The sequence below is a fragment of the Streptomyces rectiviolaceus genome (assembly GCF_039533825.1).
Taxonomy (GTDB): domain Bacteria; phylum Actinomycetota; class Actinomycetes; order Streptomycetales; family Streptomycetaceae; genus Streptomyces; species Streptomyces rectiviolaceus.
This window is the reverse complement of the sequence record NZ_BAAAUG010000148.1, coordinates 1-114,691: the sequence shown is the minus strand read 5'-3', so window position 1 is coordinate 114,691 and position 114,691 is coordinate 1. Positions and strand designations below refer to the sequence as shown.

The following is a 114,691-nucleotide window of genomic DNA, read 5'->3' as shown; positions in this document are numbered from 1 at the left end:
GTCCATCTGCTCGCGCGGGTCCTGCGGGAAGTCGCGCCCTGCCTCGGTCTTGACGATCTTCTTGAACTTCGTGACCAGCTTCTTCAGGTCGCCGGCCTCGAGGTCGGTGTCGACCGTGACCTTCTTGGCGGCCTTGGCGGCCTCCAGGGCGTCCTCGAAGAGCTCGCCGTCGACATCCATGACCGTCTTGCCGAACATCTGGATGAGACGGCGGTAGGAGTCCCACGCGAAGCGGTCGTCGCCGGACTGCTTGGCCAGGCCCGTCACCGACTTGTCGGAGAGCCCGATGTTCAGGACGGTGTCCATCATGCCGGGCATCGAGAACTTGGCGCCCGAGCGGACCGAGACGAGCAGCGGGTCGTTGGCCTGACCCAGCTTCTTGCCCATGGTCTTCTCGAGGGCGTCGAGGTGCGCACTCACCTCGTCGCGCAGCTCGACCGGCTCCTCGCCGCTGGCGAGGTAGGTCTTGCAGGCCTCTGTGGTGATCGTGAAGCCCGGAGGGACGGGCAGCCCGAGGTTGGTCATCTCGGCGAGGTTCGCGCCCTTCCCGCCGAGAAGGTCCTTGAGGTCCCTGTTGCCCTCGGTGAAGTCATAAACGAACTTCACGGCCGCATCGCTCGCATCGCTGTCGCTCGCATCGCTCTGCGCTACGTGGGGATCTTTGTTTTCCGACACGGGTCTCGACTCCTCGAGGACTCGGTGGCTGCCCTGACGGCGAGGAACATACCCAGATCGAAGGCACCTGGGTACGTCCACTTGTGCGTCATACGGCTGTAACCACCCGTCCGCCAGTAGATCGAAAGTGACTCAGCGGTAGCTCGATCCGAGAGGATGCATTCAAGTCTTGAAGGCGCAACTCCCGTAGACCCCGTGATTCGCTCGAATGAGCGGGCCATACTCAGATGTGAGTTCACCTCATGAATGATCGAGCATTGGCACTGAGTGCCACCCCTTGGAGAAGTGCAGCCGCCCTCGAAGCGCTCATCTGAGCGCAACCCCTATCAGGGGTGGCGAGAATCACGCCGTTTGAAGCGGCCGAATGTCAGCATCCGGACTCGGGTTGAGACGGTCGCACGCCCGTCATGCGCTCGTCACACGCCGAGGGCGGCAAGCCGCTCCTCCACCCGCTTCGGGGCGTACAGGTGCTCCACCACGAGTGTTCCCGCACCGATGAGGGCCGCGCGCTCACCGAGGCGCGAGGTGACGACCTCCAGATGAGCGGTGGAGCGGGGCAGGGCCCGCTGGTACAGCAGCTCGCGCACCCCGGTGAGGAACGGTGTTCCGGCCAGATCTCCGGCGATCATGAGAACTCCGGGGTTCAGGAGCGTGACGACGGTGGCGAGAACCTCCCCGACGTGCCGCCCCGCCTCTCGCGCGAAGCCCACCGCCTCGGGGTTCCCCGCCTCCAGGAGCTCCCGCACATCCGCCCCCGAGGCAGCGGGCACGCCCGCCTCCGTCAGGCGGCGGGCCACCGCCCGGCCGCTGGCCACGGCGGCCAGGCAGCCGTAGGAACCGCACTTGCACAGGGCGTCGGCGCCTTCCGGCACCCGGATGTGGCCGATGTCCCCGGCGCCCCCGTCGATGCCCCGGTAGACCGCGCCGTCGACCACGACGCCCGCGCCGATGCCGGTGGAGACCTTGACCAGGGCGAAGGCCGAGCACTGCGGGTACGAGGCGCGCTGTTCGCCGTACGCCATGAGGTTCGCGTCGTTGTCGACGAGGACCGGGATGTCGGCGGGGCCGCCCGCCTGCTCGGCGAAGGCGCGGCGCAGCCGGCCTCTTATGTCGTAGCCGTCCCAGCCCGGCATGATCGGCGGCTGGACGACGCGGCCCGTCTCGCTGTCCACGGGGCCCGGCACGGCGAGCCCGATGCCGCAGACCGACGCGGGGGCGCGGTCGGTCTTGCGCAGCAGCTCGGCGAAGCGGACGCCCAGCTCACCGAGGACCGCATCGGGGCCGTCATCGATCGCCAGGGGCCCCGCGTGCTCGGCGACGATCTCGCCGGTGAGGCCGAGCAGTGCGGTGCGGGCGTGCCGGGTCTCCAGGTCGGCGGCGAGGACGACCGCGTGGGAGTCGTCGAACTCCAGACGGATGGCGGGGCGTCCGCCGAGCGGCGAGCCCCCCGCCTTGTCCTCCTTGCCGGAGGGACCTCCTGCCCTAGGGGAGGGACCTCCCGCGCCCTCCCGCAGCCAGCCCGCGCGGAAGAGCCGGTCGAGCCGCTGGCCGACCGTGGCGCGGGAGAGCCCGGTGACCTGCTGCAGGGCGCCACGCGTGGTGGCCCGCCCGCTGCGCACCAGGTCGAGCAGGTCCCCGGCGCCGGCATGCTGCCCGCCCACGCGTCCCCCCGTCGCCCGTCCTTCGCGATTCGGTCGATCCGGCATCCGCTCTCCCCTTGCGCTCATCAACTCCACGTTACATATTGGGTTTTGCGTGTTAAGTAGACGTAACTCTAAGGTGGACCACACCAAACTGACAGGGTGTCGAACCCCTCGGGGAGAACCGCGTGGACCGCACGAACGTGGGCCGCACCAACGTGGGCCGCACAGCCCAGCTGCCCGCCCGCCGCGTGACACCGTCGCTGCGCGAGCGCGCCGCCGAGGTCCTCTGGGCCAACTGGACGGGCACGTCGACGGTCCCTTCCCGGCAGCTCTATCCGCACCAGTGGTCCTGGGACTCCGCGTTCATCGCGATCGGTCTGCGTCATCTCTCCCCCCTACGGGCGCAGTTGGAGCTGGAGACGCTGCTCGCCGCCCAGTGGGGCGACGGTCGCGTACCGCACATCGTGTTCAACCCTTCCGTTCCCCTGGACGCCTACTTTCCCAGCCCCGACTTCTGGCGCTCCACCACGGCAGGCCGCGCGGCCGGGGCACCCGGTGCCGTGCAGACCTCCGGCATCGTGCAGCCGCCGGTCCACGCGCTCGCCGCCTGGCTGGTCCACCGCTCCGACCCGGGCCTCTCCCGCGCCCGTTCGTTCCTGGCCCGCGCCCACCCGCGGCTCGCCGCCTGGCACCACTATCTGCTGCACCGCAGGAACGCGGGCGGCGCGGGCCTTGCCTGCGTGGTCCACCCCTGGGAGCAAGGCATGGACAACAGCCCTTGCTGGGACGCCCCGTTGAGCCGCGTGACCCCGGCGGACCCGGCCGCGTACCGCCGCGCGGACCTGGACCACGGCGCTCCGGAGGACCGGCCGACCGATCTCGACTACGGCAGGTACGTCCGGCTTGCGGCGGACTACCGCGATCGTCGGTACGCCGACGGGGCGGGCGAGTTCGCCGTCGAGGACCCCTCCTTCAACGCGCTCCTGGCCGCATCCGAGTACGCACTGGCCCGTATCGAGGCCGAGTTGGGCCTGCACGATGCCTCCGACCAGCGCGAAGCCCGAGCGCAGGCGCTGACGCGGACCCTCGTGGAGCGCCTGTGGGATCCGGCGGAGGGCCTCTTCTTCTGCCGTGACCTGCGCTCCGGGGGCCTGGTGCCGGAGCGCGGCGTCGGCGGCCTGGTCCCGCTGATCCTGCCCGCGCTGCCGCGCCCCGTCGCCGCCGCGCTCGTACGGACCGCGTGCGGACCGCACTTCGGCCTCGGCGGCCGCGCGCTGCTCGTACCGAGCTACGACCTCACCGCGAGCGCCTTCGACCCGCGGCGGTACTGGCGCGGGCCCGCGTGGTTCAACACCAACTGGCTGCTGGAGCGGGGACTTCGGCTGCACGGCGAGCGTGCGCGGGCGGACGGCCTGCGGCGCGCGCTGCTCGATGTGGCCGGGGAGTCGGGGTTCGCGGAGTACGTGGACCCGTTCACAGGGCGGGGCTGCGGTGCGCGCGGCTTCGGCTGGAGCGCCGCGCTCGCCCTGGATCTGCTGCTCGCCGATCCCGCCGGGCGTGACGAGGAACCGCACGGGAGGCCCGCTGCCGTGCCTGCCGTGGCAGTGCCAGGGACGGGTTGAGGGATGAGGGATGAGGGATGAGGGAGGGGTTCAGGGATGACTGATCGGCGTCAACCACTGGTGCGGGGCGGTACGTTCGCGGCGCTCGGCCCGGGTGGCGACATCAGCGGGGTACGGGGCGGCACGGCCCCGGACGGCCTGTTCGTACGCGACGCACGGCACCTGAGCCGCTGGCAGCTGACGGTCGACGGGGCCGTCCCCGAGATCCTCGCGCCGGCGTCGGACGCCGACGCGGACGCGGGCGTCGCACGGTGCGTCCTCGTCCCGCGCGGCGGCAGGCAGGAGCCCGCGTCCTGCACCCTCTTCCGCGAACAGGCGGTGACGGACGGCGCGTTCGTGGAGTCGCTGCGCGTCACGGGCAACCGCCCGGTGCCGACGACCGTGGTTCTCGCGCTGACCGTGGACGCCGACTTCACCGACCAGTTCGAGCTGCGCTCCGACCACCGTACGTACGCCAAGACGGGCGCCGTCAGGTCGCGCAAGGTCATCGGCGGCGGTGAGGGCGAGGAGATCCAGGGCATCGAGTTCGCCTACCGGCGCCGTGAGTGGTGCTCCCGTACGACCGTGACCGCGGCCCCCGCCCCGGACGCGGTCGAGGAGACAGGGACCGGTGCCCGGCGGCTCGTCTGGACCCTCGATCTCGACGCGCACGGCACGGCGGAGGTGGCACTGCGTGTCGCGGCGCATCCGCACGGGGCGCCGCGGCCCCAGGTACCGGCGAGCCCCGCCGATGCAGCCGCGCAACTCTCGTCCCTGGAGAGCGAGTTCGCGTCGGGCGTCAAGACCCCCGGCAGCTGGCCCGAGCTGGCGGCGGCGTGCGAGCGGGGCCTCTCGGACCTCGCCGTACTCCAGGTGCCCGCGTCGGGCCCTGACGGCGAGACGCTGAGCGTCCCAGCGGCGGGCGTCCCCTGGTTCCTGACGCTCCTGGGCCGCGACGCCCTCATGACCTCACTCTTCGCTCTCCCCTACCTGCCGCGCCTGGCCGCGGCGACGCTCCCCGCGCTCGCAGCCACCCAGGCGACGGAGGCCACCGAGGGTGCGGTCGCCCAGCCCGGCAAGATCGTGCACGAGGTGCGGCACGGGGAACTGGCGCACTTCGGGCAGGTGCCGTACGGGCGCTACTACGGCTCGGTCGACGCGACCCCGCTCTTCCTCGTCCTGCTCGGCGCGTACACGGAGCAGACCGGCGACACGGCCCTGGCCCGCCGCCTGGAGCCGCACGCGCGGGCCGCCGTCGGCTGGATCCTCGACCACGGCGGCCTCACCTCGCGCGGCTACCTCGTCTACCGCGCGGACGAGGGCGGCCTCGCCAACCAGAACTGGAAGGACTCCCCCGGCGCGATCTGCTCCGCCGACGGCAGCCGCGCCACGGGCCCGGTGATGGCGGCGGGCGCGCAGGGCTACGCGTACGACGCCCTTGGCCGCACGGCGTGGCTGGCGCGCACGGTCTGGGGCGACGAGGTCTACGCGGACCTCCTGACGCAGGCGGCGGCCGACCTGCGGGACCGCTTCCAGCGGGACTTCTGGATGCCGGAGCAGGGCTTCCCCGCCCTCGCTCTGGACGGCGAAGGCCACCAGGTCGACGCGCTCGCGTCGGACGCCGGTCACCTGCTGTGGTCCGGGCTCCTGGACAAGGAGTACGGGGAGGCGGTGGGCCGCCGCCTCCTGGAACCGGACTTCTTCTCGGGCTGGGGAGTCCGCACCCTGGCCGCGGGGCAACCGGCGTACCACCCGCTCTCCTACCACCGCGGTTCGGTGTGGCCGCACGACAACGCCCTGATCACCCTGGGCCTCGCACGCTACGGACTGCACGACGAGGCGCGGGCGGTGGCGCGGGGCCTGGTGGCGGCGGCGTCACGCGGCGGCGACCGGCTGCCGGAGGTGCTCGCGGGGTACGGGCGTGAGTCCTACCCGGGCCCGGTCCCTTACCCGCACGCGTGCGTACGGGAGTCACGATCGGCGGCGGCGCCACTCGCGCTCCTGAGCGCGGTGGGCGGGTAGCGGGGGTTCGGCACTTCGGGGCATCGCGCGCCGAGGCATCGGCACTCCGGAACCTCGCGCGCCGTCGATCACCGGCTCCGCCGAGCTCGTCCTCAAACGCCGGACGGGCTGAAGTCCAGCCCGTCCGGCAACGCCATCAGCTCCGTCCGGTAACGCCCCGCCAGCGCAACCGCCTTGGCTCCACCCAGCGCGACGACCCCCACCAGCCGCTCCCCCAGGAAGTAGCCGTACACCACATCCCCGCCCCCCGAATCCGGCCCACCCTCCAGAAGCCGGGCCTGCTCCCCCACCCCCGGCAGCCCGAACGACTGCACCCGCACATCGAACTGATCGCTCCAGAAAGACGGCAACGGCGCGAACGGCGCCAAGCCGTGCGGCGGTATCCCGCCCCTCAGCCCCGCCACCAGCACCCGCGCCGCGTGCTTTGCGCAGTCCGTCGGCATCGACCAGTGCTCGACCCGCCGCGCGACCGCCCCGTACCGTGCGTTCGGGAAGCGGGCCACGTCCCCCACGGCGACCGCGTGCGGGAGGCCACCGATGCGCAGATGGGCGTCGCACAAGACGCCATCCGTCAGATCGAGGCCATGCCCGGCCCCCTCGCCCGCCCCCAGCCACTCCACGTTCGGCAACGACCCGACCGCCTCGACCACCACGTCCGCGCCGCACTCGCTCCCGTCGTCCAACACCGCGCGCTCATCCGCCAGTTCGGAGACGAGCCGCCCCATACGGAACCGCACCCCGTGCCCCTCGTGCCGCCGCCGCAGCACCCGCCCGAGCTCCTCGCCCACCGCGAGCGTCATCGGCTCGGTCTCCGGCGCGACGACCGTCACCTCGCACCCCGCCCCGCGGGCCGTGGCCGCCACCTCGCAGCCGATGAAACCCGCGCCGATCACCAACACCCGTACGCCGTCGCTCAGTTCAGAACGCAGCGCCGCCGAGTCCTCCAAGGTACGTACGACATGCCGCGGTGGCCCCCCGGCCAGCGGAAGCCTGCGTGGCCGCACCCCTGTAGCGGCCACCAGACCCTCGTAAGCATGAACCGAACCGTCGGCCAGCGTGAGCGTGCGCGCCGTGAGGTCCGCGGACTCGACCGCAAGGCCGAGCCGCCATGCCACGTCGGCGACACTGGGGCGGTGGCGCAGCGCCGTACCGGCGGCCGGGGCCACGCCCGCGAGCACCTCCTTGGACAACGGCGGGCGGTTGTACGGGAGATGGGGCTCGTCCCCGTACACCGTGATCGCCCCTTCCCACCCCGCGGCCCGCAACTGTTCCGCCGCCCGCAGCCCGCCGAGCGACGCGCCGACGACGGCGATTCCCGCCGGGGCCACGGCGGGTCAGCCCTCGACCCGGATGGCCTGGAGCGGGCAGACGTCGGCGGCGTCCTCCGCGTCGGCGCGCAGCGCTTCGCCGGGCGATTCGACGTACGCGAGACGACCGTTCTCGTCGAGCGTGAAGACGTCCGGCGCGGCAAAGACGCACTGCCCGTGGTCCTGGCAGACGTCCAGGTCGACAGTGACCTTGAGCATGTGAACTCCCTGCTTCGGAGGCGTGGTTGGCGTGATCAACGGCGCGGCGCCCGCACCCCGCGGAACTCCCAGTCGCCCCCGAGAGCCGTCGATACGACCTCCTCGGACTCCGTGGGCTGGGCGCCGACGTCGGAGCGGACGGCCGTCGGGCCGGTGACGATGTGGTTCGTGAGACGGCCGAGGCCCTCGGCCTCGACCTCGACGACGTCTCCCGGACGGACGGGCCGGGAGCCCGCGGGGGTGCCGGACAGGAGCACGTCGCCCGGCTCCAGCGTGATCGTGCGGGCGATGTCGGCGACGAGATAGTGCATGTCCCACTCCATCTCGTCCGTCGAACCGTCCTGCACCAGCTCCCCGTTGACGTACGTCCGCAGGTACTTGGAGCGGAAGTCCCACCCGGTGACGAGGCCCGGGCCCAGCGGGCAGAGCGTGTCGGAGCCCTTGACCCGGAGCATCGAACCGGCGTCGGTGTCGCGGAAGTCGTGCAGGCCGTAGTCGTTGGCGACGGTGTGACCCGCGATGTACGCGCCCGCGTCGGCCGGGGCGATGTTGCGGCAGGTGCGGCCGATGACGATGCCGATCTCGCCCTCGTAGTTGAGGTACTTGCAGCCTTCGGGGCGGACGACCGCGCCGCCGTGCGCGTTCAGTGCCGAGACCGGCTTGTGGAAGTAGGTGGGTGCGGGCGGCAGTCCGACGCCGAACTCGGCAACTCTGCTGCGGTGGTTGAGGTGGACGGCGATCACCTTGGAGGGCCGCACGGGAGGGAGATGGCTCGCCTCCGCCGCCTTCACGCGGCGTCCGTCCGCGGCGACCAGCTCATCTCCCTCCCGTACGACCTGGACTGCGGCGCCTTCGAGGAGGATGCGGCGGTATTCGGTCGTGGTCATACGGCGGCCTCGGTCTCTGCTTCGGGGGCGGCGGCAGGGGCGGGGGCGCCGGTCCAGCCGTCGGCGGGGCGGTCGAACCACAGATGCATCTGGCCGGTGCCGACCGAGTTCTCGTACGAGCTGTAGGCGCGCCCGGGAGCGGAGCACCGCTCTTCTCCGAGAGCACCGATCATCATCAGGTAGTGACCGAAGCGCGCCTCGGGCCTGTGGGTGAGGAACTCCGGCATCGTGCGCAGGACTTCGGCATGGTCGCCGCGCTCCAGCCGCTCGATGCACTGCTCGTCGGCGGCCCGCGCCTCTGGCGTACGGATGTGGGACGGCTCGCTCGACTCGTGGGCGCGCAGCTGCCGCAGCGGCCAGAAGGTGTGCGAGAGCGCGCCTGACGCGATGAGGACGACCTTGCGGTCGGGCAGTGCGGCGATCCCGTCGGCGAGTGCGCGGCCGAGACGCAGGTGGTCCTCGGTGTCGCCGGTCTGGCAGACCCCGATCGAGAGCCACTTCTTGTCCGGGAGGCCTTCGCCCAGGTACTTCCAGAGGTTGATCGTGGCGTAGTGGACCGGCAGGTACGGATCGTCGATCGGGGTGATCCATGTCCCGTGCCGGTCGCCGAACTCGGCGATGGAGGCAGCGAGTTCGGGATCACCCGGGAAGTCGTACGGCATCCTGCACATGCCGCGCGGCAGCTCCTCCGAGGTGAAGAGCCCGGCGCGGCGCGCGTGCGCGGAGACGACGAACTCGACCGTGGTGGCCCAGTGCGAGTCGAGCACGACGACGGTGTCGTGGTCGAGGGTCTCGAAGATCTCCTCGCGCAGCCGCCGCAGTCCGGGGACGAGGCTGATCTCGCGGCCTTCGTTGAGCTCTTTGCGGGTCTCTTCGGGCAGCACGATGGTGGGCACGTGGGCGAGGAGACCCGCTGCGACGATCTCACCCATGAGGGGCCCACCCCTTCGGCGCGGTCACGGTGTTCTTCAGGTCGCAGTAGAAGTCGAAGGACCAGTCGCCGCCCTCACGCCCGATCCCCGACGCGCGGGAACCGCCGAAGGGCGCCGAAAGGTCGCGTACGAAGAAGCAGTTGACCCAGACCGTGCCGGCGACGAGCCGTGCGCCGACCCGGGCGGCGCGCTCGCGGTCGCCGGTGGCGAGGGTGGCGGCGAGGCCGAAGCGGGTGTCGTTGGCGAGGCGGACGGCCTCGTCCTCGTCGCCGTCGGGGAAGGTCTGGAGGGTGAGAACGGGCCCGAAGACCTCTTCCTGCACGATCTCGGAGTCCTGGGCGACGTCGGTGAGGAGAGTGGGGAGGTAGTAGTTCCCGCCGCGTTCGGTGAGTTCGGTGTTGCGGCCGCCGCCGGTGACGGCCTTCGCGCCCGCGTCCAGGGCGCGCCGCACGAATCCGTCGACGCGCTCGACGTGCCGGGGGTGGATGTTGGGCCCGACGTCGGTGGCCTCGTCGCGCGGATCTCCCTGGGTCAGCTTCGCCACCCGGTCAAGAACGTGCCCGAGGAAGACATCCCGTACGGACTCCTCGACCAGGATGCGGGTGGCGGCCAGGCAGACCTGCCCCGCGTTGTCGAACTGCTCGACGGCGAGGTCGGCCGCGAGCTGCGGGTCGGCGTCGGCGAAGACGAGCAGCGGGGACTTGCCGCCCAGCTCGAAGCTGCACGGCACGAGGTGCGCGCCCGCGGTCGCGGCGATCCGCCGGGCGGTGGGCACGGACCCGGTGAAGCTGATCCGCCGCACGTCGGGGTCGGCGACCAGGGCCTCGCCCACCTCCGCGCCGTACCCCTGCACCACGTTGAGCACCCCGGCCGGAAGCCCCGCCTCGTGGGCGATGTCCGCGAAGAGCGAGGCGGTCAGCGGGGTCCACTCGGCAGGCTTGAGGACGACGGTGTTCCCCGCGGCGAGCGCGGGCGCGATCTTCCAACTGGCCAGCATCAGAGGGGCGTTCCACGGCGTGATGAGGACGGCCGGGCCGGCCGGGTCCCAGCTCACGTGGTTCGTGTGGCCCCTGGTCTCGAAGTCGTCGTGGGCGAGGGCGAGGAGGCGGTCGGCGAAGTGGCGGAGGTTGTGGACGACGCGGGGCATGACGCCGCGGCGGTGGGAGCGCAGGAGTGCGCCGTTGTCGGCGGTCTCGACGACGGCGAGGTCCTCGATGCGGGCCTCGACTCCGTCGGCGACGGCGTGCAGGAGCCGGGCGCGCTCGCCGGGCGGGGTGGCGGCCCAGCCTGGAAAGGCATCGCGGGCCGCGCCCACGGCCGCCCGCGCCTCGTCGGCGCCACCGCGGGCGATCTCGGCGAGCGGGGTGCCGTCGATGGGCGAGTGGTCGGTGAAGGTGGCAGTGGCGGCGGAGGTGGCGGTGGACGCGGAGGCGGTGGCGGAGGTAGCGGCGGAGGCGATGCGCTCTCCGCCGATCCAGTGCCGGGTGTCGACGGGGACACCGGCGACGGTCGCCGTGTGCGGAGGGTTCGACGGTGGCGCGGGTGCGGGTGCGGGTGCAGGGTCGGGGTCGGAGTCGGGGGGAGCCATGACTTCCTCCAGTTCCTGCAATTCCTGCGATTCGTTTGAACCCAAACAACATTACGAGCGGCAGGGCGAAGGGGTCAACCCCTCGCTCGGGCAACCCTGTTCACCCATCGTTTGAACTCGCCAGTGCCCTAATCGTGTTGACCGCCCCGGTAGGCAGTGCTGGAGTCGGCACGTGGACAGCACCCCCGCCAACCGGCGGCTCTGGAACCAGATCAGCAGCGCCTACCAGCACGAGCACGACCCGCAGATCGGCGCCACACCCCGGCTGTGGGGCATGTACTCCATCCCCGACGCGCACCTGCACGCCCTGGGCGACGTCACCGGCAAGCGCGTCCTCGAACTCGGCTGCGGCGCCGGCCAGTGGTCCAGGGCGCTCGCCGCCGAGGGCGCCACCGTGGTCGGGTTCGACCTGTCCGAAGCCCAACTCGCCGCAGCGGCCCGCGCGATGGGAGCGGCCCGCTACCCGCTGGTGCAAGGCGCCGCCGAACAACTCCCCTTCGCCGCCGACAGCTTCGACCTGGTGTTCTGCGACTTCGGTGGGCTCAGCTGGGCGCCCCCGCACCTGGCCGTCCCACAGGCCGCACGCGTCTTGGGCCGAGGCGGGCGCCTGGTGTTCAACGTCGCCAGCCCATGGTTCGAAGCTTGCTACGACGAAGCCGCCGGCCGCGTGACCACGACGCTGCAGCAGGACTACTTCGGGCTGAACACCATCGCCGAAGACGGCGGCGCGACCAGCTATCAGCTCACCTACGGCGACTGGGTCAAGGTCCTGCGCGGCGCGGGTCTCATCATCGACGACCTCATCGAGCCGCGGCCCGAACTCGGAACACCCAACGGCTACAACAAAACCGACCCACCCGACTGGGCACACCGCTGGCCGGCGGAACTGCTCTGGGTAACCCACAAACCGTAGGTTCCGCCGCGCCGAGAGGTGAAGGCATCCGGCATCCCCTCGCCGGGCAGGCCTTCCAGACGCTTGGTTCCTCGCGGTCAGGCTTGGCGGGCGTAGGACGCAAGGCGATCGGCGAGCGCGGTGACGAGGTCGCGCAGTTCATCGGGGCGCTCGATGACGAACGGCCGGTCGAGTGAGGCGAGTACTGGAGGCAACCATTCGAGCCGCTCCGCCCGCAGCTCGACGCGCAGCCAGCGCTCGGTCGCCCGGTCCTGGCCTGCCTCGGGCTCGTGCTCGTGCTCGTGCTCGTGCTCCTCCAGGCTCGCGACGCTGGCGGGAAGGCGGGCGCGGATCTGCTCAACTGTCCCGTAGATCCGCAAGGTCACCTCATGCCGGTACTCGGCCGTGGCGAACGCCGACAACACGCGCTGTGCCGGACCGGGACCCACGGGCGCTTCGAATGAGCCGGGCAGGGTCCTCGCGTCTGCGATGCGATCGAGCCGGAAGGTACGGGCCTCGCCGATCTGGGTGTCCGTGCCCGTGACGTACCACCGGCCCGCATGGGCGACGATCCCGTACGCGTGCAGCGTGCGTTCGCTGCGCCGTCCGTCGCGGTCGGTGTAGCGGATCGAGACCGGTCGGCGGTGGCGCACCGCATCGGCGATGGTGAGCAGGACCCCGGCGTCCGGGGTGTCGAACTCGCCGAGCTGATCCGTGAAGGCGAGCGCCTCCAGAAGTGTGTCGAGCCGACGGGCGATGTGCTTGGGCAGCACCCGCCGAATCTTCGCCGATGCCGTCTCGCTTGCCGTGTGCTCCGTCGTCGTCAGCCCTGCTCGGCGGCCGGCGACCAGGCCGAGCAGCACGGCCAGCGCCTCGTCGTCGCTGAGCATGAGCGGAGGCAAGCGGTACGTGGGAGCGAGCCGGTACCCGCCGTAGCGGCCGCGCACCGATTCCACGGGCACATCCAGGTCGATCAGCTGGTCCACATACCGCCGCACGGTGCGCCCTTCGACGCCGAGCCGGTCGGCCAGTTCGGCCACCGTCCGGGTGCCGCCCGACTGCAGCAGCTCCAGGAGTGTCAGCACGCGGGCAGTGGGTCGGGACATGTGCACAACTTAACGCGAATACAGGACCGATTCTGTCCACTATTCCTCCTAGCCTGCGCAGTGCACGCCTCACGCCTCCAGCACAGCCAAGGAGATCCCCATGGACTTCGTCTCGATCCGCATCATCACCAGCGACGTAGCGCGCCTCGTCGAGTTCTATGAGCGAGCCACAGGGGTGCGGGCGACGTGGGCCACCGAAGACTTCGCCGAACTCAACACCGCGGGCGCCACCCTCGCGATCGCCGGCACCCGCACCGTCCCGCTGTTCGCCCCGGGCTCTGCCCGCCCGGCGGACAACCACAGCGTGATCACCGAGTTCCTCGTCGACGACGTGGACCGCGTTCACCAGAACCTGACCGGCTTCGTCACCGACTTCGTCACCGAGCCCACCACGATGCCCTGGGGCAACCGGTCGCTGCTGTTCCGTGACCCCGACGGCAACCTCGTCAACTTCTTCACCCCCGTCACCCCAGCGGCCATCGAAAAGTTCGCACGCTGACGCCACGCCGATCGCGCACGTGGCTGCGGAAGCCGGAATCTCCCGCCGCTGCCTGGCCAAGTGGTACGCCCGCCGGCGCGCGCTCGGCGAGAACGGACTACACGGCCGGGTCGGCGACCTGGTCCACGTCGACGTCAAGAAACTCGGACGCATCCCGACCGGCGGCGGCCGGCGGATGCACGGCGTCGGCACCGAGTCCGCCCGCGCCTCCCCACGCACCGGTCCCGGCACCGGCACCGGCAAGGTCGAAGCAACTACCGAATCGTCTTCGACCAGCCGCCCGAACCACTCGCGGACATCCCGCAGCAGCTCACCTTCGAGGACTTCGGGTAACCAAGGTCCCGAGACACCACATCTAAGCCTTGATCGGTGCGGCCGACCTGGCGGCCTGCTCGATCTTCGCGCAGTAGGCCGCACGCGCTTCCTCGTCGATCTGCTGCTCGTATTCGGGGCGCACCCCGGTCCGGCCGTCGAGGCCCTCGCGCAGGATGTCGGCGTGCCCGGCATGCCGGTTGGACTCGCCGAGGACGTGGACCATGACGGCGAACAGGTTCGTGTTGGGACCAGGCTCCGGCCACCACGGCACGTGGCCGGGGGCGTCGAGGGGAAGCTCGTTGATCGTCGCGTCCGAGTGTTCCCACGTGCGCCGGTAGAACCCGACGATCTGATCGCGGGTCTCGTCCTCGGTCGCCCACTGATCGTTGCCGTTGTAGTCCTGCCACCGGCACAGCGGTTCGGGAGAAGGGCGGTCGAAGACCTCGCCGAAGTACCTGGCCTCAACGGTGGCCACGTGTTTGACCAGGCCGAGGAGGTTGGTCCCGGTCGCCGTCAAAGGCCGGCGGGCGTCATATTCGGACAAGCCGTCGAGTTTCCAGAGCAGCGCCTTGCGGTCCCGCCGCAGTCTCCCGTGCAGGTTGTCTTTCGCGAATTCATCGATCATGCGGCATGAGCCTGCCATGGGCTGCTCATGGCCTCAAGATCCCGTAGGTGGTCCGCAACGACCGGCAGAGCCGGGGCCTGGCCATGGCGAAGCGGCGCGGGGAGTCTGAGGGCGGACTCGGCGGAGCCAGTCGCGGCGGTGCGCGGGGCTTCGGCTCGGGCGGGTCTACCCCTTGGCCCGCCTGCCGCTTCGGCTCGGGCGGGTCTACCCCTTGGCCCGCCTGCCGCTTCGGCGAGGCGTCGGATCCGCCCCGTCGAGCAGCTCCAGCCTCCGCTCGTCCCCCTTCTCCTCCGTCTGCACCACGATCTTCCGGAGGAGGTCCGCCAGCGTCCGGCACTCCTCGTCCGTCAACCCGTCGGCGACAAACGCCTCCTCCGCGTTGAAGGCGGGGAACACCTCTTCCATCAGCCGCTCCCCCTCCCCGGTGAGCCGCAGCAGGGCGAGGCGCCCGTCGTCCGGGTGGCTCCTCCGCTCCAGCAGGCCCCGGCCCGCCAGCGTCCGGGCGACCCCGGTCAGCGTGCCCTTGGAGATGCCGGCCTCCTCGGCGACGTACCGCGTCTCCATCTCGCCCCAGATCCAGACCACGTACAGCACCACGAACGACGTCCACGTCAGCTCGGCCCCGCGCAGCACGGAGTTCTCGAAGTGCTGCCGGACGGCCGACGCCGCGCGGTAGATGTTCGAGACGGCGGCCATCTGCTCGTACTTGAGGGGGGTGCCGCCGAGCTTGGCCCGGACCGCCTTCTCGGTCTCGCGGATGGAGCGGTAGCCCGTCACGTCCGTGTCTCCTCGTTCCTGTGGTGCCGGTGGTGCCGGTGGTGCCGGTGATGCCGGTGATGCCGGTGATGCCGGTGGCGCCTGCGCGCCCACCGTCAAGTCTCCCAAGAGCTCTTGCCGGGGCACATGCGTGTCCGTACCTTCAGCGCCACTCGCATTTCGTACGGGCTCAAACGATAACGCGGTCCGTTGCCCTACAGGCCCCTCTCCAGCAGCGTGCCGCCGTTCCAAGTCACCCCCACCTGGCGGTAGTACGCGCCGATCGGCTCCTCGATCGTCAGCGCTGCCAGCTCTTCCGTGGGTGCCTCGAAAAGGTCCAGCTCCGCCTCGCCCGACCAGGCCTGACCGCCCTCGAAGGAAGCGGCACCGGATGCGATGAGCTCGTCGAGCGCCAGCCCCTTCCCCTCTATGGCGGGGAGTTGGCGGTGGTGGGCCATGGGGTGGGCGTTGACGAAGCCGTTCGTCTCGGAGGGTTCGCGCAGGGTGACCACGGCCTGGGCGAGGCGACGGTCGGCGGCGGCGAGAGTGGCACCGAAGGCGGCGCCCGCCTCGATGCGGGGGGCGGGGCCGAAGGGGTGCGGGCGGGTCAGGTGGATCGAGCCGAGCTTCTTGGGGTAGCCCTGGTGGTTGCCGCGGGCTATGGCGAAGTCCTTGTCGACCCAGATGTAGACGCAGCGCGAGTAGGTGTGGCCGCGGTGGTCGCAGCGCACCACGGCGAAGCACTCCTTGTACTGGGACCGCACCGGGTCGAGCAGCTCCGCCTTGGAGTCCCCGCAGGACTGCCAGTCGGCCCAGATGAGGGCGACCGCGCCGGGGTCGTCTGCCGCCAAGTCGAGGGGTGCGGGGAGGAGTTCGCGGACTCGGGCGGGGTCGGTGCGGTACTCGACGGTGAGGAGGTCGCCCGAGTAGTGCCAGGGTGGGGCCGGGATGAGGGAGGAGCGGCCCGTCGCCGTCTTGGGCGGGAAGAATCCTTGAACTCCGGCCATGAGTAGGCTCCTTCGGAGGCGCCGGTGCATTCGTTTGGATCCGTACGTTAAGCCTCTCGCGCCGGGGGCGCTACGGGACCGCGGCCGCCGGCCGTGGGGCGGGGTGCCGCGCCGATATCTCCACCCTCGCTATCGTCCGGTGACCGCGGACCTGCTCCGGCTTGGGGGCGGGGCCGCGCCGGTATGTCCGTCCTCGCTATCGTCCGGTGGCCGCCTGGGCACTTCGGCACCGGAGCGCCGCGAACCGTGCTCCGGGCAGACATACCGGCACGTCCCCTCGTGTCTCGATGCCGACTGCGAGTGCGTGGGGGCGGGCCGACCCCTCCCCCGCCCACGAGTACGCGGGGGGCGCCCCTCCGCGCCCGCCCCCTGCACATTCCCCCCCCCCAACCAAGCCACGCCCCCACCCACCCCCTGACACCCCGGGGCAAACGGGCGGGTGGGCGGGAAGGCCTGTTCGGTCAGGAGGCGCTGCGGGGTGATCGGGCGGGTGGGTGGGGAGGCCTGTTCGGGAAGGAGGCGCTGCGGGGTGATCGGGTGGGTGGGTGGGGAGGCCTGGTCGGGCTGGGGAGGCCACGGGGGCTCCTGCGGGGGCAAGGCCAGGCAGGGCGAGGGGAGTTGCTTCGGGGAAACACCCGTAGGGCTTGCGCGGCTCCTCGTAGGTTTCTATCGTTTGGTCTCAAACGATAGGCCCGATCCGCCCCGCAGAAAGGCTGGACCACGGGTGAGCGAAGCGAGCGCAACACCGCAGCCACAGGCCCCCCACGTCGCAGAAACGGTTGACGCACTGCGCTCCCAAGGGACCGACGTGGTCCGCGTCATCTATCCCGACCTCATCGGGGCCGACCGAGGCCGGGACATCCTCGTAGGGCACCTGCCGAGCGCCTGCGCTCACGGGCTCTCCTTCTGCCGCGCCGTCTACCACACCAGCCCCCAGGGCGACGTCGTTCCAGTCGCGGGCGGGCTCGACGCAGGGCTTCCCGACGTCTCCGTACGGCCCGACCTCTCCACCCTCCAGGCGCTGCCCTGGGAGCCCGGCGTCGCCTGGTGCCTCGGGGACACCTTCGATCCCGCCACCGGCGAGCCCGTCGCCGAATCGCCACGCGCCCTGCTGCGGCGGGTACTTGGGGGAGTTGAAGAGCATGCCGGGGGTGCCGTCACCCCGGTCGTCGGGCCCGAGCTCGAATACTTCCTGTGCGAGGCCGACCCCGCCGCCCCCTCCGGGTGGTCCGTGTACGGCGGCGCCACCGGCAACGTATACAGCGCGGGCCGGCGCGGTGACCCGGACGGTCATCTCCTGCGCACCCTGCGCTCACTGGACCAGCTCGGCATCGGCGTCATCGCGGGCAACCACGAGTTCGACGGCGGGCAGTTCGAGATCAACCTCGGCCACTCCGACGCCCTGGACGCCGCCGACCGCGCCTTCCGCTTCAAGGCCGCCGTCAAGGAGACGGCCCGTCGCGAGGGGCGGCTCGCGACCTTCATGGCCAAGCCGTTCAACGGACTCGGCGGCTCCGGCTTCCATCTGCATGTCTCGCTGGTCGACGGCGCAGGGCGCAACGTGTTCGAGGACGCGGGCGCCCCCGACGGTCTCTCCGCGACCGCCAGGCACGCCATCGCCGGTCTCCTGCGGCACGCGCCCGCCCTCAGCGCCCTGCTCAACCCGACCATCAACTCGTACAAGCGGTTCGGCCCCGACACCCTCGCCCCCTGGCTGATCGACTGGGGTCTCGACAACCGCAGCGCCATGCTCCGGATTCCGCCCGAGAGGGGGGCCGGGACGCGGGTCGAGCTGCGGCTCGGCGACGCTTCCGCCAATCCCTATCTCGTCATGGCGGGGGCCGTCGCCGCGCTTCTCCTCGGCATCCGCGACAAGTCGGAGCCGCCTGCCCCGCTGGAGGGCTACGGCTACCAGGAGGACTCCGCGCCCCGCCTGCCCGGCACACTCGGCGCCGCGCTCGACGCCCTGGCGGCCGACGAGGCGCTGACCGGGCTCCTGGGCACGGAGTTCACCGACGCCTTCCTCACGTACAAGCGCAATGAGATCGAGCGCTTCCAACAGCACGTCACCGAGTGGGAGTTCACGGAGTACGCCTTCCTCATCTGACCGCGCCCGCCCGTCCGCCATGAGGTCCGGTGAGACCGTGAGATCCCTAGAAGGAGTGCGTTCCATGAGTACCGTCACGGGGCCCGCCGCCCTCGCCCTGTCCGACGTCGACCTCGCCGACAACGACAAGTTCACCGACGGCTCGCTGCCCTGGCGGATGTTCGACGTGCTGCGCCGGGAGGACCCCGTCCACTGGCAGCCCGAGCCCGCGCCCAACTCCGGTTTCTGGGCGGTCACCCGGCACGCGGACATCGTGCGCGTGGACCGCGACCCGGAGACGTTCACCTCGATGCGGTTCACCAACCTCGAAGAGGTCGATGAGGATCACATCGCTCTGCGCCGGTCCCTTCTGGAGACCGACGGCATGCGGCACCGCGCGATGCGGCTGATCCTGCAGAAGCAGTTCACGCCGCGCGCGGTGGCGACGTACGAGACATTTCTGCGCGGACTCACCGCCCGCACCCTCGACGCGGCGCTCCCCAAGGGGACCTTCGACTTCGTGAAGGAGATCTCGGCGGACTTCCCCATCAACGTGCTCGCGCGGATGCTCGACGTCCCCGAGGAGGACACCCAGCAGCTCATCGACTGGGGCAACCGCATCATCGGCAACACGGATCCCGACTACGCCGACGTGCTCCTGGAGAGTGCGGAGAGCGAGCAGTATCGCGATCTGCCGTTCCGTTCACCTGCCGCGCTCGAAGTCTTCGAGTACGGAAGGAAGTTGGCCGCGAAACGGCGCGGCGGTGACGGCACCGACCTCGTGAGTACGCTGGTCAACAACTCGCCCAAGGACGGTGTCCCGCTCTCCGGCACCGACTTCGACAACTACTTCCTGCTGCTCGTGGTCGCGGGCAACGAGACCACCCGGCACGCCATTTCGCACTCCATGCTTGCGCTGATCAATCACCCTGATGAGCGCGCGAAGCTGGTCGCCGATCCCTCGCTCATACCGGGCGGCGTCGAGGAGTGCCTGCGCTGGGCCTCGCCCGTCTACCACTTCCGGCGGACGGCGACCCGTGACGTGGATCTTGGCGGCAAGCTGATCAGGGAGGGCGACAAGGTGGTGCTGTGGTTCGCATCGGGGAATCGCGACGCGGATGTCTTCCCGGATCCGTACCGCTTCGACGTGACCCGCGAGAACATCGACCACGTCACCTTCGGCAAGGGCAGCCCGCACTTCTGCCTGGGCAACTCCCTGGCCCGCCTGGAGATGCGGATCATGTTCGAGGAGCTGCTGCCCCGGCTCGCGGACATTCGGGTGAGTGGTGAAGTCCGGCGGGTGCGGTCGAACTTCGTGAACGGGATCAAGGAGCTGCCGGTCACCGTGACACTGGCCTGAGCTCAGCCGCCGGAAGTGTCCAGTTCCGCGTCCTCGCTGATGCCCGCGCAGTCGTAGGGGTCCTTCAGCCAGCCGTCCGGCAGGACGACTCGATTGTTGCCCGACGTGCGGCCTCGCGGACCGTCCGCTCCCGTCGGCCACGCCTGGTCGAGGTCCAACTCGCCCAGACCGTCCTCGAGTTCGGCCAGGGATGACGTGATCGCGAGGCGCTTGCGCATCTCCGAGCCGACCGCGAAGCCTTTCAGGTACCAGGCGACGTGCTTGCGGAAGTCGATGACACCGCGCGCCTCGTCGCCGATCCACTCGCCGAGGAGGGTCGCGTGCCGCAGCATGACGGCGGCGACCTCGCGCAGGTCCGGGGCCTTGGGCGCGCCCGTGCCCTCGAAGGCGGCCACCAGGTCGCCGAAGAGCCAGGGGCGGCCGAGGCAGCCGCGGCCGACGACGACTCCGTCGCAGCCGGTCTCCTTCATCATGCGGACCGCGTCGGCCGCCGACCAGATGTCGCCGTTGCCGAGCACCGGGATCTCCGGGACGTGCTCCTTGAGGCGGGCGATGGCGTCCCAGTCGGCGGTGCCGCCGTAGTGCTGGGCGGCGGTGCGGCCGTGCAGGGCGATCGCCGTGACGCCTTCCTCGACTGCGATGCGGCCCGCGTCGAGGAAGGTGATGTGCTCGTCGTTGATACCCTTGCGCATCTTCATCGTGACGGGCAGGTCCCCGGCGCCGCTGACGGCCTCACGGAGGATCGCCCGGAGCAGGGGCCTCTTGTACGGGAGCGCGGAGCCGCCGCCCTTGCGGGTGACCTTGGGGACGGGGCAGCCGAAGTTCAGGTCGATGTGGTCGGCGAGGTCCTCCTCGGCGATCATGCGGACCGCCTTGCCGACCGTCGCGGGGTCGACGCCGTACAGCTGGATCGAGCGAGGCTTTTCCGTCTCGTCGAAGTGGATCAGCTGCATCGTCTTCTCGTTGCGCTCGACCAGCGCCCGCGTCGTGATCATCTCGCTGACGAAGAGGCCCTTGCCCCCGCTGAACTCCCGGCACAGCGTCCGGAACGGCGCGTTCGTGATGCCCGCCATGGGGGCGAGCACGACGGGCGGCCGCACGGCGTGCGGGCCGATCTGAAGCTGGGGCTCCATGGCGCGGGGTTCCTCCGGGGCGAACTGGTCGGTGCTGAGCTGCCGGGCGCTTTCGGGAAACGGGCGCGGGAAAGCGAGGGCAGACCTCTTATTGTCCCTCATCCGCGCGACTGCCCACGCGCCCGGCCTTCACCAGGCGGTGCAGCTCCTCCGTGGCCGCCTGCGAGCGCGCGTCCGCCGGGACGTACGTACCCAGGCGCGGGCCCTCGGCCGGGCCGAGCCACAGCCCGTGGTACGTGAAGTGCAGCGGGCCCACGAGGGAATTGTTGAACCGTTTCGACTGGTCCACCGCCTGCAGCACCTCGTGCCGCTCCCACAGCTCGCAGAACACCGGCGAGGCCTTGCGCATCCTCCTGAGCAGCGTCTTCCACGCCGGGTCCGCGAGATGCCCGGCCATCCGCGCCCGGAATCTCGCGACCATCCGGCGCATCGTCTCCTCGCGGTCCTCCATGGCGGCCTGCCAGGCGGGGTGCGTGAAGGTCAGCCACATGCAGTTGCGGTCCTCGGGCGGCAGCACGTCGAGGTCGGTGAGGAGATTTCCGTACGTCGCGTTGTAGGCGAGGACGTCGTAGCGGGAGTTCTGCACGCACGCCGGGTACGGCTCGAGCTGGGTGACGATCCGCAGCAGGCCCTGCGGTACCGACGCGATCTCGGCGGCCGGTGAGGGGTCGGCGGTGCCCGCGAGCTGGAAGAGGTGGGCCCGCTCACCGGCGTCCAGCATCAGGGCACGGCACAGCGCGTCCAGGACTTGGGCCGAGACATGGATGGCGCGGCCCTGCTCGAGCCACGTGTACCAGGTGACGCCGACCGTGGAGAGGTGCGCGACCTCCTCGCGGCGCAGGCCCGGCGTGCGGCGGCGCGGGCCGCGCGGCAGGCCCGCCTGCTCGGGGGTGATGCGCTCGCGGCGGCTGCGCAGGAAGTCGGCGAGCTCACTGCGGCGGATACGGTCGGGCTGTGCCGGGGCCGCGGTGTCCATGAGACTGTCCATGGGACCAGCTTGCCCGCCCGGTGATCCTGTTTCCAGGTAGTACAGGTACCAGGATAAACAGACTCTGGTACCAGGCTGGAGGTTCGACGACCGTCGTACTCGTGAACCTCACGAACTCCACAGCCCACGTCCTCAAGCCCACCACCCCGTCCACCACCGGCACCGGGCACCCGGCCTCCCCCGCCCTCACCCCGCTCGGCCTCGTCACCATCCTGCTCGGCGCCGCGCTCCCGATGATCGACTTCTTCATCGTCAACGTCGCCCTGCCCAGCATCGAACACGACCTGCACGCGTCCCCCGCCACCCTGGAGATGGTCGTCGCGGGCTACGCCGTCGCGTACGCCGTGCTGCTCGTGCTCGGCGGGCGGCTCGGCGACACCTTCGGCCGCCGCAGGCTCTTCCTCTGGGGCGTCGCCGCCTTCGGGGTGACCTCGCTGGCCTGCGGGCTCGCGCCCGGAGCCTGGTGGCTGGTCGGGGCGCGCGTCGCGCAGGGCGCGGCCTCCGCGCTGATGCTGCCGCAGGTCCTCGCCACCATCCACGCGACGACGCGGGGTGAGCGGCGGACGAAGGCGGTCGCCCTCTACGGCTCGGTGGGCGGCATCTCCATCGTCCTCGGCCAGGTGCTCGGCGGTGTCCTGGTCTCCGCCGACCTGGCGGGCACCGGCTGGCGCGCGGTGTTCCTGGTGAACGCGCCCGTCGCGGTCGCCGCCCTGCTCTGCGCGGTGCGCTCCGTGCCGGACAGCCGCGCCGAGCAGCCCACCCGCAGCGACATCGGCGGCACGCTCCTGCTCGCCGCGTCCCTGATCGCGCTGCTGCTGCCCCTGACCGAGGGAAGGGCAGCGGGCTGGCCCTTGTGGTCGGTGCTTTCCCTGATCGCATCGCCGTTCATCGCCTGGGCCTTCGCCCGCGTCGAGCTGCGCGCGGAACGCACCGGCGGCAGCCCGCTGCTGCCTCCGTCGCTGTTGCGCGAACCCGGCGTACGCAGGGGTCTCACCATCGGCCTGCCCATCTTCACCGGCTTCGCAGGATGGATGTTCGTCAGCGCGGTGACGCTCCAGCAGTGGCTGGGCTTCAGCCCGTTGAAGTCCGGTCTGACCCTGATCCCCATGGGTGTCGCGCAGTTCGCGGCGTCGATGCTCGCCCCGCGCCTGGTGACGCGGCTCGGCAGCCGCGCGCTGACGCTGTGCGCGCTGGTGCACGCCTCCGGCCTCGCGATCCTCGCGCTGACGGTGCTGTGGACGCCGTGGTCGGCCCTGAGCCCGCTCGTCCTCGCCCCCGGCCTCGCCCTGTGCGGTCTCGGCCAGGGGGTGCAGCTCGCCCTCTACTACCGCATCGTGCTCGCCGCGGTGCCGGCCGAGCGGGCGGGCGCGGGCAGCGGTCTCGCGGCGACGGTCCAGCAGTCCTGCCTGGCCATCGGCGTCGCCACCCTCGGCTCGCTCTTCCTGGCCCTGGTGCCGGGCCTGGGAATGCGGAACGCGTTCGCGATCGTGCTGGCGGCGCAACTGACCGGGCTCATCGGCCTCGCGCTGCTGAGCCTGCGGCTGCCGCGCAGGCTCGGCTGAGGGCAGGGGGTGCGACGGGGCGGCCCAGGCAAGTACGGCCCACGAACGCGACATACAGCCGACCGAGATACCGTCGAAACCATGCCCGAACCAGAGCTCACGCACCGCCGGCGCATGCTCGTCCTCGCGATCTGCTGCATGAGCCTGCTCATCGTCAGCCTCGACAACACCGTCCTGAACGTCGCGCTGCCCAGCATGGCGCGGGAGTTCGACACGAGCATCTCGGGCATGCAGTGGACGATCGACGCCTACACCCTCGTACTCGCCGTGCTCCTCATGCTCGCGGGGTCGACGGCGGACCGCGTGGGACGGCAGAAGATCTTCAAGGTGGGCCTGGTGATCTTCACCATCGCCTCGGTGGCCTGTTCCCTCGCGCCCAACCTGGAATCCCTCGTGGGCTTCCGCATGCTCCAGGCGGTCGGCGGCTCCATGCTCAACCCGGTCGCGATGTCGATCATCACCAACACCTTCACCGAGCCCCGCGAGCGGGCCCGCGCCATCGGCGTCTGGGGCGGGGTGGTCGGCATCTCCATGGCGGCGGGCCCTCTGGTGGGAGGCGTCCTTGTGGACTCCGTCGGCTGGCGCTCCATCTTCTGGATCAACCTGCCGGTCGGACTCGCGGCCCTGCTCCTCACCATCCGGTACGTCCCCGAGTCGCGCGCCCCCAAGCCACGCCGCCCCGACCCCGTGGGCCAGCTCCTGGTCATCGTGGTGCTCGGCGCCCTGACGTACGCGATCATCGAGGCCCCCACGGCGGGCTGGACATCGCCGCTGATCATCACGTTCGCGGCAGCTTCGCTCCTTGCCCTCGTCGGGCTCATCGCCTACGAACCGCGCCGCGCCGAGCCCCTCATCGACCTGCGTTTCTTCGGCTCGGCGCCGTTCAGCGGGGCGACCGTCATCGCGGTCTGCGCCTTCGCCGCGCTGGGCGGCTTCCTCTTCCTCTCCACGCTCTACCTCCAGAACGTACGCGGCCTGAACGCCCTGCACGCGGGCGTGTGGATGCTGCCGATGGCCGCGATGACGCTGATCTGCGCCCCGCTGTCGGGCCGCCTGGTCGGCAGCCGGGGCCCGCGGCTTCCGCTCCTGGTCGCGGGAGTCGCGATGACGGCGTCCGGGGTCCTCTTCGCCGCCTTCGACGCGGAGACCACGAACGCCACGCTCTTCCTCGGTTACGTCCTCTTCGGCCTCGGCTTCGGCTTCGTCAACGCCCCCATCACCAACACCGCGGTCTCCGGAATGCCCCGCTCCCAGGCGGGCGTGGCCTCCGCGGTCGCCTCCACCAGCCGCCAGATCGGCCAGACGCTCGGCGTCGCGGTCATCGGCGCGGTCCTCGCCTCCGGCGTGGGAAGTGCGTCGTACGCCGCCACCTTCACCGAGGCGAGCCGCCCCGCCTGGTGGATCATCGCGGGCTGCGGCCTCGCGGTCCTGATCCTCGGCGCCCTGACCAGCGGCCGCTGGGCGAGGGAGACGGCACGCCGGACGGCGGAGCGGCTCGAGGCTATGCCGCAGGGACCGCTTGCGGGTACAGCGCGCTCGGATCGGCGCTCAGCGCGGCCTTGAGCTGGATGCTGACCTCGTCGGCGAGTACCTCGAACGCGCGGGCCTCGACGCCGTCGAGTGCGGCGCGTACGACATCGGCGGGGTCGCTCTTCTCCACGTCGTACCCGGCCATCATGTCGGTGTCGACGCTCCCCACGACCAGTCCCGTCACCGAGGTGCCCTGGCCGATGAGTTCGAGCCGGACGCCGTTGGTGAGGCTCCAGGCCGCCGCCTTGGCGGTGGCGTACGCGTTGGCGCCGTCGTACGAGGTCCAGGAGAGGGCCGAGAGCAGGTTGAGGACGGCCCCGCCGCCGTTGCGGGCGAGGGCCGGGGCGAACGCGCGGATCATGTTCAGCGGGCCGAAGAAGTTCGTCTCCATCTCGAGCCGGATCTGATCGAGGTCTCCGGCCACGAGGTTCTGCCGGGTCGCGGTCCCGGCGTTGTTGATCAGCAGCGTGACGTCCTGCGCGGCGTGGGCCGCGGCGGCGACGGACGCCGGATCGGTGACGTCGAGCCGCAGCACTTCCACTCCGGGGATGTCGACGAGCTCCGGGGTGCGCGCGGTCGCGTAGACCTTGGCGGCGCCCCTCTCCAGGAGCTGCTGGGCGAAGTGGCGGCCCATGCCGCGGTTGGCGCCGGTGACGAGAGCTGTGGAACCGGAGATGTTCATGGGGTGCCTCCTGGTGCGTACGGACGAGAGCTGGTCGCTCGTGGATTACGCTAAAACCTGACGTTGACGTCAGAGGCAAGTCCCGGCGGTGACCGGGAGCCAGAAGGAGGACGCGTGCGCATCGGGGAACTCGCCGCCAAGGCGGGCGTGAGCGTGCGGGCGCTGCGCTACTACGAGGAACAGCGCCTGCTCGCCTCGGAGCGCAGCGCCAGCGGGCAACGGCTCTACGCGGACGGCGCGGTCGACCGCGTAGGGCTCATCCAGCAGCTGTACGCGGCGGGTCTGCCCAGCAGGACGATCGTGGAACTCCTCCCCTGCGTCGAGACCGGTGAGGTGACCACGGAGCTGCTGCACCGCCTGGCGGCCGAGCGGAGCCGCATCGACGCCCAGATCCGGAGCCTGACGAGCACCCGGGGCAGGCTCGACGACATCCTGACGACGACCGCCACGTCCTGGTGCACGGGCGAGCCCTGCCCGCCGGCCGGCACTACTCTCGCCCCGTGACTGAGACTTGGGACCACACGGCACCAGGCGTACTGCGCCTCCCGTCGGGCCGGCTCATCCGCGGCCGTGGCCTGCGGCGACCGCTCCCGGACGGCCCGGAGCCCGACTTCGCGCTGTACCTGCTGGGCAAGGAGCCCCCCGCGACCACCTGGGAGTCCCGGTGGCTGCGCTGGCCCGACTTCCTGCTGCCCGCCGACCCCGAGGCGACGGCGGCCGCCCTGCGCGAGGCGTGGGAGCGGGCCGCGACGGAGCGGGTCGAGGTCGCGTGCGGCGGCGGACAGGGGCGTACGGGGACGGCACTAGCCTGCATCGCGGTGCTGGACGGGGTGCCGGGCGGTGAGGCGGTGGCGTATGTGCGGGAGCACTATGCGCCGCGGGCGGTGGAGACGCCGTGGCAGCGCGGATTCGTGAGGCGGTTCAGCTGACCCGGGGATCCCGGAGCGGCGACGACCCTTACCGGCGCAGGCCGCGCAGGACCAGGTCGACGACCGCCGTGAAGGCGGGTTCGATGCCGGGCTTGGACCACTCCCCCGCGTAGGCCGGGTCGTGGAAGCGGTTGGTGGCGTCGAAGACCGCCCGCGATGTGGAGGCGGGGTCCGGGGCGGTGAACTCGCCCCGGGTCACGCCCTCTTGAATGATCGCGGTCAGCTGGCCTGTGAGGTCGGCGATGTGCCGGTCCACGACTCCGCTGTTCTCGCCCGTCAACACCGTGTACGTGGCGAAGAGTTCAGGGTCGTCGCCCGCCTTGTGCTGCTTGGCGGCAAACAGGCCCGCCAGCCAGTGGCGCAGCTTCGCCTCGGGTTCCTCGGTACCGGAGACGATTCCGGACAGGGCCTGCGAGGTGCGGTCCAGCCACCGCTTCGTGACCGCCTCGCGCAGCTCCGCCTTCGTACGGAAGTGGCGGTAGACCGTGCCATGGCTGACTCCCAGCGCGCGGGCCACGTCCACGACGGTGGCCTTCGCCGCGCCGTGGCGGCGCAGCATCTCCTCCGTCGCCTCGAGGATGCGCTCAGTGGTCAGGGTGCCGGTTGCCATGACAGTGACCGTACCTGGGGGCGATCAGTGCTCGCTGTCGAGGTGCGCCATCTGTGCCTCCGGGTAGCGTGCGCCGGCCGCGGCACCCGCGGGAACCGCCTGCTCGATCGCGGCGAGGTCGGCCTCGTCGAGGGTCACGTCAAGGGCGCCGAGCGCCTCGGTGAGACGGTCGCGGCGGCGGGCTCCGACGAGCGGGACGATCGCCGCGTCGTGCCGCGGGCCCTGCGCGAGCACCCAGGCGATGGCCGTCTGCGCGACGCTGACGCCCTTCTGCTCGGCGACCTTGCGCAGGGCGTCGACGAGGTCGAGGTTCCGGTCGAGGTTCTCGCCCTGGAAGCGGGGGCTCATCGCCCGGAAGTCGTTCGCGGCCAGCTTGCGGTCGCGGGCGAAGTGGCCGGAGATGAGGCCGCGGGAGAGCACTCCGTACGCCGTGATCCCGATGCCGAGCTCGCTGACCGTCGGCAGGATCTGCTCCTCGATGCCGCGGGAGACGAGCGAGTACTCGATCTGTACGTCGGAGATGGGGGCGGTGGCGGCGGCGCGACGGATGGTGTCGGCGCCGACCTCCGAGAGCCCGATGTGGCGGACGTGCCCCTTCTCGACCAGTTCGGCGATGGCGCCGACGGTCTCCTCGACGGGGACGTCGGGGTCGATGCGGGCGATCCGGTAGACGTCGATGTGGTCGACGCCGAGCCGCTGGAGCGAGTACGCGGCGAAGTTCCTGACCGCGGAGGGCCGCCCGTCGTACCCGGACCAGCCGCCGTCCGGGTCGCGGAGGGCACCGAACTTGACGCTGGTGAGCGCCTGCTCGCGGCGCGCGGCGGGAGCCGAGCGGAGGGCTTCGCCGATCAGCATCTCGTTGTGGCCCATGGCGTAGAAGTCGCCGGTGTCGATGAGGGTGACGCCCGCTTCGAGGGCGGCGTGGATGGTGGCGATGGACTCCGTGCGGTCGGCGTCGCCGTAGAGCGCGGACATGCCCATGGCGCCGAGGCCGAGGGCGGAGGACTGGGGGCCGGTGGTTCCGAGAGTGAGAGTGCGCATGCATTCACCATGCCATGACAGATGACAGATTTCAATATCTGTCATCTGTCATCTGTCAGTCGTTGCTGCCGCCCGCTCCTTCGTGGCTCCTAAGGGATCGTCGGGTCCACCGTCGCCTGATGCTCCTCGGCGAGATGTTCCTCCGCCTTGAGCCACGGCAGGAACTGCACCCGCTTCCCCCAGCCGCACGTGTCGCAGCTCAACTGGCGCTGGACACCTGATTTCCGCACGTGCACGACATGCTCGCGCCCGTGCTGGTCCCATCTGCTGACCTTGCTCGTGGTCATCGAAGGCATGGCGAACAGTGTGCAGCAGAAGGCCCCGGTTCCCTATGCGGAACCGGGGCCTTCTTTCAAGCTTCACTCAGCGAACGTCACAGCGAGGCCAGGCGTCAGCAGCCCACCAGGCGGGAAGCGAGGTAGCCCTCGATCTGGTCGAGGGAGACGCGCTCCTGCTTCATCGAGTCGCGCTCGCGCACCGTGACCGCGTTGTCGTCCAGGGTGTCGAAGTCGACCGTCACGCAGTACGGCGTGCCGATCTCGTCCTGTCGGCGGTAGCGGCGGCCGATGGCGCCCGCGTCGTCGAAGTCGATGTTCCAGTTCTGCCGCAGGGCCGTGGCGAGGCCCTTGGCCTTCGGCGACAGCTCCGGGTTGCGGGAGAGCGGCAGGACCGCGACCTTCACCGGGGCGATGCGGTGGTCGAAGCGCATGACCGTCCGCTTCTCCAGCTTGCCCTTGGCGTTCGGGGCCTCGTCCTCGATGTACGAGTCGAGGAGGAAGGCCAGCATGGTGCGGCCGACGCCCGCCGCGGGCTCGATGACGTACGGAGTCCAGCGCTCGCCGGCCTCCTGGTCGAAGTAGGACAGGTCCTGGCCCGAGGCCTTGGAGTGCGCGGAGAGGTCGTAGTCCGTGCGGTTGGCGACGCCCTCAAGCTCGCCCCACTCGCTGCCGCCGAAGCGGAAGCGGTACTCGATGTCAGCGGTGCGCTTGGAGTAGTGGGAGAGCTTCTCCTTCGGGTGCTCGAACCACCGCATGTTCTCCTCGCGCAGGCCCAGGCCGGTGTACCAGTTCCAGCGCTGCTCCATCCAGTACTCCTGCCACTTCTCGTCCTCGCCCGGCTTGACGAAGAACTCCATCTCCATCTGCTCGAACTCGCGGGTCCGGAAGATGAAGTTGCCGGGCGTGATCTCGTTGCGGAAGGACTTGCCCATCTGCGCGATGCCGAAGGGCGGCTTCTTGCGCGAAGTCTGCTGGACCTGGGCGAAGTTGGTGAAGATGCCCTGCGCGGTCTCCGGGCGCAGGTACGCGACGGAGCCGCTGTCCTGCGTGGGGCCGAGGTGCGTGGCGAGCATGCCGGAGAACTGCTTGGGCTCGGTGAACTGGCCCTTGGTGCCGCAGTTGGGGCAGTTGACGTCGGCCAGGCTCTCGGGCGGACGGCCGTGCTTGGCCTCGTACGCCTCTTCCAGGTGGTCGGCGCGGTGGCGCTTGTGACAGGAGAGGCACTCGGTCAACGGGTCGGAGAACGTCGCGACGTGACCCGAGGCCTGCCAGACCTCCGTGGCCAGGATCACCGACGAGTCGATGCCGACGACGTCCTCGCGCGAGGTGACCATGTAACGCCACCATTGGCGCTTGAGGTTCTCCTTGAGCTCGACGCCGAGCGGCCCGTAATCCCAGGCGGCACGCTGGCCGCCGTAGATCTCACTGCACGGGTAAACAAAGCCACGGCGCTTGCTCAGGCTGACGATGCTGTCGATCTTGTCGGCGGCCACGGTGCTCTCTTCATTACGACGGTGGGCGAAGCGAATGCTTCAGGTTACCGGCGGCCTTACCCCCCTAATCAAATCGGTTCCCGGTCGACCGCGCATCCACCGCACATCCACCGCGGATCCACCGCAGATCGGACGGCTAGTTGACAATCGTTTCCAGATTTGTTGAAAATGAGTGTCATGAACGTACGTCGCCTCATACCCACCGCCGCCGTCGCCTCCGTCACGGTCCTCGGCCTCACGGCCCTGTCCGCCTGCTCGTCCTCCGACGCCGCGGACAAGGACGGCGACGGCAAGCTGAACGTGACGGCGTCGTTCTACCCCATGCAGTACCTGGCCAAGGAGATCGGCGGCGACCACGTCTCCGTGGACACCCTGACCAAGCCGGGCGTCGAGCCGCACGACCTGGAGCTCAGCCCGAAGCAGACCGCCTCGCTCGGCGAATCGGACTTCATCCTCTACCTCAAGGGCATCCAGCCCGCCGTCGACGACGCCATCGGCCAGTCCGGCGTGAAGAACACCGTGGACGCCGCGGAGCTCACCGAGCTGGAGAAGCACGGCACCGGGGTCGGCCACGACCACGGCGGCGAGGAGCACTCCGAAGAAGAGCACTCCGAGGAAGAGCACGGCCACGACGAGGGCGAAGCCGGCACCGACCCGCACATCTGGCTCGACCCGGTGAAGTACGCCGAGGTCGCCGAGGGCGTCGGCAAGGCGATGGAGAAGGCCGACCCTGATCACGCGGCGGCGTACAAGAAGAACACGAAGGCCCTGGTCAAGAAGCTGGACGCCCTGAACACGAAGTTCGAGGACGGCCTGAAGAACACGAAGTCCAAGACCTTCATCACCACGCACTCCGCCTTCGGTTACCTCGCCGAGCGCTACGGCCTGGACCAGGAGGGCATCGCCGGCGTCGACCCCGAGTCGGACCCGAGCCCCGCCCGCATCAAGGAGCTCCAGGACATCGCGAAGAAGGACGACGTCTCCACGGTGTTCTTCGAGACCCTCGCCAGCGACAAGACCGCCAAGACGCTCGCCACCGACGCGAACCTCAAGACGGACGTCCTTGACCCCCTGGAGGGAATCACGGACAAGTCCAAGGGCGATGACTACGTAGGGGTCATGGAGTCCAACCTCGCCGCGCTGCAGAAGGCCCTCGGCGCGAAGTGAACGTAAGGCCAGAAGCATCGGAGGCGCATGCCATGGGAACCAGCACGGAAGCCACGGCAGACACGGAGTCAGCGGAGGCCGCGACCGGAGCGGACACCACCCCGCCCGTCATATCCGTGAGGGCGGCCACGGCCACCCTCGGCGCGCGCCCGGTGCTGCGCGGCATCGACCTCACCGTCAAGCGCGGTGAGGTCGTCGCCCTGCTCGGCGCGAACGGCTCGGGCAAGTCCACCGCCGTCCGCTCCGTGATCGGCCAAGTCCCCCTCACCGGCGGCGACATAAGCCTCTTCGGAACCCCCCTGAAGCGCTTCAGGCAGTGGGCCCGCATCGGCTACGTCCCGCAGCGCACGACGGCCGCGAGCGGCGTCCCCGCGACCATCCGCGAGGTCGTGTCGGCAGGCCGCCTCTCGCGTACGAAGCTGACGAAGCTGGGCTGGACGACGAAGGCGGACCGCGCGGCGGTCGACCGGGCGATCGGGCTCGTCGGCCTCGCCGACCGCGCCAAGGACTCCGTGAGCGCCCTCTCCGGCGGCCAGCACCAGCGCGTGCTCATCGCCCGCGCGCTCGCCTCCGAGCCCGAACTTCTGATCATGGACGAGCCCATGGCGGGCGTCGACCTGGCCAGCCAGGAGATCCTCGCGCAGACCCTGCGCGAGCAGGTCGCGGCCGGTACGACGGTCCTGCTCGTGCTGCACGAGCTCGGCGCGCTCGAGCCGCTGATCGACCGCGCGGTCGTCCTGCACGACGGCTGCGTGACCCACGACGGCCCGCCGCCCAAGGCCACCGGACAGCACGCGCTGCCCGGCCACGACCACGTACATCCGCACTCGGCCGACGAGTCGATCCGCACGGGACTGCTGACCTGATGATGGAAATCTTCCAGACCGAATTCATGCAGCGGGCGCTGATCGCCGCCGTCCTCGTCGGCATCACGGCCCCCGCCATCGGCATCTACCTCGTCCAGCGCCGCCAGGCCCTGATGGGCGACGGCATCGGCCACATCGCCATGACGGGCGTCGGCCTGGGCTTCCTGCTCAACTCCAGCCCCGTGTGGATGGCGACGCTGATCGCCGTCGTCGGCGCGGTGACCATGGAGCTGATCAGGGCGTACGGCAAGACGCGCGGCGACATCGCCCTCGCGATGCTCTTCTACGGCGGCATGGCGGGCGGTGTCCTGCTGATCAACCTCTCGGACACCGGCTCCAACGCGAACCTCTCCTCGTACCTCTTCGGCTCGCTCTCGACGGTCTCGGACTCCGACGTCACGGCGATCTGTCTGCTCGCGGCCTTTGTGGTCCTGGTCACGGTCGGCCTGCGCAAGCAGCTGTTCGCGGTGAGCCAGGACGAGGAGTTCGCGCGGGTCACGGGGCTTCCGGTGCGGGCGCTGAACCTGCTGATCGCGGTGACGGCGGCCGTGACGGTGACCGTCGCGATGCGCGTCGTGGGCCTGCTCCTGGTGAGCGCGCTGATGGTGGTGCCGGTCGCGGCGGCCCAGCAGATCACCCGCTCGTTCAAGGTGACGTTCATCCTGTCGGTGGTCATCGGCACCGCCGTGACGCTGTCCGGCACGGCCACGTCGTACTACCAGGACGTGCCGCCCGGAGCGACCATCGTCCTGATGGCGATCGGCGTCTTCGTCGTCCTGACGGCGCTCGCGACCCCTCTGGCCAGGCGCCGGGCACGGGCCGTGGCCGCCGCTGAGACGACCTGCACGGCGGACGTCTCCAAGGACCTCCCCGAGGCCCGGCGTCCGGCGGACGAGGTCACCGCCTGAGAGCGAGCTGGCACAATGGCCCCACGGGATATGACAGATGTGCGGGCGATCGTGCGAGTTTTCAGTTGAGGAGGCACCTGTGACAACGGCTGCGGGACCCCCGGTACGAGGCCGATCCACACGGCAGCGCGCCGCTGTGGCGGCGGCCCTGGGCGAGGTGGACGAGTTCCGCAGTGCGCAGGACCTGCACGACATGCTCAAGCACAAGGGCGATTCGGTGGGCCTGACCACGGTCTACAGGACGCTCCAGTCCCTCGCCGACGCCGGCGAGGTCGACGTTCTGCGCACGGACGAGGGCGAGTCGGTCTACCGCCGCTGCTCCACCGGCGACCACCACCATCACCTGGTCTGCCGGGTGTGCGGCAAGGCGGTCGAGGTCGAGGGCCCGGCGGTCGAGAAGTGGGCCGAGGCCATCGCATCGGAGCACGGGTACGTGAACGTGGCGCACACCGTGGAGATCTTCGGGACCTGCGCGGAGTGCGCGAGCAAGTAGCCATGCGTAAGTGAGGGCCCCCACCGTCGCGCTGACGGTGGGGGCCCCTCACGTACGTACGCATGACCAACTGTCTAGCTGTCTAGCCGTCTAACTGTCGGCGATCTGCTGCTCGTTCGGGATCGCCCCGCCGAAGCGGCGGTCGCGTGACGCGTATTCGAGGCAGGCGCGCCACAGGTCGCGGCGGTCGAAGTCCGGCCACAGCACGTCCTGGAAGACCATCTCGGCGTAAGCGCTCTGCCAGAGAAGGTAGTTGGAGGTGCGCTGCTCGCCGCTCGGGCGCAGGAAGAGGTCTACGTCCGGCATGTCCGAGTAGTACAGGTACTTCGCGAAGGTCTTCTCGCTGACCTTGGAGGGATCGAGCCGCCCCGCCTTCACGTCCTCGGCGAGCGCCTGTGCGGCGTCCGCGATCTCCGCGCGGCCGCCGTAGTTCATGCAGAAATACAGGGTGAGCTTGTCGTTGCCCTTGGTCTGCTCCTGGGAGATCTCCAGCTCCCTGGCGACCGACTTCCACAGCTTGGGCATCCGGCCCACCCAGCGCACCCGGATACCGAGTTCGTCCAACTGGTCGCGGGTCTTGCGGATGAAGTCGCGGTTGAAGTTCATCAGGAACTTCACCTCGTCCGGAGAACGCTTCCAGTTCTCGGTGGAGAAGGCGTAGAGCGAGATCGCCCCGACGCCCATCTCGATGCCGCCCTGCAGCACGTCGAGGACGCGCTCGGCACCGACCTTGTGCCCCTCGGTGCGCGGCAGACCGCGGTCCTTCGCCCAACGTCCGTTGCCGTCCATGACGATCGCCACGTGCTTGGGCACCAACTCACCGGGGATCTTCGGCGGTGTGGCGCCCGAGGGGTGCGGCTCGGGGACCTGGTACTCACGGCGGGACCGTCCGAGGATTCCGCGTCGTGCCATGGGGGGCTCTCTCCTACCTAGCAGTTCTCTGTACGCGACGTGCTGACGTGCTGACGCGCTTACATGCTTACGTGGTTTTCTCGACGTACCGCAACGAGCGGAGCCCGCGCTCCAAGTGCCAGTGCAGATAGGCGGAAACAAGCCCGCTGCCCTCCCTGACATGCCGCGCCTCGCACGCGTCCGCCGTCTCCCAGTCTCCGGTGAGCAGCGCGCCGAGCAGGCCGAGGGCTTCCATCGAGGGTACGACGCTGCCGGGCACCCGGCAGTCGACGCAGACGGAGCCGCCGGCGGCCACGGAGAAGAACCGGTTCGGACCGGGCATTCCGCACTTCGCGCAGGAACTGAAACTGGGCGCGTAACCATTCACGGCGAGGGAGCGGAGAAGAAACGCGTCGAGGATGAGATGCGGCTCGTGCTCGCCGTTGGCGAGGGTCCGAAGCCCGCCCACGAGCAGCAGATACTGCTGCACGGCGGGCTCGCCCTCATGGTCCGTGAAGCGCTCGGCGGTCTCGAGCATGGCGGTCCCTGCGGTGTACCGCGCATAGTCGGTGACGATTCCGCCACCGTACGGAGCGATGGTCTCACTCTGTGTGCACAACGGCAGCCCGCGGCCGATGAGTTCACTGCCGCGCGCGAAGAACTGCACGTCGACGTGGGAGAAGGGTTCGAGCCTCGCCCCGAACTTGGACTTCGTGCGCCGCACGCCGCGGGCGACGGCACGGACCCGGCCGTGGTTGCGGGTGAGCAGCGTGATGATCCGGTCCGCCTCACCCAGCTTCTGGGTGCGCAGCACGACGCCGTCATCACGGAACAGACTCATGGGCCCATTCTCGCGTACGGGGCCGACAGTCGTGGCCGGGGTGCCCGATCCCCCTACTGTCGGCTGATCGCCCGTGTGACGCCCGCCGCGATGGTCGTCGCCAGGGTCCAGCCCATGACGATCAAGGCGTACGAGAGCGACTGGTACACGCCCTGTGCGGCATACGCCTGCTCCTGGCCGAACCCGACGATGGGGAGCAGCAGGTCGAGCGTGTAGAAGACCGGGTCGAAGTCGGGTGCCTCGTCCGGCTTCAGCGCTCGGGGCTGTCGCACCGCGTACGTCACGGAACCCACCAGGAGCAGCGAGAGCAGCCACAGGGCGGCGCGGCCCGGACGGAAGCCGTAGCCGACAGTGGCGTCCTGAAGGTGGCCCCACGCCCTCGCGTGGAACGGCAGCGTCGTGCGGTGGCGGCGCAGTTTGGCGAGCTGGACAGTACGGGCCGCCGCGTCGTCGCCGATACTGCGATAGGCGACGGCAAGCTGCTCGTACGCGTACGGGACGTGGCCGTCGGTGTCCCGTTCCAGGACCTGGAGCCAGCGCTCGGCAGGCTCGTGCGGGCCGAATCTGCCGTACGTCAGGCCGTCCAGGCGTACGCGGTCCGGCCAGGTCTCCGGGGCTATGTACAGGAGGCCGAGTTGGCCGCCGCGCAGGGCGATGGCGCCCTCGACGGGTGGGGCCCCGTGCAGCCACAGCGCACCCCCCACAACGCCACTGGCTCGCAGGGCCACGCCGCCCGGGTTGGAGAGGCGGGCAGACCCGAAGTTGAGCTGGCCGGGGATGCGGGCACCGGCCAGGTTGACCCGACCGTGCGCGGTGAGGCGCATGGCGTGCAGATCGGTCCCGACGCTGAGGTTGGACGCGTGCAGGGCCGTGCCGCCCGGATTACTGAGGACCGCGTCGTCGAGCGTGATGCTCCCGGCGACGACGGCGCCCGCGAGGCGGACAAGGCCGTGCGCGGTGAAGCCCCCGCCGGCCTGGAGCTCGTCGTCGATGGTGACGCGGTTGAGCGCGAGTACGGGCTCGGTGAGCTCCGCACCGGCCTCGCCGAGTTCCGCCCCGTCGAGGAAGACCGCCCCGGAGATTCTCGCGCCGCCGAGCCGGACGGGCCCCCGGACGCGGCACCCGGTCATCCGCAGCGAGCCGTCGATCCGCAGCGTGTTGCCGTGCAGGCCCGGCAGTACGGACCAGCCCAGGTTCAGCTGCCGCAGCCGCGCCCCGTACAGGTCCGGCCACTCGTCGAAGAAGCAGGCCCACAAGTGGATCGCGCTCGCGACATCGGCGTACAGGAGGTCGAGCGTCCCGCTGATACGGGCTCCGCAGACCCGCAGGACCGGGGTCTGCCCCTCCAGGCGGGGTCCGTCGAGGAGCAGCGCCTGGAGTACCTCGGCCCGTACGGTCCGCTCGGCGCCCCAGTCCGCGCCATGGTCCGCGGCCTCCCTGGGTCGCTCCCGGAAGTCGACGGTCCGCCCGCACGGAAACGCCTCCCAGACGCGCCGCTCGGCGGGTGTCAGCTCGTTGATCTCCATCGGCGCGACAATGACGCGGGGCATTGGAGGTGTCAACTGTCATTCCTCGTAGGCTCGTTGTCCCGCGCCCCCTGGACGAACTACCCACACCTGTCAAAATGCCCGCATGAAGAGTGAGCTGTTCTCCACGGAGCACATGGCGCAGCAGTCCGTCGTCCCCGGGATGACCCTGCAGAACGCCAAGTCCATCAAGTACGCGGTCAACGGCGAGATGCACGCACGGCAGGGCGCGATGATCGCCTACCGCGGCGACCTGCAGTTCGAGCGCAAGGGCCAGGGTGTGGGCGGCATGCTCAAGCGGGCGATGACCGGTGAGGGTCTCCCGCTCATGGCGGTGCGCGGGCAGGGCGAGGCGTGGTTCGCGCACGAGGCGCAGAACTGCTTCATCGTCGACATCGAGCCGGGCGACGTCCTGACCGTCAACGGCCGCAACGTCCTGTGCTTCGACGCGACGCTCTCGTACGAGATCAAGACGGTGAAGGGCGCGGGCGTCACGGGCGGCGGCCTGTTCAACAGCGTCTTCACGGGGGCCGGGCAGCTCGGCCTGGTCTGCGACGGCAACCCGCTGGTGATCCCGGTGTCGCCGCAGCAGCCGGTGTACGTCGACACGGACGCGGTGGTCGGCTGGACGGCGAACCTGGACACCACGCTGCACCGCTCGCAGTCCGTCGGCTCGATGATCAGGGGCGGTTCCGGCGAGGCGGTGCAGCTGATGCTGCGCGGTGAGGGGTACGTCATCGTGCGGCCGAGCGAGCTGACGCCGTCGAAGCCGCAGCAGCACTAGCCCTGGCGGCGGGCGGTCCTGGCCTGGTCGGGGTGGCTGATCGCTTCCCAGGGGGCGAGGTTCCAGGGGCTCGTCCGGTTCGCCGGGTCCAGGAGCGCCTGGAGGTGGGCGTCGGAGGCGGCCTGGGGCGCGGGGAAGTTCTGGTCATCGGTGCCCCTGAGGCTGTCCTGCCAGACCTGCCTGCCGAGGAGGTAGTGGTCGGCGTACTCCTTCCATGAGGCGTACGTCCCGGCCACCGTGGGCACCACGTTCTTCAGCCGGTTCCAGGTGTCGGCCTCGCTCAGCATCCCGCAGGCGAAGCCGCGCCGTGAGATGTCCACGTAGAGCGCGATGTCCCAGGCCAGCGGTGCGACGCCGGTGCGCCGCCGGGCCATGGCGCGATAGCCGGTGCTCGCGAGCCCGCCCAGGCGCCCGAGCAGCTGCTCGGGCGCGGTGATTTCCCACTGATCGGCCAGCCACTTCTCGGCCTTGCCGTCGTCGACGCGGGTGAACGGATACAGGGTCGTCCGGGATGCGTCCTTGTCCCGGCTGACCGGCGCGCTCAGCGACACCATCCACAGCTGGTGCATGGTGAGCGGTGTCGGGTACTTGGACTCGACCCTCGGCTTGCTCCATTTCCATATGGCCATGCGCCCGCACCTTACGTCACGGGACTTCACCCCGACTTCGTGCGTTCGCATAGGCGGTCGCGGCGCGGAGCCGCTCCGAGTCGGTGGCGGTCCTGAGCGCGTCCGGCGCGCAGTCCCACTCCCGCCCGCCGCCGAAGGGGCGCAGCTGGATGTACGGGCCTTCGTGGCCCATGACCCTGCCCACCTGTCCGGTGCGGGTGTCCACGGCGTAGGCGCCGATGGGGAGGTACAGGTTCATGCCGGCCCTCCGCGCTCGCCGCCCCATTCGATGAGCGGGCAGGGGGCTTCACGGAACCAAGATGTGGGGTCGATCCGCGATGACGGCAGAATAATTCCGGCCCGCGCGAGTGCGGCACGCAATTCCTTCACGGTCTCCTCCGCTTCTTCGACGCATAGCGTCGAGTACATCGAGTACGCCTTAGCTTTCAGCCATGACGTGGCTCCCCTTTCCCATCGGATTTCACGCTTCACGCCTCGATGGTGACGGGTCCGGCCTACACTCGGCAGGAGTCTGTGCTCTTCAACTGCGGGTCAGCGGCGGACGGTTGGCCGTGGCCAATGGTTCGCGGAAACATCGGCCACTTCGAACAGACCATTCGGAAACCGCGGTCGGGTGTTGCGCAGTGGCCCGATGAGAGGCCCCGCAATCCTGGAACCCTGCAGCCCTGCAGCCCTGAAATCCGACGGTATTTTCGAGCGAATGCGGCGAAACTGAACTACGACAGGCGGTACGCGGATTACTTCGCGGCGGTGGTGGAGCGTGAGTCAACGAGCTTGAGTCAAGGAGCTTGAGTCCCTGGCGACGCGAATCTGAGAGTTGGTCAGAGCCCAAGTCCCTCCCTGCGGTACCGAACCTCGACGCCGCCGCCCGCGCCGCTCACCTCACTCACCACCACGAACCCCGCACGGGCCAGCACGGCCCGGGACCCCGCGTTCCCCGCATCTGTAGCCGCCCGCAGGGCAGTGAGACCGTACTCAGCGGCAGCGACCCCGCACACCTGCCGTACGGCACGCGTGGCGAGGCCGCGGCCCCCCGCGCTCTCGGCGATGCGATAGCCGAGTTCGGCTTCTCCACCCGCCACGTCGACGAGGTTGACCCGCCCGAGCACCGCGCCCGTACCGTCGACGATCACGTGGAAGTGACAGGTCCCGGCGGCCTGTTCGGCGAGCAGGGCCTCGTGTCGCGCGTCGAACTCGGCGAAGTAGGCGTCGCCACGGTCGGGGACGGACTTCGCGAAGTAGTCGCGGTTCTCAAGCTCGAAGGCGAGCAGGGCTGGGGCGTGGTCGGAGCGGAGACGCTGCAGTTCGGGCATGGCGGAACGCTAACTCCGCTGTCCGTGCGGCCGCACGGGAAAATACTGGCGCGGGGTCAGCCCCACGATGCGGTGGAACGCGGCGACGAAAGAGCTGGCCGAGGCGTAGCCGACCCGCGAGGCCACCGCTTCGATCGTCATGCCGCCGGCCAGCATCGGCATCGCGGCCTGCATCCGAAGCCGCTCGCGCCACTGGCCGAACGCCAGGCCGGTCTCGGCGGAGAAGAGCCGGGCGAGGGTGCGAGCACTGGCTCCGACGGCCCGGCCCCAGGCCTCCAGAGGGCGCCCGTCGGAGGGATCGGCTGCGAGAGCCTCCGCCACCTCCCTCGCGCGCGGGTCCTTCGGTTCGGTCACGGAGATGCTCGTCACCGGGACGGGGTGGAGCACGTCGAGGAGCACTCGCTCCGCGCGGGATCGCGCGTCCAGGGCGAGGTCGGTGCGGAGCAGGTGGTCGATCAGGGCGCGCAGGAGGGGGCCCACGGCGAGGACGGTCGGTTCGGTCCAGGCGGCGGATTCGGGGCAGCGCGCCGGATCGACGTACGGGCTGCGCATCACGGTGTCGCCCTCGGCCTCGGTCGCGTGGGGCAGGCCGGCGGGGATCCACAGGGCGAGGGAAGGGGGCAGCAACCAGGAGCCGGAGTCCGTCCTGATGCGCAGCAACCCCTTTGCGGACCAGGCGAGTTGATGCACGGGGTGCTGATGCGTGGCGAACTTCACGCCGCGCGGCATCGTGAAGTCGCCGACGAAGACGGCGGTCAGCGCCGCATAGGGGTGTCCGGTCTGCGACATGGGACGGCAGCCTAGCCCGTGGCGGACACGGAAGGGCCGGATCTAGCGTCGCCGGTATGCCGATGAACCGAGCACATCGCAAGCTGTGCAGTTCCCAGAAGTGGGCGCAGGCGGTCAAGGACCGCCTGCTGCCCTGGGCCCTCGAAGACGTCGAACTGGGCGACGAAGTCCTGGAGATCGGACCGGGCTACGGCGCCAACCTGCGCGTACTGGTGGACCGGGTCCCCAGCCTCACGGCGGTGGAGATCGACGGCGACACGGTCCGCCTCCTGGAGCGCGAGTGGGGCGACCGCGCCCGCATCCTGCACGCGGACGGCTCCGACATGCCGCTACCGGACGCGGCCTATTCGGCGGTGGTCTGCTTCACGATGCTGCACCACGTCCCTACCGACGCGCTCCAGGACCGCATCTTCGCAGAGGCGTTCCGCGTGCTGCGGCCGGGCGGCGTCTTCGCGGGCAGCGACAGCCAACCGAACCTCCGCTTCCGCCTGCTGCACTTCCGCGACACGATGAACACCCTGCCCCCGGCCGAACTCCCGCCCCGCCTGGCCGCAGCCGGCTTCAAGGACCCGTTCGTGGACCGGCATCCGGAGAGCGGAGGACTACGATTCCGGGCACGAAAGCCAGCGGCCGGTTGAGGGCGACCGATTGAGCCATCCACCGGAACGCCGATATATGAGGGGAGTCAGTCGCGGAGCACCTCCACCGAGTAGTCCCTGTGGTCCATCCGCACATGGAACCGCTCCCCCGCCGCCGTCACCCGGGTCCGCGCCTGCACGCCCTCCTGGAGGCCCGGCAGGACCGGGGTCACGCCGGACTCCGCTCGCACCCGGTCGAGGAGTTCCCGCATCTCCTTCGGGGCGGGGCGTGTGCCCAGGTACCAGGCCGTGCCCTCGCCGTACGCGTGGCGGGTCACCGCGGGGGTGCCGTCGGGGAACGTGGTCACGGCCTCCGCGCCCTCCAGGTGGATCTCCTCCGACCAGGTGCCGTCGGGGCCAGGGTCGAACTCCTCCGCCCTGAGGCCGAGGAGTTCGCGGAAGGGGGCCGGGTAGCCGCCGAGGTGGACGCGGTCGTGTTCGTCCACGATCCCGGAGAAGTACGACATGACCAGGGTGCCGCCCTCCCGTACGTATGACGAAATTCGTTCCGCTGTTTCGTTCGTCACCGAGTAGAGGTTGGGGATCAGGAGCAAGCGGTACTCGGTCAGGTCCGCGTCCACGGACACCACGTCGCACGCCACCGACGCGTCGTACAGCGGCTTGTGGTGGGCCAGGGCCGCGTCCAGGAGCGTCACGTCCTTGCTCGGGTGCGCGTCCAGTTCCAGGGCCCACCAGCTCGGCCAGTCCAGGAGCAGCGCCGCGTCCGCCCGCGAGGGGTGGGAGCCCAGCAGCTCGGGGTATCGCGCCAGTTCCGCGCCCAGTTCCCGTACCTCCCTGAAGATCCGCGTCTCCCGGCCCCCGTGCGGCACCATCGCCGAGTGGAACTTCTCCGCTCCCCCGCGCGACTGCCGCCACTGGAAGAACAGCACCGAGTCCGCGCCGTGCGCCACCGCCTGCCAGCTGTCCAGGCGCATGCGGCCCGGGGGCTTCCTGCCGTTGCGCTCGCGCCAGTTGACCGCGCCCGGCGCCTGTTCGAGGAGCAGCCACGGTTGGCCGCCCTTCAGGCCTCGCATGACGTCGTACGAGAAGGCCGTTCGGTGGAGGGAGGACGCATCGTGCGGGTCCGGGTACGAGTCGTACGACACCACGTCCAGGTGCGGGGCCCACGCGTGCAGGTCCAGCGTCTTCGCTATCGGGACGAAGTTCGTCGTCACCGGTACGTGCGGTGTGATGCGGGTCAGGACCTCCTTCTCCGCCAAGTAGCACGCCAGGAGCTCGTCCGAGGAGAAGCGCCAGTAGTCCAGCTGCTGGGCCGGGTTGCGGAACGATGGGGCCTTGCGGGGGGTGTGGATCTCCTCGAACGTGCCGTAGCGCTGGGACCAGAAGTCTGTCGACCAGGCGTCGTTCAGCGCCGTCACCGTCCCGTAGCGCTCGCGCAGCCACGCGCGGAACGCCGCCGTCGACACCTCGCAGTGGCAGTGGCGTGAGATGTGGCAGCCGTATTCGTTGCCGATGTGCCAGAGGGCGAGGGCGGGGTGCGTGCCGTAGCGCGTGGCCAGGCGTTCGGCGAGGCGGATCGAGTAGCGGCGGTAGACCGGGCTCGACGGGCACCAGTGCTGGCGGGAGCCGGGGTGCAGGCGGACGCCGTCCTCCGTCACCGGGAGGGTCCCCGGGTGCAGGCGCGTCAGCCACGGCGGCGGGGACGCCGTCATCGTGGCGAGGCTGACCGCGACGCCCGCCTCCGCGAGACGGTCCATGTGGCCGTCCAGCCAGGCGAAGTCGTACGTGCCGGGGGCGGGCTCCGTCTTCGCCCAGGAGAAGATCCCGAGCGTCACGAGGTTCACGCCCGCCTCGCGCATCAGCTCGGAGTCCTCGGCGTGGACGTCCGGGCCCCACTGCTCGGGGTTGTAGTCACCGCCGTATCCCAGCGACGGCACTCGGTCATAGAAGTGACCCAGTCTTGTTCCGCTTCCCTCGCTCATCCCGCGTCCCTCGCTCATCCCACGCCCCTCGACTCCTGGCCCGACCGCGCCTCGATCCCCCGGAAGTGATCCGCCATCGCCCGCTGAGCCCGCTCCACGTCCCGCGCCCGCAGCGCCGTCACGATGTCCCGATGCCTGCGCACCGTCACGTCCGGCGCCGGATCGCGGGCCCATCCCCGCACCCCCGCCACCCGGTTGAAGACGTTCCAGAACGCGCCGAGCAGCTGCGGCACCAGCTCGTTGCCCAACGAGCGGTAGAGCGTCTCGTGGAACTCGCGGTCCAGCTCGGGGAAGGCCGCGCCCGTATCCGCCGCCTCCTCCATCTTCCGGACAAGCGCCTCCAGTTGGCACAGCTCCTCGTCCGTGAGCAGCACCGCCACCCGGCGCACCAGACCCTCTTCAAGCACCTCCCGCACCTGAAGGATCTCCGCCAGCGCATGCGTGTCGTCCGCCAGTTGCACCAACGTACGGAAGGTGAGGCCGTCGGCAAGCGGTGTCAGCGACGCCTGCCCCACATACGTCCCGTAGCCGTGTCTGATCTCCACTATGTCCAGGGCCTGGAGCGCCTTGAGCGCCTCGCGCACCGAGTTCCTGCTGACCCCCAGCTCTTCCATCAGCTCGGCCTCGGTGGGCAGCAGAGCGCCCGGCCGAAGCCTTCTGTCGAGGATCAACTGCATGACTGAGCGCTGGACTTGACTGCCCACACGCCGTTCGCGGACTGGCTCCTGAGGCATGCGGCACATCGTAGGCACGGATGACATCCCACGTCCCACCTCCGGACCAACATCGTTCAGGACGACCCGGATTCAGATCCGTGCGCGATCTCTTGACCGGCCATCGCGGCGCTCTTATGGTCGCCACGCCACCACGACGTAGGACGTGGGATCTCTCAAGGGAGCAAGGGGAGACACAGTGAGCGATCAGAAGACCAGCATCGGCTCCACCGGACCCGCAACGGACGGACCCGCACCGGGCCGCCGGTCCTTCCTCAAATACACCGGTGCGCTGGGCGCGGCCGCCGCCATCACCACCACGCTCTCCGCCTGCTCGTCGGGACCCGAGTCCACGAACGACGCCGGAGGAGGCGGCGGGAAGGGCGGCGACTCCACCCTCACCGCCGTCATCGGCTATGGGAACGACGGCAGTTGGGACCCGACGCAGACCGCGTCCGCCTTCGCGATGGCCGGCAACGAGCACATCTACGAGGGCCTGCTCAACACCGATCCCATCACCCGCGAGCCGTACCCCGCGCTCGCGACGGAGGTCCCCACCGACGACAAGGCGACCACCTGGAAGTTCACGCTGCGGCCCGGCGCCAAGTGGCACGACGGGAAGCCCGTCACCGCCGACGACGTGGTCTTCGTCTTCGACCGCATCCTGGACCCCAAGACGCAGACCCTGGCCAAGGGCTTCTTCGAGAGCTGGCTGAAGGAGGTCAAGAAGGTCGACGCGACCTCCGTCGAGTTCGTCCTGAAGTTCCCGTTCCCGGACGGCCTTGCCCGGCTCTCCCTCGCCAAGATCATGCCGAAGCACGTCTTCTCCAAGCCCGGGGCCTGGGACGACGCGACCAAGGGCAAGGCGGTGGGCTCGGGCCCGTACAAGCAGGCGTCGCACGCCCCGAAGTCCAACACCACCTTCGAGGCCTTCGACGACTACAACGGCCCGCGCAAGGCCGCCTTCAAGAAGATGAACTGGCTGACCATCGTGGACGCCGCCCCCCGCGTCGCGAAGATCTCCGGCGGCAGCGCGGACTCGGAGATCGCGGACAACATCCCGTACGCCAACATCGAGCAGCTCAAGAAGGGCGGGCTCAGCGTCGAGGGCGGGGCGGGGATGAACAACCTGTTCCTGATGTTCAACACCGCGCACAAGCCGTTCGACGACGTACGCGTGCGCCAGGCCCTGCACTACGCCATCGACACCGAGAAGATGATCCAGGTCGCGCTCAAGGGCCACGGCAAGGCGTCGACCTCGTTCCTCAACGAGTCCAACCCCGCCTACCGCCCGGCGAAGACGGTCTACGCGTACGACCCCGAGAAGGCGAAGAAGCTCCTGAAGGAAGCCGGGGTCAAGGATCTGTCGATCAACCTCATGGCGGTGAACGTGAGTTGGATCGTCGACTGTCTGCCGACCATCAAGGCCTCGTGGGACGCGATCGGCGTCAAGACGACGCTCGACCCGCAGGAGACCACGGCCGTCTTCACCAAGATGGACCAGAAGAAGGACTACCAGATCGTCGCGGCGGCATCGAACCCCAACCAGTTCGGCATCGACCCCGACCTGATCATGCATTACAACTACGGGCCCGAGAACCTGTGGATGGGCTATGCCCGCTGGGCGGGCAACTCCACCGCCAAGAAGCTCTTCAAGGACATGGACCAGGCGACGCGCGAGCCCGACGCGACCAAGAAGAAGGCCATGGTCCAGGACTACATCGACACCGTCGCCGAGCAGGCGGTGATCTACCCCGTCGTCCACAACGAGCTGATGACCGCCTGGGACCCGAAGAAGCTCACCGGCATCAAGGCCCAGCCCTATCCCGGCATCAATCTCCTCCAGGCCAAGTGGGCCGACTAGCCCTGACGGGAAGCAACCAGCCCTTCCAGCACAACCGTTGGGAGTAGTACGACGTGACCGCGATCGTCAGAATCCTGGCCCGCCGCCTCGCCCTGCTCGTCCCGCTGCTGCTCGGCATCGTCCTGTTCGTCTTCCTCGTGATGCGGTTCTCGGACGTCGATCCGGCGTCGGCGTTCTTCCAGGGCGCCAATCCGACCGAGGAGCAGCTGCAGCAGTTCCGCGAGGAGAACGGCCTGCTCGATCCGCTGCCGGTGCGCTACGTCGCGTTCGTCGGCGATCTGCTCCAGGGCGACATGGGCATCAGCGTGCTCACCCGCTCACCGGTGGTGGACCAGGTCACCACCGCGCTTCCGCTCACCGTGCAGCTGACCTTCATGGGGCTCGGCATCGCGGTGGTGATCTCGCTCCTTCTCGGCGTGACCGCCGCGATCTACCGCGACCGGCTGCCCGACCAGCTCATCCGCGTCATCTCGCTGACCGGTGTGGCGGCGCCCGGCTTCTGGCTGGCGCTGCTCATGATCCAGTACCTGGCGGTGGAAGCGGGCTGGTTCCCGACCGGCGGATACGTCAACCCCGGTGATTCCTTCACCGGTTGGCTCAAGACGATGACGCTCCCCGCCTTCGCGCTCTCGCTGCCCGTGGCCGCCGGGCTGACCCGCATCATCCGTACGGCTGTGGTCGAGGAGCTGGACAAGGACTACGTACGGACGGCGATCGGCAGCGGCCTGCCGCCGGTCGTGGTCGTCGGCCGCAACGTCCTGCGCAACGCCCTCATCAATCCGCTGACCGTGCTCGGCCTGCGCGTGGGCTATCTGCTCGGCGGCGCGGTCGTCATCGAGACGATCTTCTCGCTGCCCGGGATGGGGAAGCTGATGATCGACGCCGTGAAGAACGGCGACCCGGCCGTCGTGCAGGGGGTCGTCATCACGACGGCCGTCGGGTTCGTGGTCGTGAACCTGGTCCTCGACATCCTCCACCTGCTGGTCAATCCGCGCCTGAGGGGGACCGCCTGATGATCATGTCGCGCAAGGCTCTGACCGAGCGGCTCTCGCAGCCCGGCATCCGGCTGCGCTCCCTGCGCAGGCTGCCGGTCCTCTCACGGATCGCGGTGGCGGTCGTCGGCGTGGTCGTGCTCGTGGCACTCTTCGCGCCGCTGATCGCCCCGCACGACCCGCTCGACCAGCAGCCGCAGGTCGACGGCACCGGACACCCGTCCGGTGACCACTGGATGGGGCAGGACAGCCTCGGCCGGGACATCCTCAGCAGGCTGATGTACGGGGCCCGCTGGTCCCTGGCGATCGGGCTCGGGGCGACGCTGCTTGCCCTGATCGTCGGCGCCGTGCTCGGCGCTGTCGCGGCGACCTCGCGCAAGGCGGTCGACGAGACGCTGATGCGGTGCCTTGACATCGTCATGGCCTTCCCCGGGATCGCGCTCGCCGCCGTGCTCGTGGCGGTCTTCGGAGGCGGCATCCTCGTCCTGATCTGCGCCATCGCGTTCCTGTTCACCCCGCCGATCGCACGGGTCGTACGCGCGAACGTGATGGATCAGTACGGCGAGGACTATGTCGTCGCCGAACGCATCGTCGGCGCCCGCACCCCACACATCCTCATCAAGCACGTGGCCATCAACTGCGCCGCGCCGATCCTGGTGTTCTGCACGGTGCAGGTCGCCGAGGCCATCGTCTTCGAGGCCTCGCTGTCCTTCATCGGCGCGGGCGTGCGCCCGCCGGACCCCTCCTGGGGCAGCGTCATCGCCGACGGCAAGAACATGGTGCTGCTCGGCGGCTGGTGGGCCACGGTCTTCCCGGGCCTCCTGATGCTGATCACGGTCCTCGCCCTGAACATCCTCTCCGAGGGCGTATCGGACGCGTGGGCGGCGCCCGCGACGCGCGACGTGCCGGGCGCGGCCCGCAAGGAGGACCGCATCGAGGCTCCCGAGCCGGGCAGCGGCAAGGTCCTGGAGCTGCCGGGCCTGACCGAGGCCGCCCAGCGCCTGCGCTCACGCGCACGGCCACTGCCGGAGGGGCCTGCGGTGCTCACCGTCTCCGATCTCGCGATCGGCTTCGACGCCCGCCACGGCGGGGTGGACATCGTGGACGGCATCAGCTTCCACGTACGGCCGGGTGAAGTCCTCGGCCTGGTCGGCGAGTCGGGCTGCGGCAAGTCGCTCACCGCACTGACCGTGATGGGCCTGGAGCCGAAGGGCGCGCGAGTCAGCGGCCAAGTCACGTTCAACGGCGAGCAGTTGCTCGGCATGCCGATGCGCATCCGCAGGCGGCTGCTCGGCCACGACATGGCGATGATCTACCAGGACGCACTGTCGTCCCTCAACCCCGCGATGACGGTCCGGTCCCAGCTCAAACAGGTCGTACGAAGGGGAGGCCGCCGCACATCGGTCGAACTCCTCGAACTGGTCGGCCTGGACCCGGACCGCACCCTGCGCAGCTATCCGCACGAACTCTCCGGCGGCCAGCGGCAGCGCGTCCTGATCGCGATGGCGCTCTCCCGCGACCCGAAACTGATCGTCGCGGACGAGCCGACGACGGCCCTGGACGTCACGGTCCAGGCCCAGGTGATCCAACTCCTCCTGCGCCTGCGCGAGGAGCTCGGCTTCGCCCTGATCCTCGTCTCGCACGACCTGGCCCTCGTCGCGGACGTCACCGACCGGGTGGTGGTGATGTACGGAGGCCAGATCGTCGAGACGGGCGTGACGGCGGACCTCGTCGAGGCGCCCTCGCACCACTACACGCGCGGCCTGCTCGGCTCGGTGCTCTCGCTCGAATCGGCGGCGGAACGCCTGACCCAGATCAAGGGCGTCGTCCCCTCGCCCGCCGACTTCCCCGCGGGCTGCCGGTTCGCCGACCGGTGCCCCCTCGCGAGCGAGGTCTGCCGCACGACGGCACCTCAACTCACCGGCGGGGCACGGCATTCCATCGCCTGCCACCACCCGGCGGAACAGCCGCCGGGCGTGCCGCGGCCCAGAGGAAGCGAGGCCCTCAAGTGACCGCAGAAGACCCGACCCCCGAAGCCCCGGCCACCGCAGACATGGCCGCAGAAGACCCGACCCCCGAAGACCTGATCACCCTCTCCGACGCGCACGTGGTGCACCGGGCGCGCTCGGGCGGACTGCTCTCACGCGACCGCGTGTACGCCCTGACCGGCGCCGATCTGACCATCGCGCCCGGCGAGACGGTGGGCGTCGTGGGCGAGTCGGGCTGCGGCAAGTCGACGCTCGCGAAGGTGCTCGTGGGGGTGCAGCGGCCCACGGCGGGCACGGTGTCCTTCCGGGGGCGTGACCTGTGGACGATGAAGCCCGCCGAGCGCCGGACCGCGATCGGCCGGAACACCGCCATGATCTTCCAGGACCCCTCGACCGCCCTGAACCGCAGACTGACGGTACGGCAGATCCTCCGGGACCCACTGGATGTCCACAGGATGGGGACACCCGCCCAACGCCACGAACGCGTACGGGAGTTGATGTCACTGGTCGGCCTCCCCAAGGTCCTCGCGGACGGCCTGCCCGGACAACTCTCCGGCGGTCAGCGCCAGCGCGTGGCGATTGCCCGCGCCCTGGCCCTCGAACCGGAGCTGGTGGTGGCGGACGAGCCGACGAGCGCGCTCGACGTCTCCGTACGCGCCCAGATCCTCAACCTCCTCCTGGACCTGAAGGAGCGGCTCGGCCTTGCCCTGGTCTTCGTGTCGCACGACATCCAGACGGTGCGGAGGATGAGCGACCGGGTCATCACCATGTACCTGGGCAGGATCGTGGAGGAATCGCCGGCGGAGGAGATCCTGGACAGAGCCCGCCACCCGTACACACGGGCCCTCTTCTCGGCGACGCCCGGCCTCCTGGACCCCATCGACCCGATCCCGCTCGTCGGCCCGGTGCCGTCGGCCACGCGACCGCCGAGCGGATGCCCCTTCCGTACGCGGTGCTGGAAGGCGGACGACGCCTGCGCCGCCACCATGCCGGACTTCGCATCGACCGAGGGGTCCGGGCACCGCTACCGCTGCCACCACCCCGTGCGGGACGGCCAGTCCACGCACGAGCTAGTGATCCAGTCCGCCGCCACGGACGCGAGCCCCAGGGAGACTCCATGACCATGCCCACCCCGCTGACCGGTGTCGTTCCGCCCGTCTGCACTCCCCTGACACCGGACCACGAGGTGGACACGGCGTCCTTGACGAGGCTGGTCGATCATCTCGTCGGGGGTGGCGTGGACGGTCTCTTCGTCCTCGGCTCTTCGTCGGAGGCGGCGTACCTGACGGATGCTCAGCGGGGGGTCGTGATCGACACCGTGGTGGGGCATGTCGGGGGCCAACTCCCGGTCCTGGCAGGGGTGATCGACATGGCTACGCCAAGGGTTCTGGATCACGTCCGGTCGGTTACGGATGCGGGGGCGGACGGGGTGGTGGCGACGGCTCCCTTCTACACGCGCACGCATCCGGCGGAGGTGGCCCGCCACTTCCGCCTGGTGGCGGCGGGGTCGCCGGTGCCGGTCTTCGCGTACGACCTTCCGGTGGCGGTCCACTCCAAGCTGGGCGCGGAGTTGGTTCTGGAGCTGGCTTCGGAGGGGGTGCTTGCCGGGCTGAAGGACTCCAGCGGGGAGGAGGGGAACTTCCGGGAGGTGGTGCTGGGGGCGCGGCTGCGTCCTGATGTGACGGGATTCAGCGTGCTGACGGGGTCGGAGACGACGGTGGATGCGGCGTTGGCGATGGGGGCGGACGGGGTGGTGCCGGGGCTTGGGAATGTGGACCCGGAGGGGTATGCGCGGCTTTACCGCTACTGCCGGGAGGGGGACTGGGGGCGGGCGCGGGTTGAGCAGGAGCGGTTGTGTGGTCTTTTCGGGATGGTGGGGGTGGGGGATGCGGGGCGGATGGGGGGTAGTTCGTCGGCGCTGGGGGCGTTCAAGGCGGCGCTGTACCTGCGGGGTGTGATTGCTTGTCCTGTTACGGCGGAGCCGCAGGTTCCGCTGGCCTCCGGGGAGGTTGAGCGGGTGGGGAAGTTTTTGGCGGGGGCGGGGTTGTTGTAAAGGCGGTCCCTGCGGGGCTTTCCCCAATCCCACCCCTTCCCGAAACCATGGGGCTCCGCCCCCTGGACCCCCGACAAGATGGCCTCAAACGCCGGCCGGGCTGGATATATCCAGCCCGGCCGGAATCTTCCAGCCCGTCCGGCGTTTGAGGACGAACTCGGCGAAGCCGGTGATCGACCGAGCCACGTCGGGGTCTGGGGCGGAGTCCCCCCTAAGCCGCCCCCGTCACCCCCGGCCGCACCAACCCCGACTCATACGCCACAATCACCAGCTGAGCCCGATCCCGAACCCCCAACTTCCCCATGATCCGGCTGACATGAGTCTTCGCCGTCAAGGGACTCAACCCCAACGTCTCCGCGATCTCCGTGTTGTTCAGGCCCCGCGCCACCAGCGCCAGCACCTGGCACTCCCGCTCGCTCAACCGCCCCGCGAGCTCCTCCGGAGGTGAGACCGCCGTCGGGGCACGCAGTACCCGGGCGATCAGGCGGGACGTGGGGCCGGGTGAGAGGAGTGAGTCGCCCGCCGCCACCACGCGGATCGCGTCAAGCAGCTCCGCCGGCCTCGTGTCCTTCACCAGGAAGCCCGAAGCCCCGGCCCGCAACGCCTCCACGACATGCTCATCCGTGTCGTACGTCGTCAGCATCAGCACCTTCACCCCGGCCAGGTCCTCGTCCTCCGCAAGCAGCCGCGTCGCCTCGATACCGTCCAGATCCGGCATCCGGATGTCCATCACGATGAGATCCGCCCGCTCCGAGCGGGCCAGTTCGACCGCCGCCCGGCCCGTCCCCGCCTGCCCCACCACCTCCATGTCCGGCGCGGACTCGACCAGCATCGCGAACGCCGCCCGCACCAGCGTCTGGTCGTCGGCGAGCAGTACACGAATCGTCATCGAAGCCCTCCCAGGCCGACAGGAACCAGCGGCAGCACGGCCGACACCTCGAACCCACCACACTCACGAGGCCCCGCCTCCAACGTGCCGCCCACGCTCCGGGCCCGCTCCCGCATCCCCACAAGGCCGAACCCAGGCGTGTGCGAGGGGTCATCGGCGGCTCGCCCGTTGTCCGTGACCGTCACCATCAGCGCCGCGTCCGCCACGCCTATCCCCACCCGGATGGCGAGACCGGGCCCGCCGTGCCGCACCGCGTTGGTCAGCGCCTCCTGCACGATCCGGTAGGCCGCCGCGCCCACGGCGGGCGGCGCCGCATCCTCGCGCACCGCCAGGTCGACCTCCGCCCCCGCCGTACGCGCCGACTCCGCCAGATCGGCGAGGCCGTCGAGCCCCGGCAGCGGGCCCCGCGTCTCATCGGGCCCGACCGCCCTCAACACCTCAAGTGTGGCCCGCAGTTCGGCCCGCGCCGACCGGCAGGTGTCGGCGATGTCGTCCAGGGACCTGGCCACCGCGGCCCGGTCGAGGCGCTCCGGATCGGCGGTCAGGACATGCGCCGCGACCGACGTCTGGACGCCGACCAGTGTGATGCTGTGCGCGAGCAGATCGTGCAGATCGCGGGCGACCCGCAGCCTCTCCTCGGCGACCCGCCGCCGCGCCTCCTCCTCGCGCGTACGCTCCGCCCGCTCGGCGCGCTCAAGGACGGAGGCGACGTACTGACGGTGAATGCGCACGTACACGCCGAGCAGCAGCACCGCGACGATCCAGCCGGACATCTTCAGCACCTCGGCCACCTGATGCGGGGACACGCTCACGTTGACCGTCAGCATGGTGCTGACGACGAGGAACCCGATGATCAGGGCGCAGCGCGGGCGCCCGGACGCGGCGACGGTGTAGAGCGCGACCATGCCGACCGGGACCGCGGCCATGTGGGTGTAGTCCATGGCGTGGTACGGCGCTACGCACACCAGGACGGCCAGCAGCACGGGCACGGGACGGACTCGCCGCCACACCAGCGGCACGTGCGCGCCGAGCAACAGTGCCCAGGCGAGCAGGTCCGGCCGCCGCCCGTCCGCCACGAAGGCCGCGAGCAGTGCGGAGAGGACCGCGAGGCCCGCGGCGAACAGCGCGTCGTCCCGCAGGGCCCGCGAGGTGCCGGGCACGGCCCCCGTGAAGGGCAGCACGCCACGCGGCGTCGACGAGCTCTGGTGGACCTGAACCTGCGATTCTCTCCCCACTGCCCCATCCTCCCGTACGAGGGCGCCCCTCCGGGTGGGGAGGGGCGCCTTGATGCGGTCAACTGTCAGGAAGTGGAGACCCGTTGGGGCTCCGATTCCGTGGCCGGTCCCGTGTCCGGTCCCGCGGCCTGCACGGGGCGCGAGAGGCTCCCCGGCCACCACACCTTCCGGCCGAGCGCCACGCTCGCGCTCGTGACCAGGTACGTACGCACCAGGAACGTGTCGAGGAGCACCCCGATCGCGATCACGAAGCCCAGCTCGACCAGTGCCACCAGCGGCATGTTGGTGAGCACCGCGAACGTCGCCGCGAGGACGAGGCCCGCCGACGCGATGACGCCTCCGGTGGTGCGCAGCGCGGTCAGTGCGGCATCCCCGGGCTCGGCCCCGGCGAGGGACTCCTCCCGCATGCGGTGCATCAGGAAGATGCCGTAGTCGACGCCCAGTGCGACGAGGAAGACGAAGGACAGCAGACCGAGCCCGGGGTCCATGCCCTCGAAGCCGAAGAGCGGTTCGAAGACAAGGCCCGCGATGCCGAGGGAGGCTCCCCACACGGCGACCACCGCGGCAAGCAGCAGCAACGGCGCGACGAGGGACCGCAGCAGCACCACAAGGATCAGCAGCACCGCCACCAGGACCAGCGGCACGATGATCATGCGGTCACGCTCGTTCGTGTCCTTCAGGTCCAGCTGCTGGGCGCTTGAGCCGCCGACGTACGAGCCGTCGAGGCCGGACCGCAGTTCCTTGATCATCGCTGTCTCGCCCGCCGACTCGGGCGCGGACGTCGCGATCACGGAGATCTCCGTCCAGCCCTTGGCCGTACGTCCCTTCTCGGCGCTGTCCACACCCTTGGTGCCCTTGATGTCGGCGAGGGCCGCGGTGGCGCGGTTCGCGGGGGTCATCACGGTGATGGGCTGGGTGCCGCGCTCGGGGTAGGCCTCGGCGAGGGTCTCCATCGCGGTGACGGAGTCGGGCGTCTTGGTGAAGAAGTCCTCCTGCTTCAGCGGGCCCGGCAGGTTCAGCGCGCCCAGGGCGAGCGCGCCGAGCAGTACGGCGCCGCCGGCGAGCACGGTGAGGGGCCTGCGTCCGGCCGAACTGCCCATCGCGGTGAACAGGCTCCGCCGCTGCTTGGGTTCGCTGCCGAAGGCGGGTACGAGCGGCCAGAACACGCGCCGGCCGAGCAGGACCAGGATCGCGGGCAGCAGCGTCATCATCGCGAAGAGCGCGCACAGGACGCCGACGGTTCCCAGCGGGCCCATGCCGCTGCTGCTGTTGAGGTCCGCCGCGAGGAGGCACAGGAGCGCGGCGGCGACCGTCCCGGAGGAGGCGATCACGGCGGGTCCGCATCCCTTCAACGCGGCGATCATCGCGTCGTAGGGCCGCTCGATCCTGCGTAGTTCCTCGCGGTAGCGGGCGACGATGAGCAGCGCGTAGTCCGTGCCCGCGCCGAACACGAGGATCGTCATCATGCTGCTGCTCTGGCCGGTGACGGACATGTCGAAGCCCTTGTGCAGGCCGTACGCGACACCCATCGCCAGGTACTCCGCGATGCCCGCCACGATGAGCGGCACGAGCCACAGGAACGGGCTGCGGTAGATGAGGATCAGGAGCAGCGCGACCACGCCGGCGGTGGTGTAGAGCAGCGGCCCGCCGAGCGAGTCGTAGACCTTGGCCGCGTCGGTGTCGAGCGCCCCCGAGCCGCCGACGTCGACGCTCAACCCGCCCTCGCCGTGGGCGACTTCGCGCACGTCGTCGACAAGCGCGTCCCTTAGCTTCTCGTCCTGGCCCGGCTCGGTGCTCGCCACGGGGTACATCAGCGTGGTGCCGTCCTTGGACGGTACGGCGCGCGGGGCGGACGTCAGCTCGTGGGCCTGGCCGATCTCGGCGACCTGGGTGGCGGCGGCCTCGCGGTCGGCGGCGGTGAGGCCGCCGTCACGGTGGTAGACGAGCACCAGCTCGGTGGCCTCGCCGCCCGGCAACTGGTCCTGGATCTTGGCCACTTCGGTGGAGCCGGCGCTCGCGGGGAGGTAGTCGACGACGCGGTCCTGCTGGGCGTCGGACAGCTTCGACGCGAAGGGCCCGGCGAGCGCCATGACGGCTATCCACAGCCCGAGGAACATCCAGGGCACGGCTCGTCGCCGTCGTGCGGTGGTCTGTTCGGCCCGCATCACGGGCCTCCTTCCGGCAGGTTGGCAGGTTCGGTGCCAACCTTTCCGGAGTGAGAGGTGCCTTCCGTCGGGCGCGAGGGCGAGTTGGGGCGTACGCCAAGGGGAGGCGAAGGGGGCTCGCTACTCCCGCGGGAGTACGGGTCCTGCTCACCCGGAGCCCGGCAGAGGTCAGAAGTGCGTCGTCCGCGCCGCCACCATCAGCCGCGTCACCTCGTCAGCCCCGATGGTCAGCGCACCGCCCGCCGTGGCGAGCACCTCGCGCTCGGCGGGGGTGTACGGACCGTCGGCGAGCGCGATCCGCGCGCCCTGGAGCAGCAGCGCCTCACGCCCGGCCGGGGCGAGGTGCGGGGCCAACGGGCCGAGTGCCTCGTGGAGTTCTATGGCCAGACCGGGGCCGCAGTCCGGCACGGTCGCGCGGCCGGTGTCCGCGGCGAGCGCCTCGACGAGCGCGACGAGCTGTTCCTCGCGAGCGTCGTCGTACCCCGCTCCGCGCAGCGCGCCGACGGCCGCGTCGAGCGTCGTGCGGGACGAGGTGCCGCCCGCGGCGAGGATCGCGAGGACGACGGTGTGCACGGCGTCGCGCACCATGGCCGACAGGCGCGTGGTGGTGGGGTGGTCCAGGACGTCAGTGCCGAAGTGGTCGCCGCAGGCCGCGCACTCGACGACGGGTCCCACGGCGCCGCGCGGCAGGACCGGGACGCCGAGCAGGACGAAGCGGCGACGACCGGTGCGGCGCTGGTAGTTGCGGTCTCCGCCGCAGCCGGGGCAGAAGAACTCGCCGTCACCGACGGTGGTCCAGGCCGTATGTATGCCGATCACGCGCCTGCGCAGGACGCGCCCGCGTGAAACGGGCGTGGCGAAGATGCGGGAATCCCGGCCGTTTCGTCCCCGATCTGGCAGCACCACGCACCTCCGTAACGCCCCGGCAACATTGCCGCGTTGGGCGTGATGTTAGCCACATTGTTGATGTGGCGTCAGCACCCTGTGCGAGAGATGGCCGGTAGACGTTCGCCGGACAGGCTCATTTTCGGCCTGCCCGGCGGCCGGATGGCGTCAGCGTGCGGCGCGGTTCACCGCGGAGACCGCGGCCTTCAGCGACGCACGCGTGGTGTTGGCGTCGATGCCGATGCCCCACAGGACCTTGTCACCGATGGCGCATTCGATGTACGACGCGGCCTGCGCGGAGGCTCCCTCGCTCATCGTGTGCTCCTGGTAGTCCAGGAGGCGTACGTCGATGCCGATGCCCTGCAGCGCGTTGAAGAAGGCCGAGATCGGGCCGTTGCCGGTGCCGGTCAGGACGGTGTCGGCGCCGTCGACCGTGGCCTCGACGGTGAGCGTGTCGATGCCGTCCTTGTCCGTGGTGGTCTGGCCGTTCTTGACCTGGATGCGTCCCCACGGGTTCTGCGGGTTGGGCAGGTATTCGTCCTGGAAGATGCCCCAGATCGCGTCCGGGGTGACCTCGCCGCCCTCGGTGTCGGTCTTCGTCTGGATGATCTTCGAGAACTCGACCTGCATGCGGCGCGGCAGGTCCAGCTTGTGGTCGTTCTGCAGGACGTAGGCGATGCCGCCCTTGCCGGACTGCGAGTTGACGCGGATGACGGCCTCGTACGAACGGCCGACGTCCTTCGGGTCGATCGGCAGGTACGGGACGGCCCACTCGATGTCGTCGACCGTCTTGCCCTGCTGCTCGGCCCGGACGCCCATCGCCTCGAAGCCCTTCTTGATGGCGTCCTGGTGGGAGCCGGAGAAGGCGGTGTAGACGAGGTCACCGGCGTACGGGTGGCGCGGGTGGATCTCCATCTGGTTGCAGTACTCGGCGGTGCGGCGGATCTCGTCGATGTCGGAGAAGTCGATCTGCGGGTCCACGCCCTGCGAGAACAGGTTCATGCCCAGCGTGACCAGGTCGACGTTGCCGGTGCGCTCGCCCTGCCCGAACAGGCAGCCCTCGATGCGGTCGGCGCCGGCCATGATGGCCAGTTCGGCGGCGGCGACGGCGGTGCCGCGGTCGTTGTGCGGGTGGACGGACAGGCAGACGTGCTCGCGCCGGGTCAGGTTGCGGGACATCCACTCGAAGCGGTCCGCGTGGGTGGAGGGCGTCGAACGCTCCACCGTGGCGGGCAGGTTGAGGATGATCTCGCGGCCCTCTTCGGGCTGCCACACGTCACAGACGGCCTCGCAGACCTCCAGGGCGAAGTCCAGCTCGGTGTCCGTGAAGATCTCGGGGCTGTACTGGTATCCGAAGATGGTCTCGGGGCCCAGCAGCTTCTCGGCGTACTCCATGACCAGGCGGGTGCCGTCGACGGCGATCTGCTTGACCGCGTCCTTCGAGCCACGGAAGACGACCTCGCGCCAGACGGGCGCGGTCGCGTTGTACAGGTGGACGGTGGCGCGCTTGGCGCCGACCAGCGACTCGACGGTGCGGGAGATCAGCTCTTCGCGGGCCTGCGTCAGGACGGAGATCGTGACGTCGTCCGGGATCGCGCCGTCCTCGATGATCGACCGTACGAAGTCGAAGTCGGTCTGGCCCGATGAGGGGAAGCCGACCTCGATCTCCTTGTAGCCCATGCGGACAAGCAGGTCGAACATCTCGCGCTTGCGTGCCGGGGACATCGGGTCGATCAGCGCCTGGTTGCCGTCACGCAGGTCCGTGGAGAGCCAGCGGGGAGCGACCGTGATGCGGTTGTCCGGCCACGTGCGGTCGGGGATGTCGACCTGGTCGTACTGGCCGTACTTGTGAACCGGCATGGAAGTGGCGCGCTGCAGATTGGGCTTGATCGCCATGATGCGGGGGCTCCTCGGGAGTGTCCTTAAGGACGGCCGACGGTCGCTTCGCGAGCAACACCGAACTCCGCGGGGAGGGGGTCGGCCTCGACTACAGGCCCTCGCCGCGGCAGCTAAGGAGAAGCAGCCCGTAACGCATGATGCTCCGCAGCCTAGCCGAGCCGCGCTGTGTGCGCGGGTGCGTATCAGTATGCGGGATCGCCATCAGGTAACGGGTAAGAGGTGATCAATACCTCTATTTCACTAATCATGGTGGCAGGTAGTGACAGCGGCATGACTCAGTGCCACATTGCCGCCATGACCGCCAATCCAGGCTTCGAGCCTGTCTTCTGCACCATCATCCCGCCCCACGTGCTCGACACTCTGGCCCAGAGTGACGACACCGCGCTCGCAGGTCCCGCCCGCCGCACCCTGGAGCGGGACGCCATCGAGCGCACCCACCGCCGGCTGACCACGGTCATCGGCGCCCCGTCGGTCTCGCTGCCCAAGGAAGCGGCGGAGAGCAAACCGCACCGCACGATCTACGACGCCAAGCACAAGACCGAGCTGCCGGGCCGCAAGGTCCGCGGCGAGGGCGACAAGCCCGGCAAGGACTCGACCGTCAACCGCGCGTACGCGGGCCTCGGCGCGACCTTCGAGCTGTTCCTGAAGTCGTACCAGCGCAACTCCATCGACGGCAGCGGCCTGCCGATGAACGCGACGGTCCACTACGGCGAGAAGTACGGGAACGCATTCTGGAACGGCGAACAGATGGTGTTCGGCGACGGTGACGGCGAGATCTTCCTCGACTTCACCATCCCGGTGGACGTCATCGGCCACGAGCTGACGCACGGCGTCGTGCAGTACACGGCGAACCTCACGTACTTCGGCCAGCCCGGCGCGCTCAACGAGTCCTTCGCGGACGTCTTCGGCTCGCTGATCAAGCAGTACACGCTCGGCCAGACCGCGTCCGAGGCCGACTGGCTGATCGGCGCCGGGCTGCTCGCCCCGCGCGTCACGGGCAAGGCGCTGCGCTCCATGAAGGCCCCCGGCACGGCCTACGACGACGACGTGCTCGGCAAGGACCCGCAGCCCGCCGACATGGACCACTACGTCCGCACGGGCCGCGACAACGGCGGCGTGCACATCAACTCCGGCATCCCCAACCACGCCTTCTACCTGCTCGCCGAGGAGCTCGGCGGCAACGCGTGGGAGCGGGCTGGACAGATCTGGTACGCCGTCCTGACCGGCGGCCAACTGGCGCAGGACGCGTGCTTCGCGGACTTCGCCAAGCTGACGGTGGCCGCCGCGAGCGACAAGTACGGCGAGGGCGAGGAGCACGGGGCCGTCCTGAAGGCGTGGTCCCAGGTCGGGGTGCCTACCAACTGACCGCCCCAGGGAGTAGACAGGTTCCATGCGTATCCAGGTGAAGCGCACAGGAGGATTCGCGGGCATCGAGCGGCACGCCGAGGTCGACACCTCGGGTCTGCCCGATGCCCACGAATGGCAGGCCCTGGCCGAAGAGGCCGTGGCCGATGGCCGGAGCACGCCGCCGATAGGGGTGCCGGACGGCTTCAGCTACCAGCTCACCGTCGACGGGCACACGGTGTACTGCTCGGATCCACGCCTGACGGATCCACAGCGGAAGCTGATCACGCGCGTCCTGAAGGAAGGTGCGTAGGAGAGGCCGTAGGAGAACGGCCACAAGACATGAGAAGTGTTCACGTTTTCTGAGGTACGCCCATTGACTTCCGTACTCGGCCGTACGGAAGATCGCGCCCATGGCAGCGAGCGACGCGCGCGAACCACTACCTCAGTTCCCCCACGGCTTCCTGTGGGGGGTGTCCACTTCGGCTCACCAGATCGAGGGCGCCGTCGAGGAACGCGGCCCCTCGGTCTGGGACGCGTTCACCGCGGTGCCGGGCAGGGTGAAGGACGGCACGACGGCCGCCGTCGCCTGCGACCACTACCACCGCTACCGCGAAGACGTCGCGCTCATCCGGGAGTTGGGGGTGGGTGCGTACCGCTTCTCGGTGTCGTGGCCGCGCGTGCTGCCGAGCGGGGCGGGCGAGGTGAACGCAGCGGGCCTCGACTTCTACGACCGCCTTGTCGACGAGCTGTGCGCGGCGGGCGTGAGCCCCGTCCCGACGCTCTTCCACTGGGACACCCCCCTCTCCCTCGCCGACCAGGGCGGCTGGCTGCGGCGGGACACCGCCGAGCGTTTCGCCGAGTACGCGGCCGTGGTGGCCGCCCGCATCGGCGACCGCGCCAAGAAGTGGATCACCCTCAACGAACCCGCCGAGCACACCCTGCTCGGTCACGCGCTCGGCCAGCACGCGCCCGGCGAGCAGCTCATGTTCGACGCGCTGCCGGTGGCGCACCACCAGCTCCTCGCCCATGGCCTCGCCGTACGGGCGCTGCGCGCGGCCGGTGTCACGGACATCGGCATCGCCAACTCGCACGGCCCCACCTGGCCGGCGTCGTCCTCGGCCGAGGACACGGAGGCGGCGGACTTCTACGACGTACTCCTCAACCGCCTGTTCGCGGACCCGCTGATATGGGGCCGATACCCGGACGGCATCGGGGAGTTGATGCCGGGCGGCGGCGACATCGAGGACGACCTGAAGGTCATCTCGGAGCCGATCGACTGGTACGGCATCAACTTCTACCAGCCGACGAAGGTGGGCGCCCCGCTCCCCGCGGCGACATCCACCGAGTTCTCCGGCCTCACGCTCCCGCCCGAACTCCCCTTCGCGCCAAGGGAGATCGAGGGCCGCCCGAAGACGGACTTCGGCTGGCCAGTGGTCCCGGAGTCGCTCACCGAGCTCCTGACCGGCTTCCGCGACCGGTACGGCGACCGTCTGCCGCCACTGGTGATCACCGAGAACGGCTGCTCGTACGAGGGGCTCGACGACCAGCGGCGGATCGACTACCTCGACGGCCATCTCCGGGCCCTGCACCGGGCGTTGGAGCAGGGCGTGGACGTACGCGGCTACTTCGTCTGGTCCTTGATGGACAACTTCGAGTGGGCGGAGGGCTACCGGCAGCGCTTCGGCCTCGTCCACGTCGACTACGCCACCCTTGAGCGCACTCCGAAGGCGTCGTACGCGTGGTTGCGTGAGGCGCTGCGGGCGCAACGGGCATGACGGCCGACGCGCTGCGGGAGCCGGTCGACCGGGTCGGCCGGGGCTGGACGGCCTCCCTGTCTCTCGCCAACGGCGCGATCTGGGTGGGGTGGTACGGCCCGCTGCAGATCCTGCTCGCCGTGCAGGCGGAAGACCTGGCCCCGGCCGGCACCTCCAAGGAGACGGTCCTGGCGTGGGTGGCGGGCGCGGGGGCCGTGGTGTCCCTCGCGTCGAACCCGCTCTTCGGCGCTCTCTCGGACCGTACGACGTCTCGCTGGGGCAGGCGCACGCCGTGGATCATGGCGGGCACGGCGGGCGGCGCGGTGGCGCTCCTGCTGCTCTCGGCCGCGGGCTCGGTGTGGTGGATGGCAGCGGGCTGGTGCCTGGTCCAGCTCACGCTGAACGCCGCGTTCGCCGCGGTCACGGCGGCCGTGCCGGACCGGGTGCCACGGCTCCAGCGGGGCGCGGTGGGCGGCTGGCTCGGGGCGGCGCAGCTCCTGGGCGTGGTGGTGGGGACGGGCCTGGCGACCGTGGCCGGGGGCGTGGGCGCGGGGTACGCGGCGTGCGCGGTGTTCACGCTGGCGGGCGTGCTCCCGTACATCCTGCGCCACCGGGACCTGCGCCTCGCGCCGCGGGACAGGCCGCCGTTCGCGTGGCGGTCGTTCGCCCGCGCCTTCTGGCTGAGCCCGCGCCGCTACCCGGACCTGGGGTGGGCCTGGCTGACCCGCTTCCTGATCAACCTCAGCAACGCCCTGGTCCTGCTCTATCTCCTCTACTACCTGCGGGACCGCCTGGACCACTCCGACCCGGACGAGGGCGTACTGATCCTCACGGCGGTGAACGGCCTGACGCTGCTCGCGACGGTGGTCGTGGGCGGCGTCTGGTCGGACCGCGTGGGCCGCCGCAAGCCGTTCGTGCTCTGGTCCGGCGTACTGATGGCGGTGGCGACGGCCCTGCTGGCCGGCTGGCAGACATGGCCCGGCGCGATCGTCGCGGCCGCGGTGCTCGGGGTCGGCTTCGGCGTCTTCACATCGGTGGACTTCGCCCTGATGACGGACGTACTCCCGAAGGCGATGGACCGCGGCAAGGACATGGGCGTCATCAACATCGCCAACTCCCTGCCCCAGGTGGCGGCCCCGGTCCTCGCGGCCCCGATCGTGACGCACCTGGGGGGCTACCGGGTGCTGTATCTGGTGGCTGCGGGAGTGGGTCTGGCGGGGGCGCTCCTTGTGACGCGGATCAGGGGCGTGGAGTAGGCAGGGAGCCTGGAGCGGCCCTCAGAAGCCCAGCTTGCGCAGCTGCTTGGGGTCGCGCTGCCAGTCCTTGGCGACCTTCACATGCAGGTCGAGGAAGACCGGCGTACCCAGCAGGGCCTCGATCTGCTGGCGGGACTTGATCCCGACCTCCTTGAGGCGCTTGCCCTTCGGGCCGATGATGATGCCCTTCTGGCTTGGGCGCTCGATGTAGACGTTCGCGTGGATGTCGAGCATCGGCTTGTCCGCCGGGCGGTCCTGGCGCGGCAGCATCTCCTCCACCACGACGGCGATGGAGTGCGGCAGCTCGTCCCGTACGCCCTCGAGCGCGGCCTCGCGGATCAGCTCGGCGACCATGACCTGCTCGGGCTCGTCCGTGAGGTCACCCTCGGGGTAGAGCGGCGGGCTCTCCGGGAGCATCGGGATGATCAGGTCCGCGAGCAGCTGGATCTGCTTGTCGCCGACCGCGGACACCGGCACGATCTGCGCCCACTCGAAGCCGAGCTCCTTGCCGAGCTGGTCGATGGCGATGAGCTGCTCGGCGAGCGTCTTGCTGTCGACGAGGTCGGTCTTCGTCACGACAGCGATCTTCGGGGTCTTCTTGATCGTGGCCAGTTCCTTGGCGATGAACCGGTCGCCGGGGCCCAGCTTCTCGTTCGCGGGCAGACAGAACCCGATGACGTCGACCTCGGCCCACGTCGTACGGACGACGTCGTTGAGCCGCTCACCGAGCAGCGTGCGCGGCTTGTGGAGCCCAGGGGTGTCCACCAGGATCAGCTGGGCGTCGGGCCGGTGCACGATGCCGCGCACGGTGTGCCGCGTGGTCTGCGGCTGGTTCGCCGTGATCGCCACCTTCTGGCCGACCAGAGCATTCGTGAGGGTGGACTTGCCCGCGTTGGGGCGGCCCACGAAGCAGGCGAAGCCGGCTCGGTGGGGCGGACCCGACGATTCTGACGGCTCGGATGACTCGGTACGAACGCTCATGGCGCCCATTCTCCCTGATCGTCGGAGGGCCGCAGCACGCCGAGGCGCAGATTCCCCGCCGGTGAGCGTCCGGAAACTCTCACGCAACACGAAACACGGCGGAAACCCCCGGGTGCCCGTTCCGAAACGCACGGCGGTGACGCTCTCCCTCTGCCCCCACCCGGAGGAGAGATTCCCCGTGCAGTCCCTGTACGCGCTGTACCCGCCGAACCCACCGCACTCGCTCACGACGACCCTGGCCGCGGCCAAGGGCCCCGACACCGGCGACACCGCCTGGCTGCTCGCGGCCACCGCCCTCGTCCTGCTGATGACGCCGGGCCTCGCGCTCTTCTACGGCGGCATGGTCCGCACGAAGAGCGTCCTCAACATGCTCCTCATGAGTTTCGTGTCGATCGCCCTGGTCACGGTGGTGTGGCTGCTCGCCGGCTACTCGCTCGCGTTCGGCGACGACGCGTTCGCGGGCCTGATCGGCGGCGTCGACCACCTGGGCCTCGCGGGCATCGGCCCGAGCACGCTCACGGGGACGGTCCCCACCCTCCTCTTCACCACGTTCCAGCTGACCTTCGCGATCCTCACCACGGCGCTGATCAGCGGCGCCATCGCGGACCGCACGAAGTTCGCGGCATGGCTGGTCTTCGTTCCGGTCTGGGCGCTGCTCGTATACGTTCCCGTGGCGCACTGGGTCTGGGGCCCGGACGGCTGGATCTCCTCGTCCCTCGGCGCCCTGGACTTCGCGGGTGGCCTGGTCGTCGAGATCGCATCCGGCGCCTCCGGCCTCGCGCTCGTCCTGGTCATCGGCCCGCGCATCGGCTTCAAGAAGGACGCGATGCGCCCGCACAACCTGCCGATGGTCCTGATGGGCGCGGGCCTGCTCTGGTTCGGCTGGCTCGGCTTCAACGGCGGCTCGGCCCTCGGCGCGAACGGCCTCGCGGCGGCCTCCCTCCTGAACACCCTGCTCGCCGGGTGCACGGGCCTGCTCGGCTGGCTCTTCGTGGAGCAGCGCCGCGACGGCCACCTCACCACGTTCGGCGCGGCGTCGGGCGCGGTCGCGGGTCTCGTCGCCATCACCCCCGCGTGCGGGGTCGTCGGGGTGCTCGGCGCCGCGGTGGTCGGTCTCGCGGCGGGCGTGGTCTGCTCGTACGCCGTGGCGTGGAAGTTCCGCCTCGACTACGACGACTCGCTGGACGTGGTGGGCGTCCACCTGGTCGGCGGCGTGGTCGGCACGCTCCTGATCGGCCTGTTCGCGACGGCCACGATGACGGACGGCGCGGAGGGCCTCTTCTACGGGGGCGGGCTCGCCCAACTGGGCAAGCAGACGGTGGCGGTGCTCGTCGTGGCGGCGTACACGTTCGCGGTGACGTTCGGCATCGGCAAGGCGATCGACAAGGTGATGGGCTTCCGCGCGTCCGCCGAGGACGAGCTGACGGGCCTCGACCAGACGCACCACGCGGAGACCGCCTACGATCACGGCGTCCTGGTCGGCCCCATGAAGGGGAGCACCGTCCCGAACCACCCGAAGGGGAGCACCCTCGCATGAAGCTCGTGACCGCGGTCATCAAGCCGTTCCGTCTCGACGAGGTGAAGACGGCACTGCAGGAACTGGGCGTACAGGGCCTCACCGTCACCGAGGCGAGCGGGTACGGACGCCAGCGGGGGCACACGGAGGTGTACCGGGGCGCGGAGTACCAGGTGGACCTGGTACCGAAGGTGCGGATCGAGGTCGTCGTCGAGGACCCCGACCTCGACCCGGTGATCGACGCGATCGTCCGCGCGGCGGCCACGGGGAAGATCGGTGACGGGAAGGTGTGGGCGGTTCCGGTGGAGACGGTGGTGCGGGTACGGACGGGTGAGCGGGGCCCGGACGCGGTTTGATTTTCCCCAACCCCGCCCCTTCCCGGCTGTATCAATATGCGGCTCCGCCGCGTGGCGCCTGCGCCCCGGACCCCGACAAGATGGCCTCAATCGCCGGCCGGGCTGATTCTCAGCCCGTCCGGCGATTGAGGACGAACTCGGCGAAGCCGGTGATGACGGCAACCAAGGCCCCCGCGCCGAGCGGGTTTTCGGGAAGGGGCGGGGTTGGGGAGAAGTCAGTTCGCCTGAACCCGCACCCGGACTTCCCCATCAGGCCCCGCAAGGAAAACCGGCGTCCCGGCCCCGCCAAGGTCCCGCACAGCGGAAAGATCCTCCGCGGAAAGCGCCTCCTCGGAGGAGACGACCGCCGCGGCCTCAAGGGACTCCGCCCCGGAGGCGACAGCCATCGCCACGGCAGTACGCAACGCGGAAAGCTTCAGCGAGGAAAGCGAAACCGTCCCGGCGACATACGTCCGCCCCGTCTCGTCCCGCACAGCGGCCCCCTCGGCCACCCCATTGCGCGCCCGCGCCGAACGAGCCAGCGTAACGATCTTCCGGTCCTCAGCGTCAAGCGCAGCACTCTCGGTCATACGCCGAGCATACGGAGCAGACACAGCTGAACCACGACCGGGGCCACCGGCACCCGGCTCCCGGCACCCGGCGCAGCGCCTAGGGCCGGTCGAGCCGGAGTCGTTCCGCCCTCGGAAGACCCGCGACCACCAGGTCGTACGAGTCCTCGACGAGCTCCCGGGCCTGCTGGTCCGGGAGTCCCGCGTCCACCGTCACGGTGTTCCAGTGCCGCTTGCTCATGTGCCACCCCGGCACGATCTCCGGGTGCGCGGCGCGCAACTGGACCGCCATGTCGGGATCGCACTTCAGGTTGACGGTCAGCGGCACCCCGTCCAGCCGGCTCAGCGCGAACATCTTCCCGGCGACCTTGAACACCGAGGCCTCGGGGCCGAACGGAAACTCCTCCACCACGTCGTTGAACGACAGGCAGAAAGTGCGCAGCTCCTGCGGGGTCACGCCGACGTCTCCTTCTCCGCGCCCGACGGCGCGACCGGCTCCACGAGCACCGTCACGATCTTGTTCCGCCGCCCGGCCGCGGACTCCGCGGTGAGCCGCAGCTCCCGCCCGTCCGGCAGCGGGACGACCGCCGACGCCCCGGCGATCGGCACCCGGCCGAGCGCCTTGGCGAGCAGTCCGCCGACCGTCTCGACGTCCTCGTCGTCGAACTCGTCGAGCCCGAAGAGCTCGCCGAGGTCACCGATGTCCAGGCGCGCGGTGACGCGGTAACAGCCGTCGTCGAGCGCCTCCACCGGCGGCAGTTCACGGTCGTACTCGTCCGTGATCTCGCCGACGATCTCCTCCAGGATGTCCTCGATCGTCACGATGCCCGCCGTGCCGCCGTACTCGTCGATGACGACGGCGACGTGGTTGCGCTCCTGCTGCATCTCACGCAGCAGGTCGCCCGCGTTCTTCGTGTCGGGCACGAACGTCGCGGGGCGCATCGCCGTCGACACCAGGTCCGACTCGCTGTCGCGGTTGATGTGCGTCTTGCGGGCGAGGTCCTTCAGGTACACCATGCCGACGACGTCGTCCTCGCTCTCCCCCGTCACGGGGATGCGGGAGAAGCCGGACCGCAGCGCGAGGGTGAGCGCCTGGCGGATGGTCTTGAAGCGCTCGATGGCGACCAAGTCCGTCCGGGGCACCATGACTTCGCGTACGAGGGTGTCGCCGAGCTCGAAGACGGAGTGCACCATGCGGCGCTCGTCGTCCTCGATGAGGGATTCCTTCTCGGCAAGGTCGACCATCGCGCGCAGCTCGGCCTCGGAGGCGAACGGGCCGCGCCTGAAGCCTTTGCCGGGTGTGAGCGCGTTGCCGATGAGGATCAGGAGCGGCGGGATCGGGCCCATGATCCGGGCCAGCGGCAGCAGGACGTACGCCGCGGCCGTGGCCGTGTTGAGCGGGTGCTGGCGGCCGATGGTGCGCGGCGAGACGCCCACGGCCACGTACGACACGAGGACCATCACCGCGATGGCGATGGCGAGCGCCTCCCAGGTCTCGCGGAATTCGTTCAGGCAGGCGTACGTCACCAGGGACGCCGCGGCCATCTCGCACGCCACGCGCACGAGCAGCGCCACATTGAGATAGCGGGTGGGGTCGGCGGCGACCTGCGCGAGCTTCGCGCTGCCGCGCCGCCCCGAACGGACCGCCTCGTCCGCCCGGAAGCTGGAGGTGCGGGCGATGCCCGCCTCGGCGCATGCGGCGAGCCAGGCGACGACGACCAGGGCGACGGCTCCCGCGATCAGCTGGAAGCTCATGGCCCTAGGAGACGGTGGGCGCCGGAGACGGCCCGGTCAGGCCGTTCTCGGCGCGCCAGCCGTCGACGATGGCCGCCTGGAGGCCGAACATCTCGGCCTTCTCGTCCGGCTCCTCGTGGTCGTACCCGAGCAGGTGAAGCACCCCATGGACGGTGAGCAGCTGGAGCTCCTCGTCCATGGAGTGCTCCGTCTCCGCTTCCTTGCCCTGCTTGAGTGCGACCTCGGGGCAGAGCACGATGTCGCCGAGGAGGCCCTGCGGGGTCTCTTCCTCGTCCTTGGCGGGCGGGCGCAGCTCGTCCATCGGGAACGACATGACATCCGTCGGTCCCGGCAGGTCCATCCACTGGATGTGCAGCTGCTCCATGGCGCCGGCGTCCACGACGATCACCGAGAGCTCGGAGAGCGGGTGGATGCGCATCCGCGCGAGGGCGTGGCGGGCGATGTCGAGGATCGCCTGCTCGTCGACCTCGGTTCCGGATTCGTTGTTGACGTCGATCGACATGGTGCGGATTCCGCTACTTCCCGTTTTTCTTGTTCTGCTGACTGTCGTCGTACTTCTCGTACGCGTCGACGATACGGCCGACCAGCTTGTGCCGTACGACATCGTGGGACGTGAGCCGCGAGAAGTGCACGTCGTCGATGCCCTCCAGGATGTCCTGGACCTGACGCAGACCCGACTTGGTGCCGTTCGGCAGGTCGACCTGGGTGACGTCGCCCGTGATCACGATCTTCGACTCGAAGCCGAGGCGGGTGAGGAACATCTTCATCTGCTCGACGCTGGTGTTCTGCGCCTCGTCCAGGATGATGAACGCGTCGTTCAGGGTGCGGCCACGCATGTACGCCAGCGGGGCGACCTCGATAGTGCCCGCCGCCATCAGGCGCGGGATCGAGTCCGGGTCGAGCATGTCGTGCAGCGCGTCGTACAACGGACGCAGATACGGGTCGATCTTCTCGTAGAGCGTGCCCGGCAGGAAGCCGAGCCGCTCGCCGGCCTCGACGGCGGGGCGGGTCAGGATGATGCGGTTGACCTGCTTGGCCTGCAGCGCCTGCACGGCCTTGGCCATGGCGAGGTACGTCTTGCCCGTGCCCGCGGGGCCGATGCCGAAGACGATGGTGTTCTTGTCGATGGCGTCGACGTACCGCTTCTGGTTGAGCGTCTTGGGGCGGATCGTGCGGCCGCGGGACGAGAGGATGTTCTGCGTGAGCACCTCGGCCGGGGTCTCCTGGCCGTCGCCCTCGCCGGCCTCGTCCGCCCTGAGCATGGCGATCGAGCGTTCCACTGCGTCCTCCGTCATCGGCTGACCGGTGCGGAGCACCAGCATCATCTCGTCGAACAGACGCTGGATGAGGGTGACTTCATGGGCCTCACCGACAGCGCTGATCTCATTTCCCCGGACATGGATGTCGGCCGCCGGGAAGGCCTTCTCGATCACGCGCAACAGGGCGTCTCCGGAACCGAGCACCGTCACCATCGGGTGGTTCGCCGGAACGGTGAAATGGGCTCGGGACTGACCCTGGGCAGGGGTAGGAGCTGTGGGTGTCTGAGTCATGGGCCGGCACTATGGCCTGCTCATCCTCCTCATGCGGGGCTTGGTGGCCGCTCGACAGCCTTGCACTGCCAAGAGTACGACGCACCACTGTCACCGCCGTAGGGCTTTTCCACTCCGGTCACGCACGGCCGTGCGACCTCCCGGGCCGACTACGCCCGCCGACTACGCCGACCTGAACCCGATCGTGGGAACGGCGCGCCGCAGCGGCCACGGACGCGTGGCCTCCGGAAGCAGGCCCTCCAGGAACCCGTACCGCCGCAGCGCCACCGGGTCCTGGTCGTCGACCTCCCGCACGGTCCGCCACCACGTGGCGACCTCCGCCCAGCCCGGCGCCGACAGGGAGCCCCCGAACTCCTGCACCGAGAGCGCCGCCGTGAGCCCCGCGAAGGCGAGCCGGTCCGCGAGGGGCCAGTCCGCCAGGGTCCCGGTCACGAAGCCCGCCACGAAGACATCACCGGCCCCCGTGGGATCGAGCGCCTCGACCGCGATGGCCGGAACCTCGGCGGTCTCGCCGGTCCGCCCGTCCACCGCGTACGCCCCTTCGGCACCCAGCGTCACCACGGCGAGCGGAACGTGCTCGGTCAGCGCCCGCGCGGCGGCCCGGGGGCACTGGGTCCTCGTGTACCGCATGGCCTCTTCCGCGTTCGGCAGGAACGCCTCGCAGTGCTCCAGGTCGGCGAGCCCCGCCAGGTCCCAGCGCCCGGTGTCGTCCCAGCCCACGTCGGCGAAGATCCGCGTCCCCGTGCGCGCGGCCCCGGCGATCCACGGCGCGCGCGTGCCGGGCGTCAGGGAGGCGACGGCGGCACGCGCGCGTGGCGGGCATGTCGGGGCGCCGCCGTCCGGGGAACCGGCGTCGGGCGGCGGCTCGTGCCCGTGGCTGACCATGGTCCGCTCCCCCTCGTACGCCATGGAGACGGTGACCGGTGAGTGCCAGCCGGGCACGGTGCGCGACGTCGCGAGGTCGATGCCCTCGCCCTGTTCGAGCGCGTCCCAGCAGTACTCCCCGTAGTGGTCGTCCCCGAAGGCCGCCGCGAGGGAGGTGCGCAGCCCGAGGCGGGCGAGCGCGGTCGCCATATTGGCGACGCCACCGGGGCTCGACCCCATCCCGCGCGCCCAGGACTCGGTGCCGCGTACGGGCGCGGAGTCGAGTCCGGTGAAGATGATGTCGAGGAAGACCGTGCCGGTGAGGAAGACGTCACAGGGCGGATCGCCTGCTCTGCGGGCTGCCTTGAGCGGGTCGATGCTGGGTTTGAGGGGTACGACCATGCAGGCAACGTAACGGATGAGGCTCGTCGAAAGCCGAACGCCGGACGGGCTGGGTCTCAGCCCGTCCGGCGTTTGATGACCGGGGCCTGGGGCGGTCGCCCCGGTACCGCTACCCGCCGAGCTCCGCCTCCACGAGGTCAGCGGCACGAGCCGTGCCGCCTTCGGCCCGCGCTTCCGCCTTCAGGCGCGCAACCCGAAGCGCGACGTCGGGGTCGGACGTCAGCCCGAGGAGAGCCGAACGCAACGCGTCCGGCGTCGCGTCGGCGGTGTCGATCCGCCGCGCGACCCCCAGCTCCACGAGCCGGTCCGCGTTGACCGGCTGCTCGGCCCCCTGGGGCACGGCGATCATCGGCACCCCACAGAACAGCCCTTCACTGCTGCTGCCCATGCCCGCGTGCGTGACGAACGCGTCTGCCTGCTCCAGGATCGCCAACTGCGGCACCCACGACCGTACTTCCACGTTCCCCGGCACCTCCCCGAGCTCCGCCGGATCCACGTGCTTGCCGATCTGCAGCACCACATGCCACCCCGCGAGCCCGCCGAACGCGGCCACACAGTTGCGGTAGAACTCGGGCTGCTGGGTGTACGCGGAGCCCAGCGACACGAGCAGCACCTTCTCGGCACCCTCGGGCCGCTGCCAGCTCCCCTGCGCCGAGCGGTCCCCGAAGCAGGGCCCGACGAAGCCGACCCGCTTCGGGTCGACCCGGTCGGCGAACATCTGCATGGCACGGGGGATCATCGCGACGGCGTGGCCGGGCGTTCCCGAGAAGGCGCCGACGTCCAGGGTCGTGGCCCCGTTCCCCGCGAGCCACTGCGCGAACCGCGCCTCCAGTTCGGCGGCCCCGGGCAGCTGCCGGAACTGCGCGCCGACCTCCTCCTGGTAGCCGTCCCAGGCCACATAGGTGGGCGACAGCTGCACGAACGGCCGCTCCTGCGCCTCGGCCAGCGCACGGGCGACGTACGCGCCGATGTCGTACAGATACAGATCGGCGGGGTCGGCGTCGTAGAACGAGCGCAATCGCGGGAGCACCGCCATCGCGTCGTCGAGGAAGAGACTGCTCGCGGCGATCGGGTCATCGGGCCAGATGTTGTCCTTGAACGGCAACTTCGAGGTGACCGGGACGAGTTCGGCGCCGGTGGGCTCGATCAGCTCGTGGGTCGCCGGGTCGTTCGCGTACGTCACCCGGTGCCCGCGCGCCACCAGTTCGCGGATGATCTCCAGGCTGGGCAGCACATGGCTGACCATCGGGACACCGACCATGGCGATATGGGCACGGCGACGGGACGTTCGACGATTCATGGATGAGATTCCTTCGAGTGGTTCAACCGCTACGGACGAGGACACGACGGCCCGGCGCAGCCGCTGATCGCGGGGCGCCCGGGCCTATGAGGGTCGTGTCAGCCGTAGAGCTGAATGAAGGAGTCCATGAGCGAACGCTAGCTCGCCCCCCGACCATCAGTCGAACGAATAATCCGCGACCTCGGCGAGGTACCGCGCCCGCAGCGCCTCGTCCTGCGCGCTCCCGTCGAGGAAGGACGCCTCGAACGAGTTCCGCGCGAGTTCGCGCAGCCGCTCCTGGCCGAGCCCCAGCGCTTCCCGTACAGCGTGGAAGGTGTCGTCGACATAGCCGCCGAAGTACGCGGGGTCGTCGGAGTTGACCGTGCACAGCAGCCCGGCGTCCATCATCCGCGTGAGCGGGTGCTCTTCGAGTACGTCGATGGCGCGCAGCCGGACGTTGGACAGCGGGCAGAGGGTGAGCGGCACCCGCTCGCGCACAAGGCGCTCCACAAGCTCCGGGTCCTCCATGCAGCGCAGCCCGTGGTCGACGCGCTCGACGCCCAGGACGTCCAGGGCCTCCGTGATGTACGCGGGCGGCCCCTCCTCGCCCGCGTGCGCGACCCGGCGCAGACCGAGCGCGGCGGCCGCCTCGTACACCTCGCGGAACTTGGCGGGCGGATGCCCGACCTCGGCCGAGTCGAGCCCGACGCCGATGATCCGATGGAGATATGGCCTGGCGGCCTCCAAGGTCTCCAGGGCCGATTCGGCGGACTGGTCCCTCAAGAAGCACATGATGAGCCGGGTCGAGATCCCGTGCCGCTCCTCGCTGCGCTCCAAGGCGCGCCCGAGCCCCTCCATCACGGTGCCGATGCCGACGCCGCGCACCATGTGCGCCTGCGGGTCGAAGAAGATCTCGGCGTGCCGCACGCCCTGCTGGGCGGCCCGCGCGAGGTAGGCGTCGGCGAGCTCCTCGAAGTCCTCCTCGGTCCGCAGAACGGCCATCAACCCGTAATAGAGATCAAGAAAGGACTGCAGATCATCGAAGAGATAGGCCTTGCGCAGCTCTTCGGTGTCCGCGTACGGGAGGGCGACGCCGTTGCGGGCGGCGAGGGAGAAGGCCAGCTCGGGTTCGAGCGTGCCCTCGATGTGGAGGTGGAGTTCGGCTTTGGGAAGGGGCATGACGGCGGCTCACTCAGGTGGTTCGTTTGGGCAGAGGTACACGCAACAGGTCTTGTGCGACGGTGAGTTCACCGTCGAATCCCGCGTCCCGGGCCTGCTGCTCGAATACGCCGGGGTCGGGGTAACGCTGGCTGAAGTGGGTCAGTACGAGATGCCGCACACCGGAGTCCACGGCGACCCGTGCGGCCTGACCCACGGTCAAGTGCCCATGATCGAGGGCAAGTTGCTCGTCCTCGTCGAGAAAGGTGGACTCGATGACGAGCATGTCGCAGCCGTCGGCGAGGGCGTGGACGCCGTCGCACAGCCGGGTGTCCATCACAAAGGCGAACCGCTGCCCCCGCCGCACCGCGCTCACCTCGTCGAGCGTGACGCCCCGCAGCACGCCCTCGCGCTGCAGGCGCCCCACGTCGGGTCCGGCGATGCCGCGCGCGGCGAGCAGCTCCGGGAGTATCCGCCGGCCGTCGGGCTCGGTGATGCGATAGCCGAAGGACTCGACGGGGTGCGAGAGCTTGACGGCGTCGAGCGCGAACGAGGGGGTGACGGCCAACCGGCCGTCCCCCGCGACAGGTTCTTCGAGCAGCGAGACGGTCTCGCGGTAGGCGGTGGCGTACCGCAGCCGGTCGAAGAAATGCTGACCGGAGCGCGGGAAGTGCACGGTCACGTCATGCGGGACCCGATCCAGATTGATCCGCTGGATGACACCGGGCAACCCGAGCGAGTGATCACCGTGGAAGTGCGTGACACAGATCCGGTGCAGGTCGTGCGCGGCGACCCCGGCACGCAGCATCTGGCGCTGCGTGCCCTCGCCGGGGTCGAAGAGGATGCCCTGCCCGTCCCAGAGCAGGACGTACCCGTTGTGGTTGCGGTGCCGGGTGGGGACCTGGCTGGCGGTGCCGAGGACCACCAATTCACGTACGGACAAGGCGAGTTGTCCCGCTAACCAGGAGGCCACTGCAGGCCGCGTCCGCCGAGGACGTGGGCGTGCGCGTGGAAGACGGTCTGACCCGCGCCGGACCCGGTGTTGAAGACGACGCGGTAGCTCTCCGCCTTCTCTTCCAGGGCGACCTCGCCGGCCTCGCGGAGGATGTCGGCGGCGATGACGGGTTCGGCGGCGGCGAGGGAGGCGGCGTCCGGGTAGTGCACCTTGGGGATGATCAGGACGTGGCTGGGGGCCTGCGGGTTGATGTCCCGGAAGGCCACGGTCGTGTCCGTCTCCCTGACGACGGTCGCGGGTACGTCACCCGCGACGATCTTGCAGAACAGGCAGTCAGCCTGCGGTTCTCCCGCCATGGGGCGCCTCCGGTCGTCGCTGCTTCACTGTGCCTCCCGCATGCTATCCGGGCTGCGCCCACGCTTGGCCCTCCCCTCAGCCCCCGGCAGCCCCGCCTGCCCCACACCCCTCTCCCACCCACCCACCCGATCACCCCGCATCCACCCCTGCCCGAACAAGCTTCCCCACCCACCCGCCCGATTGCCCCGCGGCGACAAGGGGGGTGGGGGGATCTGCACCGCGCGGGTGGGTGGGGGATCTGCGCGGCGGGGGTGGGTGGGGGGTCCTCAGCGCGGGTGGGTGGGGGGTCCTCAGCGCGGGTGGGTGGGGAATCCTCAGCGCGGGTCGGTGGGGGATCCTCAGCGCGGGTGGGTGGGGGACGTACAGCGGGGGCGGGTGGGGGACGTACAGCGGGGGCGGGTCAGGTGGGCACCGGTAGGGCGGGACGGGACACATCCCAGTGGGAGATCGGTTCGCACACACCCGCGGTCGGCATCGAGACGCGAGGGGACGGGCCGGTATGTCCGCCCGGAGCACGGTTCGCGGGACTCCCCAGCCGAAGTAGCCCCCGGCCACCGGACGATAGCGAGGACGGACATACCGGCGCGGCACCGTACCCACAGACGGACCGCGCCGCTGCACGCACGCACCCGCGGTCGGCATCGAGACGCGAGGGGACGGGCCGGTATGTCCGCCCGGAGCACGGTTCGCAGGACTCCCCAGCCGAAGTAGCCCCCGCCCACCGGACGATAGCGAGGACGGACATACCGGCGCGGCACCGTACCCACAGACGGACCGCGCCGCTGCGCGCACGCACCCGCGGTCGGCATCGAGACGCGAGGGGACGGGCCGGTATGTCCGCCCGGAGCACGGTTCGCGGGACTCCCCAGCCGAAGCAGCCCCACGGCCACCGGACGATAGCGAGGACGGACATACCGGCGCGGCACCGCACCCACAGACAGACCAGCCCCGCGGCCTCAAGACCCCGGCAGCTCCGGTGCGGTCTTGGGGGGCGTCGTCTCCAGGGCCGTTAGGGCCAGGCGGATCGCCTCGTCCAGTTGTGGGTCCCTGCCCGTCGCGTAGTCCTCCGGCGTCGTCACCACCTCCACGTCCGGGTCCACCCCGTAGTTCTCGACCCGCCAGCCATACCCCTCCAGCCAGAACGCGTACTTCGGCTGCGTCACCAGCGTCCCGTCCACCAGCCGGTACCGGCTGTCGATCCCGATCACCCCGCCCCACGTCCGCGTCCCCACCACGGGCCCGATCCCCAACGCCTTGATCGCCGCGTTCACGATGTCCCCGTCGGAACCGGAGAACTCGTTGGCGACGGCGACGACCGGCCCACGGGGCGCGTCCGCCGGGTAGCTGTACGGCTGTGAACCCCGCGGCAGATCCCAGCCCACGATCTTCCGGGCCAGCTTCTCCACCACCAGCTGGGACGTGTGCCCGCCACGGTTCTCGCGTACGTCCACCACAAGACCGTCCCGCGCCACCTCCACCCGCAGGTCCCGGTGAATCTGCGCCCACCCGGGCGCCTGCATGTCCGGCACGTGCAGGTACCCCAGACGCCCCCCGGACCGCTCGTGGACGTACGCCCGCCGGTCCACGACCCAGGCGTGGTACCGCAGCGGCTCCTCGTCGTCGACGGGGATCACCACCGCGTGCCGCGGATCGCCCCCGCCCGCGGGCGACACCGTCAGCTCCACCGGCTTCCCCGCCGTACCCACCAGCAACGGCCCCGGCCCCGTCACCGGGTCCACCGGCCGCCCCGCGACGGCCAGCAGCGCGTCCCCGGCCCGCACGGCGACCCCGGGCGCGGCCAGCGGCGACCGGGCGGACGGGTCCGACGTCTCGGAGGGGAGGATCCGGTCGATCCGCCACGCCCCGTCCGCGCCCCGCGAGAGATCCGCGCCGAGCAGCCCCTGCCGCACCGCCGAACTCCCCCAGGCCCCGCCCCCCATGACGTACGCGTGTGACGTACCGAGCTCCCCCGCGACCTCCCACAGCAGGTCCACGAGATCGTCGTGCGTGGCCACCCTCCCCAGCACCGGCCGGTAGCGGTCGAGCACCCCGTCCCAGTCGACCCCGCCCAGGTCGGGCCGCCAGAAGTTGTCCCGCATCAGCCGCCCGGCCTCGTCGTACATCTGCCGCCACTCCGCGGCCGGATCGACGGTCTGGCGTACCCGCGTGAGGTCGACGGTGATGTTCGAGTCGGAGCCCTCCTCACCGGAGGCCCGCCGGTCGCTCGGCACGACCTTCAGCTTTCCGTCGGCCCACAGCAGCACCCGCTTGCCGTCCCCGCTGACGGCGAAGTGGTCGGCGTCCGATGCCAGTTCGTCGATGCGCTGCTGGACCAGGTCGTACCGCTCGAGGTCGGTCTGCGGGTCGGGGTCCGAGGGGGTGGCGCGGGACGCGCCCAGGACGCCCCGCACGGGATGCCGCAGCCACAGGACGCCGTCCTTGGCGGCCCGCAGGGTCGAGTAGCGGGCGGCCTCGACCGGGAACGGCACGATGCGGTCGGCGAGACCGTCGAGGTCGATGCGGGTGACGGGCGAGCCCTCGCTGTCCGGGGTCTCGTCCTTGTCGGGTGCCTCGAAGGGGCGCCCGTGCCGCTGGGGCCCGAAGGGCGAGGGAGTGGTGGCGGCCAGCGTGATCAGGTAGGGCCGCGATCCTCCGACGAAGGCGAGGTCGAAGACGTGCTCGTCGTAGACGGGGTCGAAGGCTCGCGCTGACAGGAACGCCAGATGCTTGCCGTCAAGGGTGAACGCGGGCGCGTAGTCACGGAACCGCAGCGGAGTCGCCTCGGACACCGAGAGATCGGCCGTGTTCGCCAGCTTCAGGTGCCGCAGCGGACGCGGCCCCGGATGCGACCACGCCAGCCAGGCCGAGTCCGGCGAGAAGACGAGCCCGGTGGCGTCCCCGTGCTCCCCGCGGTCGACCTCACGCACCTCCCCGCTCTCCCGCTCCACGAGCAGCACCCGCCCGTCGTGCGAGGCGACAGCTGCCTTGCTGCCGTCGGGAGCGATGGCGAGCCCGAGCACCCGGCCCAGCTGCCCGGCGGCGATCCTGCGCGGCGTCGCCCCCGGCGCGAGCCCCGTGGCGGGCGCGAACTGGAGCGCGTCGTCGCCCTCCGCGTCCGTCACCCACACGACGTGTTCCTCGCCGTCCACGCGGAACGTGCGCGGCAGCCGGGCGCGCACCCCGTGCTCGGCGGCCAGCGCGCGGGCGGGCCCCTCGCGGTGGGTCACCCAGTGCACGCCGCCGCGCACGGAGACGGCGCTGCCCCGCCCCGTGTGGTCGGGAGCTGCGGCACCGAACCAGCGTGCCGCGTTGACGGGGAACGGCTGGAGGTCGGTGCGCTGACCGCCGAGGCGGACGTCGAGGCGGCGCGGCTCGGCGTCCACCAGGTCGTCCAGGAGCCAGAGTTCACCCGCCGACGCGTAGACGACGCGTGCGCCGTCGGTCGCGGCGTGCCGGGCGTAGAAGCCTCCCTCGACGCCGGTGTGCCTGCGCAGATCGGAGCCGTCGGGCAGCGAGGAATAGACGGCGCCGACGCCCTCGTGATCGGAGAGGAAGGCAATACGTCCCCAAGCTCTCGGCTCCGCTCGAGCAGGGGAGGCCCCAACCCCCACCCACAGCGGGTACTCGATGTTCCCGTCGAGCTCCTCATGGACGCGTACGAAGCGGGCCTCGCCGCCCTCTTCGGCGGCGTCCCCGCGCCGGATCCAGAGCTTGCCCGCGGTGCCGCCGCGGTACCTCTTCCACCAGGCGGCCTCGCGCCCCATCGGCGCCGAGAGCAGCAGGACCTGGCCCTCCCGCGGGCCGTACGCGACATCGCCCACGACGCCGTACGGCAGCGTGTCCGCGGGGCCGCCGTCCAGCGGAACGGCCCGCGCCCAGCTGCGGCGCAGCGAGGCCTGGCCCGACGTGCTGACCGCGAGGACCCGCCCGTCCGGGGTCCAGCCCCGCACCGAGGTGCGTGAACTGCCCCAGTACGTAAGGCGTTTGGAGGAGCCGCCGTCGACCGGCGCGACATGCACCTCGGGGGCGCCGTCACGCGTGGACGTCCAGGCGACGGTCGTCCCGTCCGGGGAGATGCGGGGGTGGTTCACCGGCATGTTGTCGGCGCTGACGCGCCATGCCCGGCCGCCGTCGAGTGGCGCGACCCAGACGTCGTCCTCGGCGGTGAAGGCGACCAACTCGCCGCGCAGATGCGGAAACCGGAGATACGCAGAGTGCCCAGTCAGTGTCACACAGCCAGCCTAGGCAGCCGTGGCGGAGCAGGGCAGGGTTTTGGATCACTTGCCCTTGAAGCACGAGCACGTCGGATCGGGCTGCCGCGGCGGCGGATCGGGCGTGGCGGTCACCGTGACGGTCGCCGCGGGCGGCTGGGTCGGCTTGTCGCCGTCGTGGTCGCCGCCGTCGTCACCACCGTTGCCGTTCCCGTTGCTGTTCCCGTTGCCGTTCCCGTTGCCGTCGTCGCCGCCGGAGCAGTCGCCGATGACGTCCACGCGGAACCACTCCTTGCCGTCGACCTTGGCGGTGAGGTTCCCGCGTACGCAGTGTCCGTCGACGACGGAGGTCACCGTCCCCTTGACGGTGATCTCGCTGGTGTCGTCGGACCCCTTCCCCTTCCTGGCCTGCCCCTGGCAGTCGACGGTGGCGACGCTGTCGCGGCTCGGGTCGCCGCTGGACGGGGTGGCCTTGTCCTTGAAGCGGGCGGTACAGCTGATCCACAGCACGTCGAGGTGCTGCCGCTCCAGCTCCTTCGTCGCCATCTCGTCGGTGGTGATCGCCACGGCCGCGGTGTTCATGCCTCCGTCGACCGGATCGCACGCGGCGACCCCGATCACCGCCGCCCCCGCGAACCCGACGGCGTACAGCACCCGCCGGCGCCGTCCGCGTACGTCCACCGCACGATCACGTAAGCGCCTCAATGCCCCCATAGGCGGCAGAGTGCCACTGAGAGCCGCCTGACGATAGTCCCCTTTGCGTCCACTCCGGACGCCGCGGGGCGTGAGTGTCCCGGAAAAGCACGCGCGAGGCGCCTGCCCCCGCCCGTAGCCTCCCCTCATGGGAAACGACCGCCGACTCCGGCGCCTGGTGGTCGACGACCGCACCACCTACCTGTGGTCGTTCCGGCACCGCCACGACGCCACCGGCATCGGCGGTCCGGGCTGCCGTCACGTCCTGTCCCTGTACCGCGAGGGCAGCCGCTTCCGTACCGCGATCGTCTTCCGGGCGGCGCCCGGGCTGGTCATCTCCGAGGGGCACTGGGAGCACGGCTCGCTCGTGAACATGACCGACGACGACGGCGACGACGGCGACCGGAAGTGGCTCAACCTCTACGAGCCCGGAGCCGTCCGCTTGCTCGTCGACGAGGCGGCGGCGCGCGGACTGCTGCCGCGCGAAGCCACCGGATCACCGCACGAGCTGGACGGCTGGCCGCTCCTCGACGGCGCCCTCAGCCGCGCAGCAGCAACCACTCCTGCAACTCCACCAAGTTCCCCTCCGGGTCCTTGAGATGGGCGACCCGCATACGGTCCGTCAGCGGCGCCGGTCCCTGGGCGATAACTCCGCCGCGCTCGACGATCCGCGCGCAGTACGCGTCGAGGTCGTCGACCCGCAGCACCACCAGTGAGCGGTGCCCGGTCGCCGACTCCTCGAGCTCGTCCAGGAATCGGGCCATCATCGAGCGGTCCTGGAGCGCGATCCCCGCGGAGCCGATCGCCGGGCTGAATTTCTCGTACGGCCCTGTCACCGCCCCCGACTGCGGCTTGAGGCCGAGGATTTCGGCGTAGAAGTGGTAGCAGGCGCTGAAGTCCGATACGAGCAGCCGCACTTGGGCCAGTTCCACGGCATCCCCCTTACCCGGTGCGGGGGTTCAGGACCAGCGGCCCGTGCGCCCCAGGAGCAGCGCGGCCGCCGCCGTCCCCGCGGTCGACGTACGCAACACGCTACGCCCCAGGCGGTACGGCTTGGCTCCCGCGTCCGCGAACGCCGCGAGCTCGTCCGGGGAGACGCCGCCCTCGGGGCCGACCACGAGGACGATGTGCCCGGCCGTCGGCAGATCCGCCGTGGCGAGCGGCTCGCTGCCCTCCTCGTGCAGGACAGCGGCGAAGTCGGCCGCGGCGAGCAGCTTCGCCACCTGCTTGGTGGACGCGGCCTCCGCGACCTCGGGGAAGCGCACGCGGCGGGACTGCTTGCCCGCCTCGCGTGCCGTGGCACGCCACTTGCCGAGCGCCTTGAGCCCGCGCTCGCCCTTCCACTGCGTGATGCAACGGGACGCGGACCAGGGCACGATCGCGTCGACGCCGGTCTCCGTCATGGTCTCGACGGCGAGTTCACCGCGGTCGCCCTTGGGCAGCGCCTGCACGACGGTGATCCGGGGCTCCTGGGGCGCCTCCTCCTGTACGGAGTCCATGCGCAGGATCAGCCGGTCCTTGCCCTCGGTGTCCATGACGACGCAGTCCGCCCAGCGCCCGGCCCCGTCGGTCAGGACGACGTCCTCACCGGCGTGCAGCCGCTTCACGGAGACGGCATGGCGCCCTTCGGGACCATCGAGTACGTAGCGTCCGTCGCCGCCCGCGGCAGTGCTCTCGACGGTCTCGAAGGTCTCGACGACGAAGACGGGCGCGGTCACGCCTGGCTCCCCTTCGCCTCGGCCAGTTCGGCCGCGAGGACCTCCACGAGCTGCCCGGCGGGAAGCTCCCGCGCCATGCGGTGGCCCTGCCCCGCCCACAGCGCCATGCCCTGCGCGTCACCGGCCTTGGCTGCGGCCTTGCGCAGGCCGCTGGTGAGGTGGTGGATCTGGGGGTAGGCGGCGGGGGCGTAGGGGCCGTGCTCGCGCATGAAGCGGTTGACCAGGCCGCGAGCGGGGCGGCCGGAGAAGGCGCGGGTCAGTTCGGTCCGGGTGAACAGCGGGTTGGTCATGGCCTGCTTGTGCAGGACGTTCGCGCCCGACTCGGGGCAGACCAGGAAGGCCGTGCCGAGCTGCGCGGCGTCGGCGCCCGCCGCGAGCACGGCGGCGATCTGCGAGCCACGCATCAGGCCACCGGCGGCGACGACCGGGATCTGCACGGTGTCGCGCACCTGCGCGATGAGCGAGAGGAGACCGAGCCCGGCGCCGTCCGTCTCGGGGTTGTCGCGGTGCGTGCCCTGGTGGCCGCCCGCCTCGATGCCCTGCACGCACACGGCGTCGGCGCCGGACCACTGGGCGGTCTGCGCCTCTTCGGGCGTGGTGACCGTGGCGACGGTGATCGTGCCGACTCGCGCGAAGGCGTCGAAGACGTCGCGGGTGGGGCACCCGAAGGTGAACGACACCAGCGGCACCGGGTCCTCGACGAGGATCGCGAGCTTGGCGTCGTAGCCGTCGTCGCGGCCGCTGTCCGGGTCACCGAGCTGCGTCTCGTACCAGGCGGCCTCACCGGCGAGCTGGTTGCGGTAGACGTCGACGGCCGCGGCATCGGCGTACTCGGGCTGCGGCATGAAGAGGTTCACGCCGAACGGCCGGCTCGTGAGCCCCCGCAACTGTTTGATCTCCTGGTACATCCCGTCGGCGGTTTTGTACCCGGCGGCGAGATACCCGAGCCCCCCGGCCTCGGACACGGCCGCGGCGAGCTGGGGGCACGAGGCGCCGCCCGCCATGGGGGCCTGCACGATCGGATAGCGACAGAGATCGGTCAGCGCGGAGGACATAAACGCATCGTGCCATGCCCTGCGCGGGCGGCCGAATCGCCCCTTGCGCCTTGCCCGCGGGCGCCCGCGGCGGGCTACAGACTTTCCCGCCACCCACCCGGCACCCCGCAGAAATCAACAGTGCTCCGGCACCGGAGGGCAAACCCTCCGGTGCCGGAGCACCAGAACCTCAGCGGCCGTTGAACGCGTCTTTCAGGCGCGAGAACAGACCCTGCTGCCCCGGCTGGAACTGCCCCGTGGGCCGCTCCTCGCCCCGCAGCACCGCCAGCTCCCGAAGGACCCGCTCCTGCTCCGCGTCCAGCTTGCTCGGCGTGAGGACCTCGACGTGCACGATGAGGTCACCGCGACCGCCGCCCCGCAGGTGCGTGATGCCCCTGCCGTGCAGCGGCACCGACTGACCGGACTGCGTGCCCGGCCGGATGTCGACCTCTTCCAGGCCGTCCAGCGTCTCGAGGGGCACCTTGGTGCCCAGAGCCGCGGCCGTCATCGGGATGGTGACCGTGCAGTGCAGGTCGTCGCCGCGCCGCTGGAACACGGCGTGCGGCAGCTCGTGGATCTCGACGTACAGGTCACCGGCGGGGCCGCCGCCGGGGCCGACCTCGCCCTCGCCCGCGAGCTGGATCCGCGTGCCGTTGTCGACACCTGCGGGGATCTTCACGGTGAGCGTCCGCCGCGACCGGATGCGGCCGTCGCCGGCGCACTCGGGGCAGGGGGTGGGCACGACCGTGCCGAAGCCCTGGCACTGCGGGCACGGCCGCGATGTCATGACCTGGCCGAGGAAGGACCGCGTGACCTGCGACACCTCACCGCGACCGCGGCACATGTCACACGTTTGAGCGGAGGTCCCCGGGGCGGCGCCTTCACCGCTGCAGGTCGTACAGACGACCGCCGTGTCGACCTGTATGTCCTTGGTGGTCCCGAAGGCCGCCTCGTCCAGGTCGATCTCGAGCCGGATCATGGCGTCCTGGCCACGGCGCGTGCGCGACCGGGGGCCACGCTGCGACGCCGTCCCGAAGAACGCGTCCATGATGTCCGAGAAGTTGCCGAAGCCACCGGCTCCGAAACCGCCCGCGCCACCGCCGCCGCCCGCCTGGGACAGCGGGTCGCCGCCGAGGTCGTAGACCTGCTTCTTCTGCGGGTCCGACAACACCTCGTACGCGGCATTGATTTCTTTGAAGCGCTCCTGAGTCTTCGGATCCGGATTCACGTCCGGGTGAAGCTCACGCGCCAGCCTCCGGAAGGCCTTCTTGATCTCGTCCTGGGAAGCGTCGCGGCGCACGCCTAGTACGGCGTAGTAGTCCGTGGCCACTTACGACTCCGCCAGGATCTGTCCGACGTAACGTGCCACTGCGCGTACTGCTCCCATCGTTCCCGGATAGTCCATGCGGGTCGGGCCGACCACGCCGAGTTTGGCTACTGCCTCGCTGCCCGAACCGTAGCCGACGGAGACCACGGAAGTGGAGCTGAGTCCCTCATGGGCGTTCTCGTGACCGATCCGTACGGTCATGCCCGAATCCGTGGCCTCGCCAAGCAACTTGAGCAGGACGACCTGCTCCTCAAGAGCCTCCAGGACGGGCCTGATGGTGAGGGGAAAGTCATGTCCGAAGCGGGTGAGATTGGCCGTTCCGCCGATCATCAGCCGCTCTTCGGTCTCCTCGACGAGGGTTTCCAGGAGTGTGGAGAGCACCGTCGCCACCGTGCCCCGGTCCTCCGCGTCGAAGGACTCCGTCATGTCCTGCACCAGCTGCGGCACGTCCGCGAAGCGGCGGCTCGCGACCCGGCTGTTGAGCCGCGCCCGCAGATCCGCGAGCGAGGTCTCGCCGAAGGGCGCGGGGCAGTCGATCATGCGCTGCTCGACCCGGCCCGTGTCCGTGATCAGTACGAGCATCAGGCGGGCGGGGGCCAGCGAGAGCAGCTCCACGTGCCGCACCGTCGACCGCGTGAGGGACGGATACTGCACGACCGCGACCTGCCGGGTCAGCTGCGCGAGCAGCCGCACCGTGCGCGCCACGACGTCGTCGAGGTCGACGGCGCCGTCGAGGAAGTTCTGGATGGCCCTGCGCTCCGGCGCCGCCATCGGCTTGACGCCCGCGAGCTTGTCGACGAAGAGGCGGTACCCCTTGTCCGTCGGGATGCGCCCCGCACTCGTATGAGGCTGGGCGATGAACCCTTCCTCCTCGAGCGCCGCCATGTCGTTGCGGACCGTGGCGGGTGAGACGCCGAGGCTGTGCCGCTCGGTGAGCGCCTTGGAGCCGACGGGCTCCTCGGTGCCGACATAGTCGTGGACGATGGCGCGCAGCACTTCGAGCCTGCGTTCATTGAGCATCCGCGCACACCTCCACCTTTTTGCCCTGAAACCTGTCTGCCTGCGACCCCGCCTGGCACTCCCCACGGGCGAGTGCCAGTCATTACCGCGCCCAGTGTACGGCCGCAAGGTACGACCCCGGCAAGGGCCGGACCCCTATGTCGGTACGACGGCCGGGGCAGCGGCTGCCAAGCCGCCCGTGCGGGGCTAGCGTCGGCTTATGGATGTGGCACTGGCTTGGGACGAGGCGGGTTGGGAGCGGCTCGCGCCGCATGTGGGGCGGCGGCGCCTCCCCGTCTGGGACTGCACGGCGGGCCTTGTCGTCGGCGGCGGATCGGCGCTGATGATCGAGGCGGGGGCGACCCTGCGCGAGGGGGCGGAGCTGCGCACCCAGGCACGGGGCATCCTCGGCGGGGGCCGCCGGGTCACGCACCTCGCCCTGACGCACCCGCACTTCGACCATGTGCTCGGCGCCGCGGCGTTCGCGGGCGTGGAGGTGTACGGCGCGGTCGGCCTCGACACACTCCTCGTGAAGGGCCGCGACGAGCTGCGCGAGGACGCCGTGCGGCACGGCGTCGCCCCGGACGCCGCCGCGGAGGCCGCCGACCTGCTCGTCCACCCGCACCACTTGGTGTGCGGGGAGTGGACGCTCGACCTGGGCGGCGGGGTGCAGGTCCTGCTCGCGAACGTCGGCCCCGGCCACTCGGGCCACGACCTGGCGGTCCTTGTTCCCGGCACGGACAGCTCTCCGGAGATCGTCTTCTGCGGCGACCTGGTCGAGGAGTCTGGCGAACCGCAGGCGGGGGCGGACGCGGTCCCGAAGCAGTGGCCGGCGGCGCTCGACCGGCTCCTCTCCCTGGGCGGGGATGACGCGCTGTACGTGCCGGGGCACGGTGCGGTGGTCGATGCGGCATTTGTCCGTGCGCAACGCGCCACTCTGGCGGCCCGCTTCGGCGTGTCGTAGCCGGTCGTACGCCCTTTCTCTTATCGTCATGCGAATGCGCCAGTACTCCGCAGACCTCACCCCGCCGTGGAAGAAGCCGAAGCCCGTGCCGGAGGTCGCCGCGGAGGCGGACCTCGTGGTGGAGGAGCTTGCCACCGGCTTCTGCGGGGCGGTGATCCGCTGCGAGAAGACGGCGCAGGGCCCGACGGTGACCCTGGAGGACCGCTTCGGCGAGCACCGCGTCTTCCCGATGACCCCGGGGGGCTTCGCCCTGGAGGGCCGGACGGTCACACTCGTCCGCCCGTCCGCCGCCTCTTCTCCTTCTCCCGTACGCCCCACACGCACCGCCTCCGGTTCGGTGGCCGTGCCGGGGGCGCGGGCCCGGGTCGCCCGTGCGGGGCGGATCTACGTCGAGGGCCGGCACGACGCGGAGCTCGTCGAGCGGGTGTGGGGCGACGACCTGCGGATCGAGGGCGTGGTCGTCGAGTACCTGGAGGGCATCGACGACCTTCCCGCGATCGTGGCCGACTTCTCCCCCGGTCCCGACGCGCGTCTGGGCGTCCTGGTGGACCACTTGGTGCCCGGCTCCAAGGAGTCGAGGATCGCGGCGCAGGTGAGTTCGTCTTCGGCGCTGGTGGTGGGGCACCCCTACATCGACGTGTGGGAGGCGGTGAAGCCGTCGTCGGTGGGGATCGCCGCGTGGCCCCGGGTCCCGCGCGGCCAGGACTGGAAGACGGGCGTCTGTGAGGCGCTCGGCTGGCCCCCGAACACGGGGGCCGCGTGGCAGCGGATCCTGGGCTCGGTGCGCAGCTACCGGGATCTTGAACCGGCGCTTCTGGGCCGCGTGGAGGAGTTGATCGACTTCGTCACGGGGGGCGAGTCCTAGCCCGCCGTAACTGGCCGCGGGCCCTGATCCCCTACTACACCGCCGCTGCGCGCCGGATCTTTCCCGCCCACCCAGCCCGGCCGAGATCGGCATTTCAGCCCGTCCGGCGTTTGAGGACCGGGGTCTGGGGCGGAGCCCCAGTTTCGGGAAGGGGCGGGATTGGGGAAAGCCCCGCAGGGACCGCCCGAACCTCAGCCGATCAGTCCACCAGATCCCGCACCACCGCATCCGCCAGCAACCGCCCCCGCAGAGTAAGAACCGCCCGCCCCTCCCCGTAGGGCCCCGCCTCCAGCAGCCCATCGGAAAGCGCCCGCCCCGCAGCGGCGAGCCCCGCAGGACGCAGCAGCGCCAACGGACACCCCTCAAGCAGCCGCAGCTCCAGCAGGATCCGCTCCACCCGCCGGTCCTCCGAGGCGAGAATCTCCCGCCCAGCACCAGGCGAGCGCCCAGCGGCCAGCGCCCCCGCGTAAGCCCCGGGATGCTTGACGTTCCACCACCGCACGCCCCCGACATGGCTGTGGGCCCCCGGCCCGGCCCCCCACCAGTCGGCCCCCCGCCAGTACAGCTCGTTGTGCAGGCACCGCCCGGCATCGGAAGTGGCCCAGTTGGACACCTCGTACCAGGAGAATCCCGCACCCCCGAGCACCTCGTCGGCGATCAGGTACCGGTCCGCGTGCACGTCGTCGTCCGTCATCGGCACCTCACCCCGCCGAATCCGCCGCGCCAGCTGCGTGCCCTCCTCGACGATCAGGGCGTAGGCGCTGACGTGGTCGGGTCCGGCGCCGATCGCCGCGTCAAGCGTGGCCCGCCAGTCGTCGTCGGTCTCGCCCGGCGTGCCGTAAATGAGGTCGAGGTTGACGTGCTCGAAGCCCGCCGCCCGCGCCTCCGCCACGCATGCCTCGGGCCGCCCGGGGGTGTGCGTACGGTCGAGCACCTTCAGTACGTGCTGCTTGGCGCTCTGCATCCCGAAGGAGACGCGGTTGAAGCCCCCGGCCCGCAGTTCGCCCAGGTACGCCGGATCGACGGACTCGGGGTTCGCCTCGGTGGAGATCTCGGCGTCGTCCGCGAGCCCGAACTCCTCCCGCACGGCCGCCAGCATGCGGACCAGGTCGGCCGCGGCGAGGAGCGTCGGCGTACCGCCTCCGACGAAGACGGTCTGTACCGGGCGCGGATCGTCCCCGAGGACCTTCCGCGCCATCCGCACCTCGTCGATCAAGGTGTCCGCGTAGTTGTCGCGTGAGGCGAGCACGCCGCCGGAGCCGCGCAGCTCGGTCGCCGTGTAGGTGTTGAAGTCGCAGTAGCCGCAGCGCGTGGCGCAGTACGGGACGTGGAGGTAGAAGCCGAGCGGGCGGGCCCCCGCTCCCTGCAGGGCGGACGCGGGCAGCGCGCCGTCCTCGGGCATGGGCTCACCATCGGGCAGTGCGGAAGGCATACCTTCGATTGTCCCGCACCGCGGAGGAAGCCGACGCCGCGCGCGAAGCCGCTACTGCGCCTGCAGCACGAGCACCGCCAGATCGTCGTCCGGCGGCCGATCGGAAAACTCGTGCACCAGCCTCTTGATCCGTTCCGCCACCAGCGCCGCGTCAAGACCGGCGCAGCCCGCGAACGCCGTCGCGAGACCGTCGCCGTCGTCGAACATGTGCAGGCCGGCCCGGCGCTCCGTCACCCCGTCCGTGACGCAGAGCAGGGTGTCACCCGTCCGCAGCTCGAAGGTCTCGCTCGTGTACGTCGCGTCGTCCACGACCCCGAGCAGCAGCTGGGGCGTGGCCGCCGGGCGGACCGTGCCGTCCGGGGAGAGGAGGAGCGGCAGCGGATGTCCGGCGCTGGCCACCGTGCAGCGCACCCCGCCGTCGTCCATGGGCACCAGCTCGCCGTAGAGGAGGGAGAGGAAGCGGGAAGTGGCCCCGTCCGGCGGCAGACCCTGGCCGCCTGCGACCGCGACCACCGCCGCGGCGGCGTCCGCCGCCTCCGTCGCGTCGTCGAGGAGGAGCTGGTTGAGGCGGTCGAGGACTTCCGCGACCGCGTACCCCTCGCGGGCGAGCAGCCGCAGCCACGGCCGGGCGAGGCCGATCACGACGGCGGCCTCGACGCCCTTGCCCTGTACGTCGCCGAGTGCGAAGCACCAGCGGCCCTTGCCCGCCTGGAACACGTCGTAGAAGTCGCCGCCGGGGCCGCCCTTGTCCCGCGGCTCGTACACCACACCGCTGTGCACCCCGGGGATCTCCGCGACGGAGCTCGGAAGCAGGCCGCGCTGCAGGACCTGGCTGATGGTGGCCTGCCGCTGATAGCGCCGCGCCGCGCCGATGGCCAGCGCGACGCGGCGGCTGAAGTCCTCGATGAGGCCCGTGACTTCGTCGGCGAAGCGCACCGTCCCGGCCCGCCCGATGACGAGCGTGCCCAGCGCGCGCCCGCCCGCCATGAGGCGGTACGCCAGGGCCGTGCCGGTCGCCTCACCGGTCAGCGCCTCGGCGGGCCACAGCACGGGGACGGCACCGGAGCCCGCCGATTCGGGCAGCCGGGGCGGTTCCTTCTCCAGGCTGCGGCGCAGCTCCTCTATCCGCTGCTCACTGGTGTGCCAGACGCGGGCGAGCCGGCTGCCCGGGGCGCCGCCCGCGGCACCGCGCGGTGCGACCTCCGGCTCGTCGTCGAGCCATACCGCGCACCAGTCCGCGAGCCGCGGCACCAGCAGCTGCCCGGCGAGGGCGGCCACCAGGTCCTCGTCGAACTGCCCGGCGAGCAGATCGGACGCCTCGGCGAGGAAGGTGAGCGCGCCGCGGTTGACCCACTCCGTGTCGTGCGTGATCCGCTTCGGCAGCGGCGCGAGGATCTCGGCGGCGCGCAGCCCTCGCTGCATCGCCTGTTCACTCGCGTACGACTCGATCTCCTGGACCGCCTGCACGCCTTCGACAGGGAGGCGGGCCCAGACGGTCTTGGTGCCGGTGCGGTAGGTGATGCCCCAGGAGTCGGAGAGGGTCGCGACGAGCTGGAGACCCCGGCCGTACTCGGGTGTGCCGGGCGGCTGGGGCACGGGCTCGCTGCGGACCGCGCGGGCGGGATGGTGGTCGGAGACCTCGATGACCAGGGTGTCGAAGCTCTCCCCCAGGCCCGCCTCGTCGAGCCGGCACAGCAGCTCGACCGTGGTGCCCGCGTGCACCACGGCGTTCGTGACGAGTTCGCTGACCAGCAGCACGGCGTCGTCCGCGAGACGGTCGGTGACGCCCGCCGCAGCGGGCACCGCGAGCTCGGTCCAGTCGGCGAGCGCCGCGCGCACGAACTTGCGCGCGGCGGCGGGCGCCATCGGGTTCCCGGGCAGCGATGTGCACACCACCGCCGGCGGGCCGGGCTGGTGCTCCGGCTGGGCGGACGCACGGAAAGTGGTCTCCCGTTGCATCGGAATGGACCCCACGTTTCGGCTCCTGAGCAGTTCGGTCGAATACGCCTCAGGCGACACGAACAGAGTGACAGACTGGCCACGCCCATAAGCACCGAGTTACTGAAGTGGGCCGCTATGAGTGAGAACAGTGCTATGCCCGCGCTCGGTTACGGTCGAATTCCGGCCCCGAAACGAGCTCCGATACCCGCGCCGTCAGACGGACATGCTCCGGATGCGACGCCAGAAATCACCCCGGAGACCGTCCCGGAGACCGTCCCCGAAGCGATCTCCGACCTGCGCCCGCTCCTGGCCGCCATGCGGTCCGCGCGGGACGGGGACTTCACGAAGGTCCCGGTGACCGGCCACGGCATGACCGCGGAGCTGCACTCCGTGTTCAACGAGATGATGGACCGCTCCCTGCACTTCGACGGCGAACTCGCCCGCGTACGCCGGGAGATCATCCGCCACGGACACCTCGACGAGCGCTTCAGCGCGAGCCCGGGGCACGGCAGCTGGGCCACCCGCGTCCAGGACGTCAACTCGCTGCTCGACTCCCTGGTCGCCCCGGCGGCCAACGCGACCCGCGTCCTGAACGCGGTCGCGGGCGGCGACCTCACGCAGCGCGTGGACCTGCACGACGGCACGCGCGAGCTGCGGGGCGACCTGCGGCGTCTGGGCCGCGCGGTGAACACGATGGTCGACCAGTTGTCGCTCTTCACGGGCGAGGTCACCCGCGTCGCCCGTGAGGTCGGCACGGAGGGGCGGCTCGGTGGGCGCGCCAAGGTGCGTGGCCTGTCGGGCAGTTGGCGGGACGTGACGGAGGCCGTGAACACGATGGCTGCCCGGCTCACCGCCCAGGTGCGTGACATCGCCCTGGTGACGACGGCGGTGGCGCAGGGCGACCTGACGCGGACCGTCACGGTCGAGGCGACGGGCGAGCTGCTCGAACTGAAGCTGACCGTCAACACGATGGTCGAGCAGCTCTCCGCGTTCGCCGCCGAGGTGACGCGGGTGGCCCGCGAGGTGGGCACCGAAGGCCAGTTGGGCGGCCGGGCGCAGGCCCGCGGTGTGTCCGGCGTATGGAAGGACCTCACCGACAACGTCAACTTCATGGCGTCGAACCTCACCTCTCAGGTGCGGAACATCGCCCAGGTCACCACGGCCGTCGCCAACGGCGACCTGAGCCAGAAGATCACCGTCGACGCCCGGGGCGAGATCCTGGAGCTGAAGTCGACGGTGAACACGATGGTGGACCAGCTCTCCGCGTTCGCCGACGAGGTCACGCGCGTGGCCCGTGAGGTCGGCACGGAAGGCAATCTGGGCGGCCGGGCTCAGGTGCGTGGCGTGTCCGGCGTATGGAAGGACCTCACCGACAACGTCAACTTCATGGCGGACAACCTCACCTCACAGGTGCGCAATATCGCCCTCGTGTCGACGGCCGTCGCCCAGGGCGACCTCGGCAAGAAGATCACGGTCGAGGCGAAGGGCGAGATCCTCGAACTGAAGTCGACCATCAACACGATGGTGGACCAGCTCTCCGCGTTCGCCGACGAGGTCACCCGCGTCGCCCGCGAGGTCGGCACGGAAGGCAACCTCGGCGGCCAGGCCCAGGTGCGTGGCGTGTCCGGCGTATGGAAGGACCTCACCGACAACGTCAACTTCATGGCGCTGAACCTCACCTCACAGGTGCGGAACATCGCCCAGGTCACCACGGCCGTCGCCAACGGCGACCTGTCCAAGATGATCACGGTGACGGCGCGCGGCGAGATCCTGGAGCTGAAGGACACCGTCAACACGATGGTGGAGCAGCTGCGCGCCTTCGCGAACGAGGTGACCCGTGTGGCCCGCGAGGTCGGAACGGACGGCAGGCTCGGCGGGCGGGCCCAGGTGCTCGGCGTATCGGGTGTGTGGAAGGACCTGACCGACAACGTCAACTACATGGCCGACAACCTCACGGGGCAGGTCCGCAACATCGCGCAGGTCGCGACGGCGGTGGCCCAGGGCGACCTCTCCAAGAAGATCGACGTGGACGCGCGCGGCGAGATCCTGGAGCTGAAGACCACCATCAACACCATGGTGGACACGCTGTCCTCCTTCTCATCCGAGGTCACCCGCGTGGCCCGCGAGGTTGGTTCCGAGGGCCAACTGGGCGGCCAGGCAAGGGTCGAGGGCGTCTATGGCACGTGGAAGCGGCTGACGACGAACGTGAACGAGCTGGCCCTGAACCTCACCACGCAGGTCCGCGCGATCGCCGAGGTCGCGTCGGCCGTGGCGCAGGGCGACATGACCCGCTCCATCACGGTCGAGACCCGTGGCGAGGTCTCCGAGCTCAAGAACAACATCAACGTCATGGTCTCCAACCTCCGTGAGACCACCCGCGCCAAGGACTGGCTGGAGTCGAACCTCGCCCGTCTCGCGGGTCTGATGCAGGGCCACCGCGATCTGATGGAGGTCGCCGACCTGATCCTGCGCGAGCTGACCCCGCTGGTGAACGCGCAGTACGGCGCCTTCTTCCTGGCCGACCCGGATGCCGGGGAGGCCACGACGCTGCAGACTCCCCCGGTCAAGGGGCTCGCCTTCATCGCCGGGTACGGCTCAGCGCAGGGCTCGGTCGTCGACACCGGTGCGATGCCCGCGCACGGCCTGGTGCGTCAGGCCGCTCTGGAGAAGAAGCGGATCCTGGTCGACGAGGTCCCGCCCGACTACATCAAGATCACTTCGGGGCTCGGGGACGCCGTCCCTGCCAGCCTGGTGATCATCCCCATCCTCTTCGAGGACAAGCTCCTCGGCGTGATCGAGCTGGCCACCTTCTCCCGCTTCTCGGACGTGCACCTGGCGTTCTTCGACCAGTTCGTGAGCACCATCGGCGTCGCGATCAACACGATCATCGCCAACTCCCGTACGGAATCACTGCTCAGCGAGTCCCAGCGGCTCGCCACGCAGCTCCAGGACCGCTCGGACGAACTCCAGCTCCAGCAGGCTGAGTTGCAGCGCTCGAACGCCGAACTGGAGGAGAAGGCGGCGCTCCTGGCCACCTCCTCGCAGTACAAGTCGGAGTTCCTCGCCAACATGTCGCACGAGCTGCGCACCCCGCTGAACTCCCTGCTCATCCTGGCCCGGCTGCTCTCCGACAACCCGGACAGCCATCTCTCCGACCAGGAAGTGCAGTTCGCGACCACGATCCACCGCTCGGGCTCCGACCTCCTCCAGCTCATCAACGACATCCTGGACCTGTCGAAGATCGAGGCGGGCCGGATGGACGTACGCCCCAAGAAGCTCCCTCTGATCAAGGTCCTCGACTACGTCCACGCGACGTTCCGCCCGCTCACCCTGGACCGCGGGCTCGCCTTCGAGGTGTCGGTCGGCGAGGACGTGCCGCGCGAGATGTTCTCGGACGAGCAACGGCTCCAGCAGATCCTGCGCAACCTCCTGTCCAACGCGGTCAAGTTCACCGCGAGCGGCGGCGTCGAGCTGCGCGTGAGCCGCGTCAACAACACCAGTGAGCGGCGGCTCCACGACGGCGGCGACCGGCTCTGTTTCGCCGTCAAGGACACCGGCATCGGCATCCCGGCCGATCAACTCCCGGCCATCTTCGAGGCGTTCCAGCAGGCCGACGGCACCACCAACCGCAAGTACGGCGGCACCGGCCTCGGCCTCTCCATCAGCCGCGAGATCGCCGGGCTGCTCGGCGGCCGCATCACCGCGCAGAGCACCCCGGGCCAGGGCTCCGTGTTCTCGCTGTACGTCCCCGTGGTGCACCCCGGACACGGACCCGCCGCCGCGGCGTACGCGGCGACCAGGTCGCTCACGACACCGGAGCCGCACGACGACCGGGTCACCATGACCCCGCACACCTTCCACGACCAGAACGACAGCTGGCCGACGCCCACCAAGCTGGAGGAGTACAGGGAGGGCCCCGCCGGCCGGATACTGCGCGGGCGCCGCGTCCTGATCGTGGACGACGACATCCGCAACGTCTTCGCGCTCACCCATGTGCTGAGCCGTGTCGGCATGCCCGTCCTCTACGCGGAGAACGGCCGTGAAGGCATCGAGACCCTGGAGCGCAATCCCGACACCGACCTCATCCTGATGGACATCATGATGCCGGAGATGGACGGCTACGAAACCATTTCCGCCATCCGCCGCAGCCCCCGCTGGACCGGTCTTCCCATCATCGCGCTGACCGCCAAGGCCATGCCGGGCGACCGCGAGAAGGCCATCGAACAGGGTGCGAGCGACTACGTACCCAAGCCCGTGGACGTGGACCAGCTGCTCACCGTCGCCTGCGCCCTACTGGCCCCCGAGGGCGAGGGCACGGCAGAGCCGGACACCCCCACCACAGCAGAGAAACCCGTTGCACCGGAACCGGCAGGCGCTCAAGGGGAGACCGCGGTTCCGCCGACGATCGAGTGAGGCACTGTCACCATGAGCACAGAGGTCATGACCGACAACCGCGCGAGCATCCTCCTTGTCGATGACATGGAGGACAATCTGATGGCGCTGGAAGCCGTCCTGGGGTCACTGAACGAACCGCTGGTACGCGCCCGTTCGGGCGAGGAGGCGATGAAGGCGCTCTTGCGCCAACGTTTCGCCGTGATCCTCCTGGACGTCCGCATGCCGGGGATGGACGGCTTCGAGACCGCGTCGAACATCAAACGGCTCGACCAGACCAAGGACGTGCCCATCATCTTCCTGACGGGCACCGACAACGACGCGGGCTACGCCTTCCGCGGCTACGCGACGGGCGCCGCGGACTATCTGACCAAACCGTTCGACCCCTGGGTGCTGCGCGCCAAGGTCACCGTCTTCCTCGAACTGCACCGCAAGAACCAGCAGTTGGAGAAGATCCTGGCGCGCGAGCAGCAGCAGTTCGACGAGCTGGCGGCCCGCCTCTCGGCGATCGAGACGCACATGGCGGCCAGCAGCCTCAAGGACGTCCTCGAACTGCGCCACCATGTGACGCACATGGAGGAGCTGGTGAGGGAGATGCGGCGCGGGCGGGGCGCCTGACCCATGTGCCCCATGGGTCCAACCCCCCGCCCACGTGCGGGACTTGAGGCTCAGGCCTCGCGCGAGCCCGCGTACATCTCGTCGATCAGGTGCTGGTACTCGCGCTCGACGACCGGGCGCTTCAGCTTCAGGCTGGGCGTCAGCTCGCCGTGCTCGATGTCCAGATCGCGGGGCAGCAGCTTGAACTTCTTGACGGTCTGCCAGCGCTGCAGACCTTCGTTGAGCTGCTTCACATAGCCCTCGATGAGCTCGACCGTCGCCGGCGCCGCGACCACGTCGGCGTAGCTCTTGCCGTCCATGCCGTTGTCCTTGGCCCAGGCCAGGATGGACGGTTCGTCGAGCGCGATCAGAGCGGTGCAGAAGTTCCGGTCGGCGCCGTGCACCAGGATGTTGGAGACGTACGGGCAGACGGCCTTGAACTGGCCCTCGACCTCGGCGGGCGCGATGTACTTGCCGCCGGAGGTCTTGATCAGGTCCTTCTTGCGGTCGGTGATCCGCAGGTAGCCGTCCGTGGACAGCTCGCCGATGTCACCGGTGTGGAACCACCCGTCGGACTCCAGGACCTCGGCCGTCTTCTCGGGGAGGCCGTGGTAGCCCTCCATGATGCCGGGGCCGCGCAGCAGGATCTCGCCGTCGTCCGCGATCCGGACCTCGGTGCCGGGCAGCGGCTTGCCGACGGTGCCGGTGCGGTAGGCCTCGCCGGGGTTGACGAAGGAGGCCGCGGAGGACTCGGTGAGGCCGTAGCCCTCCAGGATGTGGATGCCCGCGCCGGCGAAGAAGTAGCCGATGTCGGGCGCGAGCGCGGCCGACCCTGAGACGGCGGCGCGCAGGCGTCCGCCGAAGGCCTCCCGCAGCTTGGAGTAGACGAGCGCGTCGGCGACCTTGTGCTTGGCGCCGAGACCGAAGGGCACGGACGCGTTGCCGGTCCTGCGGAAGTTGTCCTGGCTGACCTTCGCGTACTCGCGGGAGACGTCGGCGGCCCACAGGAAGATCTTGTACTTGGCGCCGCCGCCGGCCCGTGCCTTGGCCGCGACCCCGTTGTAGACCTTCTCGAAGATGCGCGGCACGGCGGCCATGTACGTCGGCTGCACCACCGGAAGGTTCTCGATGATCTTGTCGACGCGGCCGTCGACCGCGGTGACGTGCCCGAGCTCGATCTGCCCGGAGGTCAGCACCTTGCCGAAGACGTGCGCGAGCGGCAGCCACAGGTACTGCACGTCGTCCGGGCCGAGGAGACCGGTCGCCGCGATGGCCTTCGCCATGTACGACCAGTTGTCCTGCGGCAGGCGCACGCCCTTGGGGCGGCCCGTGGTGCCTGAGGTGTAGATGATCGTGGCGAGCTGGTCCTTGGTGATCGCCGCGATCCGCTCCTTGACCGCCCCCGGGTTCTTCTCCAGGTGGGCGGCGCCGCGCGCCTCCAGGTCGGCGAGGGTGAGCACCCAGCCATCGGGGTCGCCTTCGACGGGCTCCGCGCCCTCGGCGTCGATCACCACGACATGCCGGAGATCGGGCAGCTCGGCCCGCTTCTCGCGGGCCTTGGCGAGCTGCTCGGCGTCCTCGGCGATCAGCACCCGGCTGTCGGAGTCGGCCAGGATGTAGGTGGACTCCTCGGCGTTGGTCTGCGGATACACCGTGGTGGTGGCCGCGCCCGCGCAGAGGATGCCGAGGTCGGCGAGGATCCACTCGACCCGCGTGGACGAGGCGAGCGCCACCCGGTCCTCGGGGGCGAGGCCGAGCTCGATGAGGCCCGCCGAGATCGCGTAGACCCGCTCGGCGGCCTGCGCCCAGCTCAGCGACTTCCATTCGTCGGGGCCCTCGCCGGAGGCCGCCGGCACGGGATAGCGATAGGCCTCGGCGTCGGGCGTGGCAGCCACGCGTTCCAGCAAGAGATGCGCCACGGACGGCGGACGGTTCTCGATCAAGGTCTGTGTGTCGCTCACGACATCCTCCGGACCCGCGACAATGCGGCGACTGGCTGGCGGCTGCTGGTCTTGTTTAACTTGCGAGTAACCTACGAGCAGTGATCAGAGTAGAGCGCCGAGGCCCGGTGCGTAAGGGGCATCTGCCTGTCACTTCCTACAAGAACGGGTCCGCCGCGCAAGAGCGCGACGGACCCGCTGAGATGCCTGTGTGACGCCCGTGCCGGACGGGGCGGCGGCTGAGGTGTGGGCTACTTCTTGGCCTTGCCCGGACCGCTGTCGTCGCTGGAGAGCACCGCGATGAAGGCTTCCTGCGGCACCTCGACGGAGCCGACCATCTTCATGCGCTTCTTGCCCTCCTTCTGCTTCTCGAGCAGCTTGCGCTTACGCGAGATGTCACCGCCGTAGCACTTGGCGAGGACGTCCTTTCGGATGGCGCGGATGGTCTCGCGGGCGATGACCCGGGAGCCGATCGCGGCCTGGACGGGAATCTCGAAGGCCTGGCGCGGGATGAGCTCGCGCAGCTTGGCGACGAGCCGCACGCCGTACGCGTACGCCGCGTCCTTGTGCGTGACGGCCGAGAAGGCGTCGACCTTGTCGCCGTGCAGCAGGATGTCGACCTTGACGAGCTGGGCGGACTGCTCGCCGGTGGGCTCGTAGTCCAGCGAGGCATAACCGCGCGTCTTGGACTTGAGCTGGTCGAAGAAGTCGAACACGATCTCGGCGAGGGGCAGCGTGTAGCGGATCTCCACACGGTCCTCGGAGAGGTAGTCCATGCCGAGCAGGGTGCCGCGCCTGTTCTGGCACAGCTCCATGATCGAGCCGATGAACTCGCTGGGCGCGAGGAGCGTGGCGCGCACGACGGGCTCGAAGACCTGGTCGATCTTGCCCTCGGGGAACTCACTCGGGTTGGTGACCGTGTGCTCGGTGCCGTCCTCCATGACCACGCGGTAGACCACGTTCGGAGCGGTGGCGATGAGGTCGAGCCCGAACTCGCGCTCGAGCCGCTCACGGATCACGTCGAGGTGAAGCAGACCCAGGAAGCCCACACGGAAGCCGAAGCCGAGGGCGGCCGACGTCTCCGGCTCGTAGACAAGGGCGGCGTCGTTGAGCTGCAGCTTGTCGAGGGCCTCGCGCAGGTCGGGGTACTCCGAGCCGTCCAGCGGATAGAGACCCGAGAAGACCATCGGCTTCGGGTCCTTGTAACCGCCGAGGGCCTCGGTGGCGCCATTGTGCAGGGAGGTGATCGTGTCGCCGACCTTGGACTGACGGACGTCCTTCACGCCGGTGATGATGTAGCCCACCTCGCCGACGCCGATGCCGTCGGCCGGGGTCATCTCGGGCGATGAGACACCGATCTCAAGGAGCTCGTGGGTGGCGCCGGTGGACATCATCCGGATGCGCTCACGCCTGTTGAGCTGGCCGTCGATGACTCGTACGTAGGTCACGACGCCTCGGTAGGAGTCGTACACCGAGTCGAAGATCATCGCGCGCGCCGGGGCGTCCGCGACGCCGACCGGCGGCGGAACCTCGGCGACGACCTTGTCGAGCAGCGCCTCGACGCCCATGCCGGTCTTCGCGGAGACCTTCAGCACGTCCTCCGGCTCGCAGCCGATGAGGTTGGCGAGCTCCTCGGAGAACTTCTCCGGCTGGGCGGCCGGCAGGTCGATCTTGTTGAGCACCGGGACGATCTTGAGGTCGTTCTCCATCGCCAGGTAGAGGTTGGCGAGAGTCTGAGCCTCGATGCCCTGCGCCGCGTCCACGAGGAGGACCGTGCCCTCACAGGCCGCGAGCGAGCGGGACACCTCGTACGTGAAGTCCACGTGACCCGGGGTGTCGATCATGTTGAGGATGTGGGTCTTGCTCTGCTCGGCGCCCGGGCCCTCCGTGGGGGCCCAGGGCAGCCGCACCGCCTGGGACTTGATCGTGATGCCGCGCTCACGCTCGATGTCCATGCGGTCGAGGTACTGGGCGCGCATCTGCCGCTGCTCGACCACACCGGTCAGCTGGAGCATCCGGTCGGCGAGCGTGGACTTGCCGTGGTCGATGTGCGCGATGATGCAGAAATTGCGGATCAGAGCCGGGTCGGTACGGCTCGGCGCGGGCACATTTTTAGGGGTCGCGGGCACGCAGGGTCCTGTCTCTTGAGGCGCCTGTCGCCTCGGGTCGGATCTATACGTAGGTTCCATGGTCCCATGGGTGAGGTACTGGGCCCGGTTTGGGCCGGTCCGGGTGGGCGGCCGAGCCCGGATTGGGCCGATCCGGGTGGGCGGCCGAGGCCGGATTGGGCCGGTCGGAGGGCGGCTGGTAATCTGGGCAGCTGTGTCTCCTGGCCCTCTCGGTCCCACTCGGTACTGACGGTCCTGAGGCGCGTGTCAAAGAAACTCATCTGCAGTACCTCTGCAGTACCTGAACCTGAAAAGGCTCTTTCGTGGCGAACATCAAGTCCCAGATCAAGCGGATCAAGACCAACGAGAAGGCGCGTCAGCGCAACAAGGCGGTCAAGTCTTCCCTGAAGACCGCGATCCGCAAGGCTCGCGAGGCCGTTGCCGCTGGTGACACCCAGAAGGCCGTCGAGGCGACGCGCGAGGCTTCGCGCCAGCTCGACAAGGCCGTCTCCAAGGGCGTCATCCACAAGAACCAGGCCGCCAACAAGAAGTCGGCGCTTGCTTCGAAGGCCGCGTCCCTCCAGGCCTGAAACCCTTGCCCCGGCTCGCCGGGGCGCTGATCAATCCTCCCGCGAGGGTAATTCGAGCCCTCTACCTCGAATCGCGGACAGACCACGCAGTACGCCACGCTGCGACGATGCCCCCGGCCCACTCCGGGGGCATTGCTGTGTTTGAGGTCGGCTGACGCCTGTGGGGGCGCCCCGTCAGGGGCGCGGGGAACTGCGCGACCAGTCACAGACGACCCGCAGATTCAGAACCGACGGGTGCTCAGCGGGGTACTCAGCGGCGCAGGCCCAGTGGCAACGCCCAGTGGCAACGCCTAGCGGCGGGGCCTGGCCGCGCGAGCGACGGCGACGACGGCCTTCTCCAGGGCGTACTCGGGATCGTCCCCGCCCCCCTTGACCCCCGCATCGGCCGCCGCGACAGCGGTAAGCGCGGCGGCGACCCCGTCAGGAGTCCACCCCCGCATCTGCTGCCGCACCCGATCGATCTTCCAGGGCGGCATGCCCAGCTCACGAGCGAGGTCGGCCGGACGCCCGCCCCGCGCGGATGACAGCTTCCCGATGGCCCGCACGGCCTGTGCCAACGCGCTGGTGATCAGGACGGGAGCGACACCGGTCGACAGGGACCAGCGCAACGCTTCGAGCGCTTCAGCGGCTCGCCCCTCCACCGCACGGTCGGCCACGGTGAAGCTGGAGGCCTCGGCGCGGCCCGTGTAATAGCGGCCGACGATCGCCTCGTCGATCGTGCCCTCGACGTCCGCCACCAGCTGGGAGGCCGCAGACGCGAGCTCCCGCAGATCGCTGCCGATCGAGTCGACAAGGGCCTGGCACGCCTCGGGCGTGGCCGAACGGCCCAGGGCGCGGAACTCGCTCCGCACGAACGAGAGCCGATCCGCGGCCTTGGTCATCTTGGGGCAGGCGACCTCACGGGCCCCCGCCTTGCGGGCCGCGTCGAGCAGACCCTTGCCTTTGGCCCCGCCCGCGTGCAGCAGGATCAGGGTGATCTCCTCGGCGGGCGACCCGAGATACGCCTTCACGTCCTTGATCGTGTCGGCCGACAGATCCTGCGCGTTGCGCACGACCACGACCTTGCGCTCGGCGAAGAGCGAGGGGCTGGTCAGCTCGGCGAGCGTGCCGGGCTGCAGCTGGTCGGAGGTGAGGTCGCGCACGTCCGTGTCCGCGTCGGCGGCACGGGCGGCCGCGACCACCTGCTGCACGGCGCGGTCGAGGAGGAGGTCCTCCTGGCCCACGGCGAGCGTGAGAGGAGCGAGCGGGTCGGCGGTATCTGTCTTCCTGGCCATCGCGGTCAAGCATCCCACGCGGCACTGACAGCCCGTCCCGTACAGCCGGTTCCCGGGCGGCTCGCCCCGTACCGGAGAATGGCCAGGTGACCGACGTACGACATGTCCTGGTGCTGCCCGACCGCGATGCCGCGGAGGAAGTGGCCGAAGAACTCCCCGACCGATTCGGCGTGCGCGAGCAGCCTCAACTCGTCCGTGACGCCCTGGCCGGTGAGGACGACGCCGAGGACGCCCAGTGGCTGGTCGTGGTCGAGGACCCCGAGCGACGCCTCGACCGCACGGCGCTCGACGCACTGGCGGCGGAGCACGAGGGCTGGCTCGAGGCTCCCTAGGCTTCCTGACGGGGGCCCGACGGGGCCGTCGTGAGCCCGGCGGGGGACGGGCGTCAGCCCTTGGGCAGGACCTGGATGTCGAGGTCGATCGTGATGCTGGGGCCGATCGCCGCGATGCCACGGGCGAGCATCGTCTGCCAGTTGATCGTGAAGTCGTCGCGGTGCAGCTCGGTGGAGGCACGGCAGGCGACGCGGGTCTCACCCTCCAGGCCCTGGCCGACCCCGAGGTACTCCGTCTCCAGCGTGACCGTGCGCGTCACGCCGTGCAGCGTCAGGCCGCCCGTGATCGCCCAGCGGCTGCCGCCCTTGTGCACGAAGCGGTCGCCGTAGAACTCCATCGTCGGGAAGCGCCCCACGTCGAGGAAGTCGCCGGACCGCAGGTGGTCGTCGCGCATCTGTACCGCGGTGTCGATGGAGGCGGCGTCGATGACGACGTGCATCGCGGAGTCCTCCATGCGCTCCCCCAGCCGTATGGCACCCGCGAAGCTGTTGAACCGGCCGTGAATACGGGCAAGACCGATGTGCCGCGCGGTGAAGGCGACCGAGGAGTGCAGGGGGTCGATCTCCCAGTCACCGGGCTCGGGCAGCGCCGGGGGCGGGGCTATCTGGAGCATGACGTCACCGAGCGAGGCGTGCGCGCTCTCCCCGACCGTGGCGTTCGCCCGGTACGGCGTGAACCCTTCCGCCGAGACCGCAAGGCGGTAGTCACCGGCCGGAACGGTCGCGACGAACGAACCGAACGGATCAAGGCCCCCGCCGACGACCTTGCGCCCCATGGCATCGCTGACCGCGAACTCCGCGTGCCGCACAGGCTCATTGACGGGATCGAGCACCCGGCAGCTGAGCACTCCCGCACTGGGCGGAACCGCCACGGCGGACAAGGGACCCCCGACCCGACCTACCCGGCCCGCCCGGCCCGCCCCAAGCCGTCCTGCCCCACCGGCTCGTCCTGCCCCAGCCGTCCTTCCTGCCCCACCGGCCCGGTTCGTCCGACCGGCTCGGTTCGTACGGTCTCCCAGCCAACGGCCGAACATATGCGACACACCCCCGCGCACCTTGACAACTCCTGTCACGAAGAGGCATTCGATCACCGTTGCGGCATTCGATGCAACACGAACCCACTTCGCTGGAATGCTGCACCGTCGCTTGAAGTGTCGCGAGTAGCCGAATTGATTACTCCGAGGGGTGTTTTGGCAGCTCATCGGCGGCTCGTTGACGGCTCGTCGGCAGCTCAGGGAGGGCTCGGCCCAGGGCTGGACGGCTCGGGAGGCCTGGGTCCGGCGGCCCGCTAGGGCGGCCGAGTGGCCACCTCCAGGACCGGAGCGGCCCCCTCCGTGGACTGACCCGCCGATCCGCCGGTCGGTCCGATGACCGCGATCGAGCCATTCGTGTCCGTCCGCAGTACCTCCGCTCCACCGGCCCGCAACGCCGCGACGGTGCGGGGTGCCGGGTGTCCGTACGAGTTGTCCCTGCCGCAAGAGATGAGAGCGAGGCGAGGCGATGCCCGCCGCAGGAGTCCGGGGTCCTGGTAGGCCGAGCCGTGGTGGGCGACCTTGAGCACGTCCACGGGTGGCAAGGCCGCCACGGCCGGCGTGCGCGACAGGGCTCGCTGGGCGGGCGGTTCGAGATCGCCGAGCAGGAGCAGGGTCAGCCCCCTGGCGCGGACGAGCAGGGTGACGCTGGCGTCGTTCGGGCCATCGGGAGACGACACCGGGCCCGCCCCCTCGCCCGCCCCCTCACCCTCCGCCGTGGGCCAGAGCACCTGCCAGTCGAGGGCACCGCCGCCCGCACGGCGCCGCTCCCCCGCCACCGCATGGCTCACCGGAATCCGGTGTGCGGCCGCCTGCGCGCGCACGAACCGCGCCTGTTCGGGCGGCTCTTGATACCCCGTCGTCTGGATCGCCCCGACCGAACGCCCCCGCAGCACACCAGGCAGGCCCGCCACATGGTCGGCATGGAAGTGGGTGAGCAGCACGAGCGGTACACGGGTCACGCCGAGCGAGCGCAGACAGCGGTCCACGAGCATCGGGTCAGGACCGGCGTCTACGACCACTCCTGCCCCGTCACCCGCGGCGAGCACGGTGGCATCCCCCTGACCCACGTCACACATCGCGAACCGCCAGCCCGGTGGCGGCCAGCCCGCGATCACCCGGGTGAGGGGCGGGGGTTGCACGATCGCCAGGAGGAGCAGCAGGGCGCAGGCCGTGCTGAGCCAGGGGTGCCTGACGAGCCTGCGGCCGACCAGGACCACGCCGACCGTGGCGAGGGCGAGCAGCAGGCCTCCACGCCAGCCGCCGGGCCAGTCGACTCCACTGCCGGGCAGAGCCGCACCCGCGCGAGCGATGTCCGCGATCCATGCGGTGGGCCAACTCGCGCACCAGGCAAGGAGCTTCGCGACCGGCATCGCCAACGGCGCCGCCGCAAGCGTGGCGAAGCCGAGGACCGTGGCAGGCGCGACGGCCACCTCCGCGAGGAGGTTGCAGGGCACCGCCACCAGGCTCAACCGTGCCGCGATGACGGCGACGACGGGCGCGCACACCGCCTGCGCGGCACCCGCGGCGGCCAACGCCTCGGCCAGACGTGGGGGGACCCGGCGTCTTTGAAGCGCGGCGCTCCACCTCGGGGCGAGGGTGAGAAGGGCGCCGGTGGCGAGGACGGAGAGCAGAAAGCCGGGGCTGCGGGCCAGCCACGGGTCGTACAGGACGAGCAGCAGTACGGCGGCCGCCAGGGCCGGGATCAGCGAGCGGCGCCGCCCGGTGCCGATGGCGAGCAGCGCGATCAGTCCGCAGGCCGCGGCCCGCAGCACGCTCGGGTCCGGCCGGCAGACGATGACGAAGCCGAGGGTGAGAGCACCGCCGAGCACCGCTGTCGTCCGCAGCGAAATCCCCAACCGTGGGGCGAGGCCGCGCCGTTCCGCGCGCTGGGCAAGACTGGGCGGGCCGATGAGCAGGGCGAGGACGATCGTGAGATTGGCGCCGCTCACGGCGAGGAGGTGCGTCAGATCCGTTGCCCTGAAGGCCTCTTCCAGCTCGGGTGCCACGCGGGATGTGTCCCCGACCACAAGGCCGGGCAACAGTGCCCTGGCATCGGGCGGCAACCCGTCCGTGGCCTCCCGCAATCCGCCCCGCAACCGCCCCGCCAGGCGCTGCGGCCCTGACGGGGCCTCGACCACCCGCGGCGTCTGCCCTCCCTCCACCCGGAGCACCGCCGCGATGCGGTCACCCTGCGGCAAGGGAGGCGCGAGGCTTGCCCGGACACGCAGCCTGGTCGAGGGCAGAAGCGCGAGCCAGCGCGCCTTGGGCCAGGGCCCTGCAGATTCCCTGCCGGGGGCATTCCTGTCGGAGGCTTCCCTGCCCCCGCCCCTCTCCCCGTCCCCGGCAAAGACCAGGGCCGGGGTGCGGGTCACGGAGGTCTCGCCGTCCGCCGCCGTGACCCGGACGATCTCCGCGTTCAGCATGACCGAAGGCGGCACGGCGTGGGCTCCCGTGACGCGGGGCCTGGTGAGCCGAGGATCGGATGTGACCTCCAACTCAACTTCCGCTTCGGCATATTGACGAGCCAGGGCAGGGACTGGGCCCCGGTGCAGATCGGCCCCGTGCAGCGCCGCGGAGGTAGCGCCCGCCGCGGCACAGAGGAGAACGGCCGCCACCGAGACCCGCCGCCAGGTCTGCCGCCGCCCTGGGGCCTCCCCCGGCTCATCCGTCGGCCGCCCCCGCACCGTCCATGTCACCAACAGGGCACCTGCCACCACCACACAGACCACCACGGCTGCGATCACCCACCGGGGCGGGGCATCGAGCGCCAGGGCCGCCGTCCCCCAGGCCGCGAGGGCGGGCGGCACGAGGCGCAGGTCCAGCGGTCCCTCCTGGCGGGGGTGGGCGTCCCCGGGTCGACGCCCGGACGGGGCGTGAACGGTGGCGTGAACGGTGGCGTGATCCGGGGCCGTTGAAGCCCCCGGCACCACGGTCGCGCGCCTGGCCGCCCTCATGGCCGCACGAGATTCTGCAGGTCGGCATAGCGCTTGTCGCCGATTCCATTGACCTCGCGCAGCTCGTCCACCGAGCGGAAACCGCCGTGTTCCGTGCGGTAGTCGATGATGTGCTGGGCCAGCACGGGCCCGACGCCAGGCAGTTCGTCGAGCTGCTCGGCGGTCGCCGTGTTGAGGCCCACCGGCGCGGCGGGGCTCGCCCCCGTCGGCCCGGCGGCCGACCCCGCGCCAGGCACTGCCTGAGCCACCGCAGGTGCTCCCACCACCACCTGTTCCCCATCGACGAGCAAACGGGCACGGTTGAGGCCGTCCGTGTCCGCACCGGGGCGGACCCCACCGGCAGCCTTCAGCGCGTCGGCGACCCTGGAACCCGCGGGCAGCCGCAGAATTCCGGGGCTGCGGACCTTCCCGCTGACGTCCACGACGACTCCACCGCCGCCCGCGCCGGGAACACCGCCCGCGCCGGCCGCCGACCTGCCACCGCCCTCCGGAGGAGGCGGGGCTCCCGGGGACGGAGACGGCTCCGGGCCCCGATCGGGCGCCGCCCCGACCACGTCCGGCGCCCGCACCGGCTGCGTCCGCCCTGCCCAGAAGTGCTGGGTGGCGAACACCGCGGCAAGGACGAGAACTACGGCGAGCGCGACCAGACTCCGCCGTTCAAGACCACACCGCAGCTGCAGCCACAACGGCAACCGCTCCCGCACAGCAAGCCCCACCCGCCCCCGCATGGGCGCCCCCGACTCACCTCCAACCGCAGGCAGCACCGGCTGCTGGGACTGGGGCTGGGCTGGAGACAGGACTGGGGGCCGGGCTTGGGACCGGGCTTGGGGCCGGGCTTGGGACTGAGCTTGGGACTCGGGCAGAGGACGCGACTGCGTCCGAGACTGCGACACCGCCACCCTCTCCGGCGGCGACACCAACCCAGGCCTCAGCCCCGACTGCCGCACAGCCCCTGACCGCCCCTTGCCCCCAGGCTGTTGCGCATCCGACCGAGACTGCGCCGCGTCCTTCTCCGCGTCCTGCTGCGTCTCCTGCCGCAGGTCCTGCAACACAGCTCGCGCTCGCTCCACGGCCTCCGGCTGCGACACCGGTCGAGAGTGCCGCACGGCATCCGGAGCCGGGGAACGCCGCTGCACGGCCTGCCCGTGCAATTGCGCCGCAGCATGCGACGGGGACAGCAACTGCGGTCCCGAAACCGACCCCGGCCCTGGCCCCGACCCCATTCTCGACCCCGGCTCCATCCGTGACCGCCGCACAAGCCCTGGCCCCGCCTGCGGCCCCGCCCCAGGCCCCGACTCCGCTCGCGCCCCCCTCGCAACCTCCGTCCGCGCCTGCGGCCTCGCTCCCGCCCCCAGCCCAGCCCCAGCCCCAGCCCCAGCCCCAGCCCCCGAACGCCCCACAGCCTCCGACCGACCCTCCGGCCCCGGCCCCGGCCCCGGGCCCGGCCCTAGCCCAACCCCCCGCACATCCGGCGGCGCCCCCGACCTCAACCCGCCCCCGTCACCCGCTCGTTCGGGCTCGGTGAAGAGTGACTCCGCGCGCTGTCGCAACGCCTGCGCCCGCGCCTCCGCCGAAGCGTGTCTGCGCCGGGCCGCCCGCCTGCGGGCGTGCCGATATCGCTCGCGGCCGTCAGAAGCGCGACCGTCGGAAGCGGGGCCTCGCCCCGGTCCGCTCGTCGCGGCAGGTGTCCGTGAAAGTGATCGAAGTGCCATGCCGACGACGTTAGGCACCGCAACGGCACCTTGTTGATCTTGGTCAATTCCCGTGGATTACCCGGCAGTTGTGGATAACTCCGTCACCCACACCCACACCCACACCCACACCCACATCCACACCCGCCCCTCACCGAGGCGAAATCACAGCCCCCAACAACCCCGGCCCCGTATGCGCCCCGATCACCGCCCCGACCTCGCTCACATGCAGCTCCGCAAGGCCCGGCACCCGGTCCCTGAGCCGGTCCGCGAGAGCCGAAGCCCGTTCCGGCGCCGCCAGATGATGCACCGCGATGTCGACGCGGTTCTCCCCGGCCCGTTCGATCACGATCTCCTCCAGCCTCGCGATCGCCTTGGACGCCGTCCGCACCTTCTCCAGCATCTCGATCCGCCCGCCGTCCAGCTGAAGCAGCGGCTTCACGGCCAGCGCCGACCCCAACAGTGCCTGCGCGGCGCCGATCCGGCCGCCCCGGCGCAGATAGTCCAGTGTGTCGACGTAGAAGTACGCGGAGGTGTTCGCGGCCCGCTTCTCCGCCGCTGTCACCGCCTCATCGACCGAGCCGCCGGCCTCGGCCGCCTCCGCCGCCGCGAGCGCGCAGAAGCCCAGGGCCATGGCGACCATTCCGGTGTCCACCACCCGCACCGGCACCGGCGCGTCCTTCGCCGCGAGGACCGCAGCGTCGTACGTGCCCGAGAACTCGGCGGACAGATGCAGCGAGACGATGGCCGTCGCGCCCGACTCGGCGACCTTGCGATAGGTCTCCGCGAAGACTTCCGGGCTGGGCCGCGAGGTGGTCACAGAACGCCGTTTCTGCAGCGCCAGGGCCAGAGAGCGGGCGGAGATCTCCGTGCCCTCTTCGAGCGCCTGGTCACCGAGGACGACGGTCAGGGGTACCGACGTGATGCCGTGCCGCTCCATCGTCCGCTGCGGCAGATAGGCCGTTGAATCCGTGACGATCGCGACATGACGGGACATGCGGTGGAGATTACCTGCCTGGGCCCGAAGGCGGCAGCCCGACCCCTTGCGGGCCAGTCTGCCAGCCGTGGTCCCGGCCGTGCCAGGTCACCCGCGCGGTCACGTCGTGCTCTCGGGCCTGGCCCGCTTCTCCCAGGGGTAAGAGGGCCGAGGCGTCGGCGGTGTGATCGCGGGCCGCGCCGACTCCTGAGCCGATGCGGACGGCTTCGGCTGCTCCGGCCGCCCCGGCTGCTCCGACGGCTCCGACGGCTCTGTCCAGGTTTGCTCCGCACCCTTGCCCGCGTCCGCCGCCGGCTCGGGCTCGGGCCACGCGGCAGGGGTCTGCGTGGGTGACGGCTCCTTCGTCCAGTGCCGCAGTGCGCCCGCCTCCAGGTCGATCTGCGCGCTCAGGGAGTCCAGGTCGTCGTCCGCGAACCGGTGGGCCCGGTCACGCGCGGACCACCGCAGCGAGTCCGCCGACTTGGTGATCTGCGCCGTACGCTCCCGCAGCGCGGGGAGCCGCTCGGCAAGGGTCGCCCTGTCCGGGTCCCGCTCGAGGCGCCGGAGCTCGTCGTCCAGCTCGTGCCCATGCGTGCTGAGCCGCTCGAAGAGCCCCAGGGACTCCTTCAGTGAGGCGTCTTCGGCCACGCCCGCCTGCAGGGCGTCCTGCGTGGCCCGCATCGACGTACGCAACTTGAGCCGCAGCTGGGCCAGTTCGGCGGCCGTGCCCACCTGCGCGAAGCTCTTCGCGCGGAGCGTCGTGTCCTCCACCGACCGGCGCGCCTGCGAGATCGTGCGGTCCACGCCCCGCTTGGCGGCACCGATCGCCTTCACCGTCATATACGCACCAAAGACCACGAACAGCAGTACGAGCAGCGCCACGATCACGCCCACGGCTTCCATGACGCTCCCCTCAGGTCCTGCGGCGGGTTCCGCACCGACTCTTCAACGGTAAACGCAAAGGGCAGGCCGCGGGTTCCAACGGAACCCCCAACCTGCCCGTAGGGGACTACCCTCATGCCCACTCGTCCTGAGGCCGGAGCCTCGCGTGCCCTCAGGCCGGAACGATGTTCACCAGCTTCGGCGCCCGCACGATGACCTTGCGGATCCCGGCACCGTCCAGCGCCGCCAGCACCCTCTCGTCGCCCAGGGCCACCTTCTCCAGCTCCTCGTCCGAGATCGACGGGGAGACCTCCAGGCGCGCCCTGACCTTGCCCTTGATCTGCACGACGCAGGTCACGGTCTCGTCCACGACGTACGCCGGGTCGGCCACGGGGAAGTCCTGGTGGACGACCGTGTCGGTGTGGCCCAGCTTGCGCCACAGCTCCTCGCCGACGTGCGGGGCCAGCGGAGCGATCAGCAGCACCAGGCGCTCGGCGACCGAGCGCGGCAGCGCGCCGCCCTCCTTGGTCAGGTAGTTGTTCAGCTCGGTGATCTTGGCGATGGCGGTGTTGAACCGCATACCGTCCAGGTCCTGGCGCACGCCGTCGATCGCCTTGTGCAGGGCGCGCAGCGTGCCCTCGGCGACATCGGACTCCGCGACGTCCGCGACCGTGACCTCACCGGTCGACTCGTCGACGATCAGACGCCACATGCGCTGCAGCAGGCGGTACTGGCCGACCACCGCGCGCGTGTCCCACGGGCGCGAGACGTCCAGGGGGCCCATCGCCATCTCGTACAGGCGCAGGGTGTCCGCGCCGTACTCCTCGCAGATCTCGTCCGGAGTGACCGCGTTCTTCAGGGACTTGCCCATCTTGCCCAGCTCGCGCTTGACCGGCTCGCCCTCGAAGAAGTACTGGCCGTCGCGCTCCTCGACCTCGGTGGCCTGGACCGGGAAGCCACGGCTGTCGCGGTACACGTAGGCCTGGATCATGCCCTGGTTGAACAGCTTGTGGAACGGCTCGCAGGACGAGACGTGCCCCAGGTCGAACAGCACCTTCGACCAGAAGCGGGCGTACAGCAGGTGCAGCACCGCGTGCTCGGCGCCGCCCACGTACAGGTCGACGCCACCCGTCGGCTGACCCTCGCGCGGACCCATCCAGTACTGCTCGACGGCCGGGTCGACCAGCTTCTGGTCGTTGTGCGGGTCCAGGTAGCGCAGCTCGTACCAGCACGAACCGGCCCAGTTGGGCATGGTGTTGGTCTCGCGGCGGTACTTCTTGGGGCCGTCACCCAGGTCCAGGGTGACGTTGACCCAGTCCTCGTTGCGGGACAGCGGCGTCTCCGGGGAGGTGGCCGCGTCGTCCGGGTCGAAGGTGCGCGGGGAGTAGTCGTCGACCTCCGGCAGTTCCAGGGGCAGCATCGACTCGGGCAGCGAGTGGGCGATGCCGTCCTCGTCGTAGACGATCGGGAAGGGCTCGCCCCAGTAGCGCTGGCGGCTGAACAGCCAGTCGCGCAGGCGGAAGTTGACGGTGCCCTCGCCGACGCCCTTGCGGGCCATCCACTCCGTGATGCGCGCCTTGGCGTCGACGACGCCCAGGCCGTCCAGCGAGATGCCGTCCCCGGAGGAGTTGACCAGCTTCGCGTCGTACGAACCGAACGCGTCCTCCCACGTCGACGCGTCGGTCCCGCGGTCGTCCGAGGGCTCGACCACGCACCGCATGGGCAGTTCGAAGGCGCGCGCGAAGGCGAAGTCGCGGCTGTCGTGCGCCGGGACGGCCATGATCGCGCCGGTGCCGTAGCCCATCAGGACGTAGTCGGCGATGAAGACCGGGACCTGCTCGCCGCTGACCGGGTTGGTCGCGTAGACACCGGTGAAGACACCGGTCTTCTCCTTGGCGTCGGCCTGGCGCTCCACGTCGGACTTGGAGGCTGCGAAGGCGCGGTACTTGGCGACGGCCTCGGCCGGCGTCGCGTGTCCGCCGGTCCACACGTCGTGGGTGCCCTCGGGCCAGGCGGCCGGGGTCAGCTTGTCGACCAGCTCGTGCTCGGGTGCCAGGACCATGTAGGTCGCGCCGAACAGGGTGTCCTGACGGGTGGTGAAGACGGTGATGGCCTCGTCCCCGGAGCCGACCGGGAAGTCGACGCGGGCTCCTTCGGAGCGGCCGATCCAGTTGCGCTGCTGCAGCTTGATGGCCTCGGGCCAGTCCAGGCCGTCCAGGTCGTCCAGCAGCCTGTCCGCGTACGCCGTGATGCGCATGTTCCACTGGCGCAGCTTGGCCTTGAAGACGGGGAAGTTGCCGCGCTCGGACCGGCCGTCGGCGGTGACCTCTTCGTTCGCCAGGACGGTGCCCAGGCCGGGACACCAGTTGACGGGGGCGTCGGAGGCGTACGCCAGGCGGTACTCGCTCAGCAGGTCGGCACGCTCCTGGGCGGTCAGCTCGTGCCACGCGCGCGTGGAGTCCGGTACGGCACGCTCGCCGCTCTCGAACTGGGCGACCAGGGCAGCGATCGGACGCGCCTTACTCGCCTCCTCGTCGTACCAGGAGTTGAAGATCTGTACGAAGATCCACTGGGTCCACTTGTAGTAGTCCGGGTCGATCGTCGCGAAGGAGCGGCGCTTGTCGTGGCCCAGGCCCAGACCGCGCAGCTGCGTCGTCATGTTCTCGATGTTGGCCTCGGTGGAGACCCGGGGGTGCGTGCCCGTCTGCACGGCGTACTGCTCGGCGGGCAGGCCGAAGGCGTCGAAGCCCAGGGTGTGCAGGACGTTGTGGCCCGTCATGCGCTGGAAGCGTGCGTAGACGTCCGTGGCGATGTACCCCAGCGGGTGGCCGACGTGCAGGCCCGCGCCGGAGGGGTACGGGAACATGTCCATGATGAACTGCTTGGGCTTGGCGACCAGCGCCGCCTGCGCGTCCCCGTCCGCGGCCATGTCACCGCTCGGGTTCGGCGCCTCGTACGTGCCGTTCGCGTCCCAGAAGTCCTGCCAGCGTGCCTCGATGTCGGCGGCCAGGGCGGCCGTATAGCGGTGCGGTGCGGCCACCTCGGAGGCGGCAGCAGAATTCGTCTCGCTCATGATCCTCAAAGCTCCATCGATCGTCTCTGCCTGCGGAAATGACCGTCCCGGCCAAATGAAAAAGCCCCTCACACAGGAGGGGACGCCGCGCCGATGCCGACCGCGATTTTCCGGCGGTCGGGACTGATCAGCGCGGCCCGCTAAGCAGAAGGCGTACGGCACGCATGGCGTCAGGGTACCGCAGCGCTCACGCGGCCCGCGACGAGGTTCCACCGCGTCGGCTCCGCGCCGCTCCCCGCACGCCGGAGGCCCGGAACCCGACCTTTGGCCAAGGGTTACTCCGCGTACCGACCGCTATCGGGGCAACACCAAGATCGCATCGCGTTTAGATAACAACGCAATAACTCAAACCTCGTACTCACTGGTATGCGGCCACTTAGCATGCGGCGATCGAGCCATTTCGGAGTCGCCCCCATGAACCCTCTGAATCCGCATCGCAAGAGCCGCACCAACCGCGCCAACCGCAAGAGCCGTTCGTTCGCAGCCTTCCCCGAACCGAGCAGAACCACGCGCGGAGTTCTGACCACCGCCGCACTGCTGCTGATACCCCTGCTCGTGGTCGTCGGGAGCGACGCTTTCCGCGCCGCCCTCGACTTCACCACGGGCGTCCTGTCCCTGGTCTCCCTGACCGCCGCCGTCGTCTGGGGCCTGGTCGCCACGGACCGGCTCTTCCTGCACTCCCGTCAGCGACTGCTCGCCCAGGCCGTGCACCGGGCCACAGCCGTCGCCTCCATCGGTTTCCTTCTGCTCCACGTCAGCGTCAAACTCGCGCTCGACCACGTGTCCCCGGTCGGCGCCCTCATCCCCTTCGGGCTCGGCTTCTCCGGCAGCGACGGGCTCATCGGCCTCGGCTCGCTCGCCGGGCTCCTCATGGTGGCCACAGGCGTCACCGGGGCCCTGCGCAGCGCCTTCGCCTCGCCGGCCCAGGTCGCCTCGCGCTGGCGCGCGCTGCACATGCTCGCCTACCCCGCCTGGTGTTCGGCGCTGATCCACGGCCTGTACGCGGGACGCGCGCCAAAGCCGTGGGTGATCGCCCTGTACTGCCTGTGCCTGGTCGCCGTCGGAGGTGCGGTCGCGCTACGTGCGTCCCCGCTCCCCATCAAGCGGAAGGTGGCCGCCCGGATCCTGGCCCTCCTCGAGACGGAGGGCAGGGCGCGCAACAGGGAGGCCGTCCGCCGGGACACCGCCGAGACCCCGCTCCCCGGCACGGCCGCCGCTCCAGGCCGTGCCCCCGAACCCGAGTCCGACCCGGCGCCGGTGGTCGGCATCGCGGCGGCCTACCGCGTCCTCGCCTCCACCAACCAGCCCACGGAGGTCCTGCCCCGCACCGATCCCCCGCCGCCCCGCTGGCCGGCGCCGTCGCCGCCTCCCCCGGCCGAGGCGCCCCACATCCCGTACGACACCTCGTACGACACCCACTCCACGGCGTACGGCTCCGAGGAAGCCCCCTACCGCTCCCACGACACCGCGTACGACCCGCCGTACGACTACGACGCGGCCCACACTCCCCCGTACGAGGACCCGTACCAAGTCCCGTACGACAGCGGCCCCGCCACCGAACCGCTGCCCCACACCTTCCAGGCGCCGAGCTCGGGCGAGCCCTGGAACGCCGCCACCGGAGGCCCCAAGTGAACGCGTCGCTGCCCGACGTCCCCGAAGTCCGCGTCGTCGGCCTTCCGCTCCTGACCTCGGGCTTCGATCTGGTCGAGCGCCTCGATCTGGCGATGCACCTGAAGGTGCACGGCCCGCTCGAACCCGTGGCGGGCGAATCCCTCGCCGCCCTTTCCGAGGCCATCTCGCTGCGCGGCAGGGGCGGCGCGGGCTTCCCCTTCGCCAAGAAGCTGCGCGCGGTCGCCGACGCGGCGATACGTCGCGGCGTGCGCCCCGTGGTCGTCGTCAACGGCAGCGAGGACGAACCCGCCTGCCGCAAGGACACCGTCCTGATCAACCGCGCCCCGCACCTCATCCTCGACGGAGCTCTCCTTGCCGCCGAGGCCCTGGGCGCCCGCACCCTCGTCGTGGGCGTGACCCGCGACTCCACCGAGTCCTCGATGGTCGCGGCGCTCGCCGAACGCGGCCTGACCAACCGCCGCGGATCGAGCATCCGCGCGCGCGTGCAGCGCAATCCGGTGCGCATGGTCACCGGAGAGTCCTCGGCCCTGGTGCGCTCGGCGGACGGCGGCCCTCCTGTGCCGCCGGGCCGCAAGGTGCGCACCTCCGACTCCGGAGTGGGCGGAGCGCCCACGCTGCTCTCCAACGCGGAGACCTTCGCCCAGCTGGCGGTCGCCGCGCGGATCGGCGCCGACCGCTACTGCCGCACCGGCTTGCGGGAGGAGCCGGGCACGGTGCTGCTCACCGTCTCCGGAGCCGTCGCCCGGCCCATGGTGGTCGAGGTCCCCACCGGAGTGCCCCTGCGGTACGTCCTGCAGCTGGCCGGCGCCCCACCGCTCCCCCAGGGCGTCCTGACGGGCGGCTATCACGGCAAGTGGCTCGACGCGATCACCGCTCATGACGCGGTGATCTCACGCGCCTCCCTGGAGGCCTGCGGCGGCGCGCTCGGCGCGGGCGCGATCCTGCCGATCGGCCCCGGCACCTGCCCGCTCGGGGAGGCACTGCACGTGGCCAACTGGCTGGCCTCAGAGAGCGCCGGTCAGTGCGGCCCCTGCTATCTGGGCCTTCCCGCCGCGGCCCGCGGCCTCACGGATGTCCTGGACGGCGGCGGTCCCACCGCCCTGGAGGCGCTGCGCGAGGTGACGCGGGCGGTGAAGCGACGCGGCGCCTGCAAGCACCCCGATGGCACGGCGGCCTTCATCGAGTCGAGCATCTCGGCGTTCACGGACGATCTTGCCGCGCACGTCCTGGGCGGCGGCTGCGGCCGCCCCGTGGAGGGCGTTCTGCCGCTCCAGGCGGAAGCTCCCCCGGCAGAGGCCCCCAGCGGCCGCAGGCTCGCCGTCGACTGGACGCTGTGCCAGGGCCACGGGCTGTGCGCCGACATCGTCCCCGAGCTGATCCAGCTGGGCCCCGACGGCTTCCCCGGCGTGGCGGAAGCGTCCGTACCGCGGTACTCCGAAGCGCGTGCCGCACGTGCCGTACGCCGCTGCCCCGCGCTCGCGCTGCGCATCGAGGAAGACCCCTCCGTGCCCTCGCCACGCACGGCGCTGCCGCTCGCGCTCCCGCCGGGGCGTGGCCGCAGGGCGCTCGGCAGCGGACGGCAATGACCCACTGAGGACCCATTGAGGCCCCACTAGGAGACACCCGGTAAGACACACGAAAGCGGGCCACCCGATCCGGGTGGCCCGCTCTCATCTGCTGTGGAGCTAAGGAGAATTGAACTCCTGACCTCCTGCATGCCATGCAGGCGCTCTACCAACTGAGCTATAGCCCCTTGCCTGTCCGCCCGGTTCCCCCGGCGGCTCCGCCAACATTACACGGTCCTCCCCGTGCTCCACCAAATCGTTTCCGGTCTGTACGGATACGGCCGGTACTGTCAGCCTTCGTGACCGTGATCGCGCTTGCCGGCGCCCGCCGCCGCGTGCCCCTCGCAGCCGGGGCGTGCCTGCTCTCCTTCACGGCCTTCTGGCTGGCGCAGCGCGCCGCGGACGTCTCGATGATCGACTTGATGGTCTACCGCGCCGAGGGCGAGACCGTGCGCGCGGGCGGCGACCTCTACGCGCTGCGCACCACCGAGGCCCATCTGCCCACCACCTACCCGCCGTTCGCCGCCCTGCTGTTCACGCCGCTGACGCTCCTGGACACGGCGGACATGCGCACGCTGGCGACGCTGGGGAACCTGCTCCTCCTGGTGGCGTTCACGCACCTCGCTCTCCGGCTCGTCGGACCCGTCCCCGGCACCGGGCACGCGCGTGTGGAGACCGCCCTGTGGGTGTCCGCGCTCGCCGTCTGGGCCGAGCCGGTGTGGACGACCCTGCGGTACGGCCAGATCAATCTGCTGCTCGCCGCCCTGGTCCTGTGGGACCTGTCCCGGCGCCCCGGCCACCGCTGGGCGGGCCTCGGCATCGGCATCGCGGCGGCGATCAAGCTCACGCCCGCGCTCTTCGCGGTGTTCCTGCTGCTCACCGGCGCCGCCGAGGCCGCAAGGGGCGGGCGATGGCGCGTACCCGTGCGGCACGCGTGCGTGGCGGCCGTCACGTTCACCGGTGCGACGCTGCTCGCGGCCGCCCTCCTGCCGTACGACTCCTGGCGCTTCTGGACCCGGATGGTCTTCGAGGCGGGACGGGTCGGGTTGGCCGAGGACACCGCGAACCAGTCACTGCGCGGAGTGCTCGCGCGGCTCCTGCACACCGAGGAACCCGGCATCTGGAGGGCGGCGGCCGCGGCGGCGAGCGGCG

99 protein-coding genes, 1 tRNA gene and 1 pseudogene (1 of these 101 cut by a window edge) are annotated in these 114,691 nt (G+C 70.4%); 38 read left to right on the top strand and 63 right to left on the bottom strand.

Going from position 1 to position 114,691, the window contains the following annotated elements:
* On the bottom strand, positions 1-675 hold the start of the coding sequence (ppdK, locus tag ABD378_RS34435; protein ID WP_425583921.1) for a pyruvate, phosphate dikinase. Its footprint begins 2,088 nt before the window's first position; 675 of the gene's 2,763 nt are visible here — the first part of the coding sequence; the start codon lies at positions 673-675; the stop codon falls past the left edge of the window.
* Positions 676-1,091: 416 nt separating this feature from the next.
* Positions 1,092-2,381, bottom strand: coding sequence for an ROK family protein (locus tag ABD378_RS34430; RefSeq protein ID WP_344527506.1), 1,290 nt, complete (start codon positions 2,379-2,381; stop codon positions 1,092-1,094).
* 152 nt (positions 2,382-2,533) lie between these two features.
* Between ABD378_RS34430 and ABD378_RS34425 the strand changes: the two genes are divergently transcribed.
* Positions 2,534-3,940 (top strand): MGH1-like glycoside hydrolase domain-containing protein, encoded by a 1,407-nt coding sequence (locus tag ABD378_RS34425; protein WP_425583922.1) that lies wholly within the window; start codon positions 2,534-2,536, stop codon positions 3,938-3,940.
* Between the two features lie 36 nt (positions 3,941-3,976).
* Positions 3,977-5,941: an amylo-alpha-1,6-glucosidase gene (locus tag ABD378_RS34420; RefSeq protein WP_344527504.1), complete on the top strand. Its 1,965-nt coding sequence runs from the start codon at positions 3,977-3,979 to the stop codon at positions 5,939-5,941.
* Positions 5,942-6,033: 92 nt separating this feature from the next.
* On the opposite strand, the gene ABD378_RS34415 is transcribed toward ABD378_RS34420, so the two are convergent.
* From ABD378_RS34415 to ABD378_RS34395, 5 genes are read right to left on the bottom strand one after another with little or no spacing between them, the layout of a single operon-like run.
* Positions 6,034-7,269: an NAD(P)/FAD-dependent oxidoreductase gene (locus tag ABD378_RS34415; protein ID WP_344527502.1), complete on the bottom strand. Its 1,236-nt coding sequence runs from the start codon at positions 7,267-7,269 to the stop codon at positions 6,034-6,036.
* A gap of 6 nt (positions 7,270-7,275) precedes the next feature.
* Complete coding sequence (locus ABD378_RS34410; protein WP_344527500.1) at positions 7,276-7,467, bottom strand: ferredoxin; 192 nt, start codon at positions 7,465-7,467, stop codon at positions 7,276-7,278.
* 35 nt (positions 7,468-7,502) lie between these two features.
* The gene (locus ABD378_RS34405; RefSeq protein WP_344527497.1) at positions 7,503-8,354 is read right to left on the bottom strand and encodes a fumarylacetoacetate hydrolase family protein; all 852 of its coding nucleotides are present in this window, start codon (positions 8,352-8,354) and stop codon (positions 7,503-7,505) included.
* Positions 8,351-9,286 (bottom strand): DODA-type extradiol aromatic ring-opening family dioxygenase, encoded by a 936-nt coding sequence (locus ABD378_RS34400; RefSeq protein WP_344527495.1) that lies wholly within the window; start codon positions 9,284-9,286, stop codon positions 8,351-8,353. Before ABD378_RS34400 ends, ABD378_RS34405 begins: the two co-directional genes overlap by 4 nt.
* Entirely contained in the window at positions 9,279-10,874 is a 1,596-nt protein-coding gene (locus ABD378_RS34395; RefSeq protein ID WP_344527493.1) for an aldehyde dehydrogenase, read from the bottom strand. Before ABD378_RS34395 ends, ABD378_RS34400 begins: the two co-directional genes overlap by 8 nt.
* 172 nt (positions 10,875-11,046) lie before the next feature.
* On the opposite strand from ABD378_RS34395, the gene ABD378_RS34390 reads away from it, so the two are divergent.
* Positions 11,047-11,787, top strand: coding sequence for a class I SAM-dependent methyltransferase (locus tag ABD378_RS34390; RefSeq protein ID WP_344527491.1), 741 nt, complete (start codon positions 11,047-11,049; stop codon positions 11,785-11,787).
* A 77-nt stretch (positions 11,788-11,864) separates the two neighbouring features.
* Here ABD378_RS34390 and ABD378_RS34385 read toward each other — a convergent pair whose 3' ends face one another.
* Positions 11,865-12,872 carry a helix-turn-helix transcriptional regulator gene (locus tag ABD378_RS34385; protein ID WP_344527489.1) on the bottom strand — a complete coding sequence of 336 codons (1,008 nt, stop codon included), beginning with the start codon at positions 12,870-12,872 and terminating at the stop codon, positions 11,865-11,867.
* A gap of 100 nt (positions 12,873-12,972) precedes the next feature.
* Between ABD378_RS34385 and ABD378_RS34380 the strand changes: the two genes are divergently transcribed.
* Together ABD378_RS34380 and ABD378_RS44260 are read left to right on the top strand one after the other, a co-directional pair.
* Positions 12,973-13,371 (top strand): VOC family protein, encoded by a 399-nt coding sequence (locus ABD378_RS34380; RefSeq protein WP_344527487.1) that lies wholly within the window; start codon positions 12,973-12,975, stop codon positions 13,369-13,371.
* 112 nt (positions 13,372-13,483) lie between these two features.
* Positions 13,484-13,594, top strand: a pseudogene (locus ABD378_RS44260) (IS481 family transposase); the annotation flags it as partial.
* 132 nt (positions 13,595-13,726) lie between these two features.
* Here ABD378_RS44260 and ABD378_RS34370 read toward each other — a convergent pair.
* The 3 genes from ABD378_RS34370 to ABD378_RS34360 all read right to left on the bottom strand — a co-directional run bounded on the left by ABD378_RS34370 (position 13,727) and on the right by ABD378_RS34360 (position 16,074).
* The gene (locus tag ABD378_RS34370) at positions 13,727-14,311 is read right to left on the bottom strand and encodes a DinB family protein (protein ID WP_344527485.1); all 585 of its coding nucleotides are present in this window, start codon (positions 14,309-14,311) and stop codon (positions 13,727-13,729) included.
* 204 nt (positions 14,312-14,515) lie between these two features.
* A complete protein-coding gene (locus ABD378_RS34365; protein ID WP_344527483.1) occupies positions 14,516-15,088 on the bottom strand; it encodes a MarR family winged helix-turn-helix transcriptional regulator in 573 nt (190 codons plus the stop codon).
* Positions 15,089-15,282: 194 nt separating this feature from the next.
* The gene (locus ABD378_RS34360; protein ID WP_344527481.1) at positions 15,283-16,074 is read right to left on the bottom strand and encodes an acetoacetate decarboxylase family protein; all 792 of its coding nucleotides are present in this window, start codon (positions 16,072-16,074) and stop codon (positions 15,283-15,285) included.
* 808 nt (positions 16,075-16,882) lie between these two features.
* Here ABD378_RS34360 and ABD378_RS34355 point away from each other — a divergent pair.
* Positions 16,883-18,181: a glutamine synthetase family protein gene (locus ABD378_RS34355; protein WP_344527479.1), complete on the top strand. Its 1,299-nt coding sequence runs from the start codon at positions 16,883-16,885 to the stop codon at positions 18,179-18,181.
* A gap of 64 nt (positions 18,182-18,245) precedes the next feature.
* Positions 18,246-19,520, top strand: a complete 1,275-nt coding sequence (locus tag ABD378_RS34350; RefSeq protein ID WP_344527477.1) for a cytochrome P450 — start codon at positions 18,246-18,248, stop codon at positions 19,518-19,520.
* A gap of 2 nt (positions 19,521-19,522) precedes the next feature.
* Here ABD378_RS34350 and dusB read toward each other — a convergent pair whose 3' ends face one another.
* Positions 19,523-20,653, bottom strand: a complete 1,131-nt coding sequence (dusB, locus tag ABD378_RS34345) for a tRNA dihydrouridine synthase DusB (protein ID WP_344527474.1) — start codon at positions 20,651-20,653, stop codon at positions 19,523-19,525.
* A gap of 88 nt (positions 20,654-20,741) precedes the next feature.
* Positions 20,742-21,641: a helix-turn-helix transcriptional regulator gene (locus ABD378_RS34340; protein ID WP_344527472.1), complete on the bottom strand. Its 900-nt coding sequence runs from the start codon at positions 21,639-21,641 to the stop codon at positions 20,742-20,744.
* Between the two features lie 101 nt (positions 21,642-21,742).
* Between ABD378_RS34340 and ABD378_RS34335 the strand changes: the two genes are divergently transcribed.
* Positions 21,743-23,203 (top strand): MFS transporter, encoded by a 1,461-nt coding sequence (locus ABD378_RS34335; RefSeq protein WP_344527470.1) that lies wholly within the window; start codon positions 21,743-21,745, stop codon positions 23,201-23,203.
* A gap of 81 nt (positions 23,204-23,284) precedes the next feature.
* A complete protein-coding gene (locus tag ABD378_RS34330; RefSeq protein WP_344527468.1) occupies positions 23,285-24,766 on the top strand; it encodes an MFS transporter in 1,482 nt (493 codons plus the stop codon).
* Here ABD378_RS34330 and ABD378_RS34325 read toward each other — a convergent pair.
* The gene (locus tag ABD378_RS34325) at positions 24,705-25,415 is read right to left on the bottom strand and encodes an SDR family oxidoreductase (protein WP_344527465.1); all 711 of its coding nucleotides are present in this window, start codon (positions 25,413-25,415) and stop codon (positions 24,705-24,707) included. The two genes, ABD378_RS34330 and ABD378_RS34325, sit on opposite strands and share 62 nt — an antisense overlap.
* Before the next feature lie 114 nt (positions 25,416-25,529).
* Between ABD378_RS34325 and ABD378_RS34320 the strand changes: the two genes are divergently transcribed.
* Positions 25,530-25,919 (top strand): MerR family transcriptional regulator, encoded by a 390-nt coding sequence (locus tag ABD378_RS34320; RefSeq protein ID WP_344527463.1) that lies wholly within the window; start codon positions 25,530-25,532, stop codon positions 25,917-25,919.
* A complete protein-coding gene (locus ABD378_RS34315; protein ID WP_344527461.1) occupies positions 25,916-26,344 on the top strand; it encodes a protein-tyrosine phosphatase family protein in 429 nt (142 codons plus the stop codon). The genes ABD378_RS34320 and ABD378_RS34315 overlap by 4 nt, the downstream gene beginning before the upstream one ends.
* A gap of 28 nt (positions 26,345-26,372) precedes the next feature.
* Here ABD378_RS34315 and ABD378_RS34310 read toward each other — a convergent pair whose 3' ends face one another.
* The 4 genes from ABD378_RS34310 to ABD378_RS34295 all read right to left on the bottom strand — a co-directional run bounded on the left by ABD378_RS34310 (position 26,373) and on the right by ABD378_RS34295 (position 29,766).
* On the bottom strand, positions 26,373-26,954 hold the full coding sequence (locus tag ABD378_RS34310) for a TetR/AcrR family transcriptional regulator (protein ID WP_344527459.1): 582 nt from the start codon (positions 26,952-26,954) through the stop codon (positions 26,373-26,375).
* 24 nt (positions 26,955-26,978) lie between these two features.
* Positions 26,979-27,995 carry an aldo/keto reductase gene (locus ABD378_RS34305; protein ID WP_344527457.1) on the bottom strand — a complete coding sequence of 339 codons (1,017 nt, stop codon included), beginning with the start codon at positions 27,993-27,995 and terminating at the stop codon, positions 26,979-26,981.
* An 89-nt stretch (positions 27,996-28,084) separates the two neighbouring features.
* Positions 28,085-28,291, bottom strand: coding sequence for a hypothetical protein (locus tag ABD378_RS34300; RefSeq protein WP_344527455.1), 207 nt, complete (start codon positions 28,289-28,291; stop codon positions 28,085-28,087).
* A 95-nt stretch (positions 28,292-28,386) separates the two neighbouring features.
* On the bottom strand, positions 28,387-29,766 hold the full coding sequence (locus ABD378_RS34295; protein WP_344527453.1) for a glycine--tRNA ligase: 1,380 nt from the start codon (positions 29,764-29,766) through the stop codon (positions 28,387-28,389).
* A gap of 177 nt (positions 29,767-29,943) precedes the next feature.
* On the opposite strand from ABD378_RS34295, the gene ABD378_RS34290 reads away from it, so the two are divergent.
* Genes ABD378_RS34290 through ABD378_RS34275 form a run of 4 tightly spaced genes read left to right on the top strand, consistent with a single transcriptional unit; the run spans position 29,944 to position 33,200 of the window.
* Complete coding sequence (locus ABD378_RS34290) at positions 29,944-30,933, top strand: metal ABC transporter substrate-binding protein (RefSeq protein WP_344527451.1); 990 nt, start codon at positions 29,944-29,946, stop codon at positions 30,931-30,933.
* 32 nt (positions 30,934-30,965) lie between these two features.
* Positions 30,966-31,799, top strand: coding sequence for a metal ABC transporter ATP-binding protein (locus tag ABD378_RS34285; protein WP_344527449.1), 834 nt, complete (start codon positions 30,966-30,968; stop codon positions 31,797-31,799).
* 2 nt (positions 31,800-31,801) lie between these two features.
* Positions 31,802-32,707 (top strand): metal ABC transporter permease, encoded by a 906-nt coding sequence (locus ABD378_RS34280; protein WP_386546810.1) that lies wholly within the window; start codon positions 31,802-31,804, stop codon positions 32,705-32,707.
* 37 nt (positions 32,708-32,744) lie between these two features.
* A complete protein-coding gene (locus tag ABD378_RS34275; RefSeq protein ID WP_344527445.1) occupies positions 32,745-33,200 on the top strand; it encodes a Fur family transcriptional regulator in 456 nt (151 codons plus the stop codon).
* A gap of 90 nt (positions 33,201-33,290) precedes the next feature.
* Here the strand turns inward: ABD378_RS34275 and ABD378_RS34270 are convergent, their stop codons facing one another.
* From ABD378_RS34270 to ABD378_RS34260, 3 genes are all read right to left on the bottom strand, one after another.
* Positions 33,291-34,112 carry an isoprenyl transferase gene (locus ABD378_RS34270; RefSeq protein ID WP_344527443.1) on the bottom strand — a complete coding sequence of 274 codons (822 nt, stop codon included), beginning with the start codon at positions 34,110-34,112 and terminating at the stop codon, positions 33,291-33,293.
* 67 nt (positions 34,113-34,179) lie between these two features.
* Positions 34,180-34,932 carry a DNA repair protein RecO gene (gene recO, locus ABD378_RS34265; protein ID WP_344527441.1) on the bottom strand — a complete coding sequence of 251 codons (753 nt, stop codon included), beginning with the start codon at positions 34,930-34,932 and terminating at the stop codon, positions 34,180-34,182.
* Between the two features lie 53 nt (positions 34,933-34,985).
* Positions 34,986-36,458 carry a translocation/assembly module TamB domain-containing protein gene (locus tag ABD378_RS34260; protein ID WP_344527439.1) on the bottom strand — a complete coding sequence of 491 codons (1,473 nt, stop codon included), beginning with the start codon at positions 36,456-36,458 and terminating at the stop codon, positions 34,986-34,988.
* Positions 36,459-36,564: 106 nt separating this feature from the next.
* Here ABD378_RS34260 and ABD378_RS34255 point away from each other — a divergent pair, with 106 nt between their 5' ends.
* On the top strand, positions 36,565-37,242 hold the full coding sequence (locus ABD378_RS34255; RefSeq protein ID WP_344527437.1) for an AIM24 family protein: 678 nt from the start codon (positions 36,565-36,567) through the stop codon (positions 37,240-37,242).
* On the opposite strand, the gene ABD378_RS34250 is transcribed toward ABD378_RS34255, so the two are convergent.
* The 5 genes from ABD378_RS34250 to ABD378_RS34230 all read right to left on the bottom strand — a co-directional run bounded on the left by ABD378_RS34250 (position 37,239) and on the right by ABD378_RS34230 (position 39,973).
* Positions 37,239-37,871: a DUF1266 domain-containing protein gene (locus ABD378_RS34250; RefSeq protein ID WP_344527435.1), complete on the bottom strand. Its 633-nt coding sequence runs from the start codon at positions 37,869-37,871 to the stop codon at positions 37,239-37,241. The genes ABD378_RS34255 and ABD378_RS34250 overlap by 4 nt on opposite strands.
* Before the next feature lie 16 nt (positions 37,872-37,887).
* Positions 37,888-38,109 carry a hypothetical protein gene (locus tag ABD378_RS34245; protein WP_386545179.1) on the bottom strand — a complete coding sequence of 74 codons (222 nt, stop codon included), beginning with the start codon at positions 38,107-38,109 and terminating at the stop codon, positions 37,888-37,890.
* Complete coding sequence (locus ABD378_RS34240; RefSeq protein WP_344527433.1) at positions 38,106-38,342, bottom strand: hypothetical protein; 237 nt, start codon at positions 38,340-38,342, stop codon at positions 38,106-38,108. Before ABD378_RS34240 ends, ABD378_RS34245 begins: the two co-directional genes overlap by 4 nt.
* Before the next feature lie 350 nt (positions 38,343-38,692).
* A complete protein-coding gene (locus ABD378_RS34235) occupies positions 38,693-39,184 on the bottom strand; it encodes a GNAT family N-acetyltransferase (RefSeq protein ID WP_344527431.1) in 492 nt (163 codons plus the stop codon).
* 9 nt (positions 39,185-39,193) lie between these two features.
* On the bottom strand, positions 39,194-39,973 hold the full coding sequence (locus ABD378_RS34230; RefSeq protein WP_344527429.1) for an AraC family transcriptional regulator: 780 nt from the start codon (positions 39,971-39,973) through the stop codon (positions 39,194-39,196).
* A 56-nt stretch (positions 39,974-40,029) separates the two neighbouring features.
* Between ABD378_RS34230 and ABD378_RS34225 the strand changes: the two genes are divergently transcribed.
* Complete coding sequence (locus ABD378_RS34225; protein ID WP_344527427.1) at positions 40,030-40,611, top strand: class I SAM-dependent methyltransferase; 582 nt, start codon at positions 40,030-40,032, stop codon at positions 40,609-40,611.
* 47 nt (positions 40,612-40,658) lie between these two features.
* Here the strand turns inward: ABD378_RS34225 and ABD378_RS34220 are convergent, their stop codons facing one another.
* A complete protein-coding gene (locus ABD378_RS34220; RefSeq protein WP_344527605.1) occupies positions 40,659-42,554 on the bottom strand; it encodes a beta-galactosidase in 1,896 nt (631 codons plus the stop codon).
* 14 nt (positions 42,555-42,568) lie between these two features.
* Positions 42,569-43,297, bottom strand: coding sequence for a FadR/GntR family transcriptional regulator (locus ABD378_RS34215; RefSeq protein WP_344527603.1), 729 nt, complete (start codon positions 43,295-43,297; stop codon positions 42,569-42,571).
* A 169-nt stretch (positions 43,298-43,466) separates the two neighbouring features.
* Between ABD378_RS34215 and ABD378_RS34210 the strand changes: the two genes are divergently transcribed.
* The 5 genes from ABD378_RS34210 to ABD378_RS34190 are packed head-to-tail and all read left to right on the top strand — an operon-like array spanning position 43,467 to position 50,164.
* Positions 43,467-45,131 carry an ABC transporter substrate-binding protein gene (locus ABD378_RS34210; protein WP_425583920.1) on the top strand — a complete coding sequence of 555 codons (1,665 nt, stop codon included), beginning with the start codon at positions 43,467-43,469 and terminating at the stop codon, positions 45,129-45,131.
* Positions 45,132-45,184: 53 nt separating this feature from the next.
* Positions 45,185-46,144, top strand: coding sequence for an ABC transporter permease (locus ABD378_RS34205; protein WP_344527425.1), 960 nt, complete (start codon positions 45,185-45,187; stop codon positions 46,142-46,144).
* Positions 46,144-48,135 (top strand): dipeptide/oligopeptide/nickel ABC transporter permease/ATP-binding protein, encoded by a 1,992-nt coding sequence (locus ABD378_RS34200; RefSeq protein WP_344527423.1) that lies wholly within the window; start codon positions 46,144-46,146, stop codon positions 48,133-48,135. The genes ABD378_RS34205 and ABD378_RS34200 overlap by 1 nt, the downstream gene beginning before the upstream one ends.
* A 41-nt stretch (positions 48,136-48,176) precedes the next feature.
* Entirely contained in the window at positions 48,177-49,232 is a 1,056-nt protein-coding gene (locus ABD378_RS34195; protein ID WP_344527599.1) for an oligopeptide/dipeptide ABC transporter ATP-binding protein, read from the top strand.
* Positions 49,229-50,164: a dihydrodipicolinate synthase family protein gene (locus ABD378_RS34190; RefSeq protein WP_344527421.1), complete on the top strand. Its 936-nt coding sequence runs from the start codon at positions 49,229-49,231 to the stop codon at positions 50,162-50,164. The genes ABD378_RS34195 and ABD378_RS34190 overlap by 4 nt, the downstream gene beginning before the upstream one ends.
* A 211-nt stretch (positions 50,165-50,375) precedes the next feature.
* Here the strand turns inward: ABD378_RS34190 and ABD378_RS34185 are convergent, their stop codons facing one another.
* The 5 genes from ABD378_RS34185 to leuA all read right to left on the bottom strand — a co-directional run bounded on the left by ABD378_RS34185 (position 50,376) and on the right by leuA (position 57,234).
* Entirely contained in the window at positions 50,376-51,053 is a 678-nt protein-coding gene (locus ABD378_RS34185; protein WP_344527419.1) for a response regulator, read from the bottom strand.
* Positions 51,050-52,288: a sensor histidine kinase gene (locus ABD378_RS34180; protein ID WP_386545170.1), complete on the bottom strand. Its 1,239-nt coding sequence runs from the start codon at positions 52,286-52,288 to the stop codon at positions 51,050-51,052. The genes ABD378_RS34185 and ABD378_RS34180 overlap by 4 nt, the downstream gene beginning before the upstream one ends.
* Before the next feature lie 65 nt (positions 52,289-52,353).
* Complete coding sequence (locus ABD378_RS34175; protein ID WP_344527418.1) at positions 52,354-54,453, bottom strand: MMPL family transporter; 2,100 nt, start codon at positions 54,451-54,453, stop codon at positions 52,354-52,356.
* 168 nt (positions 54,454-54,621) lie between these two features.
* The gene (locus tag ABD378_RS34170) at positions 54,622-55,356 is read right to left on the bottom strand and encodes a TerB family tellurite resistance protein (protein WP_386545167.1); all 735 of its coding nucleotides are present in this window, start codon (positions 55,354-55,356) and stop codon (positions 54,622-54,624) included.
* 150 nt (positions 55,357-55,506) lie between these two features.
* Positions 55,507-57,234 (bottom strand): 2-isopropylmalate synthase, encoded by a 1,728-nt coding sequence (gene leuA, locus ABD378_RS34165; RefSeq protein WP_344527416.1) that lies wholly within the window; start codon positions 57,232-57,234, stop codon positions 55,507-55,509.
* 297 nt (positions 57,235-57,531) lie between these two features.
* On the opposite strand from leuA, the gene ABD378_RS34160 reads away from it, so the two are divergent.
* From ABD378_RS34160 to ABD378_RS34145, 4 genes are all read left to right on the top strand, one after another.
* The gene (locus ABD378_RS34160) at positions 57,532-58,602 is read left to right on the top strand and encodes a M4 family metallopeptidase (protein ID WP_344527414.1); all 1,071 of its coding nucleotides are present in this window, start codon (positions 57,532-57,534) and stop codon (positions 58,600-58,602) included.
* Between the two features lie 25 nt (positions 58,603-58,627).
* Positions 58,628-58,894, top strand: a complete 267-nt coding sequence (locus ABD378_RS34155) for a protealysin inhibitor emfourin (RefSeq protein WP_344527412.1) — start codon at positions 58,628-58,630, stop codon at positions 58,892-58,894.
* Between the two features lie 100 nt (positions 58,895-58,994).
* Positions 58,995-60,359 (top strand): GH1 family beta-glucosidase, encoded by a 1,365-nt coding sequence (locus ABD378_RS34150; RefSeq protein WP_344527410.1) that lies wholly within the window; start codon positions 58,995-58,997, stop codon positions 60,357-60,359.
* Complete coding sequence (locus ABD378_RS34145) at positions 60,356-61,594, top strand: MFS transporter (protein WP_344527408.1); 1,239 nt, start codon at positions 60,356-60,358, stop codon at positions 61,592-61,594. Before ABD378_RS34150 ends, ABD378_RS34145 begins: the two co-directional genes overlap by 4 nt.
* Before the next feature lie 21 nt (positions 61,595-61,615).
* Here the strand turns inward: ABD378_RS34145 and era are convergent, their stop codons facing one another.
* On the bottom strand, positions 61,616-62,584 hold the full coding sequence (era, locus tag ABD378_RS34140; RefSeq protein WP_344527406.1) for a GTPase Era: 969 nt from the start codon (positions 62,582-62,584) through the stop codon (positions 61,616-61,618).
* A gap of 178 nt (positions 62,585-62,762) precedes the next feature.
* Between era and ABD378_RS34135 the strand changes: the two genes are divergently transcribed.
* On the top strand, positions 62,763-64,112 hold the full coding sequence (locus ABD378_RS34135) for an ammonium transporter (protein WP_386546809.1): 1,350 nt from the start codon (positions 62,763-62,765) through the stop codon (positions 64,110-64,112).
* Positions 64,109-64,447, top strand: a complete 339-nt coding sequence (locus ABD378_RS34130) for a P-II family nitrogen regulator (protein ID WP_344527404.1) — start codon at positions 64,109-64,111, stop codon at positions 64,445-64,447. Before ABD378_RS34135 ends, ABD378_RS34130 begins: the two co-directional genes overlap by 4 nt.
* 215 nt (positions 64,448-64,662) lie before the next feature.
* Here the strand turns inward: ABD378_RS34130 and ABD378_RS34125 are convergent, their stop codons facing one another.
* The 12 genes from ABD378_RS34125 to ABD378_RS34070 form a co-directional block, all read right to left on the bottom strand.
* Positions 64,663-65,016, bottom strand: coding sequence for a cytidine deaminase (locus ABD378_RS34125; RefSeq protein WP_344527402.1), 354 nt, complete (start codon positions 65,014-65,016; stop codon positions 64,663-64,665).
* A 79-nt stretch (positions 65,017-65,095) separates the two neighbouring features.
* Positions 65,096-65,452 (bottom strand): MmcQ/YjbR family DNA-binding protein, encoded by a 357-nt coding sequence (locus ABD378_RS34120; protein ID WP_344527400.1) that lies wholly within the window; start codon positions 65,450-65,452, stop codon positions 65,096-65,098.
* Positions 65,449-66,750: a hemolysin family protein gene (locus tag ABD378_RS34115; protein WP_344527398.1), complete on the bottom strand. Its 1,302-nt coding sequence runs from the start codon at positions 66,748-66,750 to the stop codon at positions 65,449-65,451. Before ABD378_RS34115 ends, ABD378_RS34120 begins: the two co-directional genes overlap by 4 nt.
* 4 nt (positions 66,751-66,754) lie before the next feature.
* Positions 66,755-67,252, bottom strand: a complete 498-nt coding sequence (gene ybeY / locus ABD378_RS34110; protein WP_344527396.1) for an rRNA maturation RNase YbeY — start codon at positions 67,250-67,252, stop codon at positions 66,755-66,757.
* Positions 67,253-67,265: 13 nt separating this feature from the next.
* Positions 67,266-68,300 carry a PhoH family protein gene (locus ABD378_RS34105; protein WP_344527394.1) on the bottom strand — a complete coding sequence of 345 codons (1,035 nt, stop codon included), beginning with the start codon at positions 68,298-68,300 and terminating at the stop codon, positions 67,266-67,268.
* 162 nt (positions 68,301-68,462) lie between these two features.
* Entirely contained in the window at positions 68,463-69,566 is a 1,104-nt protein-coding gene (locus ABD378_RS34100) for a carbohydrate kinase family protein (RefSeq protein ID WP_344527392.1), read from the bottom strand.
* A gap of 109 nt (positions 69,567-69,675) precedes the next feature.
* The gene (locus ABD378_RS34095; protein ID WP_344527390.1) at positions 69,676-70,866 is read right to left on the bottom strand and encodes a macrolide family glycosyltransferase; all 1,191 of its coding nucleotides are present in this window, start codon (positions 70,864-70,866) and stop codon (positions 69,676-69,678) included.
* 156 nt (positions 70,867-71,022) lie between these two features.
* Complete coding sequence (locus ABD378_RS34090; RefSeq protein ID WP_344527388.1) at positions 71,023-72,024, bottom strand: adenosine deaminase; 1,002 nt, start codon at positions 72,022-72,024, stop codon at positions 71,023-71,025.
* Between the two features lie 13 nt (positions 72,025-72,037).
* Positions 72,038-72,946, bottom strand: coding sequence for a ribonuclease Z (locus ABD378_RS34085; protein WP_344527386.1), 909 nt, complete (start codon positions 72,944-72,946; stop codon positions 72,038-72,040).
* A gap of 14 nt (positions 72,947-72,960) precedes the next feature.
* Positions 72,961-73,314 carry a histidine triad nucleotide-binding protein gene (locus ABD378_RS34080; RefSeq protein WP_344527384.1) on the bottom strand — a complete coding sequence of 118 codons (354 nt, stop codon included), beginning with the start codon at positions 73,312-73,314 and terminating at the stop codon, positions 72,961-72,963.
* 957 nt (positions 73,315-74,271) lie between these two features.
* Positions 74,272-77,541, bottom strand: a complete 3,270-nt coding sequence (locus ABD378_RS34075; RefSeq protein WP_344527589.1) for a S41 family peptidase — start codon at positions 77,539-77,541, stop codon at positions 74,272-74,274.
* Between the two features lie 51 nt (positions 77,542-77,592).
* Positions 77,593-78,207: a hypothetical protein gene (locus ABD378_RS34070; protein WP_344527382.1), complete on the bottom strand. Its 615-nt coding sequence runs from the start codon at positions 78,205-78,207 to the stop codon at positions 77,593-77,595.
* 160 nt (positions 78,208-78,367) lie between these two features.
* On the opposite strand from ABD378_RS34070, the gene ABD378_RS34065 reads away from it, so the two are divergent.
* Positions 78,368-78,817 (top strand): hypothetical protein, encoded by a 450-nt coding sequence (locus ABD378_RS34065; RefSeq protein WP_344527380.1) that lies wholly within the window; start codon positions 78,368-78,370, stop codon positions 78,815-78,817.
* On the opposite strand, the gene ABD378_RS34060 is transcribed toward ABD378_RS34065, so the two are convergent.
* The 5 genes from ABD378_RS34060 to hrcA all read right to left on the bottom strand — a co-directional run bounded on the left by ABD378_RS34060 (position 78,759) and on the right by hrcA (position 83,318).
* Positions 78,759-79,151, bottom strand: a complete 393-nt coding sequence (locus ABD378_RS34060; RefSeq protein WP_344527378.1) for a VOC family protein — start codon at positions 79,149-79,151, stop codon at positions 78,759-78,761. The two genes, ABD378_RS34065 and ABD378_RS34060, sit on opposite strands and share 59 nt — an antisense overlap.
* A 27-nt stretch (positions 79,152-79,178) precedes the next feature.
* A complete protein-coding gene (locus ABD378_RS34055; protein ID WP_344527376.1) occupies positions 79,179-79,937 on the bottom strand; it encodes a 16S rRNA (uracil(1498)-N(3))-methyltransferase in 759 nt (252 codons plus the stop codon).
* Positions 79,934-80,992: a nitronate monooxygenase gene (locus ABD378_RS34050; protein WP_344527374.1), complete on the bottom strand. Its 1,059-nt coding sequence runs from the start codon at positions 80,990-80,992 to the stop codon at positions 79,934-79,936. The genes ABD378_RS34055 and ABD378_RS34050 overlap by 4 nt, the downstream gene beginning before the upstream one ends.
* A gap of 169 nt (positions 80,993-81,161) precedes the next feature.
* Positions 81,162-82,301, bottom strand: a complete 1,140-nt coding sequence (gene dnaJ, locus ABD378_RS34045) for a molecular chaperone DnaJ (RefSeq protein WP_344527372.1) — start codon at positions 82,299-82,301, stop codon at positions 81,162-81,164.
* The gene (gene hrcA / locus ABD378_RS34040; RefSeq protein ID WP_344527370.1) at positions 82,302-83,318 is read right to left on the bottom strand and encodes a heat-inducible transcriptional repressor HrcA; all 1,017 of its coding nucleotides are present in this window, start codon (positions 83,316-83,318) and stop codon (positions 82,302-82,304) included.
* Between the two features lie 199 nt (positions 83,319-83,517).
* On the opposite strand from hrcA, the gene ABD378_RS34035 reads away from it, so the two are divergent.
* Positions 83,518-84,261, top strand: a complete 744-nt coding sequence (locus tag ABD378_RS34035) for an MBL fold metallo-hydrolase (protein WP_344527368.1) — start codon at positions 83,518-83,520, stop codon at positions 84,259-84,261.
* A 34-nt stretch (positions 84,262-84,295) separates the two neighbouring features.
* Positions 84,296-85,126 carry a DUF3097 domain-containing protein gene (locus tag ABD378_RS34030; RefSeq protein WP_344527366.1) on the top strand — a complete coding sequence of 277 codons (831 nt, stop codon included), beginning with the start codon at positions 84,296-84,298 and terminating at the stop codon, positions 85,124-85,126.
* Positions 85,127-85,325: 199 nt separating this feature from the next.
* Here ABD378_RS34030 and hemW read toward each other — a convergent pair whose 3' ends face one another.
* Positions 85,326-86,558, bottom strand: coding sequence for a radical SAM family heme chaperone HemW (hemW, locus tag ABD378_RS34025; protein ID WP_344527364.1), 1,233 nt, complete (start codon positions 86,556-86,558; stop codon positions 85,326-85,328).
* Between the two features lie 51 nt (positions 86,559-86,609).
* Entirely contained in the window at positions 86,610-88,532 is a 1,923-nt protein-coding gene (locus tag ABD378_RS34020; RefSeq protein ID WP_386545154.1) for a SpoIIE family protein phosphatase, read from the bottom strand.
* A gap of 282 nt (positions 88,533-88,814) precedes the next feature.
* On the opposite strand from ABD378_RS34020, the gene ABD378_RS34015 reads away from it, so the two are divergent.
* Together ABD378_RS34015 and ABD378_RS34010 are read left to right on the top strand one after the other, a co-directional pair.
* A complete protein-coding gene (locus ABD378_RS34015; protein ID WP_344527362.1) occupies positions 88,815-92,912 on the top strand; it encodes a HAMP domain-containing protein in 4,098 nt (1,365 codons plus the stop codon).
* A gap of 12 nt (positions 92,913-92,924) precedes the next feature.
* The gene (locus ABD378_RS34010) at positions 92,925-93,509 is read left to right on the top strand and encodes a response regulator (RefSeq protein ID WP_344527360.1); all 585 of its coding nucleotides are present in this window, start codon (positions 92,925-92,927) and stop codon (positions 93,507-93,509) included.
* Between the two features lie 50 nt (positions 93,510-93,559).
* Here ABD378_RS34010 and ABD378_RS34005 read toward each other — a convergent pair whose 3' ends face one another.
* Positions 93,560-95,449, bottom strand: coding sequence for an AMP-dependent synthetase/ligase (locus tag ABD378_RS34005; RefSeq protein ID WP_344527358.1), 1,890 nt, complete (start codon positions 95,447-95,449; stop codon positions 93,560-93,562).
* Between the two features lie 230 nt (positions 95,450-95,679).
* Positions 95,680-97,557 carry a translation elongation factor 4 gene (gene lepA / locus ABD378_RS34000; protein ID WP_344527356.1) on the bottom strand — a complete coding sequence of 626 codons (1,878 nt, stop codon included), beginning with the start codon at positions 97,555-97,557 and terminating at the stop codon, positions 95,680-95,682.
* A gap of 302 nt (positions 97,558-97,859) precedes the next feature.
* On the opposite strand from lepA, the gene rpsT reads away from it, so the two are divergent.
* Entirely contained in the window at positions 97,860-98,126 is a 267-nt protein-coding gene (rpsT, locus tag ABD378_RS33995; RefSeq protein ID WP_344527354.1) for a 30S ribosomal protein S20, read from the top strand.
* A gap of 290 nt (positions 98,127-98,416) precedes the next feature.
* Here rpsT and holA read toward each other — a convergent pair whose 3' ends face one another.
* Entirely contained in the window at positions 98,417-99,400 is a 984-nt protein-coding gene (gene holA / locus ABD378_RS33990) for a DNA polymerase III subunit delta (RefSeq protein ID WP_344527352.1), read from the bottom strand.
* A gap of 86 nt (positions 99,401-99,486) precedes the next feature.
* On the opposite strand from holA, the gene ABD378_RS33985 reads away from it, so the two are divergent.
* Positions 99,487-99,732, top strand: a complete 246-nt coding sequence (locus ABD378_RS33985; RefSeq protein ID WP_344527350.1) for a hypothetical protein — start codon at positions 99,487-99,489, stop codon at positions 99,730-99,732.
* Positions 99,733-99,785: 53 nt separating this feature from the next.
* On the opposite strand, the gene ABD378_RS33980 is transcribed toward ABD378_RS33985, so the two are convergent.
* From ABD378_RS33980 to leuS, 6 genes are all read right to left on the bottom strand, one after another.
* Complete coding sequence (locus tag ABD378_RS33980; RefSeq protein ID WP_386546807.1) at positions 99,786-100,766, bottom strand: YceI family protein; 981 nt, start codon at positions 100,764-100,766, stop codon at positions 99,786-99,788.
* A gap of 254 nt (positions 100,767-101,020) precedes the next feature.
* Positions 101,021-103,720, bottom strand: a complete 2,700-nt coding sequence (locus ABD378_RS33975) for a ComEC/Rec2 family competence protein (protein ID WP_344527346.1) — start codon at positions 103,718-103,720, stop codon at positions 101,021-101,023.
* Positions 103,717-104,484, bottom strand: coding sequence for a ComEA family DNA-binding protein (locus ABD378_RS33970; RefSeq protein ID WP_425583918.1), 768 nt, complete (start codon positions 104,482-104,484; stop codon positions 103,717-103,719). Before ABD378_RS33970 ends, ABD378_RS33975 begins: the two co-directional genes overlap by 4 nt.
* A 1,078-nt stretch (positions 104,485-105,562) precedes the next feature.
* Positions 105,563-106,408 carry a DegV family protein gene (locus tag ABD378_RS33965; RefSeq protein ID WP_344527344.1) on the bottom strand — a complete coding sequence of 282 codons (846 nt, stop codon included), beginning with the start codon at positions 106,406-106,408 and terminating at the stop codon, positions 105,563-105,565.
* A gap of 99 nt (positions 106,409-106,507) precedes the next feature.
* Positions 106,508-107,290, bottom strand: a complete 783-nt coding sequence (locus ABD378_RS33960; protein ID WP_344527342.1) for a dihydrolipoyllysine-residue succinyltransferase component of 2-oxoglutarate dehydrogenase complex — start codon at positions 107,288-107,290, stop codon at positions 106,508-106,510.
* Positions 107,291-107,441: 151 nt separating this feature from the next.
* Positions 107,442-110,342 carry a leucine--tRNA ligase gene (gene leuS, locus ABD378_RS33955; protein ID WP_344527340.1) on the bottom strand — a complete coding sequence of 967 codons (2,901 nt, stop codon included), beginning with the start codon at positions 110,340-110,342 and terminating at the stop codon, positions 107,442-107,444.
* 414 nt (positions 110,343-110,756) lie between these two features.
* Between leuS and ABD378_RS33950 the strand changes: the two genes are divergently transcribed.
* Positions 110,757-111,974 (top strand): ferric reductase-like transmembrane domain-containing protein, encoded by a 1,218-nt coding sequence (locus ABD378_RS33950; RefSeq protein WP_344527338.1) that lies wholly within the window; start codon positions 110,757-110,759, stop codon positions 111,972-111,974.
* A complete protein-coding gene (locus ABD378_RS33945) occupies positions 111,971-113,560 on the top strand; it encodes an NADH-ubiquinone oxidoreductase-F iron-sulfur binding region domain-containing protein (protein WP_344527336.1) in 1,590 nt (529 codons plus the stop codon). The genes ABD378_RS33950 and ABD378_RS33945 overlap by 4 nt, the downstream gene beginning before the upstream one ends.
* 94 nt (positions 113,561-113,654) lie before the next feature.
* On the opposite strand, the gene ABD378_RS33940 is transcribed toward ABD378_RS33945, so the two are convergent.
* Positions 113,655-113,727: transfer RNA gene (locus tag ABD378_RS33940), tRNA-Ala, on the bottom strand.
* Positions 113,728-113,838: 111 nt separating this feature from the next.
* Between ABD378_RS33940 and ABD378_RS33935 the strand changes: the two genes are divergently transcribed.
* Positions 113,839-114,691, top strand: an 853-nt coding sequence (locus tag ABD378_RS33935; protein ID WP_344527334.1) for a glycosyltransferase 87 family protein, incomplete at its 3' end; no start/stop codon positions are given.

Bases quoted from the DNA above. Each gene is read 5' to 3' on its own strand.
- ABD378_RS34430 (WP_344527506.1), bottom strand. From the start codon at position 2,381: ATGCCGGATCGACCGAATCGCGAAGGACGGGCGACGGGGGGACGCGTG.
- ABD378_RS34420 (WP_344527504.1), top strand. From the start codon at position 3,977: ATGACTGATCGGCGTCAACCACTGGTGCGGGGCGGTACGTTCGCGGCG.
- ABD378_RS34410 (WP_344527500.1), bottom strand. From the start codon at position 7,467: ATGCTCAAGGTCACTGTCGACCTGGACGTCTGCCAGGACCACGGGCAG.
- ABD378_RS34405 (WP_344527497.1), bottom strand. From the start codon at position 8,354: ATGACCACGACCGAATACCGCCGCATCCTCCTCGAAGGCGCCGCAGTC.
- ABD378_RS34400 (WP_344527495.1), bottom strand. From the start codon at position 9,286: ATGGGTGAGATCGTCGCAGCGGGTCTCCTCGCCCACGTGCCCACCATC.
- ABD378_RS34395 (WP_344527493.1), bottom strand. From the start codon at position 10,874: ATGGCTCCCCCCGACTCCGACCCCGACCCTGCACCCGCACCCGCACCC.
- ABD378_RS34385 (WP_344527489.1), bottom strand. From the start codon at position 12,872: ATGTCCCGACCCACTGCCCGCGTGCTGACACTCCTGGAGCTGCTGCAG.
- ABD378_RS34380 (WP_344527487.1), top strand. From the start codon at position 12,973: ATGGACTTCGTCTCGATCCGCATCATCACCAGCGACGTAGCGCGCCTC.
- ABD378_RS34370 (WP_344527485.1), bottom strand. From the start codon at position 14,311: ATGATCGATGAATTCGCGAAAGACAACCTGCACGGGAGACTGCGGCGG.
- ABD378_RS34360 (WP_344527481.1), bottom strand. From the start codon at position 16,074: ATGGCCGGAGTTCAAGGATTCTTCCCGCCCAAGACGGCGACGGGCCGC.
- ABD378_RS34350 (WP_344527477.1), top strand. From the start codon at position 18,246: ATGAGTACCGTCACGGGGCCCGCCGCCCTCGCCCTGTCCGACGTCGAC.
- dusB (WP_344527474.1), bottom strand. From the start codon at position 20,653: ATGGAGCCCCAGCTTCAGATCGGCCCGCACGCCGTGCGGCCGCCCGTC.
- ABD378_RS34340 (WP_344527472.1), bottom strand. From the start codon at position 21,641: ATGGACAGTCTCATGGACACCGCGGCCCCGGCACAGCCCGACCGTATC.
- ABD378_RS34330 (WP_344527468.1), top strand. From the start codon at position 23,285: ATGCCCGAACCAGAGCTCACGCACCGCCGGCGCATGCTCGTCCTCGCG.
- ABD378_RS34325 (WP_344527465.1), bottom strand. From the start codon at position 25,415: ATGAACATCTCCGGTTCCACAGCTCTCGTCACCGGCGCCAACCGCGGC.
- ABD378_RS34310 (WP_344527459.1), bottom strand. From the start codon at position 26,954: ATGGCAACCGGCACCCTGACCACTGAGCGCATCCTCGAGGCGACGGAG.
- ABD378_RS34305 (WP_344527457.1), bottom strand. From the start codon at position 27,995: ATGCGCACTCTCACTCTCGGAACCACCGGCCCCCAGTCCTCCGCCCTC.
- ABD378_RS34300 (WP_344527455.1), bottom strand. From the start codon at position 28,291: ATGCCTTCGATGACCACGAGCAAGGTCAGCAGATGGGACCAGCACGGG.
- ABD378_RS34290 (WP_344527451.1), top strand. From the start codon at position 29,944: ATGAACGTACGTCGCCTCATACCCACCGCCGCCGTCGCCTCCGTCACG.
- ABD378_RS34285 (WP_344527449.1), top strand. From the start codon at position 30,966: ATGGGAACCAGCACGGAAGCCACGGCAGACACGGAGTCAGCGGAGGCC.
- ABD378_RS34280 (WP_386546810.1), top strand. From the start codon at position 31,802: ATGGAAATCTTCCAGACCGAATTCATGCAGCGGGCGCTGATCGCCGCC.
- ABD378_RS34275 (WP_344527445.1), top strand. From the start codon at position 32,745: ATGTGCGGGCGATCGTGCGAGTTTTCAGTTGAGGAGGCACCTGTGACA.
- ABD378_RS34270 (WP_344527443.1), bottom strand. From the start codon at position 34,112: ATGGCACGACGCGGAATCCTCGGACGGTCCCGCCGTGAGTACCAGGTC.
- recO (WP_344527441.1), bottom strand. From the start codon at position 34,932: ATGAGTCTGTTCCGTGATGACGGCGTCGTGCTGCGCACCCAGAAGCTG.
- ABD378_RS34260 (WP_344527439.1), bottom strand. From the start codon at position 36,458: ATGGAGATCAACGAGCTGACACCCGCCGAGCGGCGCGTCTGGGAGGCG.
- ABD378_RS34255 (WP_344527437.1), top strand. From the start codon at position 36,565: ATGAAGAGTGAGCTGTTCTCCACGGAGCACATGGCGCAGCAGTCCGTC.
- ABD378_RS34250 (WP_344527435.1), bottom strand. From the start codon at position 37,871: ATGGCCATATGGAAATGGAGCAAGCCGAGGGTCGAGTCCAAGTACCCG.
- ABD378_RS34245 (WP_386545179.1), bottom strand. From the start codon at position 38,109: ATGAACCTGTACCTCCCCATCGGCGCCTACGCCGTGGACACCCGCACC.
- ABD378_RS34235 (WP_344527431.1), bottom strand. From the start codon at position 39,184: ATGCCCGAACTGCAGCGTCTCCGCTCCGACCACGCCCCAGCCCTGCTC.
- ABD378_RS34230 (WP_344527429.1), bottom strand. From the start codon at position 39,973: ATGTCGCAGACCGGACACCCCTATGCGGCGCTGACCGCCGTCTTCGTC.
- ABD378_RS34225 (WP_344527427.1), top strand. From the start codon at position 40,030: ATGCCGATGAACCGAGCACATCGCAAGCTGTGCAGTTCCCAGAAGTGG.
- ABD378_RS34220 (WP_344527605.1), bottom strand. From the start codon at position 42,554: ATGAGCGAGGGAAGCGGAACAAGACTGGGTCACTTCTATGACCGAGTG.
- ABD378_RS34215 (WP_344527603.1), bottom strand. From the start codon at position 43,297: ATGTGCCGCATGCCTCAGGAGCCAGTCCGCGAACGGCGTGTGGGCAGT.
- ABD378_RS34200 (WP_344527423.1), top strand. From the start codon at position 46,144: ATGATCATGTCGCGCAAGGCTCTGACCGAGCGGCTCTCGCAGCCCGGC.
- ABD378_RS34195 (WP_344527599.1), top strand. From the start codon at position 48,177: ATGGCCGCAGAAGACCCGACCCCCGAAGACCTGATCACCCTCTCCGAC.
- ABD378_RS34190 (WP_344527421.1), top strand. From the start codon at position 49,229: ATGACCATGCCCACCCCGCTGACCGGTGTCGTTCCGCCCGTCTGCACT.
- ABD378_RS34185 (WP_344527419.1), bottom strand. From the start codon at position 51,053: ATGACGATTCGTGTACTGCTCGCCGACGACCAGACGCTGGTGCGGGCG.
- ABD378_RS34175 (WP_344527418.1), bottom strand. From the start codon at position 54,453: ATGCGGGCCGAACAGACCACCGCACGACGGCGACGAGCCGTGCCCTGG.
- leuA (WP_344527416.1), bottom strand. From the start codon at position 57,234: ATGGCGATCAAGCCCAATCTGCAGCGCGCCACTTCCATGCCGGTTCAC.
- ABD378_RS34160 (WP_344527414.1), top strand. From the start codon at position 57,532: ATGACCGCCAATCCAGGCTTCGAGCCTGTCTTCTGCACCATCATCCCG.
- ABD378_RS34155 (WP_344527412.1), top strand. From the start codon at position 58,628: ATGCGTATCCAGGTGAAGCGCACAGGAGGATTCGCGGGCATCGAGCGG.
- ABD378_RS34150 (WP_344527410.1), top strand. From the start codon at position 58,995: ATGGCAGCGAGCGACGCGCGCGAACCACTACCTCAGTTCCCCCACGGC.
- ABD378_RS34145 (WP_344527408.1), top strand. From the start codon at position 60,356: ATGACGGCCGACGCGCTGCGGGAGCCGGTCGACCGGGTCGGCCGGGGC.
- era (WP_344527406.1), bottom strand. From the start codon at position 62,584: ATGGGCGCCATGAGCGTTCGTACCGAGTCATCCGAGCCGTCAGAATCG.
- ABD378_RS34130 (WP_344527404.1), top strand. From the start codon at position 64,109: ATGAAGCTCGTGACCGCGGTCATCAAGCCGTTCCGTCTCGACGAGGTG.
- ABD378_RS34125 (WP_344527402.1), bottom strand. From the start codon at position 65,016: ATGACCGAGAGTGCTGCGCTTGACGCTGAGGACCGGAAGATCGTTACG.
- ABD378_RS34115 (WP_344527398.1), bottom strand. From the start codon at position 66,750: ATGAGCTTCCAGCTGATCGCGGGAGCCGTCGCCCTGGTCGTCGTCGCC.
- ybeY (WP_344527396.1), bottom strand. From the start codon at position 67,252: ATGTCGATCGACGTCAACAACGAATCCGGAACCGAGGTCGACGAGCAG.
- ABD378_RS34105 (WP_344527394.1), bottom strand. From the start codon at position 68,300: ATGACTCAGACACCCACAGCTCCTACCCCTGCCCAGGGTCAGTCCCGA.
- ABD378_RS34100 (WP_344527392.1), bottom strand. From the start codon at position 69,566: ATGGTCGTACCCCTCAAACCCAGCATCGACCCGCTCAAGGCAGCCCGC.
- ABD378_RS34095 (WP_344527390.1), bottom strand. From the start codon at position 70,866: ATGAATCGTCGAACGTCCCGTCGCCGTGCCCATATCGCCATGGTCGGT.
- ABD378_RS34090 (WP_344527388.1), bottom strand. From the start codon at position 72,024: ATGCCCCTTCCCAAAGCCGAACTCCACCTCCACATCGAGGGCACGCTC.
- ABD378_RS34080 (WP_344527384.1), bottom strand. From the start codon at position 73,314: ATGGCGGGAGAACCGCAGGCTGACTGCCTGTTCTGCAAGATCGTCGCG.
- ABD378_RS34065 (WP_344527380.1), top strand. From the start codon at position 78,368: ATGGGAAACGACCGCCGACTCCGGCGCCTGGTGGTCGACGACCGCACC.
- ABD378_RS34050 (WP_344527374.1), bottom strand. From the start codon at position 80,992: ATGTCCTCCGCGCTGACCGATCTCTGTCGCTATCCGATCGTGCAGGCC.
- hrcA (WP_344527370.1), bottom strand. From the start codon at position 83,318: ATGCTCAATGAACGCAGGCTCGAAGTGCTGCGCGCCATCGTCCACGAC.
- ABD378_RS34035 (WP_344527368.1), top strand. From the start codon at position 83,518: ATGGATGTGGCACTGGCTTGGGACGAGGCGGGTTGGGAGCGGCTCGCG.
- ABD378_RS34030 (WP_344527366.1), top strand. From the start codon at position 84,296: ATGCGCCAGTACTCCGCAGACCTCACCCCGCCGTGGAAGAAGCCGAAG.
- hemW (WP_344527364.1), bottom strand. From the start codon at position 86,558: ATGCCTTCCGCACTGCCCGATGGTGAGCCCATGCCCGAGGACGGCGCG.
- ABD378_RS34015 (WP_344527362.1), top strand. From the start codon at position 88,815: ATGCGGTCCGCGCGGGACGGGGACTTCACGAAGGTCCCGGTGACCGGC.
- ABD378_RS34010 (WP_344527360.1), top strand. From the start codon at position 92,925: ATGAGCACAGAGGTCATGACCGACAACCGCGCGAGCATCCTCCTTGTC.
- holA (WP_344527352.1), bottom strand. From the start codon at position 99,400: ATGGCCAGGAAGACAGATACCGCCGACCCGCTCGCTCCTCTCACGCTC.
- ABD378_RS33980 (WP_386546807.1), bottom strand. From the start codon at position 100,766: ATGTTCGGCCGTTGGCTGGGAGACCGTACGAACCGAGCCGGTCGGACG.
- ABD378_RS33975 (WP_344527346.1), bottom strand. From the start codon at position 103,720: ATGAGGGCGGCCAGGCGCGCGACCGTGGTGCCGGGGGCTTCAACGGCC.
- ABD378_RS33965 (WP_344527344.1), bottom strand. From the start codon at position 106,408: ATGTCCCGTCATGTCGCGATCGTCACGGATTCAACGGCCTATCTGCCG.
- ABD378_RS33960 (WP_344527342.1), bottom strand. From the start codon at position 107,290: ATGGAAGCCGTGGGCGTGATCGTGGCGCTGCTCGTACTGCTGTTCGTG.
- leuS (WP_344527340.1), bottom strand. From the start codon at position 110,342: ATGAGCGAGACGAATTCTGCTGCCGCCTCCGAGGTGGCCGCACCGCAC.
- ABD378_RS33950 (WP_344527338.1), top strand. From the start codon at position 110,757: ATGAACCCTCTGAATCCGCATCGCAAGAGCCGCACCAACCGCGCCAAC.